Below are 114,048 nucleotides of genomic sequence, written 5' to 3'. Positions count from 1 at the left end.
GCGAGTTCACCGGGCTCGGCGCGGGCGACTACACGCTGGAAGTGCAGGCCGCCGGCGCCAACGGCCAGTGGGTGCACCTGGCTCATCCGCTGCAGATCCAGGTACAGGCACCGCCCTGGCAGCGCTGGTGGGCGTGGCTGGGTTACGTGCTGATCGCGTTGCTGGGCATCTGGTTCGGCCTGTGGATCTGGCGGCGCCGGCTGGCGCGGCGGCACCACGTGGCGATGGTGGAACAGCAGCGGCAGATGGCCGAAGCCGCCAGCGCGGCGAAGAGCCAGTTCCTGGCCACGCTGAGTCACGAGATCCGCACGCCGATGACCGGCGTGATGGGCATGGCCGAACTGCTGCTGAGCACGCCGCTCAACCCGCTGCAGCACGACTACACCCAGGCCATGCAGCGCTCCGGCGGCATGCTGCTGAAGCTGCTCAACGATGCGCTGGACCTGGCCCGCATCGAGGCCGGCCGGCTCGAACTGGAACCCTCGCCATTCGATCCGCGCCAGCTGCTTTCCGAAGTGGCGCAGCTGGAGCAGGGCCTGGCCCACGCGAAGGGCCTGCGCTTCGTCCTGGAGATGTCCGACGACCTGCCGGCGCAATGGCTGGGCGATGCGCTGCGCATCAAGCAGGTGCTGCTGAACCTGGCCAACAATGCGCTGAAGTTCACCGAGCATGGCGAAGTGATCCTGCGCGCGCGGCGATCCGCCGACGGCCTGCTGTGCAGCATCAGCGACACCGGTCCGGGCATTTCCGAGGCCAGCCAGGCGCGGCTGTTCCAGCGCTTCGAGCAGGCCGACAGCCCGCAGCGCCGGGTCGGCAGCGGGCTGGGCCTGGCGATCTGCCGCGAACTGGTCGACATGATGGGCGGCTCGATCGAACTGGAGTCGCAGCTCGGTCACGGCAGCACCTTCCATGTGCACATGCCGCTGGCCGAGCCGGCGGTGGCGATGCCGGTGGACGAGTTCGCCAGCGGCCGGCACTACCGCCTGCTGCTGGTGGAGGACGATCCGATCGTGGCCACGGTGATCTGCGGCCTGCTGGAACGCGAAGGCCACAAGGTCAAGCACGTCGGCAACGGCCTGGCGGCGCTGGGCGAACTGGCCCATGCGCCGTTCGACGCCGCGTTGCTGGATCTGGACCTGCCGGGCGTGGACGGTTTCCAGATCGCCCGGCTGATCCGCCAGCGCGAGCACGCGGGCCAGCACCTGCCGCTGCTGGCGGTCACCGCCCGTTCGGGCAACGGCGACGAGGCGAAGGCGCGCGAGTCGGGCATGGACGGGTTCCTGCGCAAGCCGGTCAGCGGCGAGCAGCTGATCACGGCGTTGGCGCGCGTGGTGCCGGGCACCGTGGCCAGCGAGGAATTGCCCGCCTGAACTACATGTCGTGCTTGCGCACCTCGAAGCCGAGGCGCTGGTATTCGCGCCAGCGCGCCCGCGAACCCTCGCGCGCGTCCGGGTCGGCGGCCACCACTTCCAGCACGCGCTGGTAGTTGCCGGGGGCGCAGGCCTCGCGCAGGTTGATCACCAGCGGGCGGTCCGCCGTGTCCACGCCCGGCGGCACGATCAGCACGGCGGTGTGTTCGTCGTCGTCATCGCCGGCCAGCTGGTGCGGGATCATCGCGTCGTCGTCGAATGCCCACAGCAACTCGTCCAGTTCCTCGGCCTCGCTGAAATCGCGGGTGAGGATCAGCGTGGGCTGCTGCGCCGCGAACGCCTTCTTCGCCAGCTCGCAGGCCAGCAACAGCGGCTGTTCGCGGAAGCGCGGCTTGTCGATCAGGTAGAAGTCGGCACGCATGGAAGCCGGGAATCGGGAATGGGGAGTCGGGAATAGTAAAGGCAAAAGCCGCGCTGCGTTCCTGGCTTTTCCGATTCCCTATTCTCGATTCCCTATTCCCTGTCCAGCAGCCACTGCGCCAGCAGCGCCACCGGGCGGCCGGTGGCCAGGCCCTTGCGGCCTTCGTCCCAGGCGGTGCCGGCAATGTCCAGGTGGGCCCAGCGCTGGCCGTCGGTGAAGCGCGACAGGAAGCAGGCGGCGGTGATCGCACCGGCGCTCTTGCCGCCGATGTTGGCGACGTCGGCGAAGCCGGAGTCGAGCTGGGCCTGGTAGTCGTCCCACAGCGGCAGGCGCCAGGCGCGGTCGAGCGTTTCCTCGCCGGCGGCGAGCAGCTCGGCGGCGAGGTCGTCGTGCTTGCTCATCAGGCCGCTGGCGTGCTTGCCCAGCGCGATCACGCAGGCGCCGGTGAGCGTGGCCGCATCGATCAGCGCCTGCGGCTGGTACGTCTGCGCGGTGTACGTCAACGCGTCGCACAGGATCAGCCGGCCTTCGGCGTCGGTATTGAGCACTTCGATGGTGAGGCCGGACAGGCTGGTCAGCACGTCGCTGGGGCGGTAGCTGTCGCCGTCGGGCATGTTTTCCACGGCCGGCACCACGCAGACCAGGTTGAGCTTGAGGCCCATCTTCACCGCGGCCACGAACGCGCCCAGCACGCCGGCGGCGCCGCCCATGTCGAATTTCATTTCCTCCATGCCGGCGCCGGGCTTCAGGCTGATGCCGCCGGAGTCGAAGGTGACGCCCTTGCCGACGAACGCATACGGCTTGTCGCCGTCGCTGCCGCCCTTGTACTCGAGCGCGATCAGGCGCGGCTTGTTGACCGAGCCGCGGCCCACGGCGAGCAGCGAGCCGAAGCCCAGCTTCTCCATCGCCACTTCGTCGAGCACGGTGCAGCTGACCTTGTCGTGGCCGTCGGCGAAGGCCTGCGCCTGCGCCGCGATGTGGGCCGGGTTGCAGATGTTCGGCGGCAGGTTGGCCAGCTCGCGGGCGAAGCGCACGCCCTCGGCGATCGCCACGGCCTGCGCCAGTCCGCTGGCGGCTTCGTCGCCGCCGGCGAAGGTCAGCCGGGCCAGTTCGACCTGCTTGCTCCGGTCGCGGGGCTTGAAGGTGGCGGTGTAGCGATAGGCCGCGTAGTCGCTGGCCAGTGCCGCGATGCGCACGCGCCACGCGCTGTCGCGGCCGGGCACGTCGACACCACTGAGGCAGGAGACGGCATCGGCCACCGGCAGCCGACCCAGTGCGCGCGCAGCCTCGATGTTCACCTTCTGGTAGCGCGCCGCGTCGAACGACTTCTGCGCACCCAGGCCCACCACCAGCACGCGCCGTGCGGCGATGCCGGCCGGCGCGAACAACATCGTGGTCGAGCCGGCCTTGCCGCTGATGTCGCCGCTTTCGATCTGGCGCCTGATGGCGCCGCCGCTGGCGTCGTCCAGCTGGGCAGCCGCGCTGGTCAGCACGCCCTGTTCGTACACGCCGACCATCACGCAGGCACTGTCGACGGTGGCGGGGGCGATGCTGGCGAGGCTGAACTGAAGTGTCATCGGAGGGTTCCTGCATGAGCCCGGCAATGGCCGGACAGGCTAGACTTGCGGTTTGCCGGCGCTGCTGCCGGGCCGGTTCAAGCGGACAAGTTTATCGCATGCTGAGCATCCTCGACCGCTATTTCCTGCGCGAGCTGGCGCAGACCGTGGCCGCCACCGTGGTGGTGCTGCTGGTGATCGTGGCCGGCAGTGCGTTCGCCCGCGTGCTGCAGCAGGTCGCCAACGGCAGCTTCCCCGCCAGCGTGATGTTCCAGGTGCTGGGCCTGCGCACGCTCGACGGCCTCACCAACATGATGCCGCTGGCCAGCTTCATCGGCATCCTGCTCGGTCTCGGGCGGATGTATCGCGAAAGCGAGATGCACGTGCTGTCGTCGTCGGGCATGGGGCCGCGCGGGCTGCTGCGGCCGGTGCTGATCCTGGGCGCCGTGCTGGTCGCGATCACCGCCGTGGTCTCGCTGTGGGTGGGACCGTGGGCCGTGCGCACCAGCGACGCGATGGTCGCCGCGGCGAACCGTTCGGTGATTGCCGCCGGCCTCGATGCGGGACGCTTCACCGAACTGCCCGGCAAGGGCGGCATCATCTTCGTCGACACCCTCAGCCGCGACGGCAGCAAGCTGGGCCGTACCTTCGTGGCGACCCAGAGCGACAGCAAGGACGGCCCGGCGCATCTGAAACTGGTCAGCGCCACCAGCGGCGAGCTGTACCAGGAGAGCAACGGCGACGGCCGCTTCATCGCCTTCAAGGACGGCTGGCAATACGACATCCCGCTGGGCGCCAACAACTGGCGGCAGATGCAGTACCAGCGCAACGACACCTCGCTGTCCGAGGTGCGGGCCGACGAGGATGACGATCCCGCGCATTCCAAGAGCAGTTGGGCGCTGTTCCAGTCCGATGATCCGGACGATCGCGCCGAATTCGCCTGGCGCGCCAACGCGCCGCCGCTGACCCTGGTGCTGCTGCTGCTGGCGCTGCCGCTGTCGCGGCAGAGTCCGCGTGAACCGAGGTACGGCCGGCTGCTGCTGGCGGTGGTCACGTTCTACCTCTACTACACCTTGCTGGCGCTGGGCCGCGCCCAGATCGGCAAGGACCACTGGCACAACCAGGTGCCGCTGTGGGCCCTGCACGCGCTGGTGCTGGGCATGGCCGGCTGGATGCTGTGGAAACAGTATTCCCCGCGCAAGCTGCGGCCGCCGACCTCGGGCGCGGCGGCATGAGCGTGTTCAACATCAAGCGGGTCGACCGGCTGGTCGCGCTGAGCGTGCTCGGCTCAATGCTGATGGTGTGGCTGGTGCTGACCGGTTTCGACGCGGTCACCCAGCTGCTGCGCCAGCTCGGCAACGTGGGCAAGCACGGCTATACGCTGAGCAATGCGATTGCCTACGTGCTGGTGACATTCCCGCGCCGTGCCTACGAGATGTTTGGCAATGCGGCGCTGATCGGTGGCCTGCTGGGCCTGGGCGGCCTGGCCGGCACCGGCGAACTTACTGCCTTGCGCGCCGCCGGCATGTCGCGGTTGCGCATCGCCGGTTCGGCGGTGGGCGTGGTCGCGGTGCTGATCGTGGGCGTGGTGATCATGGGCGAGACGCTGGCGCCGTGGGGCGACCAGCAGGCCCAGGTGATGCAGGCGCGGATGAAGTCCGGCAACCTCGGCATGACCACCAGCAGCGGACTGTGGGCGCGCGACGGCGACGACGTGATCAATGCGCGCGGCACCTCGCTGAAGCAGCGTGACGGCCTGGCCACCGTGCAGCTCAGCGACGTGCGCATCTTCAACTTCAGCAAGGACGGCCAGCTGCATCGCTTCACCTGGGCCAGGACCGCCCAGCACGACGGCAGGCAGTGGATGCTGCACGACGTGCGCATCACCACGCTGGACGAAGCCGGCACGCATGCCGGCACCGAGGCGGAGTTGCCGTGGAAGTCCACGCTGAATCCGCAGGTGCTGGCGCAGTCGGTGATCCAGCCGCAGTACCTGTCGATGCGCGACCTGCGCCGCAACATGGATTACCTGGAAGGCAACGGGCAGAGTCCCGGCAGCTACGCGGTGGCGTTCTGGGGACGTGCGCTGTATCCGCTCAACGTGCTGGTGCTGGTGTTGTGCGCGATGCCGTTCGCGTTCGGGTCGCTGCGTTCGGGCGGCCTCGGCAAGCGCATGTTCATCGGCATCCTGCTCGCGCTGGGCTGGTATTTCCTGCAGCAGGCGATGGTGAACTTCGGTACGGTCTACGGCATGCCGCCGCTGCTGGCCAACCTGCTGCCGGCGGTGATCCTGGTGCTCGTCGCCTGGTTGTACTTCCGGCGACGGGTCTGATCGCCGCAGCTGTTTTTCCCCGGCAATGTGACCGCGTTCTCAGCATCGTCGACCCGCAAGCCCCCACTATCGAATGGACGCCGAAGCGACACCCGCCGCGCGTCATCGCAGGACGGAAGCTGCTTGCTTCCGCCATCACCAACTCTCGGGGGGGAGTCATGTCCAAGCCTTTCTGGCACAAGGATGCCTGCGGATTCTGGTTGATCGCCTGTATTCAGCTGAGTGCTTCGGCCGGCTGGGCGATGGTGCATTACCAGCTGCTGCAGTAGTCGGATCAACTTGCCGGCGATGCCGGATCGGGCCAAGCTGTCGGCTTTGCCGACAGCAGGGGTGAGCCGTGGAATGGGTTGATCTGCGCAGCGATACGGTGACGCGGCCGACGGCCGCGATGCGCGAAACGATGCTCGGCGCCGAGGTCGGCGACGACGTCTACGGCGAAGATCCCACCGTCAACGCGCTGCAGCGGCGGCTGGCCGATGAGCTCGGTTTCGACGCCGGCCTGTTCGTGCCCAGCGGCACGCAATCCAACCTGCTGGCCCTGCTGGCGCATTGCGAGCGCGGCGACGAATACCTGGTCGGCATGGACGCGCATACCTACAAGTTCGAGGGCGGCGGCGCCGCGGTGCTGGGCTCGATCCAGCCGCAACCGATCGTGCACGCCGACGACGGCACGTTGCCGCTGGCGCGCATCGAGGCGGCGATCAAGCCGGTCGATCCGCACTTCGCGCGAACCCGCCTGCTGGCGCTGGAAAACACCTGGCACGGCCGCACATTGCCGCTGGATTACCTGGTTGCCGCGCACGACGTGGCGCGCTCGCATGGCCTCGGCCTGCACCTCGATGGCGCACGCCTGTTCAACGCCGCCGTGGCGTGCGGCGTGCCGGCGCGCGAGATCGCGCGGCATTTCGACACCGTCTCGATCTGCCTGTCGAAAGGCCTCGGCGCGCCGGTGGGTTCGGTGCTGGTCGGCTCGCACGCCCTGATCGACAAGGCGCGCCGCTGGCGCAAGGTCACCGGCGGCGGCTGGCGCCAGGCCGGCATGCTCGCCGCGGCGGGCATGCACGCGCTGGATCATCATGTGACGCGGCTGGCGCAGGATCATCATCGCGCCGAATATCTGGCTGGCCGCTTGCGCGAGGTCGCCGGCATCGACCTGCTGGGCCAGTACACCAACATGGTCTTCATCGACGTCCCGGCCGAACGCCTGCGCGATCTGGACGTCCATTTGCGCGCGGCCGGCATCCGCATCAGCATCGGCTACCTGCCCACGCTGCGCCTGGTGACGCATCTGGATGTCGACGATGACGGCATCGAACGCACGGCCACCGCGTTCCGCGAGTTTTTCGCGCGGCATTGATTGTCTGCTTCTCGTCGGCTTGCTGCGCAGGCCGCTTTTGCCTGCCCTTGCGCATCAGAACGAAAAGCTTTCGTCTGCCTATGGCAGCCGAGCCACCTTTCTCTGTGTGGCCAGAGAAACGTGGCCCAAAGAGAGGCCACCCCGCTTCCGCGCTTTCCGGGCATCCTGCCCGGAAAGTCCGCGAGCCGGGGCCGGGCTTTTCGAACGGACATCCTGTCCGTGCGAAAAGGAGCCGACATCCCTGTCGGCTCCCGCTACGCGGCCTGTCGACCCCGCCTCGCCGCTACAGAGGGGCCCCGGGTAGAGCAGCGGGCCATCGTGGCCCGCACTTTTCAGAAGAGCCGGATCAAGAGCAAAGCGGCGACCCGGAGCTTTGCTTTTGCTTTTCAGCTTCATCACCGAGTGCGCGCTGGGAGCGCGCTGCTCTACCCGGGGCCCCTATGGCGCGGCGGGCGGGCGGAGGAAAGGCCCCGCAGGGGTGGCTGGCAGGGATGCCGGCCAGTTCGACGTCAGTCCAGGGATGGACTGTCGGCGAACCCCCGGAGCCCGTCCGCGCACCCGCAGGGCAGGATGCCCGGAGGGCGCGCCATCGGGGTGGCCTTTCTCTTGGGTTACTTTCTCTTTGGCCACGCAAAGAGAAAGTGACTCGGTCGCCGAAGGCGATCGACCGCTCTGCACTTGAGCTCTTGCTTCCAAGCGAATCGGGGCAAACGCGAGAAAAGAATTTGCCCTCCGAAGGAGGACGAAAACCCATCACTCTGAAAGCAACGAAACGCGCCGCGCAGCGGATAACCCGCCAGCGCTACTTCGCCACCTGATCAAACTTGCGGATGAAATCCCGCACCTGCGGGTACACCGTTTCGCGCCAGCGGCGGCCGCTGAAGATGCCGTAGTGGCCAGCGCCTTCGATCACCCGGTGGGCGCGGCGTTTGGCCGGGATGCTGCTGCACAGATCGTGCGCCGCTTCGGTCTGGCCCAGGCCGGAGATGTCGTCCAGCTCGCCCTCGATGGTGAGCAGGGCGCTGCGCCTGATCGCCGAGGGATCGACCCGTTCGCCGGCCACGTCCCACAGGCCGCGCGGCAGCAGGAACTGCTGGAACACCTTCTCGATGGTGTCGAGGTAGAACGCCGCCGGCATGTCCAGCACGGCGTTGTACTCGTCGTAGAACTTGCGGTGCGCTTCGGCATCGTCCTGGTCGCCGCGCAGCAGGTCCTGGTAGAAATCCCAGTGCGAGGTCATGTGGCGGCCGGGATTCATCGCGATGAAGCCGGCGTGCTGCAGGAAGCCGGGATAGACCTCGCGTCCGCGGCCGGGGTAATTCGGCGGCACGGTGTGGATCACGTTGCCCTTGAACCATGACAGCGGTCGCTGGGTGGCCAGGTTGTCGACGCTGGTGGGGCTGCGCCGGGGGTCGATCGGGCCGCCCATCATGGTCAGGCTGCGCGGGGTGTCCTCGCCGCGTGCGGCCATCAGCGACACCGCCGCCAGCACCGGCACGGTGGGCTGGCAGACCGAGATCACATGCACGCTGGAGGCGCCGATGTGACGGATGAAGTCCTCCACACAGGCGACATAGTCGTCCAGCCCGAACGTGCCTTCGGCGGCCGGCACCATGCGTGCGTCGACCCAGTCGGTGATGTACACCTTGTGGTCGCGCAGCAGGGTGCGCACGGTGTCGCGCAGCAGCGTGGAGTGATGGCCGGACAGCGGAGCCACCACCAGCACCACCGGATCGTTCTTCATCTTCTCGATGGTCGACGGATCGTCGCTGAAACGCTTGAAGCGCTTGAGCTGGCAGAACGGCTTGGCCAGCGCGACCCGCTCGATCACCGCGATCTCGTGGTCATGCGCGGTGACGCTGTGGATGCCGAACTCCGGCTTCTCGTAATCCTTGCCCAGCCGGTGCATCAGCTCGTAACCGGCGGCCAGCCGCTGCGCGCCCGGCACTTGGGCGAACGGGCTGCTGGTGTCGTTGAGCATGTTCGCGCTGGCCTGCGCGAAGTGGCTCAGCGGGCCGAGGAACGCGCGTTGCCATTCGTGGATCTGATAGAGCATCGAAGGGGATTGCTGGGACGAAAGCAGCCATCTTAGCGCCGTTTTGGCGGTGCGTGTTGCGATGCCGCAGCGATGGCCCCCAATCCAATCAGTGGCTTGGCGCTGCCGCTGGCCGATACGTGCAGCGCAGCAGCACCTCGTCGACGCCGTCGGTGTCGCCCAGTCCCGCGTGCCATTGCAGCGGTTTCTGGAAGCGCAGCCCGATCGGCATGAAGACCCGGTTGTACCACCACATCGCGCGTTCGCGCTGGTGCGTGAGGTACCACTGGCCCAGCGCCAGCAGGCGTGAGGAGCCCGGTTGCATGCCGTAGACCGCGCTTTGTTTCAGGACGAAACCGTGGGTAGCCAGCCGGACCAGGATTTCCGTCGGTTCGTAGCGCCGGTAATGGCCCACGAACTCGTCGAAGGCGGTCCACGCCTGCGGATGCAGCGGCACCGACAGCAGCACGCTGGCGCCCGGTGCGGCGACGCGGGCCAATTCGGCCAGCGCGCCGTCGTCGTCGGCGACGTGTTCGAGGATGTCGAGCGCGCAGATCAGGTCGAAACTGGCGTCGGCGCAGGGCAGCTGGCCGATCATCCCGTGGATGGCGTTGCCGCCGCCGGCTTGCAGCCGGCGCAGCGCGGCGTGGCTGAGATCGACGAAACAGGTGCCGGCCAGCGGCAGTCGCGGGCGCAGGCCCGGCGCCACTTCCAGCCGGCGCGGCGCGGCCTCGGCCAGTTCACGCGACAGCGGCCAGGTATTGAAACGTTCCGGCCCGATCAGCCTGGCCGCGGACCACAGCGATTCGTAGAAGCCGCGGTTGATGCGGACCAGGTCGGCATCGCTGCGGCTGGTGTCGGCTTGGCTTCGGGTCATCGGCGGATTGAACCTTTCCCGGGCTGAGCAAGGCGTGAAGCCGGACGCTGCTGCCTCAATCGAGCCGACGCACTTCGGTGCCGGCCGCGAAATCGTGCACGGCGCGCCGGCGACGATCGAACAGCGCCACGACAAACCAGCCCGCCCACACCACCAGCAGCGTCCACAGCGTGGTGCGCAGGCCGAACGCGGGCGCCAGCAGCAACAGCACCATCGGCGCGCCGGCCACCAGCAGGCGGATCACCGCCTGCTGCAGGGTCACCGTGCCGCCATCGTCGCGGGTCACCCGGATGCGCCACGGGCGCATGCCCACGGTCTGCCCGCCGCGTCGCCATGAACTGATGAAGTACGCCGCCACCACCAGGCCTTGCAGGCACTGGTACCAGAGCGGCACCACGGTCTTCGCGCCGGTGGTGATCAGCTTGCCGCCGGTGGCGAGCTGGCACAGCAGGCCCACCACCATCACGATCGCCACCACGATCAGCAGGTCGTAGACCAGCGCCAGCAGGCGGCGCCACAGCGGGCAGGGGGCAGGGGTGGCGGTGGAATCTGCGGGCATCGTGTCCGGTCGCTTGCGTCGGGCGCGCGCAATGGCCAGCATCGTGCGCATGGAGAAGGAAATGATCCGCGACAGTATCGCCGAAGCCGACCGCCGCAGCATCGCTGCGTTCGTCGAGCGGGTGTGGTCGGAGGACGGCCTGGCCGATCGCACGCTGGAAGCGTATCGGCGCGACCTGGAATCGCTGGCCGCATGGCTGGCCAGCCACGGTCGCGAGCTGGCCACGGCGCGGCGCGAGGACATTTCCGCCTATCACGGCAGCCAGGCGGTGGCGGTGCGATCGCTGGCGCGACGGCAGTCGGCATTCCGCCGCTACTACGCGTTCCGGGTCCGCAACGAGCCTGGCTTCGCCGATCCCACCTTGCTGATCGAACGTCCGAAACTGCCGCGCAGCCTGCCCAAGGCGCTGGCCGAGCGCGAGATCGACGGCCTGCTGCAGGCGCCGGACAGCTCCACCATGCTGGGCCTGCGCGATCGCGCGATGCTGGAACTGATGTACGCCTCCGGCCTGCGCGTATCCGAGCTGGTCGAATTGCCGCTGGCCGCGCTGAACCCGCGCCAGGGCGTGCTGCGGGTGACCGGCAAGGGCGGCAAGGACCGCCTGGTGCCGGTCGGCGAAGAGGCGCTGGCACACATCGGCAAGTACCTGGCCGATGTCCGTCCGGCACTGGCGAAGGGGCGACAGCCCGCGGCGCTGTTCCTCAGCCAGCGCGGCGAGGGCATGACCCGGCAGATGTTCTGGACCCTGGTGAAGCGCTACGCGCTGCGCATCGGCATCAACCCGAAACGCATCTCGCCCCACGTGCTGCGCCACTCCTTCGCCACCCACCTGCTCAACCACGGCGCCGACCTGCGCGCCCTGCAGATGCTGCTGGGCCACAGCTCGCTCAGCACCACCCAGATCTACACACTGGTGGCGAAGGAGGGGTTGAAGCGGCTGCATGCGCAGCATCACCCGCGGGGGTGATGGCGGGGTGGGTGAGAGGCCCTGGTCGGTAGGGTGCAATGGCGGCGCGCCGGCGTGGCTGGCTGCCGGGAAAATCCCGGCTCAACCCCGGCCCTGGCATTCCGTCGCACATCCCCGGACGAGCCCTCGGCCTGTGCGAGAATGGGCGATACCGTCGATCCCCGCGACGGATCGATGAACGAGGCTGGTGATGCTGAAGAATCTTGTGTTGGCGCTGTGCCTGGGTGGTCTTTCGCTGAGTGCCTGCGCCGTGCAGAACGAGCCGGCGGCGGCCGCCACCGCCGCGGTGACGCCGGCCGTGCGCGAGATGGTGCAGAAGGCGATCCGCAGTCTGGCGCCGAACATCAACGTGGACGTGATCGAGCCGGCGCCGATGCCGGGTTTCTACCAGGTGATCGCCTCGGGTCAGATGCTCTACATCAGCGCCGACGGCAAGTACATGATGCACGGCGACCTGATCGACCTGGGCCGCAAGCAGAATGCCAGCGATGACGCCTGGGCGCGCTTCCGCAAGGCCGAGCTGGCCAAGGTGCCGGAGTCCGAGCGCATCGTCTATGCGCCGGCCAACCCGAAGTACACGATCTCCGTGTTCACCGACGTCAATTGCGGCTTCTGCCGTGCGCTGCATGAACACATCGCGGACTTCAACAAGGAAGGCATCGCGGTGGAATACCTGGCCTGGCCGCGCGAAGGCCTGGTGACCACGGCCGGTGGCCCCACGCCGACCTATACCGAAATGGTGTCGGTGTGGTGCGCCAGGGATCGCAAGGCCGCGTTCACCGCGGCCAAGCAGGGGCGCCCGCCCGCGCCGACGACCTGCGTCAACCCGGTCAAGGACCAGTTCAACCTGGGCGTGAGGCTGGGTGTCAACGGCACCCCGGCGATCTACGGCCCGGACGGCCGCACCCTGGGCGGCTACGTGACGCCCGAACAGTTGCTGCAGGCGTTGAAGCAGGGCGGCTGATACTCGCCTTGCCCCCTCCTCTGCAAGACAGGGAGGAGCGAATCTGTGATTCCCTGCCTTGCTCCCTCCCCTGCGCAGCAGGGGAGGGCTGGGGTGGGGTGCTCTTTGCGGCAGGATCAAGAGCGACCCCTCCCAACCTCCCCCCTGCGCGAAGGGAGGGAGGGCAAAAGCCAGGGGAGCGGCTTCGCTGGGACGGCTTGGGTAGCCGGGGCTACTCCCTCCCAACCTCCCCCTGCTAGCAGGGGGAGGGGCGAATGCGTCTTCGGCGTAGCCGAAGACGGCTTGAGCTAGAATGGGCAATTCCCTCGCATAGCTTCGTTCCCCGCATGATCGCACTCGACGGGCAGAACGCCCTCTCGCCGTTCCGCCTCGAACGCCTCAATGCTCACCTTGATGCCCTGCATCATGGCGTGCGCGTGCAGGCGTCGTGGTTCGTCCATTTCATCGATGCCGACACCGCGCCCGCCGGCGAGCTGCGCCAGCGGCTGCTCGCCGTGCTGGAGGCGAAGGACGCCGCGCCGGAGCCGGCCACGCTGTGGGTGGTGCCGCGGCTGGGCACGATTTCGCCGTGGTCGAGCAAGGCCACCGACATCCTGCATGGCGCCGGGTTCGATGTGCGTCGCGTGGAACGGGGGCAGGCCTGGCTGGTCGCCGGGCTGCCAGCGGAGGATGCGCCCGATCACGCCGCGATCCTGGCGGTGCTGCATGACGCGATGACGCAGTCGGTGCTGACCCGCATCGACGACGCGCAGGGCCTGTTCCTGGCCGGGACGCCGGGCGACCTGGTGCACGTCACGCTCGGTGCCGATCCGCAGGCTGCCCTGGCCGAGGCGAACCGGCGGCTGGGCCTGGCGCTGGCCGATGACGAGATCGAGTACCTGGTCGATCGTTACGCCGAGCTGGGCCGCGACCCCACCGACGCCGAACTCTTCATGTTCGCCCAGGCCAACTCCGAGCATTGCCGGCACAAGGTGTTCAACGCCAGCTGGACGGTGGATGGCGAGGAACAGGACAAGAGCCTGTTCGGCATGATCAAGCACACCCATCAGCAGTCGCCCGCGCATACGCTGTCCGCCTATTCGGACAACGCGGCGGTGATCGAAGGCAGCACCGGCCGTCGCTTCTTCGCCGATCCGGCCGATCGCGTGTGGCGCGGCCACGAGGAACGCATCGACTTCGCGATCAAGGTGGAAACGCACAACCATCCCACCGCGATCGCGCCGTGGCCCGGTGCCGCCACCGGCGCCGGTGGCGAGATCCGCGACGAGGGCGCGACCGGCCGCGGCGGCAAGCCGAAGGCCGGCCTCACCGGTTTTTCGGTTTCCGACCTGCGCATTCCTGGCCATCCGCAGCCGTGGGAAGTGCAGCGGCCGCTGCCGCCGCGCATGGCCAGCGCGTTCGAGATCATGCGCGACGGCCCGCTGGGCGCGGCCGCGTTCAACAACGAGTTTGGCCGTCCCTGTCTGGGCGGCTATTTCCGCAGCTATGAAGCCGAGCTGCCCGGCCAGCCCGGCTTCCGCCGCGGCTACGACAAGCCGATCATGCTGGCCGGGGGCCTGGCCAACCTGCGCGCGGGCCACGTGCTGAAGCGTCCGGTGCAGCCGGGCAACAAGGTGATCGTGCTGGGCGGCCCGGCGATGCTGATCGGCCTGGGCGGTGGCGCGGCCTCGTCGGTGGCCGGTGGCGCGTCGAGCGCGGAGCTGGACTTCGCCTCGGTGCAGCGCGACAACGCCGAGATGGAGCGGCGCTGCCAGGAAGTGATCGACGCCTGTTGCGCCCGCGGCGACGCCAACCCGATCGTCAGCGTGCATGACGTGGGCGCCGGCGGCCTGTCCAACGCGATCCCCGAGCTGCTCAACGATGCCAGCGTCGGCGGCGTGATCGACCTGTCGAAGATCCCCTGCGACGACCCCTCGCTGTCGCCGATGCAGGTGTGGAGCAACGAGTCGCAGGAACGCTACGTGCTCGCCATCGCGCCGGAGAACCTCGCGGAATTCGAGGCCATGTGCCAGCGCGAACGCTGCCCGTACGCCGTCGTCGGTGACGCCACTGCCGAGCGCCAGCTGGTGCTGACCGATCCGCGGCGCGAGCTGACCGTGATCGATCTGCCGATGGACGTGCTGTTCGGCAAGCCGCCGCGGATGCATCGCGATGCGAAGCGGGTCAAGCCGCGCGTCGACCTGGTGCCGGACCTGTCCGGCGTGGGCATGGACGAGGCCCTGCTGCGCGTGTTGCGCCTGCCCACCGTGGGCAGCAAGAGCTTCCTGATCAACATCGGCGACCGCACCGTCGGCGGCCTCAATCATCGTGATCCGATGGTCGGTCCGTGGCAGGTGCCGGTGGCCGATTGCGCGGTGACCATGGCCGACTTCGACGGCTACGCCGGCGAGGCGATGGCGATGGCCGAACGTGCGCCGGTGGCCGTGCTGAACAGCGCCGATGCGGCGCGGCTGGCGGTGGGCGAGGCGATCACCAACCTTGCCGCCGCGTCGATCGCCAACCTCGGCGACATTCGCCTGTCGGCGAACTGGATGGCCGCGGTGAATCATCCGGGCGAAGACGCTGCGCTGTTCGATGCAGTCAAGGCGGTGGGCATGGAACTGTGCCCGGCGCTGGACATCTCGATCCCGGTGGGCAAGGACTCGCTGTCGATGCAGACCGTGTGGCACGACGGCCAGACCGACCAGCGCACGGTGTCGCCGGTGTCGCTGGTGATCACCGGCTTCGCCCGCGTCACCGACGTGCGCCGCACGCTCACGCCCCAACTGCGGCTGGATCGCGGCCATTCGGAATTGTGGCTGATCGATCTGGGCGCGGGCCGCGATCGCCTCGGCGGTTCCTGCCTGACCCAGGTGTTCAACCGTTCCGGTGGCGTGCCGCCGGACCTGGATGATCCGAAGCGCCTCAAGGCACTGTTCGAGCTGATCCAGGAAGCGAACGCCGCCGGCATTCTGCTGGCCTATCACGACCGTTCCGACGGTGGCGTCATCACCACCCTGATGGAGATGGCCTTCGCCGGCCACTGCGGCCTGGAAATCCATCTGGACGGCTGGGCCGAGGCGACCCTGCGCGCGCTGTTCAACGAGGAGCTCGGCGCGGTGGTGCAGGTGGCCGAGGCCAACCGCGAGGCGTTCGAGGCGCTGCTGGTGAAGTACGGCCTGGCCGGCATCAGCTACCGCATCGGGCGGCCCAAGGAAAAGCTGGGCATCAAGCTGTTCCTCGGCGGCGACACCTTGTTCAAGTGGAACTGGAGCACGCTGTTCAAGGCGTGGAACGAGACCAGCCACGCGATGCAGCGCCAGCGCGACAACCCGCAAAGCGCGGACGCCGAGCTCGAATGGCGGATGGACGATGCCGATCCGGGCATCAGCCCGAAGCTCGGCTTCGACCCGGCGCAGAACGTGGCAGCGCCGTTCATCGCCAGCGGGGAGCGTCCGCGCATCGCGATCCTGCGCGAGCAGGGCGTCAACGGCCAGGTGGAAATGTCGGCGGCCTTCACCCGCGCCGGCTTCGACGCGGTGGACGTGCACATGTCCGACCTGGCCAGCGGGCGGGTGAAGCTGGCGGACTTCCGCGGCTTCGCGGCCTGCGGCGGTTTCTCCTACGGCGACGTGCTCGGTGCCGGTCGTGGCTGGGCGACCTCGATCCTCTACAACGAGATGCTGCGCGAGCAGTTCAGCGCGTTCTTCGCCGACCCGACCAAGTTCGCGCTGGGCGTGTGCAACGGTTGCCAGATGCTGTCGCAGCTGAAGGAGATCATCCCCGGCGCCCAGCACTGGCCGAAGTTCCTGCGCAATGCGTCGGAACAGTACGAGTCACGCCTGGTCACGCTGGAGATCCTCGACACGCCGAGCCTGTTCTTCAAGGGCATGGCCGGTTCGAGGATTCCGGTGGCGGTGGCGCACGGCGAAGGACGGGTCAGTTTCCCGCACGCCTGCAGTCCGTCGAAGTCGAACGGCGCGGTGCGCTTCGTCGACAACCGCGGCAAGCCGACCGAGAGCTTCCCGCTCAACACCAACGGTTCGCCCGGTGGCCTGGCCGGCTTCACCGCCGCCGATGGCCGCGTGACGATCATGATGCCGCACCCCGAGCGCGTGTTCCGCACGGCACAGCTGAGCTGGCATCCGGACGGCTGGGGCGAGGATTCCCCGTGGATGCGCATGTTCCGCAACGCGCGCGTGTGGTGCGGCTGAACCTCCTGCGGTTGACGAGGCGCTGAGCGATGGCCCGGCGCCGCTGGCCCGCGTCGCGTGCGTTGCTGTTGGTCGCGGCATGGATGGCGTTGCTGGCAGTGTTGCCGTGGTGGCTGGGCCTGCCGTTGCTGCTGTCGCTCGCCGCCTCGACGGTGTTGCTGCAACATCGCCTGACCGGTGCGCACACCGCGATGATCCGTCGCGCGCTGCGCTGGGGACTGCCCGGCATGTTGTTCGCGCTGCAGCGCAGCCTGGGTGGCGACGTGCTGGCCTGGGGCGCGGCCCTGCTCGGCGCGCTGGCCGGCTACACCCTGCTGGCGGGGCTCGAGGCCTGGCTCGATCGCGAGCTGCGGCGTGCGCCGCCGGCGCCGCCATCGCCCGAATGGCCGGAACTGGCGCTGGCGCCCAGCGGACCGCCGGCGCGGATCATCGAGTTGCAGCCGGTGCGCTGGCAGGCCGTCGTCGATCGTCCGCCCGATCCGCTGGGCGGCAACGTGGTGTGCAGCGATGGCCACTGCCGGCTCGCCACCGGCGAGTGCATCGATGACGTGGGCGACGCGATCGCCTTCAGCGTGTCCGGTCGCTGGCTGGTGGCGCGCCTGCGCGACGAACGCTCGCTGCTGTTGTGGGATCGCCAGCGCGATCGGCGATACCGGTTGCGGCGCTGGCAACTGGCTGGCTGGGACGGCGAGCAGCCCTGGCTGAGCCGTGGCGACGACGCGATGCCACTGGCCTTGCCGGCCGTGCTCGGCAGGGACGACGACGAAGGCTGAGGTCGGAGTCGCGCGATGTCGACGCTTCGAGGTTTTACGTTCACGCGTCACCGCGCATACTTGCCGAATGGATACCCCTGCATTCCATCGCTCGCCGTTCACGCTGCCGCTCAGCGTGGTCGTGGTATCCGCCGACAGCGGTCCGGCCCTGCGCGAATGCGTGCGCAGCATCCTGGCCAGTTCGCAGGCGCTGGAGCTGCTGCTGATCGACAACGACTCGCACGATGGCGTGCCCGAGGCGATCGAGCGCGCCCATGCGCACGACAACCGGCTCAAGGTGATCTACAACCACCGCAACCTCGGCTTCGGCCCCGCGGTGAACCTCGCCTCGCAACAGGCGCAGGGCGATGCGCTGCTGGTGCTCAATCCCGACTGCATGCTGCGCGACGGCGACCTGCAGCGACTGGTCGGCCTGCTGGCCGGCAAGCCGAAGGTGGGATTGATCGGCGCGGTGGTCTGTGATGCCGAGGGTCGCGCCGATCCGGCGTCCTGGCGGCGTGATCCGCTGCTGCAGCGTTCGCTCAACAGCCTGCTCAACCGGGCCGGCGAGAAGGTCAACGTGGACGAGGAGATCCCGCCCCGGCTGATCGAGGCCGAAGCGGTGTCCGGCGCGCTGATGCTGATGCCGCGCGCGCTGTTCCGCCGCATGGGCGGTTTCGACGAAGACTACTTCCTGCACTGCGAGGACCTGGACCTGTGCCGGCGCGTGCGCGACATCGGCTACCAGGTGCTGCTGGCCGGCGACATCCGGATACACCACGGCAAGGGCAGCTCCAGCCGGCACCGTCCGGTGTTCGTCAGCCGGCACAAGCACCGGGGCATGTGGCAGTGGTTCCGCAAGCACGACCCGGCGGCCGACAACCGGCTGGTTTCGGTGACCGTGTGGCTGGGTATCTGGACCCACTTCCTGCTGCAGATTCCCGGGCAGCTGTGGCGGTTGCTGCTGCTGAAGGCCCGCCGCCGGCCGCCGCCGGTCGACAACGAGTAGGCCGCGACACCGCGCGTCGGTTGCGCTAACTTGCCCGCCTCACTGCCCGGCCGCCTTCCCGATGTCCGTCTCCCACCGCCGCCTCACCACGCTGGCCACGCTCGGCCTCATCGCGATGACCGCCGTGTGGGGCTCGACCTTCGTGCTGATCAAGGACGTGGTCGGGCGCATGCCGGTGGCGGACTTCCTGGCCGTGCGTTTCGCCATCGCCGCGGCGGCGATGCTGGTGCTGTTCGCCCGGCCGGTGTGGCGGCTGGGTCGACGCCAGGTGCTGCGCGGCCTGCTGCTGGGCCTGGTCTACGGTTGCGGCCAGCTGCTGCAGACCTGGGGCCTGTCGCTGATCGCGCCAAGTGTAAGCGGCTTTGCCACCGGCATGTATGTGGTGTTCACGCCGATCCTGGCGATGCTGCTGCTGGGCCAGCGCATGGCCGGCATCGTGTGGCTGGCGGTGGCGTTGTCCACGCTGGGCCTTGGCCTGCTGTCGTTGAACGGCGTGTCGGTGGATCTCGGCGTGTGGCTGACCCTGGCCTCGGCCGCGCTGTACGCGCTGCATATCGTGCTGCTCGGCCAGTGGTCGCGACCGGGCGAGGCGTTCGGCCTGTCGGCGGTGCAGATGGTCGCGATCGCGGTGGTCTGCCTGCTCGCCACCGCGCCGCACGGGCCGGTGCTGCCACCCGATCGCGGCGCGTGGCTGGCCATCCTGTACATGGCGCTGATCGCCGGCGCCGGCGCGATGCTGATGCAGACCTGGGCGCAGTCGCACCTGCCGGCTGCCCGCGCCGCGATCGTGATGACCACCGAGCCGGTGTTCGCCGCCGCGTTCGCGGTGTTGCTGGGTGTCGACGCGCTCAGCTGGCGCATGGTCGTCGGCGGCGGGCTGATCCTGGCCGCGATGTACCTGGTGGAGCTGATGCCGCGGCGGCAGGGCGAGGCGCTGCCAGCCGAGGCGGTCCATCACGAGGTGTGAGGGGTGGTTGGATCGGGCCGATCACAGCGTCTTGGTATTTTTGGATCAGGAGCGTTTCGTCCACCTTCGGTGGCCGAGTTACTTCTCTTGAATCGCCAAGAGAAGTAACCAAGAGAAGGCGACCCTCCTCGGCGCTTGCCGGGCTGCGCCCGGCAAGTCCGTGAGTCGCGGCCGGGCTTTTCGACAGGACTCCTGTCCTGGCGAAAAAGGCGCCGGCATCCATGCCGACGCCCCTGCGGGCCTTTCGTCCGCGACTCACCGCCTCACAAGGGGGTGATCAGAGCAAGAGCAACAAGCGATGCCACAAGCTCTTTGTCTGACGAGTGTTCGCTGCTGATCAACCAATTTACCTGCCTCCGCTCCTTTTTCCAGTTGGCTTCTGCCGTGTGTTCGTCGACACTTCCGACGACGATTCGATGAACGGGCATGTCACCCGCCAGGGTGCGGTAAGGTGCCAAGACAGTGCCACCGATCATCAGCGGCTGCGGGGAGATCGCCGCGGGCTCCTTGGTCGCCGGTTGTTCACGCGCAAGAGGCGACAGCGCATGCCCATTTCTTTTGCGTTCGATGGGGACGACGTGATGTGGACTCAGCAATTCGTGAGTCCAGCGGTCTATTTGGACACGTTTGCCATTCGGGCGATCTCCGAGAGTGACGAACTGTCAATGCGGTTTGCCCAAGGCATCCGGGGCCGAAACGGAACCTGGCTCCTGGCGGCCCTTTCCATGGGTGAGTTCGCCCGCTTCGCTGATCCCCGTCATGTCGACCGAGCCGAGTGGTTGCTGGCGCAAGTGGTTCCCTACATTTACCTCTGCCTGTCCGAGCCGGTTGCGGCACGGGCGGCGACGGGAGAAACCACCACAGCGGCGCGACCACTTCCACCAGCCGACCACCGCAATATGGACTTCTTTTCTCGCCGTTGGGCTCAAGCCCAATCCTTCCAGGAAACGTTCCGAGGGATGTTTCAAATAGTCCATGAGAATCGAGACAAGATGGTGGAAACCTTGGACGAGGTTGCATCAACGCTTGTAGCCTCGTTGGGCATCTACCGCCAAAGGGAGCCTTACCGGCGTAAGGCCAAGGCCGCTCGACTAGACGACGGACGCACGCGGCAGCAGATCATTTCGGGCGAATTGTTGCGAGAGCTCATCCTCGATACCAACGCGCCGATCACCAACAACGAGGCGTTGGATTTGATGCACGCGGTGGATGCAGTGGACTGCTGCGACCTGGTGCTTCTGGACAAGGCTTGGGAGCGCAGGGCGAAGGCATTGCATAAACGTATCGCTGAGACGAATACCGATATGCCGATCGCGCAATGCTTCTCCATGAGAAACGGTGGCATCGAGGAGTTCTTGGCCGCGCTTGAGCGCTGGCCAGTATCGTCCCCGTTACCCACCCATTTGGCCTAATGGAGCTCAAGCAAAAGGCGACGGAGGCAATTGAATTGGCTGATCGACTGCCGGCGCTCGCCAGACGAAGCGCCTTTCCCTTCGGCTGTTGCAATTGATCTTGGTCTTCACCCCCTTGTGAGGCGGTGAGTCGTGGCCGACAGGCCCGAAGGGGGATCGGCACGATGCCGATCCCTTTTCGGCAGCACAGGGATGTGCTGTCGAAAAGCCCGGCCGCGACTCACGGACTTGCCGGGTGCAACCCGGCAAGCGCCGAGGAGGGTCGCCTTCTCTTGGTTACTTCTCTTGGCGACTCAAGAGAAGTAACTCGTCCTCCGCAGGAGGTCGAAACGCTTCTATTCGAATCAAACAATGAAACATTTGTCGGGCAGTACTAAAGAACTGCCTGGCCAGATCGCCGTACTACCTCCGCGGCTGCAGCGCGATGCGCACCAGGTAGATGATGATCACCACGTTGCCGAGCAGGGTGGCCAGCTTCAGCCAGCCGAAGTGGTACAGCGTCTCGTACAGTTCCAGCGGAATCAGCGAGCCGGTGGCGATCACGGTGAACCATTCGGCCCAGTGCTTGCCCAGCCACAGGCCCACGCCCTCGATCGCGAACAGCACCGCGTAGCCCAGCGCCACCGCGCCGACCGCCACGAACCTGCTGGGGCCGAAATCCTGCAGCACCTCCACCAGCTTCCAGCGCAGGCCATTGCTGTCGGCCAGCGAAAGATGCTCCAGCCAGTGCACCAGCCGGTCGAAATTCTGCTCGTGGTAGAAGTGGAAGGCGGCCATCGCCACCAGCAGCAGGCAGACGGTCTTGACCATCTCGTAGATGGCGATGATGCGCAGGCCGGCGTGATGCTGTGACGGCGTGGCGGAAGGCGCGGGATGCTTGCGTGGGAACATGGAGGCCAGGCGGTACAGGCAATCCGCCCATTGTCCTCGCCTGGGCCGGGATCGCCAGTGCGCTTTGGCACGGCGATCACCGGGAGAGCATCAGGATTGCGGCGGAATCAGCAGCAGCGCCCGCCGCCGCCCTTGTAGCGGGCTTCCTGCCGTTCGCGGAAGAACTCGCCGTAGCTGGGCACCTTGCGCTCGGGATGATGCTCGCGCAGATGCTTCACGTAGACGTCGTAGTCGGGCACGCCGCAGCACAGGCGGGCGGTTTGCACCGCCCACTTGCGCACGGACCGGAAGGTCGCGTTCATCTCAGCCGGCCACGCTGGTTAGCGCCACGTACGGTTCCTCGTGCGCGGTCGGGTGATTCGCCTTCCAGCCCCTGACCAGCGCGCGCAGGCAGAACGCCACCATCGCCACGATCAGCAGCATGAACAGGCCGGTCAGCGCCATGTCCACGTAGTTGTTGGTGACGATCTGCTGCATCTCGGCCTGGGTCTTCGCCGGAGCCAGCAACTGGCCCTGTTGCATCGCGGCCGAATACTTGTTGGCGGCGGCGGTGAAGCTGATCGGGCCGCTGAGTTTCTGCCAGCCCGCGGTGAGCGTGCAGATGATCAGCCAGATCGCGGGGATGCCCGGCACCCAGACGTAGCGCTCGCGCTTCAGTTTCACCACCACCACGGTCGCCAGCATCAGCGCGATCGCGGCCAGCATCTGGTTGGCGATGCCGAACAGCGGCCACAAGGTGTTGATGCCGCCGAGCGGATCGACCGCGCCCTGGTACAGGAAGTAGCCCCAGATGAACACGCAGATCGCGGTGGCCAGCAGGTTGCCGGTCCACGAGTCGGTTTCCTGCAGCGGCTTGTGGATCAGGCCGGCGATCTCCTGGATCATGAAGCGGCCCACGCGAGTACCGGCGTCCACCGTGGTGAGGATGAACAGCGCCTCGAACAGGATCGCGTAGTGGTACCAGAACGCCATCATGCCGCCGCCGGGGATGATGTTGTGCAGTAGCTGAGCCATGCCCACGGCCAGCGTGGGTGCGCCGCCGGCGCGGCTGAGGATGCTGTTCTCGCCGATGTTCTTTGCCGTCTGGATCAATTCGTCCGGGGTCACCACGAAGCCCCACTGGCTGATCGTGGTGGCGGCGTCCTGCACGGTGGTGCCGATGATCGCGCCCGGAGCGTTCATCGCGAAGTACACGCCCGGGTGCAGCGAGGCGGCGGCGACCAGCGCCATGATCGCCACGAACGCCTCCATCAGCATGCCGCCGTAGCCGACCATGCGCGCCTGGCTTTCGTTGGCCAGCAGCTTGGGCGTGGTGCCCGAGGCGATGATCGAGTGCCAGCCCGATACCGCGCCGCAGGCAATCGTGATGAACAGGAACGGGAACAGGTTGCCGGCGAACACCGGGCCGCTGCCGTCGATGAAACGCGTCACCGCCGGCATCTGCAGCATCGGCGCGGACAGGAAGATCGCCAGCGCCAGCAGCGCGATGGTGCCGATCTTGAGGAAGGTGGACAGGTAATCGCGCGGCGCCAGCAGCAGCCACACCGGCAGCACCGAGGCGCAGAAACCGTAGCCGATCAGCCACCAGGCCAGCGCCTTGGCGTCGAAGTCGAACAGCGGCGCCAGCGTGGCCGACTCGGCCACGAAGCGGCCGGCCCAGATCGACGCCAGCAGCAACAGCAGGCCGATGATCGACACTTCGAGAATCCTTCCCGGCCGGAACCAGCGCAGATAGACGCCCATCAGCAACGCGATCGGAATGGTGGCGGCCACGGTGAAGGTGCCCCACGGGCTGTGCGTCAGCGCCTTGACCACCACCAGGGCCAGCACCGCCAGCACGATCATCATCAGCACCAGCACGCCGATCATCGCCACCAGGCCGGGTACCGGGCCCAGTTCCTCGCGCAACATGTGGCCCAGCGAGCGGGCATCGCGGCGCAGCGACAGGCCGAGGATCATGAAGTCCTGCACCGCGCCGGCAAACACCACGCCGAACAGGATCCACAAGGTGCCGGGCAGGTAACCCATCTGCGCCGCCAGCACCGGACCCACCAGTGGACCGGCGCCGGCAATCGCGGCGAAGTGGTGACCGAACACCACCCACTTGTCGGTGGGCACGTAATCGAGGCCGTCATTGCGCAGCACCGAGGGTGGCGCGCGGGTCGGGTCCAGCTTCAGCACCGAGTGCTCGACGAACTTGCCGTAGAAGCGATAACCGATCACGAAGATCGCGATCGATGCGGCGACCAGCCAGATCGCGTTGATCGGCTCGCCTCGTCGCAGCGCCACCACGCCCAGGCAGAACGCACCCACGATGGCGATGGCGACCCACAATATCTTGCTGGCCGGGCTGGGCTTGGGCATGACGGTGGCTTGCATGGCTGGGCTCTCCTCGGTGGTCGTCCAAGGGTCTGCCCGTCGGGCGGCGGGGTCAATCCCAAAACCCGCAAAGCGGCATTAGCCATTGGTCGAATGGCGCGGCGAAGCCGGTCACGCCATGGGCGGCATGGCAGGGCTACACTGGCCGTCCTGCCGACCACAAAGGAATTCGTCATGCGTATCGCCATTCGCCACGGCGTGCTCGGACTGGCTCTCGTTGCAGCGGTGGTGCCGCTGACGGCGATGGGATCCGGCCAGTTCAAGGACCTTCTGAACAAGGTCAAGCAGTCGACGCACACCTCGAACTCGTCGCAGCTGGGCAGCAACCTGCCGAGCAGCGACATCGCCGCCGGCCTCAAGGAAGCGCTGGCCAAGGGCACCACCAATGCGATCAACAGCCTGGGCCGCGACGGTGGCTTCTGGAACAACAACAAGGTGCGCATCCCGTTGCCGGGCAAGCTCGAACAAGCCGGCAAGCTGGCCCGGCAGTTGGGGCAGGGCGCCAAGGTCGACGCGTTCGAGCTGAGCATGAACCGCGCGGCGGAGAAGGCGGTACCGCAGGTGGCGCAGATCTTCGGCGACGCGATCCGCAAGATGACGCTGAGCGACGCGCGCGGCATCCTCACCGGCGGCGACCACGCGGCCACCGACTTCTTCCGTCGCGTCGCCGGCGACGCGCTGACCGCGCGCATCCACCCGATCGTGGCCAACGCCACCGACAGCGTCGGCGTCACCCAGAAGTACAAGTCGTTCACCTCCGGTGGCACAGGTGGCGAGCTGGGCGGGCTGCTCGGTTCGCTCGGTGGCGGCAAGTCGAACAAGGGTGGCAATGCACTGAACCTGGACGATTACGTCACGACGAAAACCCTGGACGGCCTGTTCACCACCATCGGCGAACAGGAACAGTCGATACGGCACAACCCCGGCGCGCGCACCACCGACCTGCTGAAGAAGGTCTTCGGCGGCTGAAGCCGCTTGCGGCTTCAGCAAATCGGTACGGGCTTTGCCTGGCTTTTTGCTATTGAAGCATCGGCATCGCCGCTTGCATCGACATCGCATCGACCACAAATCATCCAGTAACAGCGTTCAAGGCGAGGCTCCCATGATTCGCGAAATCCTGAAAATGGGCGATCCGCGCCTGCTGCGCGTCGCGCCGATCGTACCCGCCGCGATGATCGGCACGGCCGAACTCGATGCGCTGATCGTCGACATGTTCGACACCATGCATGCCGCCGACGGTGTGGGGCTGGCCGCGCCGCAGATCGGTGTCGACCTGCAGCTGGTGATCTTCGGTTTCGACAACAACGAACGCTACCCCGAGGCGCCGGCGGTGCCGCGCACGATCCTGCTCAATCCGGTGATCACGCCGTTGTCGCAGGACATGGAGGAGGGCTGGGAAGGCTGCCTGTCCGTGCCGGGCCTGCGTGGCGCGGTGAACCGCTACAGCCTGATCCGTTACCAGGGCATCGACCCCCAGGGCGAACGCATCGACCGCCGCGCCGAAGGCTTCCACGCCCGCGTGGTGCAGCACGAATGCGACCACCTGATCGGCCGGTTGTATCCGTCGCGCATCACCGACTTCAGCCGCTTCGGCTACACCGACGTGCTGTTCCCCGGGCAGGAGCTGGGAGACGACTGATGAGAGCCATCTGGAACGACGCCGTGCTGGCCGAAACCGACGATACCGTCGTGGTCGAAGGCAATCACTACTTTCCCGCTGCGTCGTTGCAGCATGAATACTTTCGCGAGAGCGATCATCACAGCGTCTGCCCCTGGAAGGGCACGGCCAGCTACTACGACGTGATCGTCGGTGACGCGGTCAATGCGCAGGCCGCATGGTACTACCCGCACCCGAAGGAAGCCGCCGCGCAGATCGCGGGGCGCGTCGCCTTCTGGAAAGGGATACGCGTCATCGACTGAGGTGCAGTTGCCGAGGCCTCGGCGCTCGTCGATGATGCGGCATCGTCTCGATGCGGCTTCATCCATGCAGACCGTGCCAGCCTCTTCCGGAAACGCCGTCGCGGCGACCGGCGCCCGCAACCCCGGCATCGACCTGTTGCGCGGGCTGGCGATCGTGCTGGTGGTGCTCAACCACCTGGGCTTGCGCATCCCGTTGAAGCAGAGTGTGCTGGCCGACGTGCTGCCGGCATGGTTGCTGAGCCGCCTGAACTACAACGGCTACGAGGCCGTGTTCGTGTTCTTCGTGATTTCCGGCTTCCTGATCGCGGGCAATGCGCTGCGCCGCTGGGGCAGCCTGGAGCGGATCGACCTGCGCGCGTTCTACACGCGGCGCTTCGCCCGCATCGTGCCCTGCCTGCTGGCGCTGATCGTGGTGCTCAGCGTGCTGCACCTGCTGGGCGTACAGGATTACGTGATCCATCGCGAGGGCCAGTCGCTGCCGCGGGCGATCTTCGCCGCGCTCGGCCTGCACCTGAACTGGTACGAAGGCCGGACCGGTTACCTGCCCGGCAACTGGGACGTGCTGTGGTCGTTGTCGATCGAGGAAGTGTTCTACATCGGTTTCCCGCTGGTCTGCCTGGCGACGCGTCGGCGTGGGGTGCTGATGCTGTTGCTGGGCGTGCTGGCGCTGTCGATGCCGTGGACACATGCCGCCTTGCGCGGCAACGAGATCTGGCAGGAGAAGGCGTACCTGCCCGGCATGTCGGCGATCGCCATCGGTGTGCTGGGTGCGCTGCTGGCAGCGCATTGGCGTTTGCCGCCACGGCGCACCAGCGGGTTGCTGGGTTGGCTCGGCGCGGTCGGCCTGATCGCGGCAACGATCTTCGGGGCCGCGATGTGGCACCTGCTTCGCGACGGGTACATGCTGCTGTTGGCGGTGTCGGCGCTGTGCCTGCTGCTGGCCTGCGAACAGCGCCAGCGGCGCGGCCCGTGGCAACCGTGGCGCGGGCTGGACTGGCTGCGTTCGTGGGGGCGGCTCAGCTACGAGATCTATCTGAGCCACATGTTCGTGGTGTTCGCCGTGGTGCGGATTTTCCGGTTGACTGGCGACGATCCGCGTTGGGGGTGCCTGTGGTACCTGCTGGCGTTGCCGTCATGCTGGCTGCTTGGCAAGGCGGTGGAGCGCTGGCTGTCGCTGCCGTGTGAACGCTGGTTGCGTGCACGGCTGCTGCACCCGCGCGCGGCTGCAGGCGCCCCGGTGGCGATGGCGGTCGACTGAGCACTTGTCGGACGCAGTTCATGATGCCGGCCGCGCCAGGTTGGCGTCATGCGGCGTGGTCGCGGCGGGATACGCGTTCTTTGCCGCAGCGCGCCCGTGGCTGTTCAAGTGCGCGCGGGTGTGGACGCCATCTTGACCACGCCCCCTGTAGCTTCGGGAAGTGCAGCGATTGCCGCCGCGGACAGGTTGCGCCCGACCCGACGCTGCATGGCACGAAGAACGCTCCCGGGCGAGCTGCAGGACGTCCGGCCGGAAGAAAGAGAGCTCTGGAACATCGGCAACATGAACCATGCCAAGCCACCACCGTCACGCCACGTAGTCGATTGGGATCATCCCGATCTGAAGCCCCTGCTCGACAGGACGGCGGGATGGGGTCTGGATCATCGGGGCGTGTTCGAGCCCGTTCCGTGTGAACTGCACGTGGGCTGGGGGGCGGCGGTTGGCCGTCCCGCGTCGGTGATGTACGAAGGCGATGGCGTGCTGGTGATCGCGGCGAACTTCGCCATTGCTCCGGCGGAGAATGTCCGGATCGACTACCTGCAGGCAGGCCGCATGCGCTCGCGTTGGGGCGTCGTGGTCGAAGGCCGCGCCGGGCGTCGCGCCGAAGATGCCGAAAACGGCACCCGGGTGTACTGGGTGCACATGCGCTGAGCTTGCGGCGAGGATGCGCGAAGCTCGGTGTGGCGAATCTGCGAGCCGTCCATGGCCCGCCTGTCACCTTGCTCAGTGCTTTTCGACCTGTGCGGCCTGTTCCTTCTCCGCGGCGGCCTTCGCCGATGCGGCATCATCGAACTGCCACGCCGGCTTGTTGGCGTCATCGAGGTTCAATTGTGCGCGCGCAAGTCCATCCGTGCCGTTGAACTGGACATGGGCGGTTTTGGCATCGGTACCCATTTCAAAGGCTGGTCCCCGGGCCTTGGGGTCGCCGTAGTTGATGTACATCCCGGCGAAATTGTCCTCGTCGTCCACCATCAGGCCGATGGCCTCGTACGGGGGCGTGGCGCGATCGAGCGCAATGCCGACGCGTCCGGTGCCCATCGAAGCCATGCCACCGCGCTCGCTGCCCTTGGTGTCGTAAAGCGTCATGCCGTAGTTGTTGTCGTCGCCCCGGCGCTTGTAGGTCTTGCCATCGATATGCAGGGTCGGGGTTTGCCCGACCGCGAGACGGTCGGCGCCGGTCTTGCCGAGGAAGATGATGCCGTCCGAAGCATCGTCCTTGCGGGTGCGGTCCTTGCTGGCCGGCACCGGTGCGCCGATCAGGATGCGGTCGTGGCCCTGGGCATCGGTGATCACCAGGCCCTGCGTGCGGATGATCGCGTCGGGCTTGGCCGACGCCTCCGGTTTGCGCAGCAGGGACATGGCGGCCAGGGCAATCACCGCCAGCAGGGCGACGATCACCAGTACACGCAAACGGGCCACTTCATGTTGCAGGCGATTCCAGTCTTCCATGCGGATGTCGTTCTGGTCAGACATGCGTTGTGTTCCTTGTGGGTAAGGGGGCTGCGCGGTGGGGCGACAGGTGGCCGGCCATCGGCAGATGCCAAGACTACAGCGCTCGCGAACCCCGGGCGCCATCGGAAAACATCGCAGGAAGATGCGATGGCGTAGAGTGGGTCGGGGGCGGAATCCCGCCCGGGAGAATTCTGGTGAAGAAAGAAGATGAAACACACATGCAGATCGTGTCTGCGGACATCAGTTCGGAGTCGCTGACCGGCATGGTGATCTTCCGGCCGCATTGCGTGTCGCGCGCGGGACGCAATCTGGCCGAGGTGGGCAAGAGTGGCAACTGGTATGCCTTGCGGCCGGCCGAGGTGCGCAGCTTTGCGCGCGCGCTGCTTGATGCGGCGGACGCGCTCGACCTGAAGACGAAGATGCAGCACGCGGCGAAGTCCGCCGCGGTGTGACGCATGCGCCGGCTACGCGCCGGCGCATGCCTCATTCAATCGTGCCGATGACGATTGATGGTGTCGCGCAGTTCGCTGGCGGCGGCACGCGCGGCGAGCGCGAAGTCCTCGCCATCTCCCGCATACAGGATCGCCCGCGACGAGCTGATCATCAGACCCGCGCCATCGCCCGTGCGGCCATGGCGCAGCACCGCTTCCACGTCGCCGCCCTGGGCGCCGATGCCCGGTACCAGCAGCGGCATGTCGCCGACCGCCGCACGCACCTTGCCCAGTTCTTCCGGCCAGGTGGCGCCGGTGACCAGGGCGCAGTTGCCGTTCGCGTTCCAGTCGCGGGCGATGGTCTCGGCCACGCGCAGATAGAGCGGTTGCCCACTGCAATCCAGCGCCTGGAAATCCGCGCCGCCTGGATTGGAAGTGCGACAGAGCAGGATCACGCCCTTGTCGGCGCGGTCGAGAAACGGCTGGATCGAATCGCGACCCATGTACGGGTTCAAGGTCACCGCGTCGGCACCGAAGCGCTCGAAGGCTTCGCTGACGTAATGCTGCGCGGTGCTGCCGATGTCGCCGCGCTTGGCGTCGAGGATCACCGGCACGCCGGAATGCTTCGCGTGGATATGCGCGATCAGCCGTTCCAGCGCGTCCTCGGCGCGCAGCGCGGCGAAGTGCGCGATCTGGGGCTTGAACGCGCAGACCAGGTCGGCGGTGGCGTCGACGATGCTCCGGCAAAATTCGAACACTGCGTCAGGCGTGTCGCGCAGGTGTGCGGGAAATTTCGTCGGTTCCGGATCGATGCCCACGCAGACCAAGGTGCCATGTTCGTCCCAGCGCCGCCGCAGGGTGTCTTGGAAGCGCATGGCGTGGATCTCCGGTGAAAAGTGGTCGTGTAGTTTAGCGAAGCGCATTCGGTCACGTGCGTCGCCTTCGCGTTCCCTGTCGTGTCGACGCCTCGCGCAAATCATGGACATCGCTTCGCGCCGGGCGGTGGCGTGCATGTGTACGGCGTTGCCCTGGCTGGCGTTGCGCAGGCGTAAGAGGGGCTCGGGTGCCAGCGGGATCCGGCAGAACAGGCGCCGGAGCGCTCATCCTGTGCGAAACCGATGCCCGAGCGACTTGCGGTGGCCGTCTCCTCGAGATGCCGCCTACCCGGCTTGCTCATGGCTTTTTTGCGCCGCAGCGTGACATCTCGCGTCTTCGGCGCACTAATTTGTCGCAAGGGACTTAGATCGATCCAAATCAAGTGATTCCAGGTCATGTCGCGGTGCGAATGATCCGGACGAATTGATCGGATCAAGGCAGGGAGGAGCAGCGGCGGACAATCGTGCCGAGCCGTCCCTGTTCCAGGCAAACAGCGACGTGCCGCTTTGGCGGCACACGATCCGGGCACTCTCGAAAGTGCGTCCAAGACCTTGAAAGCGCAGGCCACCGTCAAGTCGACAACCCGTTTTGATGGTCAAAATTTAGATCGATCCAATTTCGACAGGGATGGAAAGAACACAACTGCAAATCACGCATCCGGCAGCACGTGATCAACCGGGGGGAATCACCGCTGACTCCAGAAGGACGCACATCAAATGGGGATCAAGAAATGACTCATCTGCCTCACGTCTCTAACCGCAAGCCGTTGTATGCCGCGCTCGCTCTGGTGACCTTGTCGTTTGGCGGGTCCCTGGGGCTGTCCGGGGTTGCCGATGCTGCACAGGTATCGCCGCCGTCCGGAAGCGCGCCAGCGACACCGCCGTCCGGGCAAGCTGCAGACAACGCAAAGGCAACCAGGTCAGGCAAGAAAAAGGCCGCGGAGAAAACAAACCCCACCAATCTGCAAGCGGTCGTCGTTACCAGCTACACGCAGTCGATCGACCAGAACATGCTGGAAAAACGCGATGCGAATTCCATTGTCGAGGTGATCAATGCGCAGAACATCGCGCAGTTCCCCGCCAAGAACATCGCCGATGCCCTTGCGCACGTGCCGGGCGTGGTCATCAGCCGTGAGTCCGGCGAAGGCAAGACGGTCAGCATCCGCGGCCTTTCGCCCGAACTGACACTGACGGAATTGAACGGCAACTACGTAGCCTCGGCCGATACCTCCGCCGGCCTCACGCGCTCGTTCAACTACACGCTGATGCCGTCCAACATGTTCTCGGACATCAAGCTCTACAAGAGCCTGGAAGCGCGCCTGGACGAAGGCGGCATCGGCGGCAACGTGGACCTGCGCACGCGCCGCCCGCTTGAGATGAAGGCGAACGACGGTTTCGTGTCCCTCAACGGGGCGGGCTCCGACAACAGCAGCAGGATCACTCCCCAGGTGTCGGCGCTGTGGTCCTGGAAGAACAAGGACGAGACCTTCGGCGTCCTGGTCGCCGGCACGTACCATAAGCGCCGCGATGTCGACTACACGGCCAACGCGTCGAGCTGGCACTGGTGGAGCAACGACTGCACCGACCACGCCTCGTGTACCGCGCCGCCCACAGACGTGCATGGCAATCCGTACGGCGCCGATGTGGCACCGAACATCGATCTGTGGTCCGGCGGCGGCGTGGTCGACCAGGCCGGCAACGGCTACAACGGTTACTGGATGCCGCAGCAGTTCAGCACCAGCCGGAACCAGCTGGACCTGAAGACCAAGGGCATCCAGGCCACCATGCAGTTCAAGCCCGGTGATCATTTCCTGCTGACGGGCAACTACTTCCGCTTCCAGCGCCAGCAGACCCAGATCACCAACACGCTCGAGATTCCCGAGTGGGGCCTGCCCAGCAACAGCAACTTCACGGACCAGCAGGGCCGGCTGCTGGCGCCCAATGGCCTGACGTTCGACCCGTCGCATACCGTCGTCACCGGCGCGAACTACGTGCTTCCGCCCGCAGGCCAGGGCTGCAACGCGCTGACCAATCCCAGCACCGGTGCGGTGCGCCAGCCGGTGGATGTCTGCTCGACCGAGATCCCGTGGCTCAACGGCAACTATTCCGTCGAGAAGGCCACCTCGCAGACGCTCAACCTCGAAGGCGAGTGGGACAACGGCGGCGCCCTCAGCGGCACGTTCAACATCGGCCGCACCTGGGCGACCGGCGGCCCGTCGATCGAGTTGGGCATGGCGGCCAAGCCGCGCAACTTCGTCAACGGCCAGTGGGTGGACGGCAGCAACGGCGCCGCGTGGACGCTGGACGGCAAGCCGACCATCACCGCCTCGCCGGACGTGCTGCAGAACATGCTGGCAGGTGCGGGACAGGTGGATCTCGGCTCGACCGGCTCCAACATGGTCAACACCGACACCTCGCAGAATTTCGCCCAGGCGGACTTCACGCTGGCTCTCGGTTCCAGCTGGATGCAATCGCTGCAATTCGGCGTCAAGTATCGCGACAACCACGCCGAACAGCAGAGCAACGAGGTCCGCTGGTACTGCAAGGGCACCACGGAGCAGTTCCAGACCTGCGATCCCAATGCCGGCCAGCTGCCGGCCAGCTTTCTCCTGCCGAACCCGCTCGACGGCAACAACGAGGCCTACAACGACAACACCTTCCCGGCGATCAATTTCCCCGCCTACTACAACTACCTCAATTCGACCTATGACCGGGTGATCTACAACAAGCCCCAGAACAAGTCGTCGATCCAGGAAAAGATCTCCGCGGCCTATGTCCAGGCGAACTTCGACACCGGCACGCTGCGCGGCAACGTGGGCCTGCGTTTCGTCAGCACGGAGCAGAACCTCACCGTTGCCGACGAGGTCACCACCAACAACGCGGTGTATTACCACGACGCGGCGGGCAACATCCTGATCTGCCCGGCCTCCGGCGTGAATGCCGGAGGCGGCGCCTGCGCACCGGGCGACTTCCAGTACCTTCCGCGCGAGCAGGCGGTCGTCGAGGCCTACACCAACGCCTCTACCCGCAAGCGCTACAACAAGCTGCTGCCGAGCTTCAACATCGCATGGACCTTCGCCGATGACTTCGTGCTGCGCGCCGCCGGCTCGCAGGCGATGGCCCGCGCCAACTACACCGACCTGGCCCAGCTCGGCAGCCTGACCAACAACACCGTGGACTATTACAACGACCGCAAGCAGTTCGGCGCCCCGCCGCCGGGCTGGTACGGCAGCGGCGCGAATGCGGACCTGAAGCCGTTCACGGCCACCCAGTTCGACCTGGCGGGCGAGTGGTATTACGCGCCGCACTCGGTCGTCGGCATCGACCTGTTCCAGAAGAAGGTGAAGAATTTCGTCGTGCCGGTCACCGTCAACAACATCACGGTGGATGTCGGCGGCACGCAGGAGAATTTCCTGCAGTACAGCACCAACGCCAACGGCCGCTCGGGCACGTCCAAGGGCATCGAGCTCTATACGCAGCACACCTTCGACTCGGGCTTTGGCTACATTGCCAACTACACACTCAACAAGACCAACGAAACCCCCGTTTCGCTGGGCGATACCCAGGTCGGCAAGTCGGAGCTGATCGGCAGCGCCAAGTACGCCGCCAACGTGTCGCTGTTCTATGAAAAGCATGGGCTGTTGTTGCGTGCCAGCGACAACTGGACCGGCCGCACCATGCAGGGCCTGGCCGCGGGGCTGCCCATCTACTCGCAGCCGTACCACCAGATCGATCTGAACGGCGACTACGAGTTCAACAAGCACCTGATGGTGACCGCGTCGATCATCAACCTGACCAAGTCGACGCCCCATTCGTACCTGGGCTCGGACACCCGGGCACGGTTGAACTCGCTGGAGTACGCCGGCCGCCAGTATTACGTGGGCCTGACGTACAAATTCGGCGATGGCGGTTAAGCAGGAAGTACGCGTGGGGCCGGGCCTTGTCGCCCGGCCCCAAGACCGCCCCTCGTTCTGGAAGCCCCATGTTTCCCTCTCTCGCACGTTCCCGCGCACCGTTCCGCAACGGGCGCACCATCCTGGCCGTGATGCTGGCGACCTTCGCGGTCCCATGCATCGCCGCAAACCATCCAGTCCATGGCGGCAGGTCTGCGCAGGAAAAATCAGCTGTCGATGAAGCCAATCCGCTGGTCGGCACCGCACCATTGGACCGGCAGGTGTGGATCGGAAACGCGCCGCCGCCAGGCGAGCCGCTTTACACGGGCATGACCACGCCGGGCGCGAGCCTGCCGGAAAGCGCGACGGAAGCGGCCCCGGTCAACATCAACGCCGACCTCGGCTTCGCCACGGGCGTGCCCGTGGCCTATGACTACCGCCGCCCGGCGATGGTCGGCTTCACCGGCGGCGGTTCGACCTATGGCGCGCGCGGTGAACCCATGGTCATGCCGGTGGTGGGCGACTGGACCGTGCCGCCGGACTACGCGACGTCGTACTACGACAAGGCGACCGAGAAGGCATCACCCGGTTACTACGCGGTCGACCTCGCGACGTTCCACACACGCGCCGAACTCACGGCGACGCAGTGGACCAGCCTGATGCGCTTCACGTTCCCCGAGAGCCACCGCTCGAATGTCGTGGTGAACCTGCGGCGCGGAGGCGGCGACGTCGAGGTGGTCGGTGACCACACCCTGCGTGGTGTCGCCACCGCCGGGCGCCGGGACAGGGACGCGGACGGCCCGTTCTTCGTTGCCGAGTTCTCGCGGTCCTTCGCCCGCTTCGGCACCTTCCGCGCCGAGATCACCGACAAGGACGAAGGGCTGGGCAGGGAAGATGTGCAGGCTGGCCGCCGCAAGATCTCGGGTGATTATGCGGGCGCCTATCTCACCTTCGACACCAGGGCAGGCGAGCAGGTGGTGGTGCGCATCGCCCACGGCCATAGCGCCGAAGAAGCCGAACAGCGGCTGAGGGCGCAGGACAGCGACGCGGACTTCGACCGCGTGCACGCCAGGGCGCGTGCGGCGTGGGCGCAACTGTTCGATCGCGTCGAGGTGACCGGGGGCACGCCGAAGCAGCGCACGCTTTTCTATTCCACGCTCTACCACTCCTTTGCCAGCCCGCGCATGATCGCCCGCAAGGGTGAGCACTATACGGACGCCGACGGCCATGACCAGGTCGCGGACTACGATCACTACGGGCCGGTGCCGTTCTGGGATACGGGACGCAACCAGATCACCTTGCTGATGTTGCTTCAGCCAAATGTCGTGAAGGACATCATGCGTTCCGAGCTGGACCGCGCCCGCGAGCGCGGCTACATGAACACCTCGTTCCATGGCGACCACGCGGTGTTCCTCTACGACGGTGCGTGGCAGCGCGGCATCGATTTCGATTACGCCGGCGCCTACGAGTACCTGCGCAAGAACGCCACCGATCCGAAGGGGCCGCGTGGCTACCTGGCCGAGTATGCAAAGCAGGGCTGGATCTCCGACGTCGTGCCGGACGGAAACCCCAGCCCGCCTTACGCCGGTGGCAAGGCGGGCGTCGCCACCACGCTTGAATACGCGTGGGATGACCATGCACTGGCGGATTTCGCTCGACGGCTCGGCAAGACGGAGGATGCGGCGATGTTCGAGCGCCGCGCTTCGAACTACCGCAACGTATTCGATCCGTCGGTCGGCTTCATGCGCGGCAGGACCGCCGACGGCAAGTGGATCTCGCCGTTCGATCCGGCCGAGCCGTACTACAACTTCATGATGAAGGAAGCGTCGGGGTGGTCCACGCTGTGGCTGGTGCCGCATGACGTGCAGGGTTTGATCGACCTGCTCGGCGGACGCGACGCGTTCAATGCCAAGCTCGATGCGTTCTTCTCCACGCCTTACCAGCCCCAGGGCATCTGCCGCGACTGCACGGGCGTGATCGGCCAGTACGTGCAGGGCAACCAGCCGGACCAGCAGGCGGCCTATCTCTATGCCTGGAGCGGCCAGCCCTGGAAGACGCAGGCGCTGACGCGCCGCATCCTCGCCGACTTGTATGGCAGCGATGCCACCGGCTACGGCTACCCCGGCATGGACGACCAGGGCTCCACCTCATCCTGGTACGTGCTCAGCGCGATGGGCTTCTATCCGGTCGATCCCTCCAGCCCCGACTACATCCTCGGCAGCCCGATCTTCGACCGGGTCCGCCTGCGCATGGGCAACGGCAAGGTGCTCGAGATCGACGCGCGCAACAATTCGGCGAAGAACATCTACATCCAGTCCGCGACGCTCAACGTCAAGCCGTGGACCAGGCCCTGGTTCAGCCATGCGGACATCGCCAACGGCGCCACCCTGGTGCTCACGATGGGTCCCGAGCCGAACAAGGCCTGGGGCGCCGGCCCGCACGATGCGCCGCCTTCCATGACGGCGCGGGGCGAGACTCACGAGGAATAGCAGATGACGTGGAGCATCAAGACATGGCGTGCGCGCGCCTGGATCGGCATGACCGTGGCCATGGGTTTTGCGTCGATGGCGATGGCGGCGGACAAGCCTGCCACGTGGAGCGGCAAGGTGGCGCCGCTGGCGACACCGTGGACGGCCGAAGTGTCGCCCGGCAACGCGTTGCCCGACTATCCGCGGCCGCAGCTGGCGCGCCCGTCACTGGAACATCCCCGGTGGATGAGCCTGAACGGCCTGTGGCAGTACGCGGCGGTTGACGGTCGCACGGCGCCGCCGTTCGGCCAGGCGCTTAAGGACTCGGTGCTGGTGCCGTATCCGATCGAATCGGTGCTCTCGGGCGTGCAGATGCATGCGGACTTCATGTTCTACCGGCGACTGGTGGACGTCCCGGCGGACTTCACGGCGCACGGCCAGCATGTGCGGCTGAACTTCGGCGCGGTGGCCCAGGACGCCACGGTGTATGTCAACGGCAAGCAGGTGGTCCGGCATACGGGCGGCTATACGTCCTTCGGCGCGGACATCACGCAGGCGCTTCGCCCGCAAGGCCCGCAGGAGATCGTCGTCGCGGTGCATGCGCCGGTGGACGGCGCCAATGTGATGGTCGGCAAGCAGCGGCTGAAACCCGAAGGCATCTTCTACACCGCGGCCTCGGGCATCTGGCAGTCGGTGTGGCTGGAACCGGTGCCGGCGACCAGCCTGGCGCAACTGACCTTCACGCCGGCGCGCAGCCTGGACGCCTTCACGGTGACTGCGAAGCTGCAAGGCGGTGGCGAGGACGCCACGCTGCATGTCGTCGCCTACGCGAATGGCAAGGCGGTGGGCGAGGCGAGCGGACCGGCCGGCAAGCCGCTGCGCCTGGCCATCGGTCATCCGCGCCCGTGGAGCCCGGCGGATCCCTTCCTGTACATCTTCAAGGCCACCCTCGCCAAGGGCGATCAACGCGATGAAGTGACCAACTATGCCGGCTTGCGCACGATTGCCGTGGAGAAGGTGGGTGGGCGCAACCGCATCGTGCTGAACGGCAAGCCGACCTTCCTGCTGGCCACACTGGACCAGGGCTACTGGCCGGACGGCATCTACACCGCGCCCACCGACGCGGCGCTCAGGTTCGACATCCGCAAGACCAAAGACTTGGGCTTCAACACCATCCGCAAGCACATCAAGGTGGAGCCGGCACGCTGGTACTACTGGGCCGACCGCATCGGCATCATGGTGTGGCAGGACCTGCCGGCGCTGCCGATCGGGAGCAACGACAAACTCAGCGATGCCGACAAGGCCGGTTTCCGCACCGACGTCTCGGCGATCATCGAGCAACTCAAGGGCGAAACCTCGATCATCGGCTGGATTCCGTTCAACGAGGGCTGGGGTCAGTGGAGCATCCCGGCCGCCGCCGAGCTGGCAGCGCAGATCAGGCAGCTCGATTCCTCGCGTCTGGTCGATGCGCGTAGCGGTGCCAATTGCTGCGACACCAAGGGAGATCCGCACGCCGGCGACGTCTACGACGTGCATGACTACCAGGGCCCCGGCCTGCCCAGCCCGGACGCGACGCGCGCCTCCATGGACGGTGAGCATGGTGGCCTGACCCTGGGCGTTCCCGGTCATGTCTGGCCCAACACGGCCATCAACCCGTACGGCGATGTGAAAGACAGCGCGGCGCTGACCGCCGGCTACGTCGCCAATACCGCCGTGCTGCGCGACAAGGGTCCAGCCATCGGTGTGTCCGGCAGCGTCTATACGCAGATCACCGACGTCGAAGGCGAGCACAACGGCTTGTTCACCTACGACCGCAAGGTCGAGAAGGTGGACGCTGCCAAGGTGCGTGCGATCAACGCGGAGACGATACGCGCCAATGGGCAACCCTGAGACTCGCGTGCGGCAGGTCCCGGCCCCTTCGCCCGCCTGCCGCCACGGCTGAACCGACGGGCGCGATAGCGCCCGACCCGGTCAGGGCGCCAGCAGGGTTTCAAACGATCTTCCCGCCGTTCGACATCCGGCGGGTTCGCGATTTTCCGTCAGGCGGGCGAGGGTGCCGCCAGTTCAGGCAGGCGATCAGGCCAGCTTCTTGTACTTCACCCGGTGCGGTCGCGCGCCTTCGTCACCGAGCCGGCGCTTCTTGTCGGCTTCGTACTCGTTGTAGTTGCCGGGGAAGAACTCGACGTGCGAGTCGCCCTCGAACGCGATGATATGGGTGGCGATGCGGTCAAGGAACCAGCGGTCATGCGAGATCACGATCGCGCTGCCGGGGAATTCCAGCAACGCGTCTTCCAGTGCGCGCAGGGTTTCCACGTCCAGGTCGTTGGACGGTTCGTCGAGCAGCAGCACGTTGCCGCCCTGCAGCAGGGTCTTGGCCATGTGCAGGCGGCCGCGTTCGCCGCCGGACAGGCTGCCGACGATCTTCTGCTGGTCGGTGCCCTTGAAGTTGAAGCGGCCGATGTAGGCGCGCGACTGGATCTCGAAGTTGCCGATGGTGAGGATGTCCGAACCGCCGGAGACTTCCTGCCACACGTTGTTCTTCGGATCGAGCGCGTCGCGCGACTGGTCGACGTAGGCCAGCTTGGTGGTGTGGCCCAGCTTCACCTCGCCGGTGTCCGGCGTTTCCTTGCCCATGATCATCTTCATCAGGGTGGACTTGCCGGCGCCGTTGGGACCGATCACGCCGATGATCGCACCCGGCGGCACCTTGAACGACAGGTCCTCGATCAGCACGCGGTCGCCGAACGACTTGGTCACGTTCTTGAACTCGATCACTTCCTGGCCCAGGCGCTCGCCCGGCGGGATGAAGATTTCATTGGTTTCGTTGCGGCGCTGGTAGTCGACCGAGTTCAGTTCCTCGAAGCGGGCCAGGCGAGCCTTGCCCTTGGACTGGCGGCCCTTGGCGGCCGAACGCACCCATTCCAGCTCCTTCGCGATCGCCTTCTGGCGCGACTTCTCCTGGTTCGCTTCCTGCTTCAGGCGGGCGTCCTTCTGCTCCAGCCACTCGGTGTAGTTGCCCTTCCACGGAATGCCGCGGCCGCGGTCGAGTTCGAGGATCCACTCGGCGGCGTTGTCGAGGAAGTAGCGGTCATGGGTGACCGCCACGACGGTGCCCGGGTAGTCGTGCAGGAATTTTTCCAGCCAGTCGACCGACTCGGCGTCCAGATGGTTGGTCGGTTCGTCGAGCAGCAGCATGTCCGGCTTGGACAGCAGCAGGCGGCACAGCGCCACGCGGCGCTTTTCGCCGCCGGACAGCGGGCCGATGACGGCGTCCCAAGCGGGCAGGCGCAGCGCATCGGCGGCCACTTCGAGCTGGCGTTCCAGCGCATGCGCGTCGTTGGCGGCCAGCAGGTTTTCCAGCTGTTCCTGTTCCTTGGCCAGCTTGTCGAAATCCGCGCCGTCTTCGGCGTAGGCGGCGTAGACCTCTTCCAGTCGCTTCTGCGCGTCGAGGATCACGGAGACGCCTTCCTCGACCACTTCGCGCACGGTCTTCTCGGGATTCAGGTCTGGCTCCTGCGCCAGGTAGCCGATCTTGGTGCCCGGTTGCGCGCGCGCTTCGCCCTGGAAGTCGGTATCCACGCCGGCCATGATCTTCAGCACGGTGGACTTGCCCGCGCCGTTGACGCCGAGCAGGCCGATCTTCGCGCCGGGGAAGAAGCTGAGCGAGATGTCCTTGATGATCTGCCGCTTCGGCGGAACGATCTTGCTGACACCGTTCATGGTGTAGATGTACTGCGAGCTCATGCAACCTCCGAAAGCGGGCACCACGCCGCCGACAGGCGGGCGCGGAAAGGGAATTCACCAAACCGCGCATTATAGGCGAGGAGGGGTCAGAGTGCCTTTTCGTCAGGACGAAAAGGCACTCTGACCCCGCTCAGGCCTACCCGGCTATTTGCGCCGTCGTGGCGGAGCGGGCGCCGGGGCCAGGCCGGACAGCAGCAGGTCGAGCAGTTGGGCGAACGCCGCGTCCTCGCCGGGTTGACCCCAGAGGTGGGAAAGCCCCGGGTAGTGGAAGCGCGCCGTGGCATCGAACAGGGCTCGTGCGGTGGCGGCGGGATCGAGCTGGCGGAAATCGCCACTGGCCACGCCGGCGGCAATGATCGAGGCGATCTGCTGCTGCATGCGTCCCTTGTGCTCGGCGATGGCATCGCCCGCTTCCGCCGCAAGCGCGCTGTAGGTGGCGAACAGCTCGGGGTCACCCAGCACGTTGTCACGCTTGGCCTGGCGCAGGGTGGAGAACCACTGGCGCAGGCGCGCCGGCGGCGGCGTGCGGCTGTTGGCGATCGCCTGCAGCGGCGCCATCGACCGCGCCAGCCAGCCGCGCAGCACCGCCTCGCGCAGCGCCGCCTTGCTGGCGAAATGGCGGTACACGCTGCCGTGGCTGACCCCGAGCGCCTGCGCCACGTCGACCACGGTCGCCTTGCCGGGGCCGTAGCGGCGCAGGACATCCTCGGCGGCAGCGAGGATGCGTTCGGGGGTGAGGACGGAGTCGTTCATGCCGCCGATTCAAGCACATCGAGCGTGGCGCAGACGAGTTCGTCCGCCACGTAACCCAGCGGGATGCGGCCGCAGACGTGTTCCGTCGAGCGCTTCTCGAAACCGATCCAGCCGCTGTTGAAGCCGTCCAGCATGGCGATGCGCGGTGCGGTGCGATCGGCCGGCATGCCTTCGTCCACGAAGCGCGCCGCCCATTGCTCGCGCGGTATCGCGATCGTCTCCACGTCGTGCTCCAGCACGGCGGCCAGCGACTGCGCCATGTCGAGCGGGCTGTAGCGTCGCGGACCCTCCACCTCGATCACCCGGCGACCGAACCAGGTTTCCTCGAGCGTGTTGGCGACGGTGCGGCCCACGTCGTCGGTGGAGACCATCGGTATCGGACGGTCGAGCGGCTGCAGGTGGCTGGCAAGCCGCCCCTCGAATTGCGCCAGCGGCACATCCCAGCGCAGGTTCTCCATGAACCAGGCGGCGCGCACGTGGGCGCGCGGCATCGGCAGCGCGTCCAGCGCCTGTTCCAGCAGGTGCAGCTGGGTGATCAGGCCCAGGTCGCGTTCCTGCTGGGCGCCGATCGACGACAGCGCCACGATCTTCGGCGGCTGTGCCTTGCGCAGGGCGGCGGTCAGCGTGTCGATCAGGGCGCGCGGTTCGGCGAAGTCCGCATCGGGAGCGAAGTTGGCCGGCAGCATCACGAACACGCCTTCGACGCCGCTGAAGGCCGCGGCCAGTGCCTTCGCGTCCGACCAGTCGGCGACGACGATCTCGGCGCCGCGTGCGGCCCACGCCGCGGCCCTGCTCCTGTTGCGCACGATGGCGCGCACGCGCTCGCCGCGCTCCAGCAGGTATTTCGCGGCGGCGCTGCCGACCTGCCCGGTGATGCCCATGATGGCGTACATGTGATGTCCTCGAAGAAGGGAGGGAGGGTGTCCAGCGGTGTCGGGCTGGCTGTCGGGCGCCGCCGCGAGTGCAGGGGATGGCCGTTGCTGGTTGGCGGGTCGGCCCGGGGCTGCGTTCGACGCGTGCCGATGTTAGACAATTGACTGACAGATTTCAATATCTGTCAGTCAATTGTTCAAACCGTGATCCCGCCGGACGCCATCGGTGGTTGGAAACGCCCGTCGGGGCTACACTTTCGAACTTCCCCGCCCGCCACTTCACGAGGTCAGAATGTTCCCCAAGGACTGCACGATTGCCGGTTACGACGACGAACTGGCCAAGGCCATCGCCGATGAAGGCCGCCGCCAGGAAGATCATGTCGAGCTGATCGCCTCGGAGAACTACGCCAGCCCGCGAGTGATGGAAGCGCAGGGTTCGAAGCTGACCAACAAGTACGCCGAGGGTTACCCGGGCAAGCGCTACTACGGCGGCTGCGAGTACGTGGACGTGGCCGAGAAGCTGGCGATCGACCGGCTGAAGCAGCTGTTCGACTGCGACTACGCCAACGTGCAGCCGCACTCCGGCTCGCAGGCGAACCAGGCGGTGTACCTGGCGCTGCTGCAGCCGGGCGACACGATTCTCGGCATGTCGCTCGCCCATGGCGGCCATCTCACCCATGGCGCCAAGGTCAACATCAGCGGCAAGCTGTTCAACGCGGTGCAGTACGGCGTCGATGAAAATGGCCTGATCGACTACGACGAAGTGCAGCGCCTCGCCACCGAGCACCAGCCGAAGATGCTGGTCGGCGGCTTCAGCGCCTACTCGCAGGTGGTCGACTGGGCGCGCATGCGCCAGATCGCCGATTCGGTCGGCGCGCTGTTCTTCGTCGACATGGCCCACGTCGCCGGCCTGGTCGCCGCCGGTGTGTACCCGAGCCCGCTGCCGCATGCGCACGTGGTCACCTCGACCACCCACAAGACGCTGCGCGGCCCGCGCGGCGGCATCATCGTGAGCAAGGGCGCCGGCGAAGAGATCGAGAAGAAGCTGCAGTCGATCGTGTTCCCCGGCATCCAGGGCGGCCCGCTGATGCACGTGATCGCGGCCAAGGCGGTGGCGTTCAAGGAAGCGCTGGAGCCGGCGTTCAAGACTTACCAGGCCCAGGTGGTGAAGAACGCCAAGGCGATGGCGAAGACCTTCATCGAGCGCGGCTACAAGATCGTCTCCGGCGGCACCGAGAACCACCTGATGCTGGTCGACATGATCGGCAAGGAAGTCACCGGCAAGGCGGCCGAGGAAGCGCTGGGCAAGGCGCACATCACGGTCAACAAGAACGCCGTGCCGAACGATCCGCGCAAGCCCTTCGTCACCTCGGGCCTGCGCGTCGGTTCGCCCGCCGTCACCACCCGCGGCTACATGGAAGGGGACGTGATCGAACTGACGCAGTGGATCTGCGACGTGCTGGACGCGCCGGACGACGAGGCAGTGATCGCCCGCGTGCGTGAGGCGGTGACGGCGCAGTGCAAGAAGTTTCCGGTCTACGGTTGACTCGGGAACGGAGAACGGGGAACGGGGAACATGGAGGTTCCAGTGGCTTGCGACTATCGAGACTTGCGGGTTTGGCAGGACGCCATGAAGTTGGCGGAGTCTGTTTATTCGGTGACTCGTGGATTTCCGTCAGATGAGCGCTTTGGGTTGACGGCACAAATGCAGCGAGCGGTTGTTTCAGTAGCTTCGTGCATCGCTGAAGGCAACGCGCGTAGTTCGATCCGCGATTATTTGAGGTTTTTGTCGATGTCATCGGGATCACTGGCCGAATTGGAAACACAGATGCTCTTGGCGGAGCGGCTTGGCTATGTCGCGGCACGAGACGCCGCAGCGCCGTTGACGGCATTGCGTTCGATAGCCCGTCAACTTCAGTCCCTGAAAAAGGCGCTGTCAGGCAAACTGTCCGGGACCTCCCCGTTCCCCGTTCCCCGTTCCTCGTTCCCCGCTCCCTGATGCACTGCCCCTTCTGCCAGCACGAAGACACCCGCGTGATCGACTCGCGACTGACCGAGGATGGCAGCACCGTGCGTCGCCGGCGCGAGTGCCCGCAGTGCGGCGAGCGCTTCAATACGTACGAAACCGCCGAGTTGAAATTGCCGACGATCGTGAAGAGCGGCGAGCGGCGCGAGACGTTCGACGAGCGCAAGCTGCGGGTGAGTTTCGAGCGTGCGCTGCAGAAGCGGCCGGTGGCCAGCCACGACGTGGATGCCGCGGTGCGCGCGATCATCAACGACCTGCGCCGCAGCGGCGAGCGCGAGGTGCCCTCGCGCCAGCTCGGCGAGCTGGTGATGCGCGAGCTGAAGAACCTCGACCAGGTCGCCTACGTGCGCTTCGCCTCGGTCTATCGCAAGTTCGAGGACGTGCAGGCCTTCCGCGAGGAGATCGAGCGGCTCGAGCGCGACCTGCCGGGACTGGCCGATCTGCAGCTGCCCCTGCTCGGTGGCGGCAAGCGCGAAGGCAAGTGACGGATTCCTTTTCGGCGATTGATCACGCCCACATGGCGCACGCCCTGCGCCTGGCCGAGCGTGGCCTGTTCACCACCCAGCCGAATCCGCGGGTCGGCTGCGTCATCGCGCATGGCGACGACGTGGTCGGCACGGGTTTTCACCAGCGTGTCGGCGAGCCGCATGCGGAGGTCTTCGCGCTGCGCGAAGCGGGCGGGTCGGCGCGCGGCGCCACCGCTTATGTAACGCTGGAACCCTGCGCGCATCACGGCCGCACGCCGCCTTGCGCCGACGCGCTGGTCGCCGCGGGCGTGCGCCGCGTGGTGATCGCCAGCGAGGACCCGTTCCCGCAGGTCAACGGCCGCGGCATCGACCGGCTGCGCGCGGCCGGCATCATGGTCGAGACGGGCCTGCAGCGCGAGGCGGCCCGCGAATTGAATGCGGGCTTCTTCAGCCGGATCGAGCGTGGCCGTCCGTTCGTGCGGGTGAAGCTGGCGATGAGCCTGGACGGGCGCACGGCGCTGGCCAACGGCGAATCGAAATGGATCACCGGCGAGGCCGCGCGTGCCGACGTGCAGCGCTGGCGCGCCCGCAGCTCGGCGGTCCTCACCGGCAGCGGCACCGTGCTGGCCGACGATCCGCGACTCACCGTGCGGCTGGACGGGGGCGACGAGTTCAGCCCGCCGCTGCGCGTGGTGCTCGATCGCCAGCTGCGCACGCCGCCCGGCAGCCACGTGCTGGACGGGTCGGCGCCGACCCTCGTCCTGCATGGCGCCGCGGCATCTTGTGCGGACGAGCGTTTCGCCCGGATCGAGCGGATGGCCGTGGCGACACGGGGCGACATGATCGACCTGCACGCCGTGCTCGGTCTGCTGGCCGGCCGCGGCTGCAACGAGGTGCATGTCGAGGCTGGCCCGACCCTGTGCGGCGCGCTGTTCGCCGCCGGCCTGGTCGACGAATTGCTGCTGTATGTCGCGCCGATCCTGCTGGGCGACAGCGCCCGGCCGCTGCTGCAACTGCCTGCCCTTACCGACATGGCGCAGCGCTGGCAGCTCACGCTGCGGCAGCAACAACTGCTGGGCGCGGACTGGCGATTGCAGCTGCGTCCCGCCTGAGCCAGGTGTTGTGGCACCCGGGTGAACACTGCATTCGCCGCGGCAACATGCGGTCGCGCCACGCCGCGGTGCTAGAATTTGCCGTCGGCCTCGGCCGGCAACCATGCACAGCGTCTTCAGGGCGGGGCGAAATTCCCCACCGGCGGTAGGTTCCTCGGAACGAGCCCGCGAGCGCTTCCGGCCAGGCCGGAAGGTCAGCAGATCCGGTCAGACTCCGGAGCCGACGGTTGGAAGCGGGCGACCGCTTCCTCACAGTCCGGATAAAGAGAAGACGGCCAGACGCGCGCCCTTGCCGGTGCGTGTCTGGCCTGATGCCTTGTGGCGTACTCGCTTAACTTCATGCGGGATACGTTTCATGAAAGCCATTGCGTCCATGCAGTCCACCGCCCTCCTGCCGGAGGCGCGCTGATGTTCACCGGCATCATCCAGACCGTGGGCCGCGTCGTGCGGCTCGAACCGCGCGGCGGCGACGTGCGCCTGCACGTCGACACTGCCGACCTCGACCTCGCCGATGTGCAGCTCGGCGATTCCATCGCCGTCTCCGGCGTCTGCCTCACCGCGATCACGCTGGAGCCGCGCGGCTTCAGCGCCGACGTCTCCAACGAGACCTTGTCGCTGACTTCGCTGGGCCAACTGAAGGCCGGCGATCCGGTGAACCTGGAAAAGGCCTTGCGGCTGGCCGACCGCCTCGGCGGACACCTGGTGTCCGGCCACGTCGACGGGCTGGGCAAGGTGGTGTCGATCACCCCGGACGGCCGCTCGCAGCGCTGGACGTTCGAGGTGCCGGCGACGATCTCGCGCTACATCGCGGCCAAGGGTTCAGTCTGCATCGACGGCACCAGCCTCACCGTCAACGAAGTCGCCGGGTCACGATTTGGCGTCAACCTGATCCCGCACACGGTCGAGCACACCGCGTTCCACGCGCGCCGCGCCGGCGACCCGGTGAACATCGAGGTGGACGTGATCGCACGCTATGTCGAGCGGCTGCTGGCCAGCGGCGAGGCGCCGCGGCTGGACGAAAATTTCCTCAAGCAACACGGCTTCGCCTGAAGACGAGAAGTGAGTGGAGAGGAGTGAGAAGTGAGAGAAAGCATCTCGATGCCGCGGCTCTCTCTCACCTCTCACTCCTCTTCACTCACTCCTTCATTTATCGCGATCAAATCAAACCTTCCCGGACCCCCACCATGCCCTTCAACACCATCCCCGAAATCCTCGAAGACATCCGTGCCGGTCGCATGGTGGTGATCCTCGACGACGAAGACCGCGAGAACGAAGGCGACCTGATCATGGCCGCGCAAATGGTGCGGCCCGAAGACATCAACTTCATGGTGCGCGAGGCGCGCGGCCTGGTCTGCGTCACCCTGACCGAGCAGCGCACGCGCCAGCTGGGCCTGAAGCCGATGGTCAGCGACAACACTTCGTCCTACCACACCAACTTCACCGTCTCGATCGAGGCGGCCGAAGGCGTCACCACCGGTATCTCGGCGCATGACCGCGCGCGCACCATCCAGGTCGCCGTGAAGAACGACGCGAAGCCGCAGGACCTGGCCCAGCCCGGCCACATCTTCCCGCTCACCGCGCAACCCGGCGGCGTGCTGACCCGGGCCGGCCACACCGAGGCCGGTTGCGACCTGGCCGCGCTGGCTGGGCTGGAGCCGTCGGCGGTGCTGATCGAGATCCTGCATGAGGACGGCTCGATGGCGCGTCGGCCGGAACTGGAAGTCTTTGCGGCCAAACATGGGTTGAAGATCGGCTCGATCGCCGACCTGATCCGCTACCGGCTGGAGACCGAGAAGACCGTGCAGCGCGTGCACGACGAAATGGTCGAGACCGAGTTCGGCATGTTCCGGCTGATCGCCTATCGCGACGTGATCCGACGCGGCCTGCACTACGCGCTGGTGCGCGGAACCGTCGATGACGGCGCGCCGGTGCTGTCGCGCGTGCACGTGCGCAACACCTTGTCCGACGTGCTGCACCTCAAGCGCGACGACCTCGGCCTCACCGTGACCTCGGCCCTGCGCCGGATCGCCGACGAGGATCGCGGCGTGTTGCTGGTGCTGTCCGGCGAGGACACGCCAGAAGCCTTGCTGGCAAGGCTGCAGCGCCAGCCCAGCACGCAGGCCCCGGAAGATGCGCAACAGCAGGAGTGGCGCCAGCTGGGCCTGGGCGCGCAGATCATGGGCGATCTCGGCGTGCGCCGGCTGCGCGTGCTGGGCACGCCGCGCAAGCTGGTCGGCCTGGCCGGCTTCGACCTGGAAGTCGTCGAATACGTGTAGGAAAAGCGCCGAGCATTGCCACGCAATGCCCATGCCACGACCGCATAATCCAGCTTTCCGTCATCGACCATGCCCATGTCCGCAACCCGCATCCGCCTGATCGCCCCTTCCGGCTACCCGCACGATCGCGCCGCGATGACGCGTGGCGTGGAACGCCTGCAGGCTGCAGGTTGCACGGTGGACGGACTGGAAGTGCTCGATCGCACCGAGCAACGCTACGCAGGCAGCGACGCCGAGCGCGCGGCCGACCTCAATGCGCTGGCGACGCTGGACGTGCTGCCCGACATCGCGCTGGCGATCCGCGGCGGTTACGGCGCCACGCGTTTGCTGGCGGGGCTGGATTACGAGGCGCTGCGCGAGCGCCTGCAGGGCAGCAACACCTTGCTGGTCGGCTACAGCGATTTCACCGCCGTGCAGCTGGCGCTGTACGCGCGCAGCGGGCTGTGCACGTTCAGCGGGCCGATGCTGGGCGCCGATTTCGGCGCGGCGACGCCCAGCGATTTCACCTGGCGGCATTTCTGGGACACCGTGCGTGCGCCCTCGGCGCAGCTCGAGTGGAACACGGCGCCCGACGCCGAACTCGACGTGGAGGGCCCGCTGTGGGGCGGCAACCTGGCGGTGCTGTGCAGCCTGGTCGGCACGCCATATTTCCCGGACATCGACGGCGGCATCCTGTTCGTCGAGGATGTCGGCGAGCCGCCGTTCCGCATCGAACGCCTGCTGTACCAGCTGCACCTGTCCGGGGTGCTGGGGCGACAACGGGCGCTGGTGCTGGGCGACTTCAGCCAGTGCCGTCCCAGCGGCTACGACAACGGTTACGGCCTGGCCGAAAGTTTCGAACAGATCCGCCGGGCCAGCGGTGTGGCCGTGATCGGAGGCCTGCCGACCGGCCACGAGCCCGACAAATTCACCTTGCCCTTTGGCGCGGCGGCGCGCTTGCGCGTCTCGGGCGGCAAGGCCCGGCTCAACTTCGGCGGCTATCCGCACCTGCCGCCCGGCGTCTGAGCGCTTTGCTCCTCCCCCTGCATGCAGGGGGAGGTTGGGAGGGGGTAAGGCTTTTGACATTCAGATCAAGAGCGGACCCCACCCCAACCCCCCTGCGCAGCAGGGGAGGGAGCCAAACGGGCAGGATCGTCGGCAAACCCGTAAAATGCCCGGTCTGCCTGGGCCGCGCGTCCAACCAAGGAAATCTGCAATGAAGATCATCGAAGGCGATTTCGCCACGCCCAAGGGCCGTTTCGCCATCGTCGCCGGCCGTTTCAACGGCTTCGTGGTGGAACCACTGGTGGCCGGCGCCCGTGATGCGCTGGTGCGCCACGGCGTCAAGGACGATGCGATCGACCTGATCCGCGTGCCGGGCGCGTGGGAAATCGCGCTGGCCGCGCACAAGCTGGCCAACTCCGGCAAGTACGCGGCGGTGATCGCGCTGGGCGCGGTGATCCGCGGTTCCACTCCGCACTTCGACTACGTCGCCGGCGAATGCGCCAAGGGCCTGGCCCAGGCCGCGTACAGCTCCGGGGTGCCGGTGGCGTTCGGCGTGCTGACCACCGACAGCATCGAGCAGGCGATCGAGCGCTCGGGCACCAAGGCCGGCAACAAGGGCGCCGACGCCGCGATCGCCGCGCTGGAGATGGTCAACCTGTACGGGAACCTCGGATGAACCAGGGCATCGACATGCAGGCGCGCTCGCGCGCCCGCCGCCGCGCGCTTCAGGCGTTGTACGCGTGGCAGCTCAGCGGCAGCCACATGAATGCGGTGATCGACCAGTTCCGCCACGAGCAGGACATGGAAGTGGCCGACCTGGAGTATTTCGAGGACCTGCTGCACGGCGTGGAGAAGAACGTCGACGCGCTCGACGAAGTCCTGCGGCCGCACATCGACCGCGAGGTGGCCCAGGTCGATCCGATCGAGCGCGCGGCCCTGCGCCTGGCCGCGTATGAACTGAAGTTCCGCCCCGACGTGCCATACCGGGTGGTCATCAACGAGGCGATCGAGGTGACCAAGCGCTTCGGTGCCGACCACGGCCACAGCTACGTCAACGGCGTGCTGGACAAGCTGGCCGGCGAGTTGCGCGTGGTCGAGAAGCAGCACGGCCGCTGACCACCGACCGGGGCCGGCCGATGGAATTCCGACTGATCGAACGCATCCGCGAACTCACCGCCCAGGCGCGTGACGACGTGCAGCTGGGCATCGGCGACGACGCCGCGCTGCTGCTGCCGCCGGTCGGACAGCATCTGGCGGTCGCGCTGGACACCCTGGTCGAGGGCGTGCATTTCCCCCGCGGCACGGCTGCCGCCGACATCGGCTGGAAGGCGCTGGCGGTGAATCTTTCCGACCTTGCCGCGATGGGTGCCAGCCCGGCGTGGGCCTTGCTGGGGCTGACCCTGCCCAAGGCGGATGCCGACTTCGTCGAAGGTTTTGCCGAAGGCTTCGGCAAACTGGCCAGGCCGCATCGACTCGCCTTGGTCGGCGGCGACACGACGCGCGGTCCGCTGGCGATCAGCGTAACCGTGCATGGCTTCGTGCCGCCGGGCAAGGCATTGATCCGGGGTGGCGCGCGCGTCGGCGACGCGGTGCTGGTGACCGGCACGCTGGGCGATGCCGCGGCGGGTTTGCAGGCGCTGCAGCAACCGCTGTCCGATGACGACACCCGCGCCGGCCTGCGTGCCTTCCTGATCGAACGGCTCAACCGACCCACACCACGCCTGTCCGCCGGCGTCGCCCTGCGCGGCCAAGCCAGCGCCTGCGTCGACGTCTCCGACGGCCTGGTCGCCGACCTCGGCCACATCTGCAACAGTAGCGGCGTAGCCGCGGAAATCGACGCGGCACTGCTGCCGCGATCCTCGGCACTGATGGCGCTGTACGACGAAGCGGCTGCGCTGCAGTGCGCGCTGGGCGGCGGCGACGATTACGAACTCTGCTTCACCGTGCCGGCGGCACGGGTGGCCGACGTGCAGGCCGACCTGTCACGGCTGGGCTGTGGCGCGACCCGGATCGGGCGCATCGTCGAAGGCGCCGGCGTGCGCGTGCGCGGCCTCGATGGCGAGTGGATGAACACGGATCGGCCCGGCTGGGAGCATTTCGCGTGAGCGCAAAGAAGACCTTGAGCGCCGAGCAACGTCGCGCCTTGCTGGCCACGCCCGCCGGCTGGCTGGCCTCCGGTTTCGGCTCGGGCCTGGCGCCGGTGGCGCAAGGCACGTTCGGCTCGCTGGTCGCACTGCTGCCGTGGCTGTGGCTGCGCGAACTGTCGCTGCCGATCTACGTGGTGATCCTGCTGGCGGGTTTCGCGCTCGGCGTATGGGCATGCACCGCGGCCGGCGGCGCGCTCGGCGTCGACGATCACCGCAGCCTGGTCTGGGACGAATTCATCGGCCAGTGGATCGCGCTGTTGCCGTTGCTGGTGCTGCCTGCACCGTGGTGGTGGATCATCATCGGCTTCGCCCTGTTCCGCCTGTTCGACGTGTGGAAACCCTGGCCGATCCGCTGGCTGGACCGCCGCGTGAAAGGCGGCTTCGGCGTGATGATCGACGACGTGATCGCCGGCGTGTTTGCGGCCATTGTGCTGGCGCTGGCCATCCGCTTCCTGTAGGACGGGCGCTGGGGCCGCGGCCACGTTTCCATACGAAAGCGGCGCCCTTTCCGCGCCGCCGCAGGGCGTTCCGAGGCCGAATGTCATTCCGCAGGCGCGGCTTCGACTTCCTCGCTCCCCAAAGCTGCGACCATCCTTGGTCGCTCTCCACGTGCGCACCTGCGACGCTACGCTCAGCCCGAACGGGGTTCGGGTTCAGGCCCGTGATGCACGATCCGCCGCACCCCGATCTCCTTGGGCATAGCCGCGCAGCGGCGGAGTGGAAGGGACCGTTGTCGCCGCGCGGTGAGCAACCGCCCGTCACGTGCCCAGGGCGTAGACTTTCCGTTCCCCGTTCCCCGTTCCCCGTTCCCCGTTCAGGAGTTCTCCCATGCAATACCGCCGCCTCGGTACGTCCGGCCTGCAACTTTCCGCGCTGTCGTTCGGCGCCTGGGTCACCTTCGGCAAGCAGGTGGGGCGCGGGGAGGCGCGCGAGCTGCTGGCGCTGGCGCACGATCGCGGGGTGAATTTCTTCGACAACGCGGAGACCTACAACAACGGCGTGGCCGAGCAGGTGATGGGCGACGTGCTGGCTGACCTGCGCTTTCCACGCGACAGTTACTGCGTGTCCAGCAAGGTGTTCTTCGGCGCGGTGGACAAGCCGCTGCCGACCCAGCGCGGGCTGTCGCGCAAGCACGTGATGGAAGCCTGCACGCAGGCGCTGCAGCGCTTGCGCGTGGATTACCTGGATCTGTACTTCTGCCATCGCCCCGATCCGGAGTCGCCGATCGCCGAGACGGTGATGGCGATGGACACGCTGGTGCGCCAGGGCAAGGTGCTGTATTGGGGCACCAGCGAATGGCCGGCCGAGGCGATCCACGAGGCGCACCGGATCGCCCGCGAGAACCATCTATACGCTCCGGTGATGGAGCAGCCGCAATACAACCTGCTGCACCGCGAGCGGGTGGAACAGGAGTACGCGCCGCTGTATGCGGCGTACGGCATGGGCACCACGATCTGGTCGCCGCTGGGCTCGGGCCTGCTCAGCGGCAAGTACAACGATGGCGTGCCGGCGGACTCGCGCCTGGCGCAGCCGGATTACGCGTGGTTGCGCGAAAGCGTGCTGGGCAAGGGTGACGAGCGGCTGCGCAAGGTGCGCGCCCTGCAGCCGCTCGCCGATGAGCTGGGTGGCAGCCTGGCGCAACTGTCGATCGCCTGGTGCCTGCTCAATCCGCACGTGTCCACGGTGATGCTGGGCGCGAGCCGGCGTGAGCAGCTGGAACAGAATCTGGGCGCGCTGGAAGTGTTGCCGAAGCTGGACGCAACGCTGGCGCAGCGGATCAGGACGATCGTCGAAGCCGCCTGACTGCACGCGGGCGGGCAGGGCGGTTGACAGGCTAATGAGAATCATTATCATCAAAGCCGTCACTCTTCTTTCGTGGATTTGCCCATGTCCGTCCTGTCACTGAGCCATTCCATGCCATCCCGGTCGATCCAGCGGCCGGTGTTGGCGTTGCCCGCCACGTCGCCGGTGGCTGCGCGACGCGTTTCCAGCCACACGCTGCTGGAAGGCGAGCGCGAGCTGGTGATCCAGCACCAGGGCAGCGAGTACCACCTGCGCCTCACCCGCAACGACAAGCTGATCCTGACCAAATAGCCCTGCGTCGTCCGCGTCCGGGTGGGCGGCGCCCATCTCCCCAGCCTCAGCCAGCGCGTCGCTTGCGGCGCCCGCCGGGCCATTCCGCCCGAGGTGATCGATGTTCGTTCCGCCAGTCCATCGGCTGCAGGATCTGCGGCGGGCCAGGCCGGCCCCGGCCATCCATTGGCGCTGCCTGCGCACGACCCCGGCGCAGCTGGTCGAGCGCCTGCCCGAACTGGGCAGCGTGCTCTACGTGCCGATGCGGCCCGACGGCACGCTGCTGCGCGAATGGCCCCGCGGCCTGCTGGTCGACATGATGCAGCTGGCGCCGCTGCTGCAGACCCGCAGCCTGGCCGCCGCCGGCACGATCACCAGCGAAGGTCCGCGCGAGTGGATCGAATGCCTGGATCGCGAAGGCCGCGGTTGTGCCCGCCTGCATCTGTTGCCGGACACCGACTACCTGGCGTGGGATCGATTGCTCGATCACGGCCGGGCGGTGCCGGGAACTCGACCTTCGCGCCGGCTGCGCCAGCCGCGTCCGGTGTACGCGAAGGTGCTGCGCTTCCACGCCCGCAGGCTGGGCGGCCTCGTCGTGCTGGGCGCCGAACCGCGCCTGCCGATCTCGCCGCTGGGCCGGCAAGTCGCCGGCCAGATCGCACAAGCCGAGGCAGTGCCGCTGCAACTGGCCAACAGCGACTAGCTCGCGAAAGCCGCGGGTCCCGCATGTTCGTCCGACCGTCCGTCGAGTGTCCGCGGACACCGGAGACGGCCGCGCGGTGTTGCGGAAGTCATTGAAGAACTTCGAATATTTCTGTGTGCTGATGGTGGCACGCGGATTGCATCGACCTGCCTGCAACCGCGCTGTCCGCGGTCAGGAACGGCATGATGATTCGCGACACTTCTGCGCAGGACAAACTGGTCCAGGTCAAATCCCATCCCAAACGCCGGCTGATCCTGGCGGGCGCCGGCGTGCTGGTGCTGGCCCTGCTGGCCTGGCTGGCGCCAGGGATCAGCCGGATGTTCTCGGCCTCCGCGTCGGTGAGCAGTTCGCGGCTGGCGTTCGCCACCGTCGAACGCGGCCCGTTCGTGCGTGACATCGCCGCCGAAGGCAAGGTGGTCGCGGCGGTCAGCCCGACCCTGTACGCCACTTCCGGTGGTGCGGTCACACTGAAGGTGCACGCCGGCGACACGGTGAAGATCGGCCAGGTGCTGGCGACCATCGTCAGCCCCGAGCTGACCAACAAGCTGGCGCAGGAACAGAGCAACGCCGACGCGATGGAAGTGGATTACCAGCGCGCGCAGATCGACGCGCGCAAGAAGCGCGGCGAACTGCAGAAGGCATTCGACAACGGCAGGATCGACGAGCAGGCTGCCGAGCGCGATCTCGACCGCAACCAGAAGGCCTTTGCCAAGGGTGCCGTGCCGGGGATGGACGTGGACCGCGCCAAGGACGCGCTGCAGAAGGCGAAGATCACCCTGCAGCATGCGCAGGCGGACCTGGGCATGGACAACGCCAGCCTCAACTTCGACATCCAGTCGAAGAAGCTTGCGCACGAGCGCCAGCTGCTGCTGGTGAAGGATCTGCAGCGTCAGGTCGACGACCTCAACGTGAAGTCGCCGGTGGACGGCCAGGTCGGCCAGCTGTTCATCGCCGAGCGCGCCACCGTGGCGAAAGATGCCCAGCTGCTCAGCGTGATCGACCTGTCTGCGCTGCAGGTGGAGATGCAGGTGCCGGAAAGCTTTGCCCGCGACCTCGGCATCGGCATGGCCGGCGAGATCAGTGGCAACGGCCACACCTGGAAGGGCCTGGTCAGCGCGATCTCGCCCGAAGTGGTCAACGGCCAGGTCGCCGCGCGGCTGCGCTTCGAGGGCGAGACGCCGAAGCAGCTGCGCCAGAACCAGCGCCTGTCGGTACGCGTGCTGCTGGACAAGCGCGACAACGTGCTGACCGTGCAGCGCGGCTCCTTCGTCGACGAATCCGGCGGCAGCTACGCCTACCTGGTGCGCGACGGCATCGCCAAGAAAACCCCGATCCGCGTCGGTGCCTCCAGCATCGACAAGGTGGAGATCCTCGAAGGTCTGAAGGAAGGCGACCGCATCGTGATCTCCGGCACCGACAGCTTCAAGAGCGCGGCCACGGTCGCGATAAGCAACTAAAGACTTTCTCCCTCCCCTGCGTGCAGGGGAGGGCTGGGGTGGGGTAGCTCTTCGTCACGCAAGATCAAAAGCGTCACCCCCTCCCAGCCTCCCCCTGCGAAGCAGGAGGAGGGGCAAAACATCATCACCACCACCAAAGGACGTAACCATGCTGAAGATGACCCACCTGTCCAAGGTCTACCGCACCGAAGTGGTGGAGACCTATGCGCTGCGCGATTTCAACATCGACGTGAAGGAGGGCGAGTTTGTCGCCGTCACCGGTCCGTCCGGCTCGGGCAAGACCACCTTCCTGACCATCGCAGGCCTGCTGGAAACCTTCACCGGCGGCGAGTACCACCTCGACGGCATCGAGGTGAGCAACCTCAACGACAACGCCCGTTCGAAGATCCGCAACGAGAAGATCGGCTTCATCTTCCAGGCGTTCAACCTGATCCCCGACCTCAACGTGTTCGACAACATCGAGGTGCCGCTGCGCTACCGCGGCATGAAGGCCGCCGAGCGCAAGCAGCGGATCATGGAGTCGCTGGAGCGCGTCGGCCTCGCCTCGCGCGCCAAGCACTACCCGGCCGAACTCTCCGGCGGCCAGCAGCAGCGCGTGGCGATCGCCCGTGCGCTGGCCGGCTCGCCGCGCCTGCTGCTGGCCGACGAACCGACCGGCAACCTGGACACCCAGATGGCCCGCGGCGTGCTCGAACTGCTCGAGGAAATCCACCGCGACGGCGCCACCATCGTGATGGTCACGCACGACCCGGAGCTGGCCGCCCGTGCCCAGCGCAACGTGCACATCATCGACGGCCAGGTGGTCGAGTTGTCCGAGGACCCGCGCTTCCACAGCGTGCACGCGGCCGCCGACGGGGCGCATGGCTGAGAGACAGGAAATGGGGAGTTGGGAATAGGGAATCGTTGAGAGCAAATGCTCGCGAGGCCACCGCTTCCCCACTCCCGATTCCCCATCCCCCCATCCCGGAACTCGACATGTTCGCTTACTACCTTCAACTCGGCCTGCGCAGTTTGCGGCGCAACCCCATGCTCACGGCGCTGATGGTGATGGCGGTGGGTTTTGGGGTGGCCGCGTCGATGATCACCTGGTCGGTGTTCCGTGCGGTGTCGGGTGATCCGATCCCGGCCAAATCCTCGCAGCTGTACACGGTGCTGATCGACAACCGCGGTCCGCAGTACAACGACAATGGCGAGCCGCCCGAGGCACTCACCTATACCGACGCCACCGCCCTGGTCGCGGCGCGCAAGGCCACGCACCAGACACTGTTCTACAACGTGGCGCCGTCGGTGCTGCCCGAGGGCAACCAGAGCCTGCCGTTCATCGCCGACGGCTACGCCACCAACGCCGACTTCTTCAACATGTTCGACGTGCCGTTCGAGTACGGCGGCGCCTGGCATGCCGGCGACGACGACGGCCGCGCCGCGGTGGCGGTGATCAGCCACGAGCTCAACCAGCAGCTTTTCAACGGCGCCAACAGCGTGGGCCGCGAGATCACCATGGATCGGCACAGCTACCGCATCGTCGGGGTGACCGCGCACTGGGATCCGAAGCCGCGCTTCTACGACCTGTTCAGCAGCAATGCCTTCGGCGATCCGGTGCAGTTGTACCTGCCGTTCACCCGGGCGATCGATGTGGCGATGGACACCTCCGGGCGCAACAACTGCGGCAGCAATACGGATTTCGGTGTCGGCCGCGAAGCCTGGCTGCACGGCGAATGCGTGTGGATCCCGGTGTGGGTGGAACTGGCCGATCCGGCCGCCGCGAACAGCTACCGCGAATTCCTGACCCACTATGCTGCCGACCAGCAGCGTGCCGGCCGCTTCCACTGGGCGCCGAACGTGCGCCTGCGCGACGTCAATGACTGGCTCGACTACAAGCAGGTGGTGCCGCCGGAAAGCCGCATCTCGCTGATGGTGGCACTGGGCTTCTTCGCGATCTGCCTGGTCAACACCATTGGCCTGCTGCTGGCCAAGTTCATGCGCCGCGCCGCCGAGATCGGCGTGCGCCGCGCGCTGGGTGCGCCGCGGCGCGAGATCTACCACCAGTTCCTGATCGAGGCCGGCGCCGTGGGTCTGGCCGGTGGCGTGCTCGGCTTGCTGCTCACCGCACTGGGCATGTTCGGCGTCGGCCTGCTGTTCGAGCCGGAGATCGCCAGGCTTGCGCATCTCGACCTGTCGCTGGTGGCGATGACCCTGCTGGTGGCGATCGCGGCCACCGTGCTGGCCGCGTTCTACCCCACCTGGCGCGCCGCGCAGGTGCAGCCGGCATGGCAGCTGAAATCCAACTGAGGAGGGCCAGACCATCATGCAGATCAAACCCATCCTCGCCGCGATGCGCCACCACAAGGCCGGCACCGTGCTGATCGCGCTGCAGATCGCGCTGACCCTGGCGATCGTCTGCAACGCGCTGTTCATCATCCAGCAGCGCATCACGCGGATGTCGCGTCCCAGCGGAGTGAGCGAGAACAACCTGTTCGTGATCCGCAGCGACTGGGCCGACAAGTCCGACACGCAGCGCATCGACGCGCAGATGCAGGCTGATCTGATCGCCCTGCGCCAGCTCGGCAGCGTGCAGGACGCCGCCTCGACCAACAGCTTTCCGCTGCGTGGCACCGGCTGGGACAATTTCATCAAGCTGCAGCCGGACCAGGTCAAGATGACCACCGACTCGGCGATCTTTTTTTCCGACGACCACACCCTGGCGACGCTGGGCACGCGCCTGATCGCGGGGCGCAATTTCACCGCCAGCGAAATCGCCGCGCAGAAACCCCGCGACGCGATGCACTCCGCCCAGGTGATCATCAGCAGGGACCTGGCGCAGCGATTGTTCCCGCAGGGATCGGCGCTGGGCAAGACCATCTATGTGTCGATGGGCCACGCGCCATCCACCATCATCGGCATCACCGACACCTTGCAGGCGCACATGACCGGCAGCTGGGCCGGGCCGTATGCGTACAACGCGGTGCTGATCCCGGCGCGCCTGTTGAATGACTACACCTACTACCTGGTGCGGGCGAAGCCCGGCCAGCTCGACGCCGCGATGCGTGACGCGCCGAAGGCGCTGTTCGCGCAGAGCCGCATGCGCATCATCGACCACAAGGATGGCGTGATGAGCTTCGCCCAGGTGCGCCAGCGGGCTTACGAACGTGACGTGGGCATGGCGATCCTGATGGGCATCATCAGCGTCGTGCTGCTGGCGATCACCGCCGCGGGCATCGTGGGCCTGACCAGCTTCTGGGTCGGCCAGCGGCGCAAGCAGATCGGCGTGCGTCGTGCGCTGGGCGCCACCCGCGGCGACATCCTCAGCTACTTCCTCACCGAAAACCTGCTGATCGGGATCGGCGGCGTGCTGGCGGGTGCGGTGCTGGCGATCGGCATCAACCTGTGGATGGTGACCCAGTTCGAAATGGCGCGGTTGTCGCTGGCCTATGTGGTGGCCGGGGTGGCGGCGTTGCTGGTGTTGGGCCAGGGCGCGGTGCTGGCACCAGCGCTGCGTGCTTCGCGCGTGTCGCCGGTGGAGGCGACACGGAGCGTGTGAGTTCTCATTTCCTCCCTGCAGGGCAGGGGAGAAGACAAACCTCGGAGTGAACGGAATGCTTGCCTACTACCTCGAACTGGCCCTGCGCAGCCTGAAACGAAGTCCCGGCCTGACCGCGCTGATGGTGCTGGCGATCGGCTTCGGCGTGGCCGCGTCGATGACCACCTGGTCGGTGTTCCGCGCCGTGTCGGGCGATCCGATCCCGTGGAAGTCGTCGCAGCTGTTCGTGCCACAGATCGACGCATGGGGGCCGAAGGGGCACCGCGGCGGCGACGACAATGAGCCGCAGGACGCGATGAACTACACCGACGCAATGGCGCTGATGCGCGACCACCGGGCCAAGCGTCAGTCGGCGATGTACCAGATCTCGCCTTCGGTGGTGCCGGCGCAGGCCGGCAAGCATCCGCTCAACGTGGGCGGCCACGCCGTCTACAGCGAGTTCTTCCCGATGCTCGACGCGCCGTTCCTGTACGGCAGCGGCTGGGATGCGCAGGACGATGCGCAGCGCGCAGCGGTGGTGGTGATCAGCAGCAAGCTCAACGAAAAGCTGTTCGGCGCGGTCAACAGCGTGGGCAAGACGGTGAACATCGAGGGCAAGGACTACCGTGTGTCCGGCGTGCTGGACAACTGGAATCCGCAGCCGCGCTTCTACGACGTGGTCAACACCGGCGGCTTCAGCGAGCAGGTCGAGGACGTGTTCATTCCCTTCGAGCGTGCCATCGCCGTGGGCATCCCCAACGACGGCAACACCAACTGCAGCGAAACGCCGAAGGAGTCGGGCTTCGTCGGCCTGCAGCAATCCAGCTGCATCTGGATTGCCTACATGGCCGAGCTGGAAGACGCTGCCGCGGTGACCGCCTATCGCCAGTATCTGGACGGCTATGCGCGTGCGCAGCAGACGGCCGGCCGGTTCACCTGGGCACCGAACAACAAGCTGCGTGACCTGCCGGCCTTCCTCGACCATGAGCAGGTCGTGCCCAGCGACACCAAGGTGTCGCTGCTGGTGGCGCTGGGCCTGCTGCTGGTCTGCCTGGTGAATACGGTGGGCCTGTTGCTGGCCAAGTTCCTGCGCCGCAGCGGCGAGATCGGCGTGCGTCGCGCGCTGGGTGCGCCACGCAAGGCGATCTATCTGCAGTTCCTCACCGAGGCTGGCGTGGTCGGCCTGACCGGTGGCGTGCTGGGCCTGCTGCTGACCGGTGTCGGCGTGGCCAGCGTGGGCATGGTGTTGCCCAAGAGCATTTCCGATCTGGCGCGGCTGGACCTGTCCCTGCTCGTCGTCACCCTGGTGGTCGCCGTGCTGGCCACCCTGCTGGCCGGGCTCTACCCCACGTTCCGTGCATCACGCGTGCAACCCGCGTGGCAACTGAAGAGCAATTGAGGATTATGCCCATGACCATGCATCCCATCCTCGCGGCACTGCGCAAGCACAAGGCCGGCGTGGTGTTGATCGCACTGCAGATCGCGCTGACGTTGGCGATCGTCTGCAACGCGGTGTTCATCATCGGCCAGCGCATCGAACGGGTGAACCGGCCGACCGGCCTGGACGAGAGCAACCTGATGCTGGTCGGCCAGCAATGGGTGGGCGCGCCGAGCGGCGACGACGCCGCCAGCGTGGAAAAGCTCGACAGCCTGCAACTGACCGACCTGGCCGCCCTGCGCGCGCTGCCGGGCGTGGCGTCGGTGGCGCCGATCAACTCGCTGCCGTTGCTCAATTCGTCGTGGAACGGCGCGGTCGACCACAAGCCCGGGGACACCAACCAGGGCAGTTTCCATGGCACCCGCACCACCTACTACTTCAGCGACGATCAGGCGCTCTCCACCCTGGGCCTGCGCCTGGTGGCAGGGCGCAACTTCACCGCCGCCGACGTGGGGCACCAGGGCTTCCGCGACAACAGCGAGCCGTCAGTGGTGATCCTGACCAAGGCACTGGCCGACAAACTGTTCCCGAAGGGCGACGCGCTGGGCAAGGTGATCTATCTCAACGGGTCGACCAAACCCACCACCGTCGTTGGCATGGTCGAGCGCATGCAGGTACCCGGTACCGGCACCTGGACCAACAGCTTCGTGTGGAACGCGACGCTGGTGCCGACCCGTCTGGACGCGAACTTCTCGCGTTACGCGATACGTGCCAAACCCGGCCAACTGGACGCGGTGATGCGCGCGGTGACGCCGGCGTTGTACAAGGTCAACCCCATGCGCGTGCTGGATGACGACAGCGTGCGCTCGTTCGCCCAGATCCGCGACAAGGCCTACCAGGCCGATCGCGGCATGGCGATCCTGATGGGTGTGGTCGCGCTGATCCTGCTGTGCGTCACCGCCGCCGGCATCGTCGGTCTCACCAGCTTCTGGGTGGGCCAGCGCCATCGGCAGATCGGCGTGCGGCGCGCGCTGGGAGCCCGCAAGATCGACATCCTGCACTACTTCCAGATCGAGAACCTGCTGATCGCCGGCACCGGCGTGGTGATCGGCGTGCTGCTGGCGCTGAGTCTGAACATGTGGCTGATGAACCACTACGAGATGACCCGCATCCCGGTGCTGTACGTGCTGACCGGTGTGCTGGCGATGCTGGCGATCGGCCAGGCCGCGGTGTTCGTGCCGGCCCGCCGCGCGTCCAACGTGCCGCCGGTGGTGGCGACGCGGGCAGTGTGATCAACAAGGGGGAATGGGGAACAGGGAATCGGTAGAGCAAAAGCCGCCCGCCTTGGCCTTTCCCATTCCCCATTCTCCATTCCCACTTCGAAGGAGACACCGCAGGTGTTTACCTACTACCTCGACCTGGCCCTGCGCAGCCTCAAGCGCAACAAGGCGCTTACCGCACTGATGGTGCTGGCGCTGGCGCTGGGCATCGGCGCCAGCATGACCACGCTGACGGTGTTGCACGTGCTGTCGGGCGATCCCTTGCCCGGCAAGAGTCATCAGCTGTTCTATCCGCAACTCGATCCGCAGGACATGGACGGCTACAAGCCGCAGGACGAGCCGCCGGAACAGGTCAGCTGGATCGACGGCATGGCCCTGCTGAAGGCCAGGCGCGCCCACTTCCAGGCCTTGATGACCGGCGGCGCGGTGCCGATCCAGCCGGCGCAATCCTCGATCGATCCGTTCTTCGAGGATGCGCGCTATACCACGGCCGATTTCTTTCCGATGTTCGATGTGCCGTTTCTCTACGGGCAGGGCTGGAACGCGACGGACGACGAGGCCAGCGCCCATGTGGCCGTGCTCACCCGCGAACTCAACGACAAGCTGTTCGGCGGCAAGGACAGTACCGGCCTGACCCTGCGCATGAACGACGTGGCGTTTCGTATCGTCGGCGTGCTGGACAGCTGGCGGCCGACGCCGCATTTCTACGATCTCAACACCGGCAGCTACTCCGCCAAAGAAGGCGTGTTCGTGCCGCTGGCCACCGCCACCGACCTGAAGTTCGCCCGCAACGGTTCCACCGATTGCTGGGACAAGGGATCGAGCGAGAACATGAAAACCGCCACCTGCACCTGGCTGCAATTCTGGGTGCAGCTGGACACGCCGGCCGAGGCCGCCGCGTATCGGGAATTCCTGCTGAACTATTCGCGGGAGCAGAAGGCGCTGGGTCATTTCCAGCGGCCGCCCAATGTGCGCCTGCGCGACGTGATGGGCTGGCTGGACTACAACAAGGTGGTGCCCAGCGACGTGCATCTGCAGGTGTGGCTGGCGTTCGGTTTCCTGCTGGTGTGCCTGGTCAACACCGTGGGCCTGATGCTGGCCAAGTTCATGCGCCGCGCGGGCGAGCTCGGCGTTCGTCGTGCGCTCGGCGCCTCGCGCCGATCGCTGTTTGCCCAGTTGCTGGTCGAAGCCGGTGCGGTGGGCCTGGTCGGCGGCGTCGGCGGCCTGCTGCTGGCCTTGCTCGGCCTGTGGCTAGTGCGCAGGCAGCCCTCGGATTACGCCGCGCTGGCGCACCTGGATCTGCCGATGCTGCTGGCCACCTTCGTCGCTGCCGTCATGGCCAGCCTGCTGGCCGGCCTGCTGCCGGCCTGGCGCGCCTGCCTGACTCCTCCCGCGCTGCAACTGAAGAGCAACTGACATGGACATCCTGCCCATCTTCTCGACCCTGCGCCGGCACAAGATCACGGCGCTGCTGCTGGTGCTGGAGATCGCGCTGACCTGCGCGATCGTCTGCAACGCCGTGTTCCTGATCAGCCAGCGCCTGCAGCGTACCGAAATGGCCAGCGGCGTGGCCGAGCACGAACTGCTGCAGGTGCAGGTCGCCAACATCGGCAAGCCCGCCAATGGCAAGGCGCGCGCCCAGGAAGACCTGGCGCTGCTGCGGCAGATTCCCGGCGTGACCGCGGCAGCCCTGCTCAACCAGGTGCCGTTCACCAACAGCTCGTCGAACACCAGCATCAAGCTCGATCCCGCGCAGAAGCTGCCCACGCTCAACGCCACCATGTACATGGGCGAGGGCCTGATCGCCAGCTTCGGCGCCCGGCTGGTGGCGGGGCGGGATTTCAGCGCCGACGAATACCTGGACTACGACGACATGCGCAGCAACCCCGAGCTGCAGAACAAGGTCGGCTCGGTGGTGATCACCCAAGCGCTGGGCGAGCGCCTGTGGCCCGGGCAGAGCGCGCTGGGCAGGAACATCTACCTGGGCGACACCTCCGTGCGCGTGATCGGCGTGGTGCAGTCGCTGATCCGGCCGTCGCTGTTCATGGGCGACGACGCGGCGCAGTGGACGATGATCTTCCCCCTGCGATTGAGCGCGGCCAGCGCGTCGCGCTACGTGCTGCGCACGGCCCCCGACCAGCGCCAGCAGGTGCTTTCGGAAGCGGCAAAGGTGCTGCGCAAGGCTGACCCGCACCGCATCGTCCTGCAAAAGGACACGCTGGACGACATCCGCGGCGCGTTCTTCCAGAACGATCGGGCGATGGCCGGCATCCTGGTCGGCGTCATCGCCGCGCTGCTGATCGTCACCGCGCTGGGCATCGTCGGCCTGGCCAGTTTCTGGGTGGCGCAACGCCGCCGCACCATCGGCGTGCGCCGCGCCCTGGGTGCGACCCGTCGCAACATCCTCAACTACTTCCAGACCGAAAACTTCCTGCTGGCCACGATCGGCATCGTGCTGGGCATGGTGCTGGCCTACGGCATCAACCTGTTCCTGATGACCCGCTACGAGTTGCCGCGCCTGCCGGGCATGTACTTCCCGATGGGCGCGATCGCGTTGTGGCTGATCGGACAACTGGCCGTGCTGGGACCGGCCCTGCGCGCGGCAGCCGTGCCGCCGGTGGTGGCGACGCGTTCGGTGTGATCAATCAAGCAGGGAATCGGGAATAGGGAATCGATAGAGCGACCGCCGCCCGCCGTGGCCTTTCCCATTCCCCATTCTCCATACCAACCTCCGAAGGAGACACCGAAGGTGTTCACCTACTACCTCGACCTCGCGCTGCGCAGCCTCAGGCGCAACCGCATGCTCACCGCGCTGATGGTGCTGGCGATCGCCGTCGGCATCGGTGCCAGCATGACCACGCTGACGGTGACGCACCTGCTGTCCGGTGATCCGTTGCCGGGTCGCAGCCAGCACATCTTCTATCCGCAGGTGGATGCCTCGCCGGCCGGTTACGCCAAGGGCGGGCCGCTGGACATGCTCGACTACCGCTCGGCGGTGGACCTGTGGAGCGCGCATCGCGCGGACCGGCAGGCCTTGATGGCGGGCAGCGACGTCAAGGTGCGTGCGCCGGATGCCAAGCTGCCGCCCTTGATGGTGCCGATGCTGGCCACGACCTCCGACTTCTTTGCGATGTTCCAGGTGCCGTTCCAGTACGGCAGTGCCTGGACGGCAGCCGACGCCGCCAGCCGTGCGCGCGTGGCGGTGATTTCCTCCGACCTCAACGACCGCCTGTTCGGCGGCGCCGACAGCGTGGGCAAGACCCTGCGCCTGAAGGACAGCGACGTGCGAATCGTCGGCGTGATGAAGAAGTGGCGACCCTCGCCGCTCTTCTACGACGTGCGCGCCGGGCGCTTCGCCGAAGGCCAGACAGCATCGTTCTACGGCAAGCCGGAAGACGTGTTCATGCCGTTTTTCAGCGGGCTTGACGTCAACGACGGCAACTTCTGGCAGTTCACCTGCTGGGGTTCCGTTCCCAGGCCGGGGCATCTGCAGGATGCGCCGTGCGTCTGGGTCGGCTTGTGGGTGCAACTGGATGACGCCGCCAAGGTGGCGGACTACCGCGCCTTCATCGCTAACTATGCGCAGCAGCAAAAGCAGCTCGGGCGCTTCGCCACGACCCAGACCCGCATGCCGGGCCTGATGGAGTGGCTGGTGTTCAACCATGTGGTGCCCAGCGACGTGAAGCTGCAGACCTGGCTGGCCTTTGCGTTCCTTGCCATCTGCCTGTTCAACATGATCGGCCTGCTGCTGGCCAAGTTCCTGCGTCGCAGCAGCGAAATCGGCGTGCGTCGCGCGCTGGGCGCCAGTCGTGGCGCGGTGTTCGCCCAGTGCCTGGTGGAGGCGGGCATGGTGGGCCTGGTCGGCGGCATCGGCGGCTGGCTGCTGACCTTGCTGGGTCTGTGGCTGGTGCGGCGGCAGCCGGTGGAATACGCCGATCTCGCCCACCTCGACCTCGGCATGTTCGGGCTGACCTTTGCGCTCGCCGTCGCCGCCAGCCTGCTGGCAGGCCTGTTGCCCGCCTTGCGGGCCAGCCGGATTGCGCCCGCGCTGCAGTTGAAGACGCTGTGAGGATCGGAACCATGCAGATCAAGCCCATACTCTCCGCGCTGCGCAAGCATCGCCTGTCCACGATCCTGATCGCGCTGGAAATCGCGCTGGCGTGCGCGGTGCTGTGCAACGCCTGCTTCATCATTTCCCAGCGCGTCTCGGCGATGCACATCGTCAGTGGTGCGGATGAAGCGGCGCTCGCGTCGGTGCAGCTGACCGGCTACGACTCCACCCAGGCAGCCGACGTGGACGCACGGGCGCTCGCCGCGTTGCGCGCCGTACCCGGCGTGGAATCGGTGTCGCCGATCAATTCCATACCGTTCGGCAGTCGCCGTGGTACCGCTGGAATTTCGACCGATGCGGCCGGCGAACATTTTGGCGGCGTGATCGAGTTCTACGTGGGCGGTCCCGGCAGCCTGGAGGCACTCGGCGCCAAGGTCGTCGCCGGACGCGCGCCGCGACCCGACGATTTTCGGGCCTTCAGCGGCTTCGTGCCCGACGGCGGCAGCGTCCAGATCACCCGGGCGCTGGCCGAGCATTTGTGGCCGGGTGCCGATCCGCTGGGCAAGGAGTTCTGGTCGCTGAAGTCGCACTACCGCGTCGTCGGCGTGTTGAAGGATCTGGTCCGGCCCGATCCCACCGGGTGGACGCCGGAGCAACGCCAGTGGTCGGTATTCCTGCCGGCCCAGCCGGGTCCGTACCTGACCGGCAGCTACCTGTTGCGGGCCAACCCGGGCGACATGCCGCGGGTCATGCGCGACGCACTCGCGGCGGTGGCCAAGGCGGTGCCGGAGGTGGTGATCGATCGGGAAGCCAGCCAGAGCGTGTCCGACCTGCGCCACGACGTCTTCAAGAACGACCGCGTGATGGCCGCGATGCTGGTCGGCGTGATCTTCGCGATGCTGATGGTCACCGCGCTGGGCATCGTCGGCCTGGCCAGTTTCTGGGTACAGCAGCGCCGTCGGCAGATCGGCATCCGCCGCGCGATCGGCGCCACCCGTCGCGACATCCTGCACTACTTTCAGACCGAGAATTTCCTGATCGTCGGCGGCGGGATCGCGCTGGGCATGGTGCTGGCATTTGCGCTGAACCTGGTGCTGATGAAGCACTACGAACTGCCGCGCCTGCCGCTGTACTACCTGCCTGGGGCGGCGCTGGTGTTGTGGGCGTTGGGCCAGCTGGCCGTGCTGGGGCCGGCCTTGCGCGCGGCGGCGGTGCCGCCGGTCGTGGCGACGCGGAGCGTGTGACCGTGAGCCTGTCTTCGCCCGCCGCCATCACGGCGCCGCTCGGCGGCGATCGACCGTATTCAACCTTTTTCCGACGTGGAGTTTCGATGAGCATGTTCCGCACCGTATTCCTTCTCGTGGCGATGGCCGTGCTGGGCACGCCGTGGCGCGCTGCGTCGGCCGCCCAGGCAACGGCCGCTTCGTCCCCGGCGCCGGCGGCGGCGTCCGACGACGCAGCGGGAATGATTTCGCGCACCGAAGTCGCCCGCATCATCGACAACACGCGCAGGATCGTCTCGCCGAACGGGGTGGACGAACGCATCAAGCTGCGCATCGGCGGCATCGACCAGTGGCTGTCGATCCGCGGACGCGACCGGCGCAATCCGATCCTGCTGTTCCTCCACGGTGGCCCGGCCGCGGTGACGATGCCGGCCAGCTACACCTTCCAGTCGCCGTGGGAGGACTTCTTCACTGTCGTGCAATGGGACCAGCGCGGTGCGGGCAAGACCTACGCCGCCAACACCGAGCAGCAGATGTCGCCGGGCATGACGATCGAAGGCATGACCGACGATGCGGCGCAGGTCGTGCAGTACCTGCGCCAGCATTACGGCAAGCAGAAGATCTTCCTGCTCGGCCATTCCTGGGGCACGGTGCTGGGCACGCGACTGGCCCGGCAGCATCCGGACTGGTTCCACGCCTACATCGGCGTGGGCCAGGTGGTGAACGTGCGCAGGAACGAGGAGATCGGCTTCGCCTTCGCCCTGCGTGCGGCAAGGGCCGACCACAACCCGCAGGCCGTGCGCGAGCTAGAGGCGCTGATGCCTTACCCGGGCACGGTGCCGATGACGCTCCAGCGGATCGGCACGCGCAGCAAGTGGGAGACCTACTACGGCGGCCTCACTCATGGCCGCAAGGATTTCTCCTACTACGCCGATGCCGAGGGTCTCTCGCCCGACTACGACCAGGCCGAGCTCGACGCGATCGGCAAGGGCAGCGTGTACACGCTCAACCACCTGTTGCAGCCGCTGCTCGGCGTGGATCTCGATGACATGACGGACTTCGGTTGCCCGGTGCTCCTGTTCGTCGGGCAGCACGACTACACCACCTCGCACGAACTGGCCGAGCAATGGTTCGAGCGCATCCGGGCGCCGTCGAAACACATGGTGCTGTTTGCCGACTCGGCGCACATGGTGATGCAGGAGCAGCCGGGCCGGTTCCTGATGCACCTGGTGACGGACGCCCTGCCGCTGGCGCAGAAGGTCGGCGATGCGGCACCGGCAGAAGTCACCCGCGGGGATTGACGCGACAGGCAGGGCAGCCATGCCGGTCGGCATGGGTGGTGAAACTTGGGGGAAGGGAATGTTCGGTTACTACCTGGATCTGGCACTGCGCAGCCTGAAGCGCAACAAGGTGCTTACCGCGCTGATGGTGCTGGCGATCGGCTTGGGCATCGGTGCGAGCATGACGATGATCACGGTGCTGCACGTGATGACCAACGATCCCTTGCCGGGGCGCAGCGCGACGTTGTTCACGCCGCACCTCGACCCGCTGCCGCTGGACTACAAGCATCACAGCGATGGCCCCGATCCGACCGACAATCTCACCTGGCCAGATGCGATGGCCCTGCTCAAGGCGCATCCCGCCACTCGGCAGGCGGCGATGGCCGGTGGCTCGCTGCTGGTGCGCCCGGCGCGGGCGGACGTGCGGCCATTCCGTGTCGATGGCCGTTATGCCACGGCGGACATCTTCGCGTTGTTCGGCATTCCGTTCGAGCACGGACAGGGCTGGTCCTCCGCCGACGATGCATCACGGACGCATGTGGTGGTGCTCAGCGAGACGCTGGATCGCAAGCTGTTCGGTGACAGCGGCGGCATCGGTCAGGTCGTGCGGCTGGGTGAACACGACTTCCGCGTGATCGGCGTCACCGCCGACTGGCAGCCGCAACCGATGTTCCATGCCGACCTGTCGGCGCAATCGTTTGGCGATGCGGATCAATTCTTCCTGCCGTTGTCCGCCGCGGTGGATCTGAAGTTGCCGACCAACGGGAATCAATCCGGCTGGGGCAAGGACGACGCCGGTGATTCCATGACCAGCGCCAACATGTCCTGGCTGCAATTCTGGGTGCAACTGCAAAGCCCCGGACAGGCGCAGGCGTATCGCCAGTTCCTGCTCGACTATTCCGCCCAGCAGAAGGCGCTGGGCCGCTTCCAGCGCCCGCCCACGGAAGCGAAGCTGTACAGCCTGATGGGCTGGCTGGCGCACCGCAACCTGGTGCCCACGGATGTGCGCCTGCAGCTGTGGCTGGCGCTGGGTTTCCTGTTCGTGTGCATCGTCAACATCATGGCCTTGCTGCTGGCGAAGTTCCTGCGCCGCAGCGGCGAGATCAGCGTGCGTCGCGCGCTGGGTGCGCGCCGGCGCGACATCTTCCTGCAACTGGGCATCGAGTCGGCGATGGTCGGCGTGGCCGGTGGCCTGTCCGGCTTGCTGATCGCCCAGCTTGGCCTGTGGAGCGTACGCCATCGCCCCGACGACTATGCGCAACTGGCGCAGATGGACACGTCGATGCTGCTGGGCACGTTCGCGCTCGCCGTCGCCGCCAGCCTCCTGGCTGGCCTGTTGCCGACGTGGCGCGCGTGTCGCGTGCCACCGGCACTGCAGCTGAAGGCCTTATGAGGACATCCAGCATGGAACTGCGCCCGATACTCTCGACCTTGCGTCGACACAAGCTCACCGCGACCCTGCTGGTACTGCAGGCCGCCCTGACCTGCGCGATCGTCTGCAACGTGGTGTTCATGATCGCCAATCGCGTGCAGCGGATCAGCGTGCCGACGGGCATCGCCGAAAGCGAGCTGTCGGTGATCCCCAGCACGAGCATCGAGGAGGGCGAGAATCCGCAGGCGCGGCATGCCGCGGACCTGGCTGCCCTGCGTGGCGTGCGCGGCGTGCAATCGGCGGTGGCGGTCAGCTATTCGCTGCCACTGGATCGCAGCGAGTCGTCCAGTGGCATCTGCCCCAGCAAGCAGGCGCTGGATCGGGCGATGCAGCTCAATACGATCGAAGGCAGCGGCTGCATGCAACCTGCCGTCTACGACGGCACGCCCGGCCTGGTCGGCACGCTGGGCCTGCACCTGGTCGCGGGACGCGACTTCCGGCCGGAAGAGTACGTGAGCCAGGGCAAGCCCGCGGTGGCCATCGTCAGTCGCGCGCTGGCGCAACACCTGTATCCGGGCAAGCAGGCGCTGGGCCAGAGCATGTACGACGGCGACAACTACATTCGCATCGTGGGCATCGTCGACCGGCTTCTGCGCCCGAACCTGCGCGCGCCGGGGGTCGACGAGGACAGCATGATCTGGCCGCAGCTGCCGCCGGGCTCCGGCGTGCTCTACGTGCTGCGCAGCGCCCCCGGCGATCGGGCGCGAATACTGCAGGAGGGATCGGCGGAACTGCTGAAACTCAGTGCGAACCGGCTGATCAGTGCCGCCCGCACGCAGACCTACGGGGAGATTCGCGCGGCCTATTTCCAGCGCGACACCACCATGATCGGCCTGCTGCTGGCTTCGGCCCTGGGCCTGCTGTTCGTCACCGCGCTGGGCATCACCGGGCTGGCCAATTTCTGGGTGCAGCAGCGCACGCGCAGCATCGGCATCCGCCGCGCGATCGGCGCCACGCGCGGCGACATCCTGCGCTACTTCCAGACCGAGAATTTCCTGATCGTCGGTGCCGGCATCGTGCTGGGCATGCTGCTGGCCTTCCTGTTGAACGCGGAGCTGATGCAGCACTACGAACTGGCGCGTCTGCCGCTGTTCTATCTGCCGATGGGGGCGCTGGTGTTGTGGGGCCTGGGCCAGCTGGCGGTGCTGGGGCCGGCGTTGCGCGCTGCGGCGGTGCCACCCGTGGTGGCGACGAGGTCGACATGAGCATGGACGGATTCACGATGGCGATGCCACGAAAAGCGCCTTGCATGCGGGGGATCGGCTGATGTTCCACTACTACCTTGACCTGGCCTGGCGGCGTTGCCGGCAGGGGCCGTCGATGGTCCTGCTGCTGGTCCTGACCATGGCGATCGGGATCGCCTCGTGCATGACGGCGCTGACCATCTTCGGCGCGCTGTCCGGCGAGCCGTTGCCGGGCATCAGTCCGTACCTGCACGTGGTGACGATGGATGCCCGCGAGGCGGTCGACGCCAACAACAACGATTACGACAAGCCGGACGGCTATCTCAACCTGACGGATGCGAAGGCGCTGGTCGATGCACAGCGGGCGCGCCAGCAGGTGGCGCTGGCGCAGAGCTATACGCTGGTCGGTCGCCCCGACGGCAAGCAGTCCGACCAGGTGCAGGGGCTGATGGCCCATGGCCCGGTGCTGGCCATGTTCGGCGTGCCGCTGCGCCATGGCCGGTCATGGACCGCCGAGGAGCAGGCGGCCCAGGCACCGGTGGTGGTGATCGACAGCGCGCTGGCGCAAAAGCTGTTCGGCACGGAGGACGCGGTGGGCCGCAGCGTGTCGCTGGGCAGCGGCAGTTTTCGCGTGGTGGGGGTCAGCGCGCCGTGGAAGCCGCGCACGCAATTCCTCGACGTGCCGCGCAACCAGGGCAACGTGCTGGGCCAGCCGGAACAGTTCTTCGTGCCGGCGCAGGCGGCGCTGGCCGCGGGCGTGGGCCCGCTGACCGCGGGGGAATGCGGCAAGGGCGCGGCGATCGTCAGCTTCCAGTCGGCCGAGGTGGACAAGTGCCGCTGGCTGGAAGTGTGGGCGGCGCTGGATACGCCGGCGACGGTGGCTGCGTATGCCCGGTTCGTCGCGGGCTACGCGGATGCGCAGCATGCGGCCGGGCGTTTCGTGTATCCGCCGCAGGCCGCGCTGTACGGCGTGCCATCGTGGATGAGCATGAACCACGTGGTGCCCGACGACGTCGGCCTCAACCTGGCGCTGGCCGGCGCCTTCCTGCTGCTGTGCCTGGTCAACGTGGCCGGCCTGCTGGCGGCGCGCTTCCTGCGCCGGCAGGCGGACGTGACGATTCGCCGTGCGCTGGGCGCGTCGCGGCGCAACGTGTTCGCGCAACACCTGGTCGAGACCGGCGTGCTCGGCCTGATCGGCGGCGCGCTGGCCCTGCCGCTGACCTGGCTGGGGTTGTGGATCGTGCGCATGCAACCGGTGGCCTATGCCGACGCGGCGCACTTCAGTGTTTCGGCATTCGCCGCGCTGCTGCTGTTGTCGCTGGTCGTCGGCCTGGTGGTGGGCATCCTGCCGGCCTGGCGCGTGTGCCGCCAGCCGCCGGCCATGCAGATCAAGCTGGGCTAGGAGCGTGGGCGGTAGAAACACAAGCGGCTGCGGCTGCGTGGTTTTGGCCAGCTTTTCCGCTCCTTTTCGTTGAATAGCTACGGCTATTCGCCTCAAACGATCGAAAAATCTGACTCAAAAACCACTTTGCCTCGCTCACTTGGTTTCTACCGCCCACGCTCCTAGGGGAACGCGATCATCATGCGACACATCATCCAACCGCTCTTTCGTCATCGCCTGATGCCGCTGCTGGTGCTGCTGCAGGTGGCGCTGGCCTGTGCGATCGCCTGCAACGCGCTGTTCCTGCTGCAGCAGCGACTGGTGCCGATCCTGGCGCCGGACGGCATCGGCCAGCCGGAGAAGCTGGTCGTGGCGTGGAACATCGCCTCGCGCGGCAAGCCGTGGCCGCCGAGCCGGCTGCGCGAGGTGCAGGCGTCGCTGCGTGCCATAGCCGGAGTCGCCGCGGTGGGTCTGGCCGGTTCGCTGCCGATGGAGACCAGTGCCCAGATGAACGGTGACGTGATCGGCGAGGGGACCGGCATCCAGGCCGATGCGGCGGTCTACATCGGCGATCACCTGCGCGAGGCGCTGGATCTGCAACTGGTTGCCGGCCGCGATTTCAGCGCGACCGAGCAGGGCATCGACTACCAGGACGTGGGCATCAACCAGAGCGGCCCGGCGATCATCACGCGAGCGTTGGCCGATCGCCTGTTCCCCGATGGCCATGCACTCGGAAAGGTGGTGCGGATTGGCCGGGACGCGGATGCGGCGCGGCGCACCGTGGTCGGCGTGGTCGAGCACCTGATGCGCAACAAGCTGGAGCAGGACAACCGCAGCAACATCGACTACAGCATGCTTTTCCCCGGCGTACCCGGGCAGTGGCCGATGCCGGTGTTCGCCGTGCGGGCGGGGGCGGAAGGCGATGCCGAGCGCGTGCGCCAGGCCGTCAAGGCCACCATCACGCGCGAGCTGGGCGTGGAGATGATCCAGGGCTTCGAGCCGACCTACCAGATGTACGCCGACATGCGCGCGAACATGCTGGCCAAGTCGAAGGCGGCGGTGTGGCTGCTGTCCGGGGTCAGCCTGGTGGTGCTGATCGTGGCCCTGGTGGGCATCATGGGGCTGACCGGCTACTGGGTGCAGCAGCGCACGCGGCAGATCGGCATCCGGCGCGCACTGGGCGCGCGCCGCGTCGACATCCTGCGCCACGTGCAGATCGAGAACCTGCTGGTGGTGGGTGCCGGCATCGTGCTCGGCATGCTGCTGGCCTATGCGGTGAACCTGTGGCTGATGCGCCACTACGAGTTGTCGCGCCTGCCGTGGATCTACCTGCCGTTCGGCGCCGCGCTGATGCTGGTGCTGGGCCAGCTGGCGGCGCTGGCGCCTGCGCGTCGCGCCGCCGCGGTGCCGCCGGTGGTGGCGACGCGGTCGGCATGAATAACCGGTCCCGGGTGTACGCATGACCATGGTCATGGCAACCTTTATCGCTGGAGCGGCATCCATGTCCGCATGTGCAGAAAAAAGATGACACGTACCGTACTGATCATCGACGACAACCCGGCCGTGGGCGAGGCGCTGTCGCTGGCGTTGTCGTTGCACGAGATCCGCGCGCTGGTGGCGCTGACCCCGGACGAGGGGCTGGCGCTGCTGCAGCGCGAAGCGGTCGACGTGGTGATCCAGGACATGAACTTCACCGCCGACACCACCTCGGGCGAAGAGGGCGTGGAGCTGTTCCGTGCGATTCGCGAGCAGCATTCCGACTTGCCGGTGATCCTGCTGACCGCGTGGACGCACCTGGAAACCGCGGTGGAACTGGTCAAGGCCGGCGCCGCCGATTACCTGGCCAAGCCGTGGGACGACAACAAGCTGCTGGCCACGGTGGAAAACCTGCTGGAATTGTCTGAGTCCACCCGCGAGGTGAACCGGGGCCGCCGCGAGCGGCGCCAGCGACGCGAGATGCTGCAGAAGAAATACGACCTGGACAGCCTGGTGTTCGCCTCCGAGGCGATGGCCCGCACGCTGGATCTGGCCTGCCAGGTGGCGCGTTCGGATGTGTCGGTGCTGATCACCGGTCCGAACGGCACCGGCAAGGAGCGCATCGCGGCGATCATGCATGCGAACTCGGCGGTGAAGCGCGGCCCGTTCGTGGCGGTGAACTGCGGTGCGTTGCCGGGCGAGCTGATCGAGGCTGAGCTGTTCGGTGCCGAGGCCGGCGCGTATACCGGCGCCAACAAGGCGCGCGAAGGGCGTTTCGAACTGGCCGATGGCGGCACCCTGTTCCTCGACGAGATCGGCAACCTGCCGCTGCCGGGCCAGATGAAACTGTTGCGCGTGCTGGAGACCGGCCAGTTCGAGCGGCTCGGCTCGGGCAAGACGCGGCAGGCGAAGGTGCGCGTGCTGTCGGCGACCAATGCCGATCTCAAGGCGATGATCCAGGCCGGCACGTTCCGCGAGGATCTGTACTACCGGCTCAACGTGATCGAGGTGAACCTGCCGCCGCTGGCCGAGCGCAACGACGACATCCTGCCGCTGGCCGAATTCTTTCTGGACGGCCGCGCCGAACTGGGCGAGGCGGCGCGTGATGCCTTGCTGGGCTATCCGTGGCCGGGCAACGTGCGCGAACTGAAGAACGCGATCGAGCGCGCCGCCCTGCTGGCCGGTGGCAACGTGATCACGCCGGAGCTGCTCAACCTGCCGCAGCACGTGACCGCCGCCGCGGCGCGCAATCTCGACGAGCCCAGTCGCGAGACGGTGGAGGCGGCCCTGCACAAGGCCGGCGGCGTGGTCAGTCGCGCTGCGCAGAACCTGGGCCTGTCGCGCCAGGCGCTGTACCGGCGCATGGAGCGCTACGGTCTGGCGACCACGGCCTGAGCGGGCTCGCGATGGAAGAAAACCACAGGAAGTGTTTTTCTTCACCGACTCCGAGCGCTGTTCTGTGATCGGCATGCTTGCTCTTGACCATGAGGCGTAGAAAGATGGCGATCGGTATCCAGTGGGGGGAACGTCATGCGATATCGCCTGATCATTTTCTTGTCGGCCGCGCTGATCGGCGGGACGGCGATGGCGCAGACGCCACCCGCGCTGCGCAGCGACCTCAGCCTGCTGCCTGCGTCCAGCAGCAGTTCGTCGGACTATCGAGCCGGCTCGCTGGCGGTGCCGGGCGACGGCAACAGCAGCCCGTTCCGCTTCAGCGACGGTCGCGAGGGCGAGGCGTGGAACAAGGCGCCGCCGCGGCCGATGGATCGCGACGCGGTGCTCGGCACCGAGCGCGCCTGGCTGGGCGGACGCCCGCCGCTGGACTGCGCGATGACTCCCCACGACGCCAGGTGTCATTGATCGGGCGCTTTTCCCGCGAGGAGAACGGCCGATGTGGCGTCGCCTGAACTCGCTGCGCGGTCGGCTGACCCTGCTGCTGGCGGTGGCCGCCTTCGCCGGCGCGGCGATCTACGCGGGCGTGACCCAGTGGCCGCTGCCACAACTGCTGGTGTGGATGCGCAAGGACCTGGCCCTGTCCATCCGTGCGCCGATGCAACTGGGCATCTATGGCGGCCTGCTGGCCAGCGCGCTGGTGCTGTTGCCACTGGCGTTCTGGCTGGCCGGTCAGGTGATGGCGCCGGTCAGCCGCCTGTTGCGTGCGCTGGAAGGCGCGGTGGCCAGCTATCGCGACGGCGATTTCAGCTTCTCCATCGCGATCAATCGGCGCGACGAGCTGGGTGAGCTGATCCGCATGCACAACGCGCTGGGACAGACCCTGCGCGAACAGCGCCAGCATCTGGTGCAGCGCGAGTTGCTGCTGGACACGGTGGTGCAGAACACCCCGGTGGCCCTGGTGCTGACCGATTCGTCCGGTCGCGTCGCCTACGCCAACATCGCCTCGCGGCATCTGTTCAACGAAGGCCGCAGCCTGCACGGACTGGATTTCGCCGCGTTGCTGGTGGACGCCCCGGAGGCCCTGCGCAAGGCCGTGGAGACCGGCGAGGACGCCCTGCTCAGCGTGGAGATGGAAGGCAGCGAGGAAATCTTCCACCTGTCGCAGCGTGCGTTTCGTCTGCAGGGGCGCCCGCATCGGCTGCACCTGTTCCGGCGCATGACGCGCGAATTGTCGCGGCAGGAAGTGGCGACGTGGAAACGGGTGATCCGGGTGATCAGCCACGAGCTCAACAATTCGCTGGCGCCGATCACCTCGCTGTCGCACTCCGGAGCGGAACTGGCCCGGCGCGGCCAGCTCGACCGGCTGCCCGGCGTATTCGCCACCATCGGCGAACGCGCGCTGCACCTGCATCGTTTCATCGCCGGCTACGCCAGCTTCGCCAAGCTGCCCACGCCGCAGCCGGTGAGCGTGGTGTGGCAGCCGTTCCTGGATGGCCTGGCGCTGCATTGCCAGTACCGCCTGGCCACCGCCGTGCCCGAGCAACCCGGGCATTTCGACGCGGTGCAGATCGAACAGGTGCTGATCAACCTGATCAAGAACGCGCACGAGTCCGGCGGCCCGGAAGACGAAGTCACGCTGTCCCTGCTGGAAGTCGGCAACGAGCTGCGCATCGAGGTGGCCGATCGCGGCCCCGGCATGAGCGAGACGGTGCTGGCCCAGGCCCTGCTGCCGTTCTACTCGACCAAGCGCTCCGGCACCGGCCTGGGCCTGGCGCTGGCCCGCGAGATCGCCGAAGCGCACGGCGGCCGCGTGCTGCTGGCCAACCGCGAGGGCGGCGGCCTGCGGGTGAGCCTGCGCCTGCCGCAGTCCCGATAAGCATCCGCTCGCCTATACTCAAGCCTTCTTCAGGGACAAGGGGTGGGCAATGGGAATCGGACAGCTGCTTGCGCTGGTCATCGTGGTCGTCGTCATCATCGGCGTGGCCAAGCTGGTGCGCATCGTGCCGCAGGGCTTCGAGTGGACGGTGGAAACGTTCGGCAAGTACACCCGCACGCTGAGTCCCGGGCTGCATTTCCTGATCCCGATCTATCAGGCGGTCGGGCGCAAGATCAACATGATGGAGCAGGTGCTGGACGTGCCGTCGCAGGACGTCATCACCAAGGACAACGCGGTGGTGCGCGTCGACGGCGTGGTGTTCTACCAGGTGCTGGACGCGTCCAAGGCCGCGTATGAGGTCTCCAATCTGGAGCAGGCCTCGCTGGCGCTGATCATGACCAACATCCGCACCGTGCTGGGCTCGATGGACCTGGATGAAAGCCTGAGCCAGCGCGACGCGATCAACGCCAAGTTGCTCAAGGTCGTCGACGAGGCGACTCATCCGTGGGGCGTCAAGGTCAACCGCATCGAGATCAAGGACATTGCGCCGCCGCGCGACCTGGTCGACGCGATGGCGCGGCAGATGAAGGCCGAGCGCGAGAAGCGCGCCAACATCCTCGACGCCGAGGGTTTCCGCCAGGCCGCGATCCTCAAGGCCGAGGGCGAGAAGCAGTCGGTGATCCTGGCCGCCGAAGGCGAGAAGGAGGCTGCCTTCCGTGCCGCCGAGGCGCGCGAGCGTTCGGCCGAGGCCGAGGCGAAGGCCACCTCGATGGTGTCCGAGTCGATCGCCAACGGCAACGTCAATGCGCTGAATTACTTTGTCGCCAACAACTACGTCGATGCGCTGAAGGAAATGGCCAAGTCGCCGAACCAGAAGATGCTGCTGCTGCCGATCGAGGCAACCGCCATCCTCGGCTCGCTGGCCGGCATCGCCGAACTGGCGAAGGAATCGCTGGGCCAGCAGCAGAAGCCCACCGTCGTCCAGCCGCCGCTGCGCTGAGGGCACGACCATGTGGGAATTGTCGACGCATTACCTGTGGTGGATCCTCGCGCTGCTGCTGATCGCGGGCGAGCTGCTGTTGCCGGGCTATTTCCTGCTGTGGATCGGCCTGGCCGCCGCCGCGATGGGCGTGGTGCTGTGGGCGGATCCGACGCTGGGCATGCTGGCCCAGGCGATCCTGTTCGGGCTGCTGGCGTTCGCCTTCTGCGTCAGCTACGCGCGCTGGCTGCGACCGCGGCTGGAGCGTCGCGTGTCCGGTGGCGAGCGGCTCAACCGGCGCGCGGAGCAGCTGATCGGCCAGCGTTATCCGTTGATCGAGCCGATCGTCAACGGTCGCGGCAAGGCCCGGGTCGGCGACGGCCAGTGGCTGGTCAGCGGCCCCGACCTGCCAGCAGGTGCGGTGGTGGAAGTGGTGGCGGTCGATGGCACCACCTTGCAGGTACGCGCGACGGCATGAGCGCGGGCGACGTCATCAGCCAGCAGCAGTTCGCCACCACGGCCATCACCACGCGCATCGCGTTCGCGCTGGAACTGGCGCGGCGGCTGCACCAGTACGGCACCACCGCGCCGCGGCTGGAGATGGCCGTGGCCGGGGTGGCGCAGCGCCTTGGCCTGTCGGCCGATGTGTGGTCCAGTCCCACCGCCATCATCATTTCCTTCTCCGACCTGGCCCAGGGCGGCGAGGAAGGCGTGGCGCAGACCACCCAGGTGATGCGGCTGGCGCCGGGCGAGGTGAACCTGGAGCGGCTGTGCCGGGCCGACGACATCGCCGATCGGGCGATCGCCGGCGAGTTGGACCTGCGCGAGGGCTTTCGCCTGATGCGCGAGCTGGGGCGGCCGGACACGCGGCGCGAGAAGATCGGCTCGATCGTCAGTTACGGCCTGTCGGCGGCCAGCATCGCGGCGCTGTTCCTGCACAGTTCCTGGGTCGACCTGGTGGTGGCGGCGGTGATCGGCGTGATCATCGGCTGCATCACCCTGCTGGCCGGCAGCAGGCCGCAACTGGCGGTGGCCAGCGACGCCATCTGCGCCCTGGTGGCGACCACGGTGGCGATCGTGGTGAGCGCCTTCGTGGTGCCGCTGGCGATCAAGTCGGTGGTGCTGGCCAGCCTGATCATCCTGGTGCCGGGCATGTCGCTGACCACCGCGGTGCGCGAGATATCCAGCCAGCACCTGGTCTCCGGCATGGCGCGCATGGGCGGCGCGATGTCGACCCTGCTCAAGCTCACCTTCGGCACCATCGCGGCGACCCAGTTGTGCGCCGCGTTCGGCATCAAGGCGCGCGACTTCGCCTTGCCGGCGCTGCCGACGTGGACCGATTACCCGGCCCTGCTGGTGGCGGCGATCGCCTTCGCGATCCTGTTCCGGGCGGCCAAACGCGACTGGCCGGTGGTGATCGTGGCGGTGGTGGTCGGCTACCTGGCCACGCGCTGGGGCGGCCAGATCTCCAGCTCGCTGTCTGGCGCGCCGGTGGGCGTATTCCTGGGTGGCCTGCTGCTGGGCGCGATGGCGAACGTCTACGCCCGTTACGCGCAGCGGCCGGGCGCGGTCATCCGCGAGCCCGGCATCCTGTTGCTGGTACCCGGCAGCGTGGGCTTCCGCAGCGTGTCGTTCCTGATGGAACGCGATACCACGCTGAGCCTCGACACCGGCCTGTTGCTGATCACCCTGCTGGTATCGCTGGTGGCGGGACTGATGTTCGGCGACCTGCTGATCTCGCCAAGACGCTCCCTGTAAATCAAAAGTCGCCGAAGTCACAGACGTCAAAATGCCTGCGACCCACCCCGAAGACAAACCCGCACGGCACGATCGCCTCCTCCCCTGCAAGGCAGGGGAGGATTGAGGTGGGGTCGCTCTTGCTGGTTCAAGCAAGATCAAGAGCACCCCCTCCTGACCTCCCCCTGCGTTGCAGGGGGAGGAACCGCGGATATGCCTCGCGTGATGAATCGACACCGCATTGTTCAGCACAAAAAAACGCCGACCCAAGGCCGGCGTTTTTCATTACCCGATGAAACCGGCGATCAGATCGCCAGATCCTTTTCCTTCTTGCCGGCTTTCAGCGCGTCGTTGAACCAGTGCGGGCGCTTGCCACGACCGGACCAGGTCTGCGCCGGATTGGCCGGGTTGCGATACTTCGGAGCCACCGTGCCGGTGCTGCGCTTGGCCTTGCCGCGGGTGCTGCCGAAAATGTCCTCGAAGGCATAACCCTCGGCCTTGATCAGCGCGTGCACTTTCTCGCGCAGCTTGACCACCTTTTCCTTGCGCAGCTCGTTCTGGCGGACCTGCGCCTTGGAGATGAGGTCATTCAGCTGGTTGTGATTGAGGTTCTTGATATCGACGGCCATGAGTGACTCCCGGTTGAGCTTGTGAATAATGATCTGGTTATGTGCCGAAGGCATTATGGGGAATGCATCGGCGTGACTTGAAATTGTTGCAATTCTTATTCTCGCTTATTCGCCGAATCCTTGTAAAGCGCGCGGGTTTGTGAAACGTTCTTCACATTAACCGGTTAATCGCAGCGCATTCCAATAAGCGATTTGCGACCCGTTTCACCGTTGCGCACAAGGAAACGGCCGCACAAGGCGGCCGTTCCGGTCGGTACACCAGTGCCGTGGTCAGGCGAGCAGGGCAAACAGTTCGTCTTCGCCCAGCGAACGGCTTTCGCTGTCCTCGCGGCCGCGATATTCCAGCGTGCCGGCTGCCAGTCCACGTTCGCTGACGACCACCCGATGCGGAATGCCGATCAGCTCCATGTCGGCAAACATGCTGCCGGCGCGCACGCCGCGATCGTCGAGCACGGCCTCGATGCCGCGTTCGCCCAGCGCCTGGTACAGCGCTTCGGCGGCCGCGCTGACGGCCGGCGAATGCTTCGGGTTGATCACGCAGACGGCGACGCGCCACGGCGCCATCGCCTCGGGCCAGACGATGCCGGCGTCGTCGTGACGCTGCTCGATCGCCGCGGCGACGATGCGGCTGACGCCGATGCCGTAGCAGCCCATGGTCATCACCTGCAGCTTGCCGGTTTCATCGACCACGCTGGCATCCAGCGCCTCGGCGTACTTCGTGCCCAGCTGGAACACGTGGCCGACCTCGATGCCGCGGGCGATGTGCAGCACGCCATGACCGTCGGGCGACAGGTCGCCTTCGACCACGTTGCGCAGGTCGGCGATGCGGGTGATGCGGGCATCGCGTTCCCAGTTGGCGCCGCTGTAATGCGTGCGATCGGCATTGCCGCCGCAGACGAAGTCGGCGAGCACGGCGGCGTCGCGATCGACGATGACGGGGATGGATTCGGGCAGGCCGACCGGGCCGATGAAGCCGGGGCGCGTACCGGTGGCGGCGAGGATTTCCTCCTCGCTGGCCAGCACGGACTCATCGGGCAGCTCGGCCAGCTTGCCGGCCTTGACCTCGTTGATCTCGTGATCGCCGCGCAGGCACAGCGCGACCAGCCCGTCGCGACCGCGCACCAGCAAGGTCTTCACGCATTGCCGCGGGCTGACCTTGAGGAAGGCGGAGACGTCGTCGATGGTCTTCTGGGTGGGCGTGTCCACGCGCTGCAGCGTGGCCGCGGCAGCAGGGCGCGCGGCGGCGGGCGCCAGCGCCTCGGCCTTCTCCAGGTTGGCCGCGTAATCGGAGCCGTCGGAAAACGCGATGGCATCCTCGCCCGAATCGGCCAGCACCTGGAATTCATGGCTGGCGTTGCCGCCGATCGCACCGGTATCGGCCTGCACCGCGCGGAAGGTCAGGCCGAGGCGGGTGAACACGCGCGAATACGCCTGGTACATCGCCGCGTAGGTTTCGGCCAGCGACTCCTGGGTGAGGTGGAAGGAGTAGGCGTCCTTCATCAGGAATTCGCGGGCGCGCATCACGCCGAAACGGGGGCGGATCTCGTCGCGGAACTTGGTCTGGATCTGGTAGAAGTTCACCGGCAGCTGCTTGTAGCTTTTCAGCTCGTTGCGGGCGTAATCGGTGATCACTTCCTCGGCGGTGGGCGCGTAGCAGAATTCCTGCTCCTTGCGATCCCTGATCTTCAGCAACTGCGGACCGAACTTCGCCCAGCGGCCGGTTTCCTCCCACAGCTCGCGGGGCTGGATGGTCGGCATCAGCAATTCGAGCGCCCCGGCGCGATCCATTTCCTCGCGCACGATGCGCTCGACCTTGCGCAGCACGCGCAGACCCAGCGGGCTCCAGGTGTACAGGCCGGAGGCGAGCTTGCGGATCATGCCGGCGCGCAGCATCAGCTGGTGGCTGGCGATTTCGGCGTCGGCAGGGACTTCCTTGACGGTGGCCAGATGGAATTGGCTGAGGCGCATGACGGGTGGTTCCGGCGTGGTGGAAACGCCTAGTGTAGCGGCCGGCCGCCAGTCACGCCCGAGGCGTCATGCCGGCCCGGCCGCCGATTCGCGGCGCCGGGCCAACCGCGGCTTAGCGGGCCTGCTGGCAGAACTGGTCGTATTGCGCCTGGGCCGAGGCGACCTGCTGCTTGCGCTGGGCATCGTCCAGCGCCACCGACTTGCCGTTCTGCTGCATCACCACCGGGCCGCCGCCCTGCAGTGCGCCGATGTTGGATTTCAGCGTGGCGCACAGACTGGCCCGGTTTTCCGGGGTATCCGCCACCGGCTGGGCGGGTTGCGCCGGGGCTTCGCGCGCACCGGCCGTTTCGCTGGTCGGTGGCGGAGCCAGCGGCTGCGCGGTGCCGGTGGTGGTCACCTTTTCGAACTTGGTGCCCTGCGCCGGTGGTGCTTCGGAGTAATGCACGGTGCCGCTGGCATCGGTCCATTTGTAGACCTGAGCGGTGGCCAGTGGTGCCAGCAGCAACAGCGCCACGGCAATCAGCGAACGACGCATGGTGTTCTCCATTTCCAGGGAATAATCAGGTTTACCTTGTTAACACTCCACCGGTCCGGACTCAAGCACCCGATGGTTTACACTGCGCGCATCCTGTCACGGTCCTGATTCATGAGCGAGCTTTCGCCCGTCCGGCCACCCCGCCACCGGGGTATTTACCTGCTGCCGAACCTGTTCACCACCGGGGCGATGTTCGCGGGTTTCTACGCGATCATCGCCAGCATCGGCGGTCGTTACACCGAGGCTGCCGTCGCCGTGTTCGTCGCCGCGCTGCTGGATGGCCTGGACGGCCGCGTGGCGCGGATGACCGGCACCCAGACCGAGTTTGGCGTGCAGTACGACTCGCTGTCCGACCTGGTCAGCTTCGGACTGGCGCCTTCGCTGGTGATGTATACGTGGTCGCTGTCGGCGCTGCGCGAGTTTGGCCCGCTGTGGGGCAAGCTGGGCTGGGCCGCGGCGTTCGTGTACGCCGCCTGCGCTGCGCTGCGGCTGGCCCGTTTCAATACCCAGGTGGGCGTGGCCGACAAGCGCTATTTCCAGGGGCTGGCCAGTCCGGCTGCGGCAGCGGTGTGCATGTCCTTCGTGTGGAGCGTGGACAAGTTCGGCCTGGCTGGCAGCGATTTCTGTTTTGTCACGCCGGTGATCGCGATCGTGGTCGGCCTGCTGATGGTCAGCCGGTTCCGCTATTTCAGCTTCAAGTCGCTGCCGATGGGCAAGCACCAGCTGGTGCCGTTCGCCTGGATGGTGGCTGCCGTGTTGCTGATTGCCCTGCTGATCCTGGACACGGCGCGCGTGCTGTTTGCCGGCTTCACGATCTACTTGTTGTCGGGCCCGGTGTGGACGATCTGGGGGTTGACCACGCATCGCCGACGCGCAAGGCGCAACGCGGCATGAGTGGCCTGGCGCAACAGCCGGTCGACGCCGGTCACCGCGACCGCGTGCTGCGGGCGCTGGGCGTGACACATTGGGTGCGCAAGGCGATGCCTGCGGCAGCCGTGTCGATGCCCGAAGCGGCGCAGGCGCTTTCCACGGCCGGTCCGGTGGCGTGCGTGGTGATCCTGCCCCAGGGCTGCGACACGCGCGAGCTGGACCTGATCGGGCGCGCGCTGAATACCTGCGGCGCCGTACTGGGGCGGGCCGCGCGCCTGGTCGTCAGCGACGGGCAACTCGCCGCGGACGTACCCGAGGCGCAGGCCTATCTGGTATTCGGCGAGGCGCAGGCGCATGCGCTGGGACGGGCGTTGCCCGCCGCGGTGATGAATCGCGCGCAGATCGTGCTGGCGGACGAACCGGCCCTGGTGCTGGGCCGTGCCGACGCGAAACGCCGGCTGTGGAATGCGCTGCGCAGCGTGCGCCGCGCGCTGGCCATGGCGGAGCACTGATCGTGGTGGCGGTGATCAAGCCGGCGATCCAGGTGCGCGGCATGCGCCTGGACGACCTGGACACGGTCAGCGCGCTGGAACAGGCCTCCTACGAATTCCCCTGGTCGCCGGGCATCTTCGGCGACTGCGTCAAGGCCGGCCACCCGTGCTGGGTGCTGTGCGTGGACGGGGTGATTGCCGGCTACGGCATCCTGTCGATGGGCGCCGGCGAGGCGCACGTGCTGAACCTCTGCATCGGCCCGGACTGGCGCGGCCGCGGACTGGGTCGGCATTTGCTCGGCCGGCTGCTGGATATCGCCCGCTGGAACGGTGCCGAGCGGGTCTTCCTGGAAGTGCGGCCGTCCAATCCGCTGGCGAAGGCGCTGTACGAATCGGTGGGCTTCAGCGAGATCGGCCGGCGCCCGCGCTATTACCCGGCCCGCAACGGGCGCGAGGATGCGATCGTGATGGCACTCAATATCGTCAAGGACGATATTGAGAAATAGACGAGGGCACGTCCACCAGATGCGTGAAGTCGCGTAGCGCGGGCACCAAGCCCGCTTCTCCGATCCGTCAGCGCAGACGCCGCTCTCCCTGGCGACTCATTTCTGCAGCTTCCCCGCCTGCTCGCGCAACGCCCCCAGCGTGGTGTTCCAGTCGGCGATGCGCTGGCGCTCCTGCGCCACCACCTCGGCCGGCGCGTTGGCGACGAAGCTGGCGTTGCCGAGCTTGCCTTCGCACTTTTTGATCTCGACCTCTATGCGGGCGATCTCCTTGGTCAGGCGGGCCTTTTCCGCGGCCACGTCGATCAGCCCGGCCAGCGGGATCATCACCCGCAGCGTGCCGACCACGGCCGCGGCCGCCGCCGGTTCGTCGGCGCCGGCTTCGATCCACTGCGGCGTTTCGGTGCGGGCCAGGAAGCTGATCTGCGCAGCGAACTTGGCCGCCCGCGCGCGATCGCCCGCATCGCCATCGGCGAACAGCAGCGGGATGACCTTGGCCGGCGAGATGTTCATTTCCGAGCGGATCTTGCGGATGCCGGACAGCACGTTCTTGAACCACTCGATCTCGGCGGTGGCTGCCTCGTCGGCGACGATGTCGGAGGCATTCGGCCACGGCCGATGCATCAGGCCTTCTTCGGTCAGGCCAAGTTTCGGCCCCACCGATGCCCAGATCTCCTCGGTGATGAAGGGGATCACCGGATGCAGCGCGCGCAGCACGCTTTCGAGCACCACCAGCAGCGTGCGGCGGGTGGACGCCGCCGCGACCGCATCGTCGCCATTGAGCGCCGGCTTCGACAACTCCAGGAACCAGTCGCAATACTCGTTCCACACGAACTCGTACAAGGCCTGCGCCAGGTGGTCGAAACGGTAGCTGACGAAGTGCTGCTCGACCTCGGCCAGCGTCTGCTTCAGGCGCGTCAGGATCCACCGCTCCGCCTCGGTCACCGGCTCTTGATCTTCCCGATTCCCGATTCCCGATTCCCCATCCCCCGTATTCAAGAGCACGAACCGCGCCGCATTCCACAACTTGTTGCAGAACGCCTTGTAGCCTTCGGCGCGCTTGAGGTCGAAGTTGATCGTACGGCTGTAGCTGGCCAGCGCGGCGAAGGTGAAGCGCAGTGCGTCGGTGCCGATCGCGGGAATGCCGTCGGGGTAGTCCTTGCGGATGCGCTTCTCGACCTTGGCGCGCACCTGCGGGATCAACAGCGACCTGGTGGACTTCTCCACCAGCGGTTCCAGCGCGATGCCATCGATCAGGTCCAACGGGTCCAGCGTGTTGCCCTTGGACTTGGACATCTTCTGGCCTTCCGCATCACGCACGATCGCGTTGATGTAGACCTCGCGGAACGGGATCTGACCCGTGAAGTACTTGGTCGCCATCACCATGCGGGCGACCCAGAAGAAAATGATGTCGAAGCCGGTGACCAGCACGGCGCTGGGCAGGAAGATCCTGTCCTGCTCCCAGTTGGCGACGACTTCGCCGCGCTCATTCTTCACCGGACCGTTGGCCGGCCAGCCCAGCGTGGAGAACGGCCACAGCGCGGAGGAGAACCAGGTGTCGAGCACGTCGTCGTCCTGGCGCAGCGCGCCGACCGGTGCGGTGGCGGCGCTGGCGCGGGCGTCGGCCTCGTCCTCGCCCACGAAGATGTTGCCGGCCTCGTCGTACCACGCCGGGATGCGGTGGCCCCACCACAGCTGGCGGCTGATGCACCAGTCCTGGATGTTGTCCAGCCACTGCGTGTAGGTGGTCGCCCAATTCTCCGGCACGAACCGGATCTCGCCCGAGCGCACGGCATCCAGCGCCGGCTCGGTGATCGCCTTGCGGCCACCGGGACGTCCATCCGCCTGGACATCCGAGGTGAGGTCGACGAACCACTGGTCGGTCAGCATGGGCTCGATCACCGCGTCCGAACGTTGGCTCACCGGCACCTGCAGCTTGTGCGCCTTCGTTTCGACCAGCAGGCCGGACGCTTCGAGGTCGGCCAGCACGGCCTTGCGCGCGTCGTAGCGATCCATGCCCCGATACTTCTCCGGGGCGTTGTCGTTGACCTTGGCATCCAGCGTGAAGATGGTGATCGGCGCCAGCTTGTGGCGCTGGCCGATGGCGTAGTCGTTGAAGTCGTGCGCCGGGGTGATCTTCACGCAGCCGGTGCCGAAATCCTTGTCCACGTAGTCATCCGCGATCACCGGAATCTGCCGGCCGGTCAGCGGCAGGGTCAGCATCTTGCCGACCAGATGCGCGTAACGCTCGTCTTCCGGATGCACCGCCACGGCGACGTCGCCCAGCATGGTTTCCGGGCGGGTGGTGGCCACCACCAAACTGTCGTCGCTGCCGGTGACGTGATAGCGGATCGACCACATGTGGCCGTCGCGCTCGACGTTGTTCACTTCCAGGTCGGACACCGCCGTGCCCAGCACCGGGTCCCAGTTCACCAGCCGGTTGCCGCGGTAGATCAGGCCCGCGCGATACCAGTCGATGAACACCTTGCGGACCGCGGCGGACAGGCCTTCATCCATGGTGAAGCGTTCGCGCGACCAGTCGGCGGCGGCGCCGATGCGGCGCATCTGGTTGGTGATGGTGGAGCCGGATTCCTCCTTCCACTTCCACACGCGTTCGATGAAGGCATCGCGGCCCAGGTCATGGCGGGTCTTTTCCTCGACCGCCAACTGGTTCTCCACGATCTTCTGGGTGGCGATGCCCGCGTGGTCGGTGCCGACCTGCCACAGCGTATTCAACCCGCGCATGCGCTGGTAGCGCACCAGCATGTCCATCACCGTCTGCTGGAACGCATGCCCCATGTGCAGCGTGCCGGTGACGTTCGGCGGCGGCAGCAGGATGCAATACGGCTCGCCCTGGCCCGACGGCTTGAACGCGCCGCTGGCTTCCCAGCGCGCATACCAGGTGGACTCGATCTGGGCGGGTTCGAAGCTCTTTTCCATGGGGGCTCGCGATGGCGCGCCACGGGCGCGCGCAGTGTGAATGGACTACGGACGGGCCATTGTACGGGCGCGAGCCGGATGGCCCAAGCGCGTTCGGGCGCCCCGTTACAGCAGTTCGATCCCGAACCGCCGTACCAGCAGTGCGAACAGCCAGAAGCACACCAGCGTGATCACCACGCAGGCCAGCAGTGTCGGCCAGAAGCCGATCCGCGGCAGCAGGACGGGGAAGGCGAGGAACATCGGCAAGGTCGGCACCACATACCAGAACGTGTACCAGGCGTGGTTGGCGATCTTCACCTGCGGCTGGCGCTCCACCTGCAGCCAGATCAGCGCCAGCACGGTGACCAGCGGCAGCGCGGCGATCAGGCCGCCGAGGCGGTCGCTGCGCTTGGCGACTTCGGAGACCAGCACGACGACGGCTGCGGTGATCAGGTATTTCGTGACGAGCCAGAGCATCCGTCCACCTCTTGGAACATCGATCAGCTTTCGCGCAGCGTGCGGCCGTAGGCGTGCACTTCGTCCACCAGCACCTTCACGTGCTCCGGATTCACCTCCGGCGTGATGCCGTGGCCGAGGTTGAACACGTGGCCGGGGTGGTTGCCGTAACTGTCCAGCACGGCGCGGGCCTCGCGGCGGATCACCTCGGGGCTGGCGCGCAGGATCGCCGGATCGAGGTTGCCTTGCAGGGCGACCTTGCCGGCCACGGCGCGGCGGGCGTCGGCCAGATCCATCGTCCAGTCGACGCCGAGCGCGGCGCAGCCGTTGTCGGCCATTTCGGCCAGATGCATGCCGGCGCCCTTGGAGAACAGGATCACCGGCAGCTCGCGCGCGGCCGGGTCGGCTTTCAGCGCAGCCACGATCTGCGTCATGTAGCGCAGCGAGAATTCGCGGAACGGCGCGGGGCCGAGCAGGCCGCCCCAGGTGTCGAAGATCATCAGCGCCTGGGCGCCGGCCTCGGCTTGGGCGATCAGGTAGGCGGCGACGGAGCGGGCCAGTGTGTCGAGCAGCTGGTGCGCGAGTTGCGGTTCGTTCCAGCACATCGCCTTCAGCGTGGCGAAATCGCGCGAGCCGTGGCCTTCGACCATGTAGCAGGCCAGCGTCCACGGACTGCCGGAGAAGCCGATCAGCGGCACGCGGCCGTGCAGCTCCTGGCGGATCAGCCGCAGCGCATCCATCACGTAGCGCAGTTCGCCGTCCATGTCGGGCACGGCGAGTCTGGCGATGTCGGCGGCGGTGCGCAGCGGCCGCGCGAACTGCGGGCCTTCGCCCTGGGCGAACGACAGGCCCAGACCCATCGCATCGGGGATGGTGAGGATGTCGGAGAACAGGATCGCTGCGTCGAGCTCGAAGCGTTCCAGCGGCTGCAGGGTGACTTCGCAGGCGTATTCGGGGTTCTGCGCCAGGCCCATGAAGCTGCCGGCGCGCTCGCGGGTGGCGCGGTATTCGGGCAGGTAGCGACCCGCCTGGCGCATCACCCAGATCGGCGTGGTGTCGGTGGCTTCCCGGCGCAGTGCGCGCAGGAAGCGGTCGTTCTTCAACTCGGTCATTTCAACGTCCGTAAGGGCCTTCGAGGCCCTGGGCAAACATCAGGCGGAAACCGCGCTTGAGCTGGGCATCGCGCGCTTTCTCGAAGGCGCTCACGGCCTCGTCGCGCTCCAGGAACTGCTCGCGTTTCATGGTCGCGCGGCCGCCCTGGGTGCCGGACTCGCGATACAGCGTCCAGCCGCCGAGCAGGTCCTGCTCCAGCGTGATCTGGACGTAGCGGGGTGCTTCGGCAGCGCCGGGCACGGTTTGCAGGTAGAGGCGCATGGGTTCCAGGGGTGCAACACGAACGGGCGCGTAGCCGGACGGCACAGTTTATAGGATTTGCGCCCGGGGACCCGCCGGATGGCCGGGGCATGTCGTCACACGCGGCGGCGGACGGCGTCTGCCCTAAGCGGCTTCGGTCAGGATCGCCATGACGTCGGCTTCGTCCACGCCGCCGACGATCTCGGCCCGGCCGATGCCACGCCACAGGATCAGGCGCAGGCTGCCGGCGCTGTTCTTCTTGTCCAGCCGCATCAGCGCCAGCAGCTGTTGAGGGTCCATGCCGGGCGGAATCGTCACCGGCAGCCCGAGGGTTTCCAGCAGGCGCAGCATGCGGCGGGTGTCGTGGGTGTCGCTCATGCCCAGCCGTTCGGACAAGCGGGCGGCCAGCAGCATGCCGACCGCCACGCCTTCGCCATGCAGCAAGGTGGTGTAGTGGCCGGCGGTTTCCAGCGCATGGCCGAAGGTGTGGCCGAGGTTGAGCAGGGCGCGTTCGCCCTGTTCGGTTTCGTCGCGGGCAACCACGCCGGCCTTGTAGGCGACCTTGCGCGCGATCGCCTCCTGCACGGTGGCGGGATCGCGTGCGGCCAGCGCATCGGCGTGCTGCTCCAGCCAGGCGAAGAACGGCTCGTCGCCGATCGCCGCGCCCTTGATCACCTCGGCCAGGCCGGCGCGGTATTCGCGGTCGGGCAGGGTGGCCAGGGTGTCGATGTCGGCGATCACCGCGCGGGGCTGGTGGAAGGCGCCAGCCAGGTTCTTGCCGACCGGCAGGTTCACGCCGGTCTTGCCGCCGACCGAGGAGTCGACCATCGCCAGCAAGGTGGTCGGCATCTGGATGAAGTCGATGCCGCGCATCCAGCACGCGGCGCTGAAGCCGGCCAGGTCGCCGACCACGCCGCCGCCCAGCGCGATCACGCAGGCATCGCGGGTGGCACCGAGCTGGCCCAGCGCTTCCAGCGCGCGGCCGACGTTGGCGAAGGTCTTGTGCGCCTCGCCGTCGTCGAGCAGGAAGGACGACCAGTGCAGGCCGTCCAGCCCCGCTTCGATCCGCGGCAGGTACAGCGGCGCCACCGTGGTGTTGCTGATCACCAGCGCGTGCCGGCCGCGCAGCATCGCGCGCCAGCGCGCGTGGTCGTCGAGCAGGCCGGCGCCGATCCACACCGGATAGCTGCGCTGGCCCAGCGCGACGTGGAGATGCTGGATTGCCGGGTTCATGCGGTCTGCCTGGGGAATGCGGAAGGACGTTGCCAGTGCTGGTCGATCAGCGCGATGCAGCGTTCGCTGGCGCTGGCGACGCTGCCATGTTCGCCGGGAACGGCCAGGTCGGCCAGTTCGCGGTAGAGCGGTTCACGCACCCGGGCCATCGCCTGCAGCCGCTCGTGGCGGTCGGGCACGGCCAGCAACGGACGGCGATGGTCGCGTTCGAGCCGTTCGAGTTGCTGCGCGATGGTGGTCTGCAGCCACACCACGTAGCCACGCCCGCCGAGGCATCGACGATTGCTTTCGGCCAGCACCGCGCCGGCGCCGGTGGCCAGCAACAGGTCATGCTGGCCGCTGATTTCCTCCAGCAGCGTGCTTTCGCGCTGGCGGAATCCCGCCTCGCCCTCGATCTCGAAAACCGTGTTCACGTCGACGCCGCAATGCCGTTCGATTTCCTGGTCGAGATCGATGAAAGTCAGGCCATAATGCGCGGCAAGCCGTCGCCCGATCGAGGTCTTGCCGGCGCCGGTCGGTCCGATGATGAAAAGGTTGTGCGACGGATTCATGAGCGAATGCTAGCAGGGCCGATCGGCCGGGTCCGACCCGCCCGCAGCCGTCAATTTGCGATACTCGGCGTGCAAGCGCGGGCGTGATCCAGTCAGCCCGATCGATTCATCTCGACAGATCCATGGGAGGGTAGTGGTGAGCGAACGTATCCTGCTGGCCGGATGCGGTGACCTGGGCGAACGCGTGGCGCAGCTTCTGCGCGCGCGCGGTGACGACGTCTGGGCGTTGCGGCGGCATCCACCGGCGCGCGACGCGTCGGGCATCCACTGGCTGGGCGGTGACCTGACTGATCCCGCCAGCCTCGGCGCATTGCCCCACGGCATCACCCGCGTGATCTATCTGCCGGCGCCGGATGGGCGGGACAAGGCCAGCTATCGCGCGGTTTTCGTGGACGGCCTGCGTCATCTGCTGGAAGCGCTGGACGGCAGTCGCCTGCAGCGATGCCTGTTCGTGTCATCCAGCGCGGTGTACGGCGAGCACGATGGCGACTGGGTGGATGAAACCACCTCGGTCGGTCCGCTCGGCTTCAATGGTGCGGTGCTGCGCGAGGCCGAGCAGTGGCTGGCTGAGCAGCCGGTGCCCGGCGTGGTGCTGCGCCTGGCGGGCCTGTACGGGCCCGGGCGCCTGCAACTGGTGGAAAAGCTGCGCGCGGGACAGCTGCGGGTACCCCGCGAAGTGCCGCACTGGGCCAACCGCATCCACGTCGACGATGCCGCCGCGGCCATCGTCCACCTGCTGCAGGTGGAGGCGCCGCAAGCGCTGTACCTGGGCGTCGACGACACGCCGATGCCGCTGGACGAGTTGTACGATTTCCTGGCCGCGCTGATCGACGCCCCGCCGCCGCCAGAAGGTGCCGCGCCGGTGGGCGTTGGCAGCAAGCGGCTGAGCAATGCCCGCCTGCGCGCCAGCGGCTGGGCGCCGCGGTGGCCGGATTCGCGCGAAGGCTATGCTGCACTGATCGACAGCTGATTCCACGGAGCACCATCATGGCCAGAACCGTTCCACACCATCAGGTCAGTACCGCCAACGAGATCCCCGGCTTCCGCATCGTCCGTTCGCTGGGCATCGTGCGGGGCATCACCGTGCGTTCGCGCAGCGTGGTGGGCAATCTCGGCGCGGCGCTGCAGACCATCGTCGGCGGCAACATCTCGATCTATACCGAGCTGTGCGAGAAGGCCCGCGAGGAAGCGTTCGAGCTGATGCTGCAACACGCCGCGGCGATGGGCGCCAATGGCGTGGTGGCGATGCGCTACGACGCCAATGAAGTGGCCCAGGGCGTGACCGAGGTGCTCGCGTACGGCACGGCCGTGCAGGTCGAGGCGTCAACGTGACGTGATTTTGCAGTGCGGCTTGTCCCTTTCGACAACGGCAGTCCAGACTGGCGCTTCGAACAGGGGAAGCGCATCGTGCCGCTCGCACGGACTCCATGGGAGAGTGACGTCATGTCAGTAGCCAAGGTCATCGAAATCAACGCCTCGTCCGCCAAGGGCGTCGAAGACGCCGTGCAGCACGGCCTGAAGAAAGCCGCCGAGTCGGTGAAGAACATCAAGGGCGCCTGGGTCAACGAGATCAAGGTGGTCACCGGAGACGACGGCACGGTGACCGAGTGGCGCGTCAACATGAAGATCAACTTCGTGGTGGATTGATCGGTGCGGGAATCAGGGTCGGGGCAGTGCGATGCTTCCCCGATTCCCGATTCCCGATTCCCGATTCCCGATTCCCGTCAGCCGTGACTGAGCCCCGTCACGTGGCGGTCGTCGTCGTACTCCACGCAGGTATCGGACAGCACCGGCAGGGTGGCCAGCGCGTGCCGGCTCAGTCGTTCGAAGTGGGCGAGGAACCGCTCCATCGCCGCGGCGTCCATCGCCAGGGGCGCGTGGCGCGCCAAGAGATCCTGCTCCTGCTCGCCGCGCCAGCGCCGCACGATTTCCCAGCCTGGCGCCTGCAGCACGATCAGGGCATCGAACTTGCGCCACAGCGGCTGGTAGCCGCGCAGCTGCTTGTTGACCCAGTGCCGCCAGCTGCCGTCGGGGTCCTCGCGGCGCTCCAGTTCGTTGACCGGCTTGGCCAGCGCAGCCTGCAACTGCGGACGGATGCCCAGTGCCCAGCCCTCCACGATCACCAGCTTCGGCGGCCGGGTGATCCGCGGCCAGCGTGACGGTGGAAAGCGGGTGTCGCGGCCCTTGTCGAAACGCGGGTGCAGCACCGGCAACCGTTCCGAGGCATGCGGCAGGGCGGCCAGCACCGACATCAGCAGTTCGATCTCGTGAGTGCCCGGCACGCCGCGCGTGCGCAGCAGCGGATGGACTTCGCGCGCCAGCGTCTCGCGTTCGCTGCGGGCATAGTAGAAGTCGTCCAGCGACAGCACCTCGGTGGCCCAGCCGCGAGCCTCGGCCTGCATCTTCATCACCCGCGCCAGCGTGCTCTTGCCACTGCCCTGCAGGCCGGAAAGGCCAAGGATGTAGGGGCGGCGCGAGCGGGCGATGCGCCCTGCGTACTGGTCGAGCAGATGGCCGGCGAGGGCTTCGTTGTGCAGGTCGGCGTGAGACATCATCCGCAAGATACCTTGGTTCCCGGAGGCACTTCCGCCACAGGCAGGCGGTGATCGCCCAGTATCCCCCAAACGGGCGCGTCCCTGCCTGCTTCACGCCGGGCAGGGCAGGATGGCGCCGTCAGCCGGGCCGGAAAGCTACTGGGGGAACAGGACATTGCACTATCATCGCTCAGGTTCATCCGCGCCATGATGGCGCGTGTCGGCCACGATGCAAAAGGAAAGTTTCGACATCATGCTCAAACCCGAGATTCTGGACACCTTCCTGCGCCTGCTGGACGAAGCCAGGGCCAGCGGCGACCGCGAGCCGACGGCGATGAACCTTTCCACCGTCGACGCTTCCGGCCGGGTCGCCTCGCGCATCGTGCTGCTCAAGGGCGCCGACGAGCGTGGCTTCCGCTTCTACACCAACTACCAGAGCGACAAGGGCAGCCAGCTGGACGCCCACCCGCAGGTGGCGCTGTGCTTCCACTGGAAGCAATTGCGCGAAGGCGTGCAGGTCCGCGTCGAGGGCGCCGCCCGCAAGCTGCAGGACGAGGAGTCGGATGCCTATTTCGCCAGCCGCCCGCGCGGCAGCCAGATCGGCGCCTGGGCTTCGCTGCAATCGCAGACCCTGCCCGATCGCGACACCTTCGAGCAGCGCGTGGCGCGCTATGAGCAGCAGTTCGACGGTCGCGAGGTGAGCCGGCCGCCACACTGGGGCGGCTTCGTGGTCGAGCCGGACATGCTGGAGTTCTGGTACGGCGCCGAGTTCCGCCTGCACGAGCGGGTGCGCTGGGATCGCCACGGCCAGACCTGGACCAGCCGGATGCTGTACCCGTGACCCGTCCGCTGCCCGCGCAGCACGTGGCGCAGGGTGGCTTCATCGTGCATACCCGCGGGCGCGGTTTCAGCGACATCACCGCGCAGGTGGCGGATGCGCTGGCGGCCAGCCATGTCCAGCTCGGCATGGCCCATGTCTTCACTGCCCACACCAGTTGCTCCTTGCTGCTCGGCGAGAACGCCGACCCGGCGGTGGGCCGCGACCTGGAGCGCTGGTTCGCCCGCGCGGTGCCCGACGGCGACCCGCTCTTCGAACATGACGCGGAGGGGCCCGACGACATGCCAGCGCATGTCCGCTCGATCCTCACCGGGGTCAGCCTGGTCGTGCCGGTGCACGGCGGCAAGTTGCAACTCGGCACCTGGCAAGGCATCTACCTGTGGGAGCACCGGCTCGACCCGCACCAGCGCAAGGTCACGGTGACCGTGCTGGGGCATTGAGCGGATGGATCACCGCGTGGCCGACCACTTCCCCCAGCGTATCGTCTGCCTCACCGAGGAGCCGACCGAGGTGCTGTACGCACTGGGCGAAGAGCACCGCATCGTCGGCATCTCCGGCTTCACCGTGCGGCCGCCGCGCGCGCGCAAGGAGAAGCCGAAGGTCTCCGCGTTCACCAGCGCGAAGATCGGCGAGATCATGAAACTGGAACCCGATCTGGCGATCGGCTTCTCCGACATCCAGGCCGATATCGCGCGCGAGCTGATCAAGTGCGGCGTGGAGGTATGGGTCAGCAACCATCGCAGCGTCGACGGCATCCTCGCCTACATCCGGCGGCTGGGCGCGATGGTCGGCGCGCATGAAAAGGCCGACGCGTACGCGCAACGCGCCGAGCGGCACATTGCCGACATCCGCGCCGCCGTGGCGCGACTGTCGCGGCGGCCGAAAGTGTATTTCGAGGAATGGGACGAGCCGATCATCACCGGCATCCGCTGGGTCGCCGAAATCATCGGCATCGCCGGTGGCGACGACTGTTTCCCCGAACTGGCCCGCGAACCGCTGGCCAAGCAGCGCATCCTGCCGAACGGTGACGAGGTGGTGCGGCGCGCGCCGGACATCATCCTGGGCTCCTGGTGCGGCAAGCGCTTCCGCCCCGGGAAGGTCGCGGCGCGACCGGGCTGGGACGCGATCCCCGCGGTGCGCCACGGTGACCTCCACGAGATCAAGTCGCCGATCATCCTGCAGCCGGGACCGGCGGCGCTGTTCGACGGACTGGACGAGATCCATCGAATCATCGCCGAGTGGGCGCTGCGCTGAGCTTTTCGCCGTTTGCGGGCTGTTGTGCCGGCGACCTCCAGCCCACTCGTCATGCCAGCGAAGGCCTTCCCGCTCACCGGTCGTCATTCCGGCGAAGGCCGGAACAGCTTTAAAACAGCGAAGCTGGTCATCGCACTTGCCGTTGCGGGCGGCGCTTTTGCGTGCCCCTGCGCATCAGAGCAAAAGCTTTCGTCTGCCTACGGCAGCCGAGCCACCTTTCTCTGAGTGGCCAGAGAAACGTGGCCCAAAGAGAGGCCACCCCGCTTCCGCGCTTTCCGGGCTTCCTGCCCGGAAAGTCCGCGAGTCGGGGCCGGGCTTTTCGAACGTACATCCTGTCCGTGCGAAAAGGAGCCGACATCCCTGTCGGCTCCCGCTAGGCGGCCTGTCGACCCCGCCTCGCCGCTGCAGAGGGGCCCCGGGTAGAGCGACGCGCATCCTGCGCGTACTTTTCAGAAGAGCCGGATCAAGAGCAAAGCGGCGACTCGGAGCTTTGCTTCGGTCCTGGCTCTGGCTTTTGTTCTTCAGCTTCATCACCGAGTGCGGGCCACGATGGCCCGCTGCTTTACCGGGGTCCCTTGTGCGGCGGTGAGACGGGGACGACAGGCCGCGTAGCGGGCGTTGCCAGGGATGGCAACGCCTTTTCGCACGGGCAGGATGCCCGTTCGAAAAGCCCGGCCCCGGCTCACGGACTGCCGGACAGGAGTCCGGCAAGCGCCAAGCGGGGTGGCCTTCTCTTTTGGTTACTTTTCTCTTGGCCACGCAAGAGAAAAGTGACTCGGTCGCCGAAGGCGATCGACCGCTCTGCACTTGAAGCTTTTGAAGCTTTTGCTTCTAGGCACATCGAAGCAAGAGGCAGAAAGTGACTCGCCCTCCGAAGGAGGACGAAAGCTCTTGATCTATTTCTTACAGAAGACGGCGGCCAAAGTCACAGTCACAAGAGAAATCTCAGGCGCCCAGTGCCAACCGCGCCCCCAGATCCAGCAGCGGTGCGGCGATCAGCAGGCGCGCCAGCAGCAACACGATCATCACCACCATCGGCGCGAAGTCGATCTGACCGGCGACCAGCCTGCCGCGCAGCGGGCGCAGCAGCGGGGCCACCAGGGCGCCGGCCAGCCTGAGCAGGGGATGGCGCTGATCCACCGAGAACATGCTCAGCAGGGACCAGCCGAAGATCAGCACCAGATAGAACAGCAGGGCGAAGTCGAGCAGTTCGGCCAGCGCCAGCACGATCAGTCCCAACGGGTGCGCCATCACGCCCTGCAGGGCGAACAGCAGCACGCGCTTGAGCAGCATCGCCAGCCAGGCCAGCAGCAGGGCGGCCAGGTTGATCCGGCGCCAGTTCGGCAGCACGCGGCGGATCGGCGCCAGCACCGGGTTGGTGTAGCGGTAGATGAACTGGCTCAGCGGGTTGTGGAAGTCGGCGCGGCAGGCTTCGGCGGCCACGCGCAGCAGCAGCAGGGTGACGGCCGCCTCGAAGACCAGCTCGATCAGCATGGAGAGGGCGTTCAGCAGGTAGCTCACGACAGCTTGTCCAGTTCGTTGGCCAGTTCCGCTCCGCGACGGGTGGCGGCGTGGACCGCACGGGCCACGATGTGCGGCAGCCCGTCGGCGGCAAGACTTTCCAGCGCGGCCTGGGTGGTGCCGTTGGGCGAGGTGACGCGCTGGCGCAGCAGCGCGGGGTCTTCGCCGCCTTCGACCAGCATGCGGCCGGCGCCGAGGCAGGTCTGCGCGGCCAGCGCGCGGGCGGTGTCGCGGGGCAGGCCCTGGGCCACGGCGGCCGCTTCCAGCGCCTCGACCAGGGCGAAGAAGTAGGCCGGGCCGGAACCGGACAAGGCGGTGACCGTATCCATCAGCGCCTCGTCGTCGATCCAGCGGGTGATCCCGGCAGCGTCCAGGATGTGCTGGGCTTGCGCCTTCTGCGCCGGGCTGACCCGGCTGTTGGCGCACAGGCCGGTGGCGCCGGCGCCGATCAGGGCCGGCGTGTTGGGCATGCAGCGCACGATCGGCAGGCCACTGCCGAACCAGCGTTCCAGTTGGTCCAGCCGCACGCCGGCGGCGATCGAGATCAGCAGCGGGCGATTGCGTTGCAGGGTGTCGCGCAGTTCGGCGTGGATCGCCGGCATGATCTGCGGCTTGACCGCCAGCACGATGACCTCGGCTTCCGCCGCGGCAAGCCGGTTCTCGGCGTAGCAGGCGATGCCGAATTCGCGGCCCAGCGCCTGGCGCGCTTCGGCCAGCGGCTCGGCCACGCTCACCGTGGCCGGCGCCACGCCGGTCTTCAGCAGGCCGCCGATCAGGCTGCGCGCCATGTTGCCGCCGCCGATGAAGGCAAGTCGTGTCATGCAGGGTTCCTCGGATGCGTCAGGTGGATCGTCCAGACCGCGTACCTTACCGGAGCCGTCGCACTGCGGGCCGATTCCGTGGTGGGTGCGTCCGGCGACGGTCGCCATCGATCCGCCGGCGAAGGTCGGATCGCGGTTTTACGACAGACCGCGCAAACCGGGTCGACACTTTGCGCGCTGGCGGCTGGAAAGACTGGCCGCACAGCCGCTTGCGCGAGTAGTATCGACCCGGCTGCAAGGGGATTGGAACGGCTCGTCCGGGCTGCGAGGTGGCGCCAGGCAACATGCGTTGCGGCGCACCACGCCTGCGGACGATCGACGGTCCCGATTGCAGCGCCCGAATTCATGCCATCCAGACGCTCGGTTTAGGGGAAACGACTTCATGGACATTGCCGAACTGCTTGCCTTCTCGGTAAAGAACAAGGCCTCGGACTTGCATCTGTCCGCCGGGCTGCCGCCGATGATCCGCGTTGATGGCGATGTCCGCCGCATCAACATCCCTGCGCTGGAACACAAGCAGGTGCACTCGCTGATCTACGACATCATGTCGGACAAGCAGCGGCGCGACTACGAAGAGTTCTACGAGACCGACTTCTCGTTCGAGATTCCCGGGCTGGCCCGTTTCCGCGTCAACGCGTTCAACCAGAATCGCGGCGCTGGCGCGGTGTTCCGTACCATTCCGTCCGAAGTGCTGACCCTGGAAGACCTGGGTTGTCCCCGGGTGTTCAAGGAACTGATCGAACAGCCGCAGGGCCTGATCCTGGTGACCGGCCCGACCGGCTCGGGCAAGTCGACCACGCTGGCGGCGATGGTCGACCACATCAACAAGAACGAATACGGTCACATGCTCTCGGTCGAGGACCCGATCGAGTTCGTGCATACCTCGCAGAAGTGCCTGATCAACCAGCGCGAAGTGCATCGCGACACGCACGGCTTCAACGAGGCGTTGCGCTCGGCGTTGCGCGAGGATCCGGACTACATCCTGGTCGGCGAGTTGCGCGACCTGGAAACCATCCGCCTGGCGCTGACCGCCGCGGAAACCGGCCACCTGGTGTTCGCCACCGTGCACACCAGCTCGGCGGCGAAGACCATTGACCGCATCATCGACGTGTTCCCCGCCGGCGAGAAGCCGATGGTGCGCTCGATGCTGTCCGAGTCGCTGCGCGCGGTCATCTCGCAGTCGCTGCTGAAGAAGGTCGGCGGGGGCCGCATCGCGGCGCACGAGATCATGGTCGGCATCCCGGCGATCCGCAACCTGATCCGCGAGGACAAGGTCGCGCAGATGTATTCGTCGATCCAGACCGGCCAGCAGTTCGGCATGCAGACGCTTGACCAGTGCCTGCAGGACCTGGTCAAGCGTGGCCTGGTGACCCGTCAGGAGGCCTCGATGTACGCCAAGAACAAGGACAGCTTCAAGTGAAGCGGGGATTCGGGATTCGGAAATCGGGATTGGCACGAGCCAACGCCCGGCCCGATTCCCGGCGTCGGCTTTTCTGACGAATCCCGAATCCCGAATCTCGAATCCCTGAGGTAGAGCCATGAGCGATTTTGATTTCACCTCCTTCCTGAAGCTGATGGTGCACAAGAAGGCGTCCGACCTGTTCATCACCGCGGGCGTGGCGCCGTCGATGAAGGTGCAGGGCCGCATCGTGCCGATCACGCAGAGCCCGCTCAGCGTGCAGCAGTCGCGTGACATGGTGCTCAACGTGATGACGCCGGGCCAGCGCGAGGAGTTCGAGAAGACCCACGAATGCCAGTTCGCGATCTCCGCCCAGGGCGTGGGTCGGTTCCGCGTCTCGTGCTTCTACCAGCGCAACTGCGTCGGCATGGTGCTGCGCCGTATCGAGTCGAAGATTCCGTCGATCGAGGAGCTGACCCTGCCGCCGGTACTCAAGCAGCTGGCGATGACCAAGCGCGGCATCATCGTCTTCGTGGGCGCCACCGGCTCGGGCAAATCGACCTCGCTGGCGGCGATGATCGGCTACCGCAACCAGAATTCGACCGGCCACATCATCACCATCGAGGACCCGATCGAATACGTGCACAAGCACGAGGGCTGCATCATCACCCAGCGCGAAGTCGGCATCGACACCGACACCTGGGACAACGCCCTGAAGAACACCCTGCGCCAGGCGCCGGACGTGATCATGATCGGCGAGGTGCGCACCCGCGAGGGCATGGACCACGCGATTGCCTTCGCCGAAACCGGCCACTTGGTGCTGTGCACCCTGCACGCGAACAACGCGAACCAGGCCATGGATCGCATCCTGCACTTCTTTCCGGAAGACCGTCGCCAGCAGCTGCTGATGGACCTTTCGCTGAACCTGAAGGGCATCGTGGCGCAGATGCTGATCCCCACCCCGGACGGCAAGGCACGCCGCGTGGCGGTGGAAGTGCTGCTGGGCACGCCGCTGGTGCAGGACTACATCCGCCAGGGCGAGATCCACAAGCTGAAGGAAGTGATGAAGGAATCCACCCTCTTGGGCATGAAGACGTTCGACCAGGCCCTGGTCGAGCTCTATCACGCCGGCGAGATCAGCTACGAGGACGCGTTGCGTTACGCCGACAGCTCCAACGAGGTGCGCCTGCGCATCAAGCTGGCGCAGGGCGGCGATGCGCATACCCTGTCGCAGGGTCTGGACGGCGTGGAACTGGAAGAGACGCGCGACGGGAACAATCTTGGTGGTGCGAATTTCCTCAATCGCTGAGGCGCCTGCCGGATGAAGAAAAAGGCGCCCTGGGGCGCCTTTTTCGTTTCAGCAAGGTGGCATCGCCACCGTCATGCCGTGATCATTTTTCGGCCACGCCGACGGTGAGGCCGCTGGTGTCGACACTCTTGACGCCCTTGACGCTCCGGGCCACGCGCTCGGCGCTGTCTTTCTCCGCGGCGCTGGAAACGGTACCGCTGAGGGTCACCACGCCATCGTTGGTCGACACCGAGATGTCGGTGGCGGAAACGCCCTTGGTGGTGCCGAACTCGGACTTCACCTTGGTGGTGATCCAGGCATCGGCGGCCTTGTCGGGAACGGTCTGGTTGTCCGACGCCTTCTGCATCTGGCCGGCGTTGTCCTGGGCCATCACCTGGCCGAACGGAATGGCCGCGAAGCCGAACATCATGGCGGTGGCATAAAGGCTGGTGCGGATCTTGGAATTGCGCATATCGATCTCCCTGACTGGCGGTGAGGGCCTGCCGGTGGCAGGCGGGATGCCATGCAGCGGCTTCCTTGGGACATGGCACCAGCCGGAGGGTGAAATGCATGTCGCCGCGACACGCCCCGTTCAGTCCCCGATCACGGATGCGAACGGGATGTCATCGGCATGTTCGACATCTGTTCGTTGCGGGCACAAAAAAGCCGGGACGCGACGGCGCCCCGGCTTCTGGTCCAGACGATCGGGTTACTTCAGCACGGTCTGGCTGGTGATCACCATGCCGCTCTTGTCGACGTGCATCTCGGCATCGATGCTGTCGACCCGTTCGGCCTGGGCCTTCATCGCGGCGAACTGCGCCCTGGAACGGGCCAGTTCGTCGGCGGCGCTGGTGGCGTCGCTGCCGTCGTCGATCGACGGCTCGTCACTCTTGCCCAGCGTCGCGGTGGCAGCAGCCAGCGCGTCCAGTTTCTGTTCCATCAATTGCAGCCAGCTGACGTACATGGCGCCGCTGATGTGCATCCGCGTCATCTGGCCGGCGTCGCCGCCGGGTTCCTTGAGCGTGTCGGCCAGGTGGCTGTCTTCGCCGGCACCGACGCCGAGCGCGAGCGCCTTTTCACTCATCGCCACCCATGCAGGCTGGCCCAGCATGCTGACCATGTCCTTGGGCAGCGCCTGCGGCGTGCCGTCGTGGCCCAGCTTCAGCTGGGACAGCGCGGGCACCATCATCTGGCCCATCGCCAGCAGTCCTTCGGGATTGCTGGTGCCGAGCACCAGGCGCCCGGTGAACGAAGGCATCGCGGAATCCTTGCCGGCGCTCAGCGAATCCAGCGCCAGGCGCACTCCCAACATGTCGCCGAACGGCGGAATCGCCGCCTTCTGCATGGCCGGGCCCAGCTTGGCGAAGCTGTCGTTGAGGTCGGTCAGCGAGGCACAGGTGAACGGCTTGGCGGCGACCGCGTCAGCCTGCGCCATCCAGAAGCCGCGCATGCTGGCGATCGGCAGCGCGATGCTGAGGTCGAACGGCGCGCTGCCGGCCTTGCCCAGCCCGGGCAAGGCCACCTTCAGGCCGGCGAAGGCCTGGCTGATGTCGTCCGCCAGGGCGATGTCGACGCGGGCGTCCTGGTGCTTCGCATCGAGCTGCGTGTAGCCGAAGCTGATGGTGGGCACGCGGGCGGCGATGCGCGCCGCGTCCGCACTGCAGCTGGGCGAGGTCTGCAATTGGGTGGCCACCGGCTCGCCGGTCTTGGCCGACACCGCCTGGGCGCGGGCCTTCTGGATCGCATTCACCAGCGGGTCCTTGCCGCTCACCGCCAGCGGCAGCGCGCGGGTGAGGTCGAACTGGCCGACCAGCCACTTCTGGTAACCCTTGGCCTTGGCCAGGGTGGCCAGGCGACCGTCGTCCTGCAGGCTCTTCTGCGGACGGTCCAGTCCCAGTGCCTGGCGCAACAGCGCCGGCGAAGCATCGCCGGGCAGCAGCGCAGCGACCGCCTGCTTGCCGACGGTGGCCAGGATCATCTGCGTGCCCGAGGCGGCGGAAGTGAAGCGGCGATAGGACTGCTTGTCGAGGCTGGCCACTTCCAGCTTCTTGCCGTAAGCGGTTTCCAGCCGGCCGACGAAGGCGTCGAACGCGGCGGGGTCACTCAGGTCGAAGCGGGCGACCGGGGCCAGGCCCAGGCCATAGAACGCGGAATAGCCCTTGAGATTGATGCCTGCGCCTTCGGCGAAGGTTTCGATGGTCTTGCCCTTGAACTCGGCGTGCAGCGCGCGCAGCAGGCGCGCACCCTCCGGGTCCTTCGCGGCCAGCCGGTCGGCGGCGGCATCCAGTTGTGCCAGCTGGGATGGCAGTTGCGCATCGGCTTGCGCGAGCAGGGCGCCACGGGTGCTGTCGTCCATGGTGTCGAGATTGGCCATCACGTACGGCGTGTCCGCCGGAACGTAAGCCAGTGGTGCATCCTTGTCCTTGTGCCCGCAGGCCGCCAGCATGATGCCGGCGAAGCCCAGCGCGATGTATCGCGTCGTCGATCGCATGATGATCCCCAGTGTGGTGAATGCTGCGCGGGACATTATGCCCGCTTGCCCGGGGCCGTGCTGCGGTGCCGTAATCGCTGCGCTTCAGCGTGCCAGCACTTCGTTCAGCACGGCCATGCGCACGAACACGCCATTGCCCACCTGTTCCAGGATGCGCGACTGCGCGCCGTCGGCGACGTCGGAGGCGATTTCGATGCCGCGGTTGATCGGTCCCGGGTGCATCACCAGGCAGCCGGGGGCGGCCCGCGCCAGGCGCCGCCGGTCCAGGCCGTAGTGGGCGAAGTAGGCGGCCTCGTCGGGCAGCTCGATGCTGGCCATGCGCTCTTTTTGCAGGCGCAGCATGATCACCGCGTCGGCGCCTTCGATGGCCTCGTCGAAATCCTCATGGCGCGAGCCTTTGGGCACCTCGTTGGCATCAGGCATCAGCTCGGCGGGTCCGCACAGGCGGATCTCCTTCACGCCGAGCGCGTTCAAGGCGCTGATGTCCGAGCGCGCCACGCGCGAGTGCTTGATGTCGCCGCAGATCACGACGCGCAGGTTCTCCAGGTCTGGCCGATGCTGGCGGATGGTCAGTGCGTCCAGCAGGCCCTGGGTGGGATGGGCCCGGTTGCCGTCACCCGCATTGATCACCGACACCCCGCTCATGGCGTGGCGAACCAGCTCGTCCGGCGTGCCGGACTGCTTGTGCCGCACGATGATGGCGTCCAGGTGCATCGCTTCCAGCGTATGCAGCGTGTCGAACAGTTCCTCGCCCTTGCTGGTCGAGGACAGCCCGATGTCGAAGTTGATCACGTCGGCGCCCAGCCGCCTCGCCGCCAGCTCGAACGAGGTGCGGGTGCGCGTGGAGGGTTCGAAGAACAGGTTCAGCACTGTGCGTCCGGCCAGCACGTCGAGCTTGCGGGTGCCGTGGGCGCAGGCGTCGCGCAGGGCCTCGGCGCGGTCGAGCAGGCGCTCGATGGTCTCGCGCGGCAGGTTTTCCAGGGTGGTGAGGTGGCGCAGGCGAGGACTCATGGCGGGCGGTCTGGAGGTGGGAGGGGTTCTAGTGATCGGCGTCTGGCGCGCTGCTCGTCGTGGCCATGCCGAGCCAGCGCTCCAGCACGACCGCGGCGGCTTCGGCGTCGATGGCTGCCGCGTCGCGGCGTCGCTTCAGGCCCAGCGCGCGGGCGCCGGCAAAACGCTGGGCGGCTTCCTGCGAGCTGTGTCGCTCGTCGACCAGCACCACGGGCAGCCCGTAGCGCTCCTGCAATTGCGCTGCGAAACGGCGGGCACGACGGCTGGCCGGCTGCTCGGCACCATCCAGGGTCAGCGGCAGGCCGACCACGAGAGTGTCCGGTTGCCATTCGCGGCGCAGCGTATCGAGCCGGTTCCAGTCCGGTGTGTCGTCATGCACGGCCAGCGTGGCCAGTGCGCGGGCGCTGGCGGTGAAGCTGTTGCCGATCGCCACGCCGGTGATCTTGCTGCCGACATCGAAGCCGAACGCGCAACTCATGCGTGGCCCGCGTAACCGGACAACTGGCGCGGATCGACGCCGACCAGTCCGGCCGCGGCGCTCCAGCGCTCTTCCAGCGGCGTGTCGAACACCACCCGGTCGCTGGCTTCGGCGGTCAGCCAGGCATTGGCCATCAGTTCCTGTTCCAGCTGGCCGGCGTCCCAACCCGCGTAGCCGAGCACCATGATCGCCTGGCGCGGGCCTTCACCGGCGGCCATGGCGACGAGGATGTCGCGCGAGGTGGTGACCGACCAGTGGTCGTTGATGCGGTAGCTGGAATCCCAGGGGCCGGGCTCGCGATGCAGCACGAAGCCGCGCTCCTGTTGCACCGGGCCACCGATCAGGACCGGTGCGTCGGCCAGTTCGCTGTCCGCGCACTCCAGCTTCATCTGGGCCAGCACGTCGCCGAAGCTGTACTCGGAAAGCTGGTTGACCAGCAGGCCGACCGCGCCATCCTCGTCGTGCTGGCACAGCAGGGCGACGCCGCGCGAGAACGGCGGATCGGCCAGGTTGGGCATGGCGATCAGGAAGTGCCCGGTGAGTGTCGATGGCTGCACGGCGGTCATGTGCGCATTGTAAGCGCAGTGCGGGTCGTTCGCCGAACCGCGAGCCGCGAGGTTCAGCGAGTCTGCAGCACGTTGTTCGGCTGGAAGCGCCAGGTGCGGGTGATGTTGAGCTGGTCGATGCGTTCGGCGCTTTTCGGGGCCGGCGGGAACGGGGCCGCCAGGCGCACGATGCGCTCGGCGGCGGCATCGAGCACTTTCTGGCCGGAGCTCTGGATGACTTCGATGGTCTTGATGCTGCCATCGAGGTTGAGCACCACGGTGAGCAGCACGTCGCCGTGCAAGCCCTGGCGGCGCGCCTCTTCGGGGTAGTTGAGGTTGCCCACCCGCTCCACCCGGTCGGACCAGCCCCGCATGTAGGCGGCGTAGGCGTATTCGCGGGTACTGGCGGTGAGGTACTTCACCTTGGGCCGCTTGGCGTAGTCGACCTTCTTCTTGCGCAGTTCGGCGGCCAGTTGCGCGATGGCCTCGCGGCGCTTCAGTTCTTCCGCCGTCGGGGTCAGCTGCTGGGGGTCCACCTGATCCCGGGCGGTGTCGCTGGTCACCTGGAAGTCGCTGGCGCTGCTGGTGGTGACCATGCGGGTCGGGGTGGCCTCGCGTGGCTGCGGCGTGGTGGCGTCGACGGGTTGCGCCGCAATCCCGGGGTCGGGCTTGGGGATGGCGCCGGAAAACGGCGCCGACGGGCGCGCGGCACGATCGCTCTGGCCGCCGCCGGTGTTGTTGGCCTGGGCCAGGAAGTCCGCCTTGTCCGGCGCCTGCCGGTTGGCCACGTTGACCAGGGTGACGTCCAGCGTGGGCAGGCTGGGCGAGGGCTTCACGAAGTGGAAGGTGATGCCCAGCAGCAACACGCCATGCAGAAGCAGCGAAAACAGGAAAGTGGCGCCAATCGGATCGGGCGGGGAGTTGACGCTTGCAGTGTGGCTCACGCGGCGCGGTTTCCGGAAACGTGCTGCTCGATGACGTCGAACAGCTGACCGGCAATGTTAAGCCCGAACTGGGCGTCGAGTTCACGTACACAGGTCGGGGATGTGATGTTGATCTCGGTCAGGTAATCGCCGATCACGTCGAGGCCGACGAACAGCAGGCCGCGCCGGCGCAGTTCGGGCGCCACCTGTTCGACGATCCAGCGGTCGCGATCGGACAGCGGAACCCCTTCGCCGCGCCCGCCGGCAGCGAGGTTGCCGCGGAACTCGTTGCCCTGGGGGATTCGCGCCAGGGCGTAGGGGACCGGTTCGCCATCGATCACCAGGATGCGCTTGTCGCCCGCGGTGATTTCCGGGATGTACTTCTGGGCGATCGCGAACTGGCGCCCTTCGCCGTGGGCGTCACCACCCAGCAGCGTCTCCAGCATCGAGTTGAGGTTGCTGTCGCCCGCCCGCGCCCGGAAGATGCCGCGGCCACCCATGCCATCCAGCGGCTTCAGCACCACTTCGCCGTGCTCGGCGGCGAATCGGCGCAGTTCGCCGGCATCGCGCGCCACCAGGGTCGGCGCGATGCATTGCCCGAATTGCAGGGCAAACAGCTTTTCATTGCAGTCGCGCAGCGAGCGCGGGTCGTTGACCACGGCCACGCCGCCGTGCTGGGCGACTTCCAGCACCATGGTGTCGTAGATGAACTGCGCATCGACCGGCGGGTCCTTGCGCATCAGCACCACGTCGAGCTGGCGCAGGTCGCGCCATTGCGGCGTGCCCAGGGTGTGCCAGTGGGCCGGATCATCACGGACCTCGAGCGTGGCCATGCGCCCCCACGGATCACCGTTGCGCAGCGCCAGGTCGCCCTGTTCGAGGTAGTGCAGCGAATGGCCGCGGCGCTGCGCTTCCAACAGCATTGCGAAGCTGCTGTCCTTTGCCACCTTGATTGCGCCGATGGGGTCCATCAGCACGCCGATCGCGAGGCTCATCGTGATTCTCCGGAATGGGCCGCCACGCGGAGGGGAGCGGGACAGCAGGCCGCTATATTAAGATGGAAGACCGCGGAGGCCATCACGTCACGACGCGGACGGCAGCGGTCGAGGCTGTCGTCGGTGGCCAGATGGTGCCACTATGGGTCACCTTGTGCAGTCCTCAGACAACACGGGTGATTATTGCTTGACAGTCTCGGCGGGCAGGCAGTAAACAGCAAAGCCATCGGAATCACCGTCCCAGAGCGGTTGCCGATGGCTCGTCAAGAATAAACTTTGCATGCGCACCGTCCGGCATGGACGTTGCATGTCGTGGTGCCTATCCTGAGCTCGGGGCGGGCCGCAGGGGGAGTGAGTGAATTTGAACGTGAGTGCTAACGATTTGGCTGGTCTCAAGGTCATGGTGATCGATGACTCGAAGACCATCCGCCGCACGGCCGAGACCCTTCTGAAGAAAGAGGGCTGCGACGTGCTGACTGCGGTCGACGGGTTCGAGGCCCTGGCCAAGATCTCCGACCAGAAGCCGGCGATCATCTTCGTCGACATCATGATGCCGCGGCTGGACGGCTATCAGACCTGCGCGCTGATCAAGAACAACCCCCAGTTCCGCGCCACGCCGGTGATCATGCTGTCCTCCAAGGACGGCCTCTTCGACAAGGCTCGTGGCCGCATCGTGGGTGCCGAACAGTATCTGACCAAGCCGTTCACGCGTGACGAGCTGCTTGGTGCCATCCATCGCCATGTCAGCACGGTATCGAGCCACTGACTGCAGATTCTGAGGGGGACCTGTGGCCAATATTCTCATCATCGACGACTCGCCGACCGACGTGCGCGTGTTCACCACCCTGCTTGAACGTGCGGGACACCAGGTGGCGGCGGTGAATACCGCCGAAGAGGGCATCGAGCGCGTGCGCAGCGATCTGCCCGACCTCGTCATCATGGACGTCATCATGCCCGGCATGAACGGCTTCCAGGCAACGCGCACGCTTACCCGCGATCCGAAGACCCAGAACGTCCCGATCGTGATGATCACCACCAAGTCGATGGAAACCGATCGCGTGTGGGGATTGCGCCAGGGTGCGCGGGCCTTCATCACCAAGCCGGTGAACGAAAAAGAACTGCTGGCCTGCATCAACGAATTGTTGCCGAGCGAGAAATGAACCAGTCCGTCAACCGCACCCCTTTCGAGATCCTTGCCCAGTACGAGCGGCTGTCGCTGGCTCACGCGTCGGACACCCAGGAAAAGTTCGAGGCGCCCGGACTGTGGCGCGGCATCGGTTTCCGGGTGGGTTCGCGCCTGCTGGTCAGCGGCATCGACGAGATCAACGAGTTGCTGGCCGTGCCCGTGCTCACCGCCGTGCCGGGCACCCAGCCCTGGCTGCTCGGCGTGGCCAATGTGCGCGGCAACCTGGTGCCGGTGATCGACTTCGGCCGATTCCTGTTCGGCGAGCGCACGCAGCACACCGACCGGACCCGCTTGCTGGTGGTGCGTCAGGGTGGCGGCAACGTGGCCCTGCTGGTGGACGAGGTGTTCGGCCAGCGTACGGTCGACGAGGAACAGCGGCGCGATGCCGGGCGCGAAGATGATCCGCGACTGGTGCGTTTCGCCGAAAGCCGGGTGGGCGAGCAACAGATGGCCATTTTCAGCATGAACCGGCTGGTGCGAGCGCCGGATTTCCGCCAGGCCGCCGCCTGAGCACACGCAGGCGGAAGTGGCATGGAGGGCCGGCGCCGGAACGGGCCGGAAACTTGGGACAATATTCCCTGGCCGGTATCCGCTGTGCGGGGCCGGCAATGCAGACAGTTAGACGGATGAGGTGAACATGAGCACTACAGGGGGCGTCAGCAGGGAACGCGGTTACACCGCACTCATTGTCCTGCTGCTGATTGCGATCGGTTTCGCGGCACTGGATTTCTTCCTGCTCAACCAGAAGAACAGTGAAGATCGCCAGGCGATCGCGCTGACCACGCAGATCCAGGTGCTGTCACAGCAGACGGCGAAGTTCGCGCTGGAATCGGCCGATGGCAACACCGACTCCTTCAAGGAGCTCGAGTCCACCCGCAACGCGATTGATTCCGCGGTGCAGCGGCTGAACAAGGGTGATCCCAAGGGCGGCATGCAGCCGTATGCGGACAACAACGTCACCCCCGCGGGTCGCGCCGTCAATGCGCTGGATGCTTCCTGGAGACAGCTCGACGCCGACATCGGCAAGATCCTGTCGAACAAGGCCGTGGTGCTCGACTCCGGACAGCGCGCCGCCACGCTTTCGCAGCAGATGCCCCTGCTCAACTCGAGCATGGAGCAGGTGGTCAACATCCTGCAGCAGCGCAACGGCAGCTCCGAACAGATGCTGGGCACCTCCCGCCAGATGCTGTCGGCTGACCGAATCATCCGCCGCGTGCAGGAAGTGCTGCAGGGTGGTGACAGCGCCCAGTCTGCCGCCGACGGCCTGTTCCGCGACGCGCAGTTGTACGGCAACGTGCTCAAGGGCCTGATCGAAGGCAACCCCGACAGCGGCGTGAAGCCGATCAACGACTCCAACGCCCGCAAGATCCTGACCGACATGGACGCCAGCTGGAACCAGCTGGCCGACCCGGTTTCCAAGCTGGTCGCCGCCGCCGGCAACATCGCCGACGTGAAGCGCGCCGGCAACCAGGCTTCGCTGGATTCGCAGACCGTGCTGCTGCGTGCAAACGACCTGTCCGAGCAGATCGGCAAGCTGCCGCTGCGCCGGCTGTTCCCGAACGTGTGGTGGGGCCTGCTCGGCGCGATCGCCGCGGTGGCCTTCGCCCTGTTGCTGGTCATCACCCTGGTGCGCGACCAGCGCAAGCGGTTCGCCCAGAGTACCGAGCTGAACCAGCGCAACCAGGAGGCGATCATGCGCCTGCTGGACGAGATGGGCTCGCTGGCGGAAGGCGACCTGACCGTGAAGACCACGGTGTCCGAAGACATCACCGGCGCCATCGCCGACTCGGTGAACTACGCCATCGACGAGCTGCGTTCACTGGTGACCACGATCAACGAGACCTCCGAGCAGGTCTCCTCGTCGGCGCAGGAAACCCAGACCACCGCCCGCCATCTCGCCAACGCGGCGGAACAGCAGGCACAGCAGATCAGCTCGGCCACCTCGGCCATCAACCAGATCGTGACCTCGATGGACACGGTGTCCAGGGATTCGGCCGAATCGGCCGACGTGGCGGAACGATCGGTGAAGATCGCCTCGCACGGCGCCGAAGTGGTGCGCGAGACGATCTCCGGCATGGACTCGATCCGCGACCAGATCCAGGAGACCTCCAAACGCATCAAGCGACTGGGCGAATCCTCGCAGGAGATCGGCTCGATCGTCGAACTGATCAACGACATCGCCGAGCAGACCAACATCCTGGCGTTGAACGCGGCGATCCAGGCGGCCTCGGCCGGTGAGGCGGGCCGCGGTTTCGCGGTCGTGGCGGACGAAGTGCAGCGACTGGCCGAACGCTCGACCAGCGCCACCAAGCGTATCGAAACGCTGGTGCAGACGATTCAGTCCGATACCAACGAGGCGGTGAACTCGATGGAACAGACCACCGCCGAGGTGGTCGCCGGTGCACGCCTGGCGGAGGATGCCGGTAGCGCACTGGGTGACATCGAACGCGTTTCGCACGATCTGTCCGCGCTGATTCAGAACATCTCGACCGCAGCACGCGAGCAGTCCGCGGCGGCGACGGATGTCTCCGTCTCGATGAACGCGATTCAGGAAATTACTTCGCAGACCTCGCAAGGTGCCAGCCAGACGGCCGACTCGATCGGTACGCTGGCACAGCTGGCGAGCGATCTGCGGCGTTCGGTGGCTCACTTCAAGCTGCCGGGTTGACATCGGCCGTGCCGCTTTCCGGCGCGATTGAGAAAAGCACAAGACAGGGGGCAGTCTCGATGGTTGCAGGATGCTGGCGTTGTGCAACCATTGAGAGAGGCGCATGAGACTTCAAGACCACATCGATTTCACGACGCTGCAATGGGTCAAGCCGGAGCTCGACGACACCTTGTCGATCGCCCGCGAGGCACTGGAGTCCTACGTCGACAATCCGGGCAAGCGCGATTTCATGCGCACCTGTGCCGACCATCTGCATCAGGTGCAGGGCACCTTGCAGATGGTCGAGCTGTACGGCGCGGCCATGGTCACCGCAGAGATGGAGGCCCTCGCCATCGCCCTGCTGGAGGACCACGTCGCCCAGCGCGAGGAAGCGTATGCCGCGCTGATGCGCGGCCTGATGCAGTTGCCCGACTACCTCGAGCGGCTTTCCAGTGGGCACCGCGACGTGCCGGTGGTGCTGCTGCCGCTGCTCAACGACCTGCGCGCCAGCCGTGGCCAGGAAGCATTGCCCGAATCGGCGATGTTCCACCCCAATCTCGACGCTTTCCTGCCCGAGCAGGCCCCGGCGGCGATGAGCGAGGCCTATGCCGAGGCGCATCGCGCCGAGCTGGTCGACCTGCGCCTGCGCTTCCAGCAGCAGCTGCTCGGCTGGTTTCGCGGCCAGAACGCCGCGGTGCAGCTGGTCAACATGCGCAAGACCCTGCTGGCGATCACTGCCCGCTGCTATCACGTGCATGGGCGACGCCTCTGGTGGATCGCCGCCGGTGTTCTCGAGGGCCTCGAACAGGGTGCATTGAAGGGTTTCGCGGGCGAAGTACGCCAGTTGATCGGCAAGGTCGACCGCAACATCCGCCTGCTGATCGAGCAGGGCGAACACAGCCTGCGCGGTGGCGAGGCGGACGATGTCGCCTGCAAACTGCTGTACATCGTGGCCCAGGCCAAGCAGCGCAGCCCGCAGATGGAGCTGCTGCGCAGCACCTATGGTCTGGACGCCCTGTTGCCGGATGCCGGCGAACTCGAGCACGCGCGGGGCTCGATGGCGGGACACAATCGTGCCCTGCTCGATTCCGTTTCCCGTGCGTTGAAGGACGACCTGCTGCGCGTCAAGGAAGCGCTGGACCTGTTCCTGCGCCAGCAGAATGGCGACCCCGCCCAGCTGGCCGTGCAGGGCGAGGTGCTCGAGCGCGTCGGCGATACCCTGGGCATGCTGGCGCTGGCCGTGCCGCGCCGCGTGGTCACCGAACAGCGTCGGGTGCTCGACGAGATTGCCAACCGGCTGCGCGCCGCCGACGAAGAGACCCTGCTCGATGTCGCCGGGGCCCTGCTTTACGTCGAGGCCTCGCTGGACGATCACATCGAAAGCCTCGGTTCCGACGGCGAACCGGGCGCTGGCGATGCCATGCACGCGCTGCCACGCAGCGAGGCACTCGGCGTTGTCACCACGCTGATGCAGGAAGCCATCGCCAACACCGGTCGGGTCAAGGACGCGATCGTCGCGTTCGTCGAATCCGGCTGGGAGCACGATCGACTCGCCGGCGCACCGCTGCAGATGGATGAAGTGGCGGGCGCCATGCGCATGCTGTCTTCGCCCCGTCCGGCGGAACTTGCGCAGGGCGTGGGTCGCTTCGTCGATTACGAACTGTTGCAGGATCGGCGCGTGCCCAGCGGCACCCAGATGGATCATCTGGCCGATGCCCTGGCTGCCCTGGAGTATTACCTCGAGGCGGCCCGCGAGCATCGTGGCGGGTTGGAACACATCCTCGACGTGGCCGAGCACAGCCTCGGCCTGCTGGGTTACTGGCCGGTACCCGCCCAGCGCGAAGTCAGCACCGCCCCTGTCGCAGCGGACGCCATGGCGCCGGCTGCGGGTCTCGCTGGCGTCGATGCGGAACATCCGGAACTGTCCGAATCGGTCAGCCTGCTGCCGGGCGTGGATCTCACCGGCCTGTTCGTGGGCGACAGCGGTGCATCCGCGGCCCCGGCGCACTATCTCGACGGTCTGCGCCTGGCCCAGACCGAGGCGCCGGCACCAAACATGCTGGTGGGCGGTGACGCCCATGACGAGGATGGCGACTGGGTCGAGGTCGAGGAGGAAGTGGTCGAGCAGGTGCCGGTGCGCGATGCGCTGGCCGACAACACCCACTTCAACATCGACGCCGAAGGCATCGATGACGATATCCGCGACATCTTCCTGGAAGAGATGCAGGAGGAGATCGACAACCTGCTCGGCGCCGAGAAGACCTGGCTGGCTGATCCCGCGCAGACATCGTCGCTGGTCAGCATTCGTCGTTCGTTCCACACCCTGAAGGGTTCGGGTCGCCTGGTCGGTGCCGGCGTGCTGGGCGAGTTCGCCTGGAAAGTCGAGGACATGCTCAACCGCGTGCTCGACAACAGCATCCAGCCCGATGCCAACGTGCAGGCGCTGGTGCGGCATGCCATCGCCGCGCTGCCCGGATTGCTCGCCGCCCTCAAGGGCGAAGGGCAGCCGAGCGCTCCGCTCAGCGCGATCATGCACACCGCCGAGCAACTGGCGGCGGGCAACCCGGCACGCCTGGAAGACCATGTGTCGACGGCTACCGAAACGGTCCGTCGCACCGTTCGTCGGCGGGTGCCGCGTCTCGACTCGACCGCGGCTTCGGTGCCGACGGCGGGCCTGGCCGGCATGGCTGGCGCGCTTGTCGAAGACGAGCCTGCGGGCCCGGATCACGCCATCGCGATGCCGGTGATGCCTCCGGTCGATCCGGTGCTGCTGGAAATCCTGCGCAGCGAAGTGGCCCAGTATCTGCAGACCATTCGTGGCGCGATCCAGCGTTGCGAGGGCGAACTGCCGGTCGGCGAGGAACTGTTGCGCGCCGTGCACACGCTGCACGGTGCGATTGCGATGGTCGACATCCCCTTGCTGACGCAGTTGCTGTCGCCGCTGGAGTCGCTGTTCAAGCGCCTGCGTGCCGCCAATCTGCCGCTGACCGCCGAGGGCGTCCGCCTGCTTGGGCAGTCCGTCGATGTGGTCGACCACGTCATGGGCCAGTTCGATGCCGCCGAGCCGCAACTGCCGAACGCGGACGTGCTCACCGCGCAGATCGTCCACATGCGCGACGATTATCCCGAGTCGCGCGTGGCGCACGTCGTGTTCGAGCCACAGATCGACGAGCTCGAGCCGGTGCAGCCGGCAACCCCGACCGATCATGCGTTTGTGGATCATGCGGGTGTCGACGAGGCGATCATGGCCGCTTCCCTGGAAGCCGGCATGGCCGAGGCCGCCGCTGCACAGGCGGCCGCGGAAGCCGAGGCCCAGTCGGCGGGGAATGATGCGCAGGACGTCCATCCGGATGATGCGCATCACGCCGAGGTGACCGCCGAGCTGGCGGCCGCGCTCGACGCGTTTGCCCCCGAGGAGGTGGCTGCCGAGCGCGCCGCAGCAGAACAGGCTGCCGCCGAGAGGCTGGC

At 66.8% G+C, this 114,048-nt stretch carries 103 protein-coding genes and 1 riboswitch (1 of these 104 running past the window's edge); of the genes, 71 read left to right on the top strand and 32 right to left on the bottom strand.

Translation table 11 applies throughout. The features are described 5' to 3' along the window. Positions 1 to 1,370, top strand: partial view of a hybrid sensor histidine kinase/response regulator gene (locus tag AC3A56_RS04300; RefSeq protein WP_487769440.1) — the final stretch only. Its footprint begins 2,203 nt before the window's first position; the window shows 1,370 of its 3,573 coding nt (coding positions 2,204–3,573); its start codon lies off the left edge, out of view; its stop codon occupies positions 1,368 to 1,370. 1 nt (position 1,371) lies between these two features. Here AC3A56_RS04300 and AC3A56_RS04295 read toward each other — a convergent pair whose 3' ends face one another. After that, the gene (locus tag AC3A56_RS04295; protein WP_056713677.1) at positions 1,372 to 1,791 is read right to left on the bottom strand and encodes a DNA polymerase III subunit chi; all 420 of its coding nucleotides are present in this window, start codon (positions 1,789 to 1,791) and stop codon (positions 1,372 to 1,374) included. Positions 1,792 to 1,883: 92 nt separating this feature from the next. Further along, positions 1,884 to 3,368, bottom strand: a complete 1,485-nt coding sequence (locus AC3A56_RS04290; protein WP_487769439.1) for a leucyl aminopeptidase — start codon at positions 3,366 to 3,368, stop codon at positions 1,884 to 1,886. A 98-nt stretch (positions 3,369 to 3,466) separates the two neighbouring features. Between AC3A56_RS04290 and lptF the strand changes: the two genes are divergently transcribed. From lptF to ltaE, 3 genes are all read left to right on the top strand, one after another. After that, positions 3,467 to 4,582 (top strand): LPS export ABC transporter permease LptF, encoded by a 1,116-nt coding sequence (gene lptF, locus AC3A56_RS04285; protein WP_487769438.1) that lies wholly within the window; start codon positions 3,467 to 3,469, stop codon positions 4,580 to 4,582. Further along, the gene (gene lptG / locus AC3A56_RS04280) at positions 4,579 to 5,679 is read left to right on the top strand and encodes an LPS export ABC transporter permease LptG (protein WP_056713685.1); all 1,101 of its coding nucleotides are present in this window, start codon (positions 4,579 to 4,581) and stop codon (positions 5,677 to 5,679) included. Before lptF ends, lptG begins: the two co-directional genes overlap by 4 nt. A 337-nt stretch (positions 5,680 to 6,016) precedes the next feature. Further along, a complete protein-coding gene (ltaE, locus tag AC3A56_RS04275) occupies positions 6,017 to 7,036 on the top strand; it encodes a low-specificity L-threonine aldolase (RefSeq protein WP_487769437.1) in 1,020 nt (339 codons plus the stop codon). Between the two features lie 802 nt (positions 7,037 to 7,838). On the opposite strand, the gene AC3A56_RS04270 is transcribed toward ltaE, so the two are convergent. The 3 genes from AC3A56_RS04270 to AC3A56_RS04260 all read right to left on the bottom strand — a co-directional run bounded on the left by AC3A56_RS04270 (position 7,839) and on the right by AC3A56_RS04260 (position 10,507). Beyond that, positions 7,839 to 9,092, bottom strand: a complete 1,254-nt coding sequence (locus AC3A56_RS04270) for a polyhydroxyalkanoate depolymerase (protein WP_056763952.1) — start codon at positions 9,090 to 9,092, stop codon at positions 7,839 to 7,841. An 88-nt stretch (positions 9,093 to 9,180) separates the two neighbouring features. Continuing rightward, positions 9,181 to 9,948, bottom strand: coding sequence for a class I SAM-dependent methyltransferase (locus AC3A56_RS04265; RefSeq protein ID WP_487769436.1), 768 nt, complete (start codon positions 9,946 to 9,948; stop codon positions 9,181 to 9,183). A gap of 55 nt (positions 9,949 to 10,003) precedes the next feature. Next, on the bottom strand, positions 10,004 to 10,507 hold the full coding sequence (locus AC3A56_RS04260) for an RDD family protein (RefSeq protein ID WP_487769631.1): 504 nt from the start codon (positions 10,505 to 10,507) through the stop codon (positions 10,004 to 10,006). A gap of 49 nt (positions 10,508 to 10,556) precedes the next feature. Here AC3A56_RS04260 and xerD point away from each other — a divergent pair, with 49 nt between their 5' ends. The 7 genes from xerD (at position 10,557) to AC3A56_RS04225 (ending at position 20,771) form a co-directional block, all read left to right on the top strand. Beyond that, positions 10,557 to 11,474 (top strand): site-specific tyrosine recombinase XerD, encoded by a 918-nt coding sequence (gene xerD, locus AC3A56_RS04255; protein WP_056717535.1) that lies wholly within the window; start codon positions 10,557 to 10,559, stop codon positions 11,472 to 11,474. A 193-nt stretch (positions 11,475 to 11,667) separates the two neighbouring features. After that, complete coding sequence (locus tag AC3A56_RS04250) at positions 11,668 to 12,438, top strand: DsbC family protein (RefSeq protein WP_200950263.1); 771 nt, start codon at positions 11,668 to 11,670, stop codon at positions 12,436 to 12,438. Positions 12,439 to 12,764: 326 nt separating this feature from the next. Further along, the gene (purL, locus tag AC3A56_RS04245) at positions 12,765 to 16,631 is read left to right on the top strand and encodes a phosphoribosylformylglycinamidine synthase (RefSeq protein ID WP_487769435.1); all 3,867 of its coding nucleotides are present in this window, start codon (positions 12,765 to 12,767) and stop codon (positions 16,629 to 16,631) included. A gap of 29 nt (positions 16,632 to 16,660) precedes the next feature. Next, positions 16,661 to 17,404 carry a hypothetical protein gene (locus tag AC3A56_RS04240; protein WP_487769434.1) on the top strand — a complete coding sequence of 248 codons (744 nt, stop codon included), beginning with the start codon at positions 16,661 to 16,663 and terminating at the stop codon, positions 17,402 to 17,404. 67 nt (positions 17,405 to 17,471) lie between these two features. Then, positions 17,472 to 18,392, top strand: coding sequence for a glycosyltransferase family 2 protein (locus AC3A56_RS04235; RefSeq protein ID WP_056717467.1), 921 nt, complete (start codon positions 17,472 to 17,474; stop codon positions 18,390 to 18,392). Between the two features lie 61 nt (positions 18,393 to 18,453). Beyond that, a complete protein-coding gene (locus AC3A56_RS04230; protein ID WP_487769433.1) occupies positions 18,454 to 19,359 on the top strand; it encodes a DMT family transporter in 906 nt (301 codons plus the stop codon). Between the two features lie 545 nt (positions 19,360 to 19,904). Next, positions 19,905 to 20,771: a hypothetical protein gene (locus AC3A56_RS04225; RefSeq protein WP_157598787.1), complete on the top strand. Its 867-nt coding sequence runs from the start codon at positions 19,905 to 19,907 to the stop codon at positions 20,769 to 20,771. Between the two features lie 402 nt (positions 20,772 to 21,173). Here AC3A56_RS04225 and AC3A56_RS04220 read toward each other — a convergent pair whose 3' ends face one another. The 3 genes from AC3A56_RS04220 to AC3A56_RS04210 all read right to left on the bottom strand — a co-directional run bounded on the left by AC3A56_RS04220 (position 21,174) and on the right by AC3A56_RS04210 (position 24,041). Further along, entirely contained in the window at positions 21,174 to 21,662 is a 489-nt protein-coding gene (locus AC3A56_RS04220) for a DUF2127 domain-containing protein (RefSeq protein ID WP_487769432.1), read from the bottom strand. 107 nt (positions 21,663 to 21,769) lie between these two features. Continuing rightward, entirely contained in the window at positions 21,770 to 21,964 is a 195-nt protein-coding gene (locus tag AC3A56_RS04215) for a YbdD/YjiX family protein (protein WP_056717469.1), read from the bottom strand. Position 21,965: 1 nt separating this feature from the next. Next, positions 21,966 to 24,041, bottom strand: coding sequence for a carbon starvation CstA family protein (locus AC3A56_RS04210; protein ID WP_487769431.1), 2,076 nt, complete (start codon positions 24,039 to 24,041; stop codon positions 21,966 to 21,968). Positions 24,042 to 24,215: 174 nt separating this feature from the next. On the opposite strand from AC3A56_RS04210, the gene AC3A56_RS04205 reads away from it, so the two are divergent. From AC3A56_RS04205 to AC3A56_RS04185, 5 genes are all read left to right on the top strand, one after another. Further along, positions 24,216 to 25,010 carry a DUF4197 domain-containing protein gene (locus tag AC3A56_RS04205; protein ID WP_487769430.1) on the top strand — a complete coding sequence of 265 codons (795 nt, stop codon included), beginning with the start codon at positions 24,216 to 24,218 and terminating at the stop codon, positions 25,008 to 25,010. A 133-nt stretch (positions 25,011 to 25,143) separates the two neighbouring features. Next, positions 25,144 to 25,680, top strand: coding sequence for a peptide deformylase (gene def, locus AC3A56_RS04200; RefSeq protein ID WP_056717472.1), 537 nt, complete (start codon positions 25,144 to 25,146; stop codon positions 25,678 to 25,680). Continuing rightward, positions 25,680 to 25,961: a DUF427 domain-containing protein gene (locus AC3A56_RS04195; protein WP_157599232.1), complete on the top strand. Its 282-nt coding sequence runs from the start codon at positions 25,680 to 25,682 to the stop codon at positions 25,959 to 25,961. Before def ends, AC3A56_RS04195 begins: the two co-directional genes overlap by 1 nt. Positions 25,962 to 26,025: 64 nt before the next feature. Then, positions 26,026 to 27,219 carry an acyltransferase family protein gene (locus AC3A56_RS04190; protein WP_487769429.1) on the top strand — a complete coding sequence of 398 codons (1,194 nt, stop codon included), beginning with the start codon at positions 26,026 to 26,028 and terminating at the stop codon, positions 27,217 to 27,219. A gap of 282 nt (positions 27,220 to 27,501) precedes the next feature. Beyond that, positions 27,502 to 27,870: a hypothetical protein gene (locus AC3A56_RS04185; protein WP_487769428.1), complete on the top strand. Its 369-nt coding sequence runs from the start codon at positions 27,502 to 27,504 to the stop codon at positions 27,868 to 27,870. A 72-nt stretch (positions 27,871 to 27,942) separates the two neighbouring features. Here the strand turns inward: AC3A56_RS04185 and AC3A56_RS04180 are convergent, their stop codons facing one another. After that, positions 27,943 to 28,692 carry a hypothetical protein gene (locus tag AC3A56_RS04180; protein ID WP_487769427.1) on the bottom strand — a complete coding sequence of 250 codons (750 nt, stop codon included), beginning with the start codon at positions 28,690 to 28,692 and terminating at the stop codon, positions 27,943 to 27,945. Positions 28,693 to 28,889: 197 nt separating this feature from the next. Here AC3A56_RS04180 and AC3A56_RS04175 point away from each other — a divergent pair, with 197 nt between their 5' ends. Further along, positions 28,890 to 29,123, top strand: coding sequence for a hypothetical protein (locus AC3A56_RS04175; protein WP_056717476.1), 234 nt, complete (start codon positions 28,890 to 28,892; stop codon positions 29,121 to 29,123). Between the two features lie 35 nt (positions 29,124 to 29,158). On the opposite strand, the gene pyrF is transcribed toward AC3A56_RS04175, so the two are convergent. After that, the gene (gene pyrF / locus AC3A56_RS04170) at positions 29,159 to 29,977 is read right to left on the bottom strand and encodes an orotidine-5'-phosphate decarboxylase (RefSeq protein WP_056763972.1); all 819 of its coding nucleotides are present in this window, start codon (positions 29,975 to 29,977) and stop codon (positions 29,159 to 29,161) included. A 731-nt stretch (positions 29,978 to 30,708) separates the two neighbouring features. On the opposite strand from pyrF, the gene AC3A56_RS04165 reads away from it, so the two are divergent. From AC3A56_RS04165 to AC3A56_RS04155, 3 genes are all read left to right on the top strand, one after another. Then, the gene (locus AC3A56_RS04165; RefSeq protein ID WP_487769426.1) at positions 30,709 to 33,891 is read left to right on the top strand and encodes a TonB-dependent receptor; all 3,183 of its coding nucleotides are present in this window, start codon (positions 30,709 to 30,711) and stop codon (positions 33,889 to 33,891) included. Between the two features lie 68 nt (positions 33,892 to 33,959). Next, positions 33,960 to 36,359: a GH92 family glycosyl hydrolase gene (locus tag AC3A56_RS04160; protein ID WP_487769425.1), complete on the top strand. Its 2,400-nt coding sequence runs from the start codon at positions 33,960 to 33,962 to the stop codon at positions 36,357 to 36,359. A 3-nt stretch (positions 36,360 to 36,362) separates the two neighbouring features. After that, positions 36,363 to 38,228 carry a glycoside hydrolase family 2 protein gene (locus AC3A56_RS04155; protein WP_487769424.1) on the top strand — a complete coding sequence of 622 codons (1,866 nt, stop codon included), beginning with the start codon at positions 36,363 to 36,365 and terminating at the stop codon, positions 38,226 to 38,228. Between the two features lie 186 nt (positions 38,229 to 38,414). Here AC3A56_RS04155 and ettA read toward each other — a convergent pair whose 3' ends face one another. The 3 genes from ettA to AC3A56_RS04140 form a co-directional block, all read right to left on the bottom strand. Beyond that, the gene (ettA, locus tag AC3A56_RS04150) at positions 38,415 to 40,082 is read right to left on the bottom strand and encodes an energy-dependent translational throttle protein EttA (RefSeq protein WP_056717481.1); all 1,668 of its coding nucleotides are present in this window, start codon (positions 40,080 to 40,082) and stop codon (positions 38,415 to 38,417) included. A gap of 144 nt (positions 40,083 to 40,226) precedes the next feature. Then, positions 40,227 to 40,835, bottom strand: coding sequence for a TetR/AcrR family transcriptional regulator (locus AC3A56_RS04145; protein ID WP_487769423.1), 609 nt, complete (start codon positions 40,833 to 40,835; stop codon positions 40,227 to 40,229). Beyond that, positions 40,832 to 41,728: an NmrA family NAD(P)-binding protein gene (locus AC3A56_RS04140; RefSeq protein WP_487769422.1), complete on the bottom strand. Its 897-nt coding sequence runs from the start codon at positions 41,726 to 41,728 to the stop codon at positions 40,832 to 40,834. Before AC3A56_RS04140 ends, AC3A56_RS04145 begins: the two co-directional genes overlap by 4 nt. A gap of 271 nt (positions 41,729 to 41,999) precedes the next feature. On the opposite strand from AC3A56_RS04140, the gene glyA reads away from it, so the two are divergent. The 35 genes from glyA to AC3A56_RS03965 all read left to right on the top strand — a co-directional run bounded on the left by glyA (position 42,000) and on the right by AC3A56_RS03965 (position 79,162). After that, positions 42,000 to 43,253, top strand: a complete 1,254-nt coding sequence (gene glyA, locus AC3A56_RS04135) for a serine hydroxymethyltransferase (protein WP_056717484.1) — start codon at positions 42,000 to 42,002, stop codon at positions 43,251 to 43,253. 30 nt (positions 43,254 to 43,283) lie between these two features. Next, positions 43,284 to 43,706: a four helix bundle protein gene (locus tag AC3A56_RS04130; protein WP_487769421.1), complete on the top strand. Its 423-nt coding sequence runs from the start codon at positions 43,284 to 43,286 to the stop codon at positions 43,704 to 43,706. Then, positions 43,706 to 44,218, top strand: coding sequence for a transcriptional regulator NrdR (gene nrdR, locus AC3A56_RS04125; RefSeq protein ID WP_056717486.1), 513 nt, complete (start codon positions 43,706 to 43,708; stop codon positions 44,216 to 44,218). The genes AC3A56_RS04130 and nrdR overlap by 1 nt, the downstream gene beginning before the upstream one ends. Before the next feature lie 32 nt (positions 44,219 to 44,250). Beyond that, positions 44,251 to 45,312, top strand: a complete 1,062-nt coding sequence (gene ribD, locus AC3A56_RS04120) for a bifunctional diaminohydroxyphosphoribosylaminopyrimidine deaminase/5-amino-6-(5-phosphoribosylamino)uracil reductase RibD (RefSeq protein ID WP_487769420.1) — start codon at positions 44,251 to 44,253, stop codon at positions 45,310 to 45,312. A gap of 108 nt (positions 45,313 to 45,420) precedes the next feature. Continuing rightward, positions 45,421 to 45,589, top strand: a riboswitch (FMN riboswitch). Positions 45,590 to 45,720: 131 nt separating this feature from the next. Continuing rightward, positions 45,721 to 46,362 (top strand): riboflavin synthase, encoded by a 642-nt coding sequence (locus tag AC3A56_RS04115; RefSeq protein ID WP_487769419.1) that lies wholly within the window; start codon positions 45,721 to 45,723, stop codon positions 46,360 to 46,362. Positions 46,363 to 46,496: 134 nt separating this feature from the next. After that, entirely contained in the window at positions 46,497 to 47,588 is a 1,092-nt protein-coding gene (gene ribBA, locus AC3A56_RS04110; RefSeq protein WP_056763990.1) for a bifunctional 3,4-dihydroxy-2-butanone-4-phosphate synthase/GTP cyclohydrolase II, read from the top strand. Between the two features lie 75 nt (positions 47,589 to 47,663). After that, entirely contained in the window at positions 47,664 to 48,593 is a 930-nt protein-coding gene (ldcA, locus tag AC3A56_RS04105) for a muramoyltetrapeptide carboxypeptidase (protein ID WP_056717490.1), read from the top strand. A 190-nt stretch (positions 48,594 to 48,783) separates the two neighbouring features. After that, on the top strand, positions 48,784 to 49,248 hold the full coding sequence (ribH, locus tag AC3A56_RS04100; protein ID WP_056717491.1) for a 6,7-dimethyl-8-ribityllumazine synthase: 465 nt from the start codon (positions 48,784 to 48,786) through the stop codon (positions 49,246 to 49,248). After that, the gene (gene nusB, locus AC3A56_RS04095; RefSeq protein WP_056763993.1) at positions 49,245 to 49,688 is read left to right on the top strand and encodes a transcription antitermination factor NusB; all 444 of its coding nucleotides are present in this window, start codon (positions 49,245 to 49,247) and stop codon (positions 49,686 to 49,688) included. The genes ribH and nusB overlap by 4 nt, the downstream gene beginning before the upstream one ends. A gap of 20 nt (positions 49,689 to 49,708) precedes the next feature. Next, the gene (gene thiL / locus AC3A56_RS04090) at positions 49,709 to 50,677 is read left to right on the top strand and encodes a thiamine-phosphate kinase (protein ID WP_056717493.1); all 969 of its coding nucleotides are present in this window, start codon (positions 49,709 to 49,711) and stop codon (positions 50,675 to 50,677) included. Continuing rightward, positions 50,674 to 51,177, top strand: coding sequence for a phosphatidylglycerophosphatase A family protein (locus AC3A56_RS04085; protein WP_487769418.1), 504 nt, complete (start codon positions 50,674 to 50,676; stop codon positions 51,175 to 51,177). Before thiL ends, AC3A56_RS04085 begins: the two co-directional genes overlap by 4 nt. 370 nt (positions 51,178 to 51,547) lie before the next feature. Next, positions 51,548 to 52,522, top strand: a complete 975-nt coding sequence (locus AC3A56_RS04080; RefSeq protein WP_487769417.1) for a potassium channel beta subunit family protein — start codon at positions 51,548 to 51,550, stop codon at positions 52,520 to 52,522. Positions 52,523 to 52,606: 84 nt separating this feature from the next. Then, on the top strand, positions 52,607 to 52,813 hold the full coding sequence (hemP, locus tag AC3A56_RS04075; protein ID WP_487769416.1) for a hemin uptake protein HemP: 207 nt from the start codon (positions 52,607 to 52,609) through the stop codon (positions 52,811 to 52,813). Positions 52,814 to 52,913: 100 nt separating this feature from the next. Further along, on the top strand, positions 52,914 to 53,495 hold the full coding sequence (locus tag AC3A56_RS04070) for a hypothetical protein (RefSeq protein ID WP_487769415.1): 582 nt from the start codon (positions 52,914 to 52,916) through the stop codon (positions 53,493 to 53,495). 185 nt (positions 53,496 to 53,680) lie between these two features. Then, positions 53,681 to 54,952: an efflux RND transporter periplasmic adaptor subunit gene (locus AC3A56_RS04065; RefSeq protein WP_056717538.1), complete on the top strand. Its 1,272-nt coding sequence runs from the start codon at positions 53,681 to 53,683 to the stop codon at positions 54,950 to 54,952. Between the two features lie 148 nt (positions 54,953 to 55,100). After that, positions 55,101 to 55,820: an ABC transporter ATP-binding protein gene (locus AC3A56_RS04060; protein ID WP_056764002.1), complete on the top strand. Its 720-nt coding sequence runs from the start codon at positions 55,101 to 55,103 to the stop codon at positions 55,818 to 55,820. A 107-nt stretch (positions 55,821 to 55,927) separates the two neighbouring features. After that, positions 55,928 to 57,241 carry an ABC transporter permease gene (locus AC3A56_RS04055; protein WP_487769414.1) on the top strand — a complete coding sequence of 438 codons (1,314 nt, stop codon included), beginning with the start codon at positions 55,928 to 55,930 and terminating at the stop codon, positions 57,239 to 57,241. Positions 57,242 to 57,257: 16 nt separating this feature from the next. Then, positions 57,258 to 58,490 (top strand): ABC transporter permease, encoded by a 1,233-nt coding sequence (locus AC3A56_RS04050; protein ID WP_487769413.1) that lies wholly within the window; start codon positions 57,258 to 57,260, stop codon positions 58,488 to 58,490. Positions 58,491 to 58,545: 55 nt separating this feature from the next. Then, a complete protein-coding gene (locus tag AC3A56_RS04045) occupies positions 58,546 to 59,868 on the top strand; it encodes an ABC transporter permease (RefSeq protein WP_056764483.1) in 1,323 nt (440 codons plus the stop codon). Positions 59,869 to 59,879: 11 nt separating this feature from the next. Then, complete coding sequence (locus tag AC3A56_RS04040) at positions 59,880 to 61,139, top strand: ABC transporter permease (RefSeq protein WP_487769412.1); 1,260 nt, start codon at positions 59,880 to 59,882, stop codon at positions 61,137 to 61,139. A gap of 105 nt (positions 61,140 to 61,244) precedes the next feature. Next, positions 61,245 to 62,543 (top strand): ABC transporter permease, encoded by a 1,299-nt coding sequence (locus AC3A56_RS04035; RefSeq protein ID WP_487769411.1) that lies wholly within the window; start codon positions 61,245 to 61,247, stop codon positions 62,541 to 62,543. A 1-nt stretch (position 62,544) separates the two neighbouring features. Further along, entirely contained in the window at positions 62,545 to 63,768 is a 1,224-nt protein-coding gene (locus tag AC3A56_RS04030; protein WP_487769410.1) for an ABC transporter permease, read from the top strand. Between the two features lie 108 nt (positions 63,769 to 63,876). After that, positions 63,877 to 65,196: an ABC transporter permease gene (locus AC3A56_RS04025; protein ID WP_487769409.1), complete on the top strand. Its 1,320-nt coding sequence runs from the start codon at positions 63,877 to 63,879 to the stop codon at positions 65,194 to 65,196. 11 nt (positions 65,197 to 65,207) lie between these two features. Further along, positions 65,208 to 66,422: an ABC transporter permease gene (locus AC3A56_RS04020; RefSeq protein ID WP_487769408.1), complete on the top strand. Its 1,215-nt coding sequence runs from the start codon at positions 65,208 to 65,210 to the stop codon at positions 66,420 to 66,422. Between the two features lie 86 nt (positions 66,423 to 66,508). Next, complete coding sequence (locus tag AC3A56_RS04015) at positions 66,509 to 67,702, top strand: alpha/beta fold hydrolase (RefSeq protein ID WP_487769407.1); 1,194 nt, start codon at positions 66,509 to 66,511, stop codon at positions 67,700 to 67,702. 58 nt (positions 67,703 to 67,760) lie between these two features. Next, positions 67,761 to 69,074 (top strand): ABC transporter permease, encoded by a 1,314-nt coding sequence (locus AC3A56_RS04010; protein ID WP_487769406.1) that lies wholly within the window; start codon positions 67,761 to 67,763, stop codon positions 69,072 to 69,074. Between the two features lie 11 nt (positions 69,075 to 69,085). After that, entirely contained in the window at positions 69,086 to 70,318 is a 1,233-nt protein-coding gene (locus tag AC3A56_RS04005; RefSeq protein ID WP_487769405.1) for an ABC transporter permease, read from the top strand. Positions 70,319 to 70,379: 61 nt separating this feature from the next. Further along, positions 70,380 to 71,699, top strand: coding sequence for an ABC transporter permease (locus AC3A56_RS04000; protein ID WP_487769404.1), 1,320 nt, complete (start codon positions 70,380 to 70,382; stop codon positions 71,697 to 71,699). 180 nt (positions 71,700 to 71,879) lie between these two features. Then, positions 71,880 to 73,115 carry an ABC transporter permease gene (locus tag AC3A56_RS03995; RefSeq protein ID WP_487769403.1) on the top strand — a complete coding sequence of 412 codons (1,236 nt, stop codon included), beginning with the start codon at positions 71,880 to 71,882 and terminating at the stop codon, positions 73,113 to 73,115. An 87-nt stretch (positions 73,116 to 73,202) separates the two neighbouring features. After that, positions 73,203 to 74,549, top strand: a complete 1,347-nt coding sequence (locus tag AC3A56_RS03990; RefSeq protein ID WP_487769402.1) for a sigma-54-dependent transcriptional regulator — start codon at positions 73,203 to 73,205, stop codon at positions 74,547 to 74,549. A 135-nt stretch (positions 74,550 to 74,684) separates the two neighbouring features. After that, a complete protein-coding gene (locus AC3A56_RS03985; protein ID WP_056717513.1) occupies positions 74,685 to 75,014 on the top strand; it encodes a hypothetical protein in 330 nt (109 codons plus the stop codon). 31 nt (positions 75,015 to 75,045) lie between these two features. Next, positions 75,046 to 76,425: a sensor histidine kinase gene (locus AC3A56_RS03980; protein WP_204110674.1), complete on the top strand. Its 1,380-nt coding sequence runs from the start codon at positions 75,046 to 75,048 to the stop codon at positions 76,423 to 76,425. A 49-nt stretch (positions 76,426 to 76,474) separates the two neighbouring features. Next, positions 76,475 to 77,425 carry an SPFH domain-containing protein gene (locus tag AC3A56_RS03975; protein WP_487769401.1) on the top strand — a complete coding sequence of 317 codons (951 nt, stop codon included), beginning with the start codon at positions 76,475 to 76,477 and terminating at the stop codon, positions 77,423 to 77,425. Positions 77,426 to 77,435: 10 nt separating this feature from the next. Continuing rightward, a complete protein-coding gene (locus AC3A56_RS03970) occupies positions 77,436 to 77,882 on the top strand; it encodes an NfeD family protein (RefSeq protein ID WP_056717516.1) in 447 nt (148 codons plus the stop codon). Next, positions 77,879 to 79,162 (top strand): threonine/serine exporter family protein, encoded by a 1,284-nt coding sequence (locus AC3A56_RS03965; RefSeq protein WP_204110677.1) that lies wholly within the window; start codon positions 77,879 to 77,881, stop codon positions 79,160 to 79,162. The genes AC3A56_RS03970 and AC3A56_RS03965 overlap by 4 nt, the downstream gene beginning before the upstream one ends. Before the next feature lie 284 nt (positions 79,163 to 79,446). On the opposite strand, the gene AC3A56_RS03960 is transcribed toward AC3A56_RS03965, so the two are convergent. The 3 genes from AC3A56_RS03960 to AC3A56_RS03950 form a co-directional block, all read right to left on the bottom strand. Then, positions 79,447 to 79,770 (bottom strand): H-NS histone family protein, encoded by a 324-nt coding sequence (locus AC3A56_RS03960; RefSeq protein ID WP_056717518.1) that lies wholly within the window; start codon positions 79,768 to 79,770, stop codon positions 79,447 to 79,449. A 270-nt stretch (positions 79,771 to 80,040) separates the two neighbouring features. Then, positions 80,041 to 81,738, bottom strand: coding sequence for a proline--tRNA ligase (locus AC3A56_RS03955; protein ID WP_007810051.1), 1,698 nt, complete (start codon positions 81,736 to 81,738; stop codon positions 80,041 to 80,043). A 112-nt stretch (positions 81,739 to 81,850) separates the two neighbouring features. Then, positions 81,851 to 82,273, bottom strand: a complete 423-nt coding sequence (locus AC3A56_RS03950; RefSeq protein WP_235580675.1) for a DUF4124 domain-containing protein — start codon at positions 82,271 to 82,273, stop codon at positions 81,851 to 81,853. Between the two features lie 111 nt (positions 82,274 to 82,384). Here AC3A56_RS03950 and AC3A56_RS03945 point away from each other — a divergent pair, with 111 nt between their 5' ends. The 3 genes from AC3A56_RS03945 to rimI are packed head-to-tail and all read left to right on the top strand — an operon-like array spanning position 82,385 to position 84,140. Further along, positions 82,385 to 83,167, top strand: coding sequence for a CDP-alcohol phosphatidyltransferase family protein (locus tag AC3A56_RS03945; protein WP_056717521.1), 783 nt, complete (start codon positions 82,385 to 82,387; stop codon positions 83,165 to 83,167). Further along, entirely contained in the window at positions 83,164 to 83,655 is a 492-nt protein-coding gene (locus tag AC3A56_RS03940; protein ID WP_487769400.1) for a hypothetical protein, read from the top strand. The genes AC3A56_RS03945 and AC3A56_RS03940 overlap by 4 nt, the downstream gene beginning before the upstream one ends. A gap of 2 nt (positions 83,656 to 83,657) precedes the next feature. Next, positions 83,658 to 84,140 carry a ribosomal protein S18-alanine N-acetyltransferase gene (gene rimI, locus AC3A56_RS03935; RefSeq protein ID WP_487769399.1) on the top strand — a complete coding sequence of 161 codons (483 nt, stop codon included), beginning with the start codon at positions 83,658 to 83,660 and terminating at the stop codon, positions 84,138 to 84,140. A 96-nt stretch (positions 84,141 to 84,236) separates the two neighbouring features. Here the strand turns inward: rimI and AC3A56_RS03930 are convergent, their stop codons facing one another. The 6 genes from AC3A56_RS03930 to AC3A56_RS03905 form a co-directional block, all read right to left on the bottom strand. Further along, the gene (locus AC3A56_RS03930; protein ID WP_487769398.1) at positions 84,237 to 87,077 is read right to left on the bottom strand and encodes a valine--tRNA ligase; all 2,841 of its coding nucleotides are present in this window, start codon (positions 87,075 to 87,077) and stop codon (positions 84,237 to 84,239) included. 105 nt (positions 87,078 to 87,182) lie between these two features. Beyond that, entirely contained in the window at positions 87,183 to 87,533 is a 351-nt protein-coding gene (locus AC3A56_RS03925) for a DUF3147 family protein (RefSeq protein WP_056717525.1), read from the bottom strand. Positions 87,534 to 87,556: 23 nt separating this feature from the next. After that, positions 87,557 to 88,624, bottom strand: coding sequence for a uroporphyrinogen decarboxylase (gene hemE, locus AC3A56_RS03920; protein WP_487769397.1), 1,068 nt, complete (start codon positions 88,622 to 88,624; stop codon positions 87,557 to 87,559). 1 nt (position 88,625) lies between these two features. Then, positions 88,626 to 88,886: a WGR domain-containing protein gene (locus tag AC3A56_RS03915; protein ID WP_007810035.1), complete on the bottom strand. Its 261-nt coding sequence runs from the start codon at positions 88,884 to 88,886 to the stop codon at positions 88,626 to 88,628. Between the two features lie 123 nt (positions 88,887 to 89,009). Beyond that, a complete protein-coding gene (gene aroB, locus AC3A56_RS03910) occupies positions 89,010 to 90,098 on the bottom strand; it encodes a 3-dehydroquinate synthase (RefSeq protein ID WP_487769396.1) in 1,089 nt (362 codons plus the stop codon). After that, entirely contained in the window at positions 90,095 to 90,649 is a 555-nt protein-coding gene (locus AC3A56_RS03905) for a shikimate kinase (protein ID WP_056717528.1), read from the bottom strand. The genes aroB and AC3A56_RS03905 overlap by 4 nt, the downstream gene beginning before the upstream one ends. A 136-nt stretch (positions 90,650 to 90,785) precedes the next feature. Here AC3A56_RS03905 and AC3A56_RS03900 point away from each other — a divergent pair, with 136 nt between their 5' ends. The 3 genes from AC3A56_RS03900 to AC3A56_RS03890 all read left to right on the top strand — a co-directional run bounded on the left by AC3A56_RS03900 (position 90,786) and on the right by AC3A56_RS03890 (position 92,296). Beyond that, a complete protein-coding gene (locus tag AC3A56_RS03900; protein WP_056717541.1) occupies positions 90,786 to 91,619 on the top strand; it encodes an SDR family oxidoreductase in 834 nt (277 codons plus the stop codon). 17 nt (positions 91,620 to 91,636) lie between these two features. Then, positions 91,637 to 91,981 (top strand): YbjQ family protein, encoded by a 345-nt coding sequence (locus tag AC3A56_RS03895; protein WP_056717529.1) that lies wholly within the window; start codon positions 91,637 to 91,639, stop codon positions 91,979 to 91,981. Positions 91,982 to 92,092: 111 nt separating this feature from the next. Continuing rightward, positions 92,093 to 92,296 (top strand): dodecin family protein, encoded by a 204-nt coding sequence (locus tag AC3A56_RS03890; protein WP_056717530.1) that lies wholly within the window; start codon positions 92,093 to 92,095, stop codon positions 92,294 to 92,296. A 77-nt stretch (positions 92,297 to 92,373) separates the two neighbouring features. Here the strand turns inward: AC3A56_RS03890 and AC3A56_RS03885 are convergent, their stop codons facing one another. Continuing rightward, positions 92,374 to 93,204 (bottom strand): hypothetical protein, encoded by an 831-nt coding sequence (locus tag AC3A56_RS03885; RefSeq protein WP_056717531.1) that lies wholly within the window; start codon positions 93,202 to 93,204, stop codon positions 92,374 to 92,376. A 232-nt stretch (positions 93,205 to 93,436) separates the two neighbouring features. Between AC3A56_RS03885 and pdxH the strand changes: the two genes are divergently transcribed. From pdxH to AC3A56_RS03870, 3 genes are read left to right on the top strand one after another with little or no spacing between them, the layout of a single operon-like run. Further along, on the top strand, positions 93,437 to 94,024 hold the full coding sequence (gene pdxH, locus AC3A56_RS03880) for a pyridoxamine 5'-phosphate oxidase (protein ID WP_487769395.1): 588 nt from the start codon (positions 93,437 to 93,439) through the stop codon (positions 94,022 to 94,024). After that, positions 94,021 to 94,461: a secondary thiamine-phosphate synthase enzyme YjbQ gene (locus tag AC3A56_RS03875; RefSeq protein ID WP_487769394.1), complete on the top strand. Its 441-nt coding sequence runs from the start codon at positions 94,021 to 94,023 to the stop codon at positions 94,459 to 94,461. Before pdxH ends, AC3A56_RS03875 begins: the two co-directional genes overlap by 4 nt. 4 nt (positions 94,462 to 94,465) lie before the next feature. Then, complete coding sequence (locus AC3A56_RS03870; protein WP_487769393.1) at positions 94,466 to 95,275, top strand: cobalamin-binding protein; 810 nt, start codon at positions 94,466 to 94,468, stop codon at positions 95,273 to 95,275. A gap of 945 nt (positions 95,276 to 96,220) precedes the next feature. On the opposite strand, the gene AC3A56_RS03865 is transcribed toward AC3A56_RS03870, so the two are convergent. Together AC3A56_RS03865 and proC are read right to left on the bottom strand one after the other, a co-directional pair. Beyond that, positions 96,221 to 96,796, bottom strand: a complete 576-nt coding sequence (locus AC3A56_RS03865) for a YggT family protein (protein WP_487769392.1) — start codon at positions 96,794 to 96,796, stop codon at positions 96,221 to 96,223. Further along, positions 96,793 to 97,617: a pyrroline-5-carboxylate reductase gene (gene proC / locus AC3A56_RS03860; protein ID WP_487769391.1), complete on the bottom strand. Its 825-nt coding sequence runs from the start codon at positions 97,615 to 97,617 to the stop codon at positions 96,793 to 96,795. Before proC ends, AC3A56_RS03865 begins: the two co-directional genes overlap by 4 nt. A 382-nt stretch (positions 97,618 to 97,999) precedes the next feature. On the opposite strand from proC, the gene AC3A56_RS03855 reads away from it, so the two are divergent. Then, on the top strand, positions 98,000 to 99,037 hold the full coding sequence (locus AC3A56_RS03855; protein WP_056717809.1) for a type IV pilus twitching motility protein PilT: 1,038 nt from the start codon (positions 98,000 to 98,002) through the stop codon (positions 99,035 to 99,037). Between the two features lie 118 nt (positions 99,038 to 99,155). Beyond that, a complete protein-coding gene (locus AC3A56_RS03850) occupies positions 99,156 to 100,325 on the top strand; it encodes a PilT/PilU family type 4a pilus ATPase (protein WP_056717810.1) in 1,170 nt (389 codons plus the stop codon). A gap of 82 nt (positions 100,326 to 100,407) precedes the next feature. Here AC3A56_RS03850 and AC3A56_RS03845 read toward each other — a convergent pair whose 3' ends face one another. From AC3A56_RS03845 to gshB, 7 genes are all read right to left on the bottom strand, one after another. After that, complete coding sequence (locus AC3A56_RS03845) at positions 100,408 to 100,776, bottom strand: BON domain-containing protein (protein WP_056717811.1); 369 nt, start codon at positions 100,774 to 100,776, stop codon at positions 100,408 to 100,410. A gap of 237 nt (positions 100,777 to 101,013) precedes the next feature. Continuing rightward, on the bottom strand, positions 101,014 to 102,795 hold the full coding sequence (locus AC3A56_RS03840) for a hypothetical protein (RefSeq protein ID WP_487769390.1): 1,782 nt from the start codon (positions 102,793 to 102,795) through the stop codon (positions 101,014 to 101,016). A gap of 84 nt (positions 102,796 to 102,879) precedes the next feature. Continuing rightward, on the bottom strand, positions 102,880 to 103,806 hold the full coding sequence (locus AC3A56_RS03835; RefSeq protein ID WP_056717813.1) for an aspartate carbamoyltransferase catalytic subunit: 927 nt from the start codon (positions 103,804 to 103,806) through the stop codon (positions 102,880 to 102,882). A gap of 28 nt (positions 103,807 to 103,834) precedes the next feature. After that, positions 103,835 to 104,284, bottom strand: coding sequence for a Holliday junction resolvase RuvX (ruvX, locus tag AC3A56_RS03830; protein ID WP_056717814.1), 450 nt, complete (start codon positions 104,282 to 104,284; stop codon positions 103,835 to 103,837). Then, positions 104,281 to 104,850 carry a YqgE/AlgH family protein gene (locus tag AC3A56_RS03825; protein WP_056717815.1) on the bottom strand — a complete coding sequence of 190 codons (570 nt, stop codon included), beginning with the start codon at positions 104,848 to 104,850 and terminating at the stop codon, positions 104,281 to 104,283. Before AC3A56_RS03825 ends, ruvX begins: the two co-directional genes overlap by 4 nt. A 53-nt stretch (positions 104,851 to 104,903) precedes the next feature. After that, positions 104,904 to 105,773, bottom strand: coding sequence for an energy transducer TonB (locus AC3A56_RS03820; protein ID WP_056717816.1), 870 nt, complete (start codon positions 105,771 to 105,773; stop codon positions 104,904 to 104,906). After that, positions 105,770 to 106,747, bottom strand: a complete 978-nt coding sequence (gene gshB, locus AC3A56_RS03815; protein WP_487769389.1) for a glutathione synthase — start codon at positions 106,745 to 106,747, stop codon at positions 105,770 to 105,772. Before gshB ends, AC3A56_RS03820 begins: the two co-directional genes overlap by 4 nt. 400 nt (positions 106,748 to 107,147) lie before the next feature. Here gshB and pilG point away from each other — a divergent pair, with 400 nt between their 5' ends. From pilG to AC3A56_RS03790, 5 genes are all read left to right on the top strand, one after another. Beyond that, positions 107,148 to 107,513: a twitching motility response regulator PilG gene (pilG, locus tag AC3A56_RS03810; RefSeq protein ID WP_007809637.1), complete on the top strand. Its 366-nt coding sequence runs from the start codon at positions 107,148 to 107,150 to the stop codon at positions 107,511 to 107,513. A gap of 22 nt (positions 107,514 to 107,535) precedes the next feature. Beyond that, the gene (locus AC3A56_RS03805) at positions 107,536 to 107,907 is read left to right on the top strand and encodes a response regulator (protein WP_056717818.1); all 372 of its coding nucleotides are present in this window, start codon (positions 107,536 to 107,538) and stop codon (positions 107,905 to 107,907) included. Next, the gene (locus AC3A56_RS03800) at positions 107,904 to 108,443 is read left to right on the top strand and encodes a chemotaxis protein CheW (RefSeq protein ID WP_056717819.1); all 540 of its coding nucleotides are present in this window, start codon (positions 107,904 to 107,906) and stop codon (positions 108,441 to 108,443) included. The genes AC3A56_RS03805 and AC3A56_RS03800 overlap by 4 nt, the downstream gene beginning before the upstream one ends. Positions 108,444 to 108,570: 127 nt before the next feature. Further along, entirely contained in the window at positions 108,571 to 110,601 is a 2,031-nt protein-coding gene (locus tag AC3A56_RS03795; RefSeq protein ID WP_056717820.1) for a methyl-accepting chemotaxis protein, read from the top strand. Positions 110,602 to 110,704: 103 nt separating this feature from the next. Continuing rightward, positions 110,705 to 114,048, top strand: a 3,344-nt coding sequence (locus AC3A56_RS03790; protein ID WP_487769388.1) for a FimL-related protein, incomplete at its 3' end; no start/stop codon positions are given.

This window comes from Rhodanobacter sp. Soil_C_14 (assembly GCF_057657335.1).
Note: the sequence above shows the minus strand (reverse complement) of the source record. Positions and strands in the feature narration are given on the sequence as shown.

Bases quoted from the DNA above. Each gene is read 5' to 3' on its own strand.
- AC3A56_RS04295 (WP_056713677.1), bottom strand. From the start codon at position 1,791: ATGCGTGCCGACTTCTACCTGATCGACAAGCCGCGCTTCCGCGAACAG.
- AC3A56_RS04290 (WP_487769439.1), bottom strand. From the start codon at position 3,368: ATGACACTTCAGTTCAGCCTCGCCAGCATCGCCCCCGCCACCGTCGAC.
- lptF (WP_487769438.1), top strand. From the start codon at position 3,467: ATGCTGAGCATCCTCGACCGCTATTTCCTGCGCGAGCTGGCGCAGACC.
- lptG (WP_056713685.1), top strand. From the start codon at position 4,579: ATGAGCGTGTTCAACATCAAGCGGGTCGACCGGCTGGTCGCGCTGAGC.
- AC3A56_RS04270 (WP_056763952.1), bottom strand. From the start codon at position 9,092: ATGCTCTATCAGATCCACGAATGGCAACGCGCGTTCCTCGGCCCGCTG.
- AC3A56_RS04265 (WP_487769436.1), bottom strand. From the start codon at position 9,948: ATGACCCGAAGCCAAGCCGACACCAGCCGCAGCGATGCCGACCTGGTC.
- AC3A56_RS04260 (WP_487769631.1), bottom strand. From the start codon at position 10,507: ATGCCCGCAGATTCCACCGCCACCCCTGCCCCCTGCCCGCTGTGGCGC.
- xerD (WP_056717535.1), top strand. From the start codon at position 10,557: ATGGAGAAGGAAATGATCCGCGACAGTATCGCCGAAGCCGACCGCCGC.
- purL (WP_487769435.1), top strand. From the start codon at position 12,765: ATGATCGCACTCGACGGGCAGAACGCCCTCTCGCCGTTCCGCCTCGAA.
- AC3A56_RS04240 (WP_487769434.1), top strand. From the start codon at position 16,661: ATGGCCCGGCGCCGCTGGCCCGCGTCGCGTGCGTTGCTGTTGGTCGCG.
- AC3A56_RS04235 (WP_056717467.1), top strand. From the start codon at position 17,472: ATGGATACCCCTGCATTCCATCGCTCGCCGTTCACGCTGCCGCTCAGC.
- AC3A56_RS04230 (WP_487769433.1), top strand. From the start codon at position 18,454: ATGTCCGTCTCCCACCGCCGCCTCACCACGCTGGCCACGCTCGGCCTC.
- AC3A56_RS04225 (WP_157598787.1), top strand. From the start codon at position 19,905: ATGCCCATTTCTTTTGCGTTCGATGGGGACGACGTGATGTGGACTCAG.
- AC3A56_RS04220 (WP_487769432.1), bottom strand. From the start codon at position 21,662: ATGTTCCCACGCAAGCATCCCGCGCCTTCCGCCACGCCGTCACAGCAT.
- AC3A56_RS04215 (WP_056717469.1), bottom strand. From the start codon at position 21,964: ATGAACGCGACCTTCCGGTCCGTGCGCAAGTGGGCGGTGCAAACCGCC.
- AC3A56_RS04210 (WP_487769431.1), bottom strand. From the start codon at position 24,041: ATGCAAGCCACCGTCATGCCCAAGCCCAGCCCGGCCAGCAAGATATTG.
- AC3A56_RS04205 (WP_487769430.1), top strand. From the start codon at position 24,216: ATGCGTATCGCCATTCGCCACGGCGTGCTCGGACTGGCTCTCGTTGCA.
- def (WP_056717472.1), top strand. From the start codon at position 25,144: ATGATTCGCGAAATCCTGAAAATGGGCGATCCGCGCCTGCTGCGCGTC.
- AC3A56_RS04195 (WP_157599232.1), top strand. From the start codon at position 25,680: ATGAGAGCCATCTGGAACGACGCCGTGCTGGCCGAAACCGACGATACC.
- AC3A56_RS04190 (WP_487769429.1), top strand. From the start codon at position 26,026: ATGCAGACCGTGCCAGCCTCTTCCGGAAACGCCGTCGCGGCGACCGGC.
- AC3A56_RS04185 (WP_487769428.1), top strand. From the start codon at position 27,502: ATGAACCATGCCAAGCCACCACCGTCACGCCACGTAGTCGATTGGGAT.
- AC3A56_RS04180 (WP_487769427.1), bottom strand. From the start codon at position 28,692: ATGTCTGACCAGAACGACATCCGCATGGAAGACTGGAATCGCCTGCAA.
- AC3A56_RS04175 (WP_056717476.1), top strand. From the start codon at position 28,890: ATGCAGATCGTGTCTGCGGACATCAGTTCGGAGTCGCTGACCGGCATG.
- pyrF (WP_056763972.1), bottom strand. From the start codon at position 29,977: ATGCGCTTCCAAGACACCCTGCGGCGGCGCTGGGACGAACATGGCACC.
- AC3A56_RS04165 (WP_487769426.1), top strand. From the start codon at position 30,709: ATGACTCATCTGCCTCACGTCTCTAACCGCAAGCCGTTGTATGCCGCG.
- AC3A56_RS04160 (WP_487769425.1), top strand. From the start codon at position 33,960: ATGTTTCCCTCTCTCGCACGTTCCCGCGCACCGTTCCGCAACGGGCGC.
- AC3A56_RS04155 (WP_487769424.1), top strand. From the start codon at position 36,363: ATGACGTGGAGCATCAAGACATGGCGTGCGCGCGCCTGGATCGGCATG.
- ettA (WP_056717481.1), bottom strand. From the start codon at position 40,082: ATGAGCTCGCAGTACATCTACACCATGAACGGTGTCAGCAAGATCGTT.
- AC3A56_RS04145 (WP_487769423.1), bottom strand. From the start codon at position 40,835: ATGAACGACTCCGTCCTCACCCCCGAACGCATCCTCGCTGCCGCCGAG.
- AC3A56_RS04140 (WP_487769422.1), bottom strand. From the start codon at position 41,728: ATGTACGCCATCATGGGCATCACCGGGCAGGTCGGCAGCGCCGCCGCG.
- glyA (WP_056717484.1), top strand. From the start codon at position 42,000: ATGTTCCCCAAGGACTGCACGATTGCCGGTTACGACGACGAACTGGCC.
- AC3A56_RS04130 (WP_487769421.1), top strand. From the start codon at position 43,284: ATGGAGGTTCCAGTGGCTTGCGACTATCGAGACTTGCGGGTTTGGCAG.
- nrdR (WP_056717486.1), top strand. From the start codon at position 43,706: ATGCACTGCCCCTTCTGCCAGCACGAAGACACCCGCGTGATCGACTCG.
- ribD (WP_487769420.1), top strand. From the start codon at position 44,251: ATGGCGCACGCCCTGCGCCTGGCCGAGCGTGGCCTGTTCACCACCCAG.
- AC3A56_RS04115 (WP_487769419.1), top strand. From the start codon at position 45,721: ATGTTCACCGGCATCATCCAGACCGTGGGCCGCGTCGTGCGGCTCGAA.
- ribBA (WP_056763990.1), top strand. From the start codon at position 46,497: ATGCCCTTCAACACCATCCCCGAAATCCTCGAAGACATCCGTGCCGGT.
- ldcA (WP_056717490.1), top strand. From the start codon at position 47,664: ATGTCCGCAACCCGCATCCGCCTGATCGCCCCTTCCGGCTACCCGCAC.
- ribH (WP_056717491.1), top strand. From the start codon at position 48,784: ATGAAGATCATCGAAGGCGATTTCGCCACGCCCAAGGGCCGTTTCGCC.
- nusB (WP_056763993.1), top strand. From the start codon at position 49,245: ATGAACCAGGGCATCGACATGCAGGCGCGCTCGCGCGCCCGCCGCCGC.
- thiL (WP_056717493.1), top strand. From the start codon at position 49,709: ATGGAATTCCGACTGATCGAACGCATCCGCGAACTCACCGCCCAGGCG.
- AC3A56_RS04080 (WP_487769417.1), top strand. From the start codon at position 51,548: ATGCAATACCGCCGCCTCGGTACGTCCGGCCTGCAACTTTCCGCGCTG.
- hemP (WP_487769416.1), top strand. From the start codon at position 52,607: ATGTCCGTCCTGTCACTGAGCCATTCCATGCCATCCCGGTCGATCCAG.
- AC3A56_RS04070 (WP_487769415.1), top strand. From the start codon at position 52,914: ATGTTCGTTCCGCCAGTCCATCGGCTGCAGGATCTGCGGCGGGCCAGG.
- AC3A56_RS04065 (WP_056717538.1), top strand. From the start codon at position 53,681: ATGATTCGCGACACTTCTGCGCAGGACAAACTGGTCCAGGTCAAATCC.
- AC3A56_RS04060 (WP_056764002.1), top strand. From the start codon at position 55,101: ATGCTGAAGATGACCCACCTGTCCAAGGTCTACCGCACCGAAGTGGTG.
- AC3A56_RS04055 (WP_487769414.1), top strand. From the start codon at position 55,928: ATGTTCGCTTACTACCTTCAACTCGGCCTGCGCAGTTTGCGGCGCAAC.
- AC3A56_RS04050 (WP_487769413.1), top strand. From the start codon at position 57,258: ATGCAGATCAAACCCATCCTCGCCGCGATGCGCCACCACAAGGCCGGC.
- AC3A56_RS04045 (WP_056764483.1), top strand. From the start codon at position 58,546: ATGCTTGCCTACTACCTCGAACTGGCCCTGCGCAGCCTGAAACGAAGT.
- AC3A56_RS04040 (WP_487769412.1), top strand. From the start codon at position 59,880: ATGACCATGCATCCCATCCTCGCGGCACTGCGCAAGCACAAGGCCGGC.
- AC3A56_RS04030 (WP_487769410.1), top strand. From the start codon at position 62,545: ATGGACATCCTGCCCATCTTCTCGACCCTGCGCCGGCACAAGATCACG.
- AC3A56_RS04020 (WP_487769408.1), top strand. From the start codon at position 65,208: ATGCAGATCAAGCCCATACTCTCCGCGCTGCGCAAGCATCGCCTGTCC.
- AC3A56_RS04015 (WP_487769407.1), top strand. From the start codon at position 66,509: ATGAGCATGTTCCGCACCGTATTCCTTCTCGTGGCGATGGCCGTGCTG.
- AC3A56_RS04010 (WP_487769406.1), top strand. From the start codon at position 67,761: ATGTTCGGTTACTACCTGGATCTGGCACTGCGCAGCCTGAAGCGCAAC.
- AC3A56_RS04005 (WP_487769405.1), top strand. From the start codon at position 69,086: ATGGAACTGCGCCCGATACTCTCGACCTTGCGTCGACACAAGCTCACC.
- AC3A56_RS04000 (WP_487769404.1), top strand. From the start codon at position 70,380: ATGTTCCACTACTACCTTGACCTGGCCTGGCGGCGTTGCCGGCAGGGG.
- AC3A56_RS03995 (WP_487769403.1), top strand. From the start codon at position 71,880: ATGCGACACATCATCCAACCGCTCTTTCGTCATCGCCTGATGCCGCTG.
- AC3A56_RS03990 (WP_487769402.1), top strand. From the start codon at position 73,203: ATGACACGTACCGTACTGATCATCGACGACAACCCGGCCGTGGGCGAG.
- AC3A56_RS03985 (WP_056717513.1), top strand. From the start codon at position 74,685: ATGCGATATCGCCTGATCATTTTCTTGTCGGCCGCGCTGATCGGCGGG.
- AC3A56_RS03980 (WP_204110674.1), top strand. From the start codon at position 75,046: ATGTGGCGTCGCCTGAACTCGCTGCGCGGTCGGCTGACCCTGCTGCTG.
- AC3A56_RS03975 (WP_487769401.1), top strand. From the start codon at position 76,475: ATGGGAATCGGACAGCTGCTTGCGCTGGTCATCGTGGTCGTCGTCATC.
- AC3A56_RS03970 (WP_056717516.1), top strand. From the start codon at position 77,436: ATGTGGGAATTGTCGACGCATTACCTGTGGTGGATCCTCGCGCTGCTG.
- AC3A56_RS03965 (WP_204110677.1), top strand. From the start codon at position 77,879: ATGAGCGCGGGCGACGTCATCAGCCAGCAGCAGTTCGCCACCACGGCC.
- AC3A56_RS03960 (WP_056717518.1), bottom strand. From the start codon at position 79,770: ATGGCCGTCGATATCAAGAACCTCAATCACAACCAGCTGAATGACCTC.
- AC3A56_RS03955 (WP_007810051.1), bottom strand. From the start codon at position 81,738: ATGCGCCTCAGCCAATTCCATCTGGCCACCGTCAAGGAAGTCCCTGCC.
- AC3A56_RS03950 (WP_235580675.1), bottom strand. From the start codon at position 82,273: ATGCGTCGTTCGCTGATTGCCGTGGCGCTGTTGCTGCTGGCACCACTG.
- AC3A56_RS03945 (WP_056717521.1), top strand. From the start codon at position 82,385: ATGAGCGAGCTTTCGCCCGTCCGGCCACCCCGCCACCGGGGTATTTAC.
- AC3A56_RS03940 (WP_487769400.1), top strand. From the start codon at position 83,164: ATGAGTGGCCTGGCGCAACAGCCGGTCGACGCCGGTCACCGCGACCGC.
- AC3A56_RS03930 (WP_487769398.1), bottom strand. From the start codon at position 87,077: ATGGAAAAGAGCTTCGAACCCGCCCAGATCGAGTCCACCTGGTATGCG.
- AC3A56_RS03925 (WP_056717525.1), bottom strand. From the start codon at position 87,533: ATGCTCTGGCTCGTCACGAAATACCTGATCACCGCAGCCGTCGTCGTG.
- hemE (WP_487769397.1), bottom strand. From the start codon at position 88,624: ATGACCGAGTTGAAGAACGACCGCTTCCTGCGCGCACTGCGCCGGGAA.
- AC3A56_RS03915 (WP_007810035.1), bottom strand. From the start codon at position 88,886: ATGCGCCTCTACCTGCAAACCGTGCCCGGCGCTGCCGAAGCACCCCGC.
- aroB (WP_487769396.1), bottom strand. From the start codon at position 90,098: ATGAACCCGGCAATCCAGCATCTCCACGTCGCGCTGGGCCAGCGCAGC.
- AC3A56_RS03905 (WP_056717528.1), bottom strand. From the start codon at position 90,649: ATGAATCCGTCGCACAACCTTTTCATCATCGGACCGACCGGCGCCGGC.
- AC3A56_RS03895 (WP_056717529.1), top strand. From the start codon at position 91,637: ATGGCCAGAACCGTTCCACACCATCAGGTCAGTACCGCCAACGAGATC.
- AC3A56_RS03890 (WP_056717530.1), top strand. From the start codon at position 92,093: ATGTCAGTAGCCAAGGTCATCGAAATCAACGCCTCGTCCGCCAAGGGC.
- AC3A56_RS03885 (WP_056717531.1), bottom strand. From the start codon at position 93,204: ATGATGTCTCACGCCGACCTGCACAACGAAGCCCTCGCCGGCCATCTG.
- pdxH (WP_487769395.1), top strand. From the start codon at position 93,437: ATGCTCAAACCCGAGATTCTGGACACCTTCCTGCGCCTGCTGGACGAA.
- AC3A56_RS03870 (WP_487769393.1), top strand. From the start codon at position 94,466: ATGGATCACCGCGTGGCCGACCACTTCCCCCAGCGTATCGTCTGCCTC.
- proC (WP_487769391.1), bottom strand. From the start codon at position 97,617: ATGACACGACTTGCCTTCATCGGCGGCGGCAACATGGCGCGCAGCCTG.
- AC3A56_RS03855 (WP_056717809.1), top strand. From the start codon at position 98,000: ATGGACATTGCCGAACTGCTTGCCTTCTCGGTAAAGAACAAGGCCTCG.
- AC3A56_RS03850 (WP_056717810.1), top strand. From the start codon at position 99,156: ATGAGCGATTTTGATTTCACCTCCTTCCTGAAGCTGATGGTGCACAAG.
- AC3A56_RS03845 (WP_056717811.1), bottom strand. From the start codon at position 100,776: ATGCGCAATTCCAAGATCCGCACCAGCCTTTATGCCACCGCCATGATG.
- AC3A56_RS03840 (WP_487769390.1), bottom strand. From the start codon at position 102,795: ATGCGATCGACGACGCGATACATCGCGCTGGGCTTCGCCGGCATCATG.
- AC3A56_RS03835 (WP_056717813.1), bottom strand. From the start codon at position 103,806: ATGAGTCCTCGCCTGCGCCACCTCACCACCCTGGAAAACCTGCCGCGC.
- ruvX (WP_056717814.1), bottom strand. From the start codon at position 104,284: ATGAGTTGCGCGTTCGGCTTCGATGTCGGCAGCAAGATCACCGGCGTG.
- AC3A56_RS03825 (WP_056717815.1), bottom strand. From the start codon at position 104,850: ATGACCGCCGTGCAGCCATCGACACTCACCGGGCACTTCCTGATCGCC.
- gshB (WP_487769389.1), bottom strand. From the start codon at position 106,747: ATGAGCCTCGCGATCGGCGTGCTGATGGACCCCATCGGCGCAATCAAG.
- pilG (WP_007809637.1), top strand. From the start codon at position 107,148: ATGGTGATCGATGACTCGAAGACCATCCGCCGCACGGCCGAGACCCTT.
- AC3A56_RS03800 (WP_056717819.1), top strand. From the start codon at position 107,904: ATGAACCAGTCCGTCAACCGCACCCCTTTCGAGATCCTTGCCCAGTAC.
- AC3A56_RS03795 (WP_056717820.1), top strand. From the start codon at position 108,571: ATGAGCACTACAGGGGGCGTCAGCAGGGAACGCGGTTACACCGCACTC.